100 protein-coding genes, 2 tRNA genes and 2 pseudogenes (1 of these 104 only partly in view) are annotated in these 115,343 nt (G+C 69.0%); 59 read left to right on the top strand and 45 right to left on the bottom strand.

Annotated elements, in window-relative coordinates; genetic code table 11:
* Both OG252_RS26190 and OG252_RS26185 read left to right on the top strand, forming a co-directional pair.
* Positions 1–207, top strand: partial view of an ATP-binding protein gene (locus OG252_RS26190; RefSeq protein ID WP_266436800.1) — the 3' portion only. Its footprint begins 486 nt before the window's first position; the window shows 207 of its 693 coding nt (coding positions 487–693); the start codon falls outside the window, past its left edge; the stop codon is at positions 205–207.
* A gap of 174 nt (positions 208–381) precedes the next feature.
* On the top strand, positions 382–1,347 hold the full coding sequence (locus OG252_RS26185) for a DUF5926 family protein (protein WP_329339101.1): 966 nt from the start codon (positions 382–384) through the stop codon (positions 1,345–1,347).
* 244 nt (positions 1,348–1,591) lie between these two features.
* Here OG252_RS26185 and OG252_RS26180 read toward each other — a convergent pair whose 3' ends face one another.
* Together OG252_RS26180 and OG252_RS26175 are read right to left on the bottom strand one after the other, a co-directional pair.
* Entirely contained in the window at positions 1,592–2,191 is a 600-nt protein-coding gene (locus tag OG252_RS26180; protein ID WP_329339099.1) for a hypothetical protein, read from the bottom strand.
* A gap of 55 nt (positions 2,192–2,246) precedes the next feature.
* Entirely contained in the window at positions 2,247–2,912 is a 666-nt protein-coding gene (locus OG252_RS26175; protein ID WP_266436793.1) for a bifunctional DNA primase/polymerase, read from the bottom strand.
* 492 nt (positions 2,913–3,404) lie between these two features.
* On the opposite strand from OG252_RS26175, the gene OG252_RS26170 reads away from it, so the two are divergent.
* The 3 genes from OG252_RS26170 (at position 3,405) to OG252_RS26160 (ending at position 6,958) form a co-directional block, all read left to right on the top strand.
* Positions 3,405–4,928, top strand: coding sequence for a PP2C family protein-serine/threonine phosphatase (locus OG252_RS26170; RefSeq protein WP_266436790.1), 1,524 nt, complete (start codon positions 3,405–3,407; stop codon positions 4,926–4,928).
* Positions 4,929–5,022: 94 nt separating this feature from the next.
* Complete coding sequence (locus tag OG252_RS26165; protein ID WP_329339096.1) at positions 5,023–6,525, top strand: aminopeptidase P family protein; 1,503 nt, start codon at positions 5,023–5,025, stop codon at positions 6,523–6,525.
* A gap of 190 nt (positions 6,526–6,715) precedes the next feature.
* Positions 6,716–6,958, top strand: coding sequence for a hypothetical protein (locus OG252_RS26160; RefSeq protein WP_411149556.1), 243 nt, complete (start codon positions 6,716–6,718; stop codon positions 6,956–6,958).
* Here the strand turns inward: OG252_RS26160 and OG252_RS26155 are convergent.
* From OG252_RS26155 to OG252_RS26145, 3 genes are all read right to left on the bottom strand, one after another.
* Positions 6,933–7,772, bottom strand: a complete 840-nt coding sequence (locus tag OG252_RS26155) for a triphosphoribosyl-dephospho-CoA synthase (RefSeq protein ID WP_329339095.1) — start codon at positions 7,770–7,772, stop codon at positions 6,933–6,935. The genes OG252_RS26160 and OG252_RS26155 overlap by 26 nt on opposite strands.
* A gap of 3 nt (positions 7,773–7,775) precedes the next feature.
* A complete protein-coding gene (locus OG252_RS26150) occupies positions 7,776–8,717 on the bottom strand; it encodes an intradiol ring-cleavage dioxygenase (RefSeq protein ID WP_329339093.1) in 942 nt (313 codons plus the stop codon).
* Positions 8,718–8,819: 102 nt separating this feature from the next.
* Positions 8,820–9,275 (bottom strand): ATP-binding protein, encoded by a 456-nt coding sequence (locus OG252_RS26145; RefSeq protein WP_266436783.1) that lies wholly within the window; start codon positions 9,273–9,275, stop codon positions 8,820–8,822.
* A gap of 231 nt (positions 9,276–9,506) precedes the next feature.
* Between OG252_RS26145 and OG252_RS26140 the strand changes: the two genes are divergently transcribed.
* The 9 genes from OG252_RS26140 (at position 9,507) to OG252_RS26100 (ending at position 19,416) form a co-directional block, all read left to right on the top strand.
* Entirely contained in the window at positions 9,507–10,340 is an 834-nt protein-coding gene (locus OG252_RS26140; protein WP_329339091.1) for a hypothetical protein, read from the top strand.
* Between the two features lie 210 nt (positions 10,341–10,550).
* Positions 10,551–11,303 carry a YcnI family copper-binding membrane protein gene (locus OG252_RS26135; protein WP_266436777.1) on the top strand — a complete coding sequence of 251 codons (753 nt, stop codon included), beginning with the start codon at positions 10,551–10,553 and terminating at the stop codon, positions 11,301–11,303.
* A gap of 112 nt (positions 11,304–11,415) precedes the next feature.
* Positions 11,416–12,069 (top strand): SCO family protein, encoded by a 654-nt coding sequence (locus OG252_RS26130; RefSeq protein ID WP_266436774.1) that lies wholly within the window; start codon positions 11,416–11,418, stop codon positions 12,067–12,069.
* Entirely contained in the window at positions 12,066–12,521 is a 456-nt protein-coding gene (locus tag OG252_RS26125; protein WP_329339089.1) for a copper chaperone PCu(A)C, read from the top strand. Before OG252_RS26130 ends, OG252_RS26125 begins: the two co-directional genes overlap by 4 nt.
* Positions 12,522–12,534: 13 nt before the next feature.
* Complete coding sequence (locus OG252_RS26120) at positions 12,535–14,463, top strand: copper resistance CopC/CopD family protein (RefSeq protein WP_329339087.1); 1,929 nt, start codon at positions 12,535–12,537, stop codon at positions 14,461–14,463.
* Between the two features lie 8 nt (positions 14,464–14,471).
* Entirely contained in the window at positions 14,472–15,782 is a 1,311-nt protein-coding gene (gene efeB / locus OG252_RS26115; protein WP_329339085.1) for an iron uptake transporter deferrochelatase/peroxidase subunit, read from the top strand.
* A 72-nt stretch (positions 15,783–15,854) separates the two neighbouring features.
* Positions 15,855–16,787: a prephenate dehydratase gene (gene pheA, locus OG252_RS26110; protein ID WP_266436766.1), complete on the top strand. Its 933-nt coding sequence runs from the start codon at positions 15,855–15,857 to the stop codon at positions 16,785–16,787.
* A 539-nt stretch (positions 16,788–17,326) separates the two neighbouring features.
* Positions 17,327–18,604: a serine--tRNA ligase gene (serS, locus tag OG252_RS26105; protein WP_329339083.1), complete on the top strand. Its 1,278-nt coding sequence runs from the start codon at positions 17,327–17,329 to the stop codon at positions 18,602–18,604.
* Positions 18,601–19,416: an HAD family hydrolase gene (locus OG252_RS26100; protein ID WP_266436764.1), complete on the top strand. Its 816-nt coding sequence runs from the start codon at positions 18,601–18,603 to the stop codon at positions 19,414–19,416. Before serS ends, OG252_RS26100 begins: the two co-directional genes overlap by 4 nt.
* Positions 19,417–19,430: 14 nt before the next feature.
* Here OG252_RS26100 and OG252_RS26095 read toward each other — a convergent pair.
* The 6 genes from OG252_RS26095 to OG252_RS26070 form a co-directional block, all read right to left on the bottom strand.
* Positions 19,431–19,517: transfer RNA gene (locus OG252_RS26095), tRNA-Ser, on the bottom strand.
* A gap of 268 nt (positions 19,518–19,785) precedes the next feature.
* Positions 19,786–20,031 (bottom strand): SGM_3592 family protein, encoded by a 246-nt coding sequence (locus OG252_RS26090; RefSeq protein WP_406494019.1) that lies wholly within the window; start codon positions 20,029–20,031, stop codon positions 19,786–19,788.
* Between the two features lie 79 nt (positions 20,032–20,110).
* The gene (locus tag OG252_RS26085; RefSeq protein WP_329339080.1) at positions 20,111–20,830 is read right to left on the bottom strand and encodes an ABC transporter permease; all 720 of its coding nucleotides are present in this window, start codon (positions 20,828–20,830) and stop codon (positions 20,111–20,113) included.
* Between the two features lie 11 nt (positions 20,831–20,841).
* Positions 20,842–21,753, bottom strand: coding sequence for an ABC transporter ATP-binding protein (locus OG252_RS26080; protein ID WP_266436761.1), 912 nt, complete (start codon positions 21,751–21,753; stop codon positions 20,842–20,844).
* The gene (locus tag OG252_RS26075; RefSeq protein WP_266436760.1) at positions 21,750–22,667 is read right to left on the bottom strand and encodes an ABC transporter permease; all 918 of its coding nucleotides are present in this window, start codon (positions 22,665–22,667) and stop codon (positions 21,750–21,752) included. Before OG252_RS26075 ends, OG252_RS26080 begins: the two co-directional genes overlap by 4 nt.
* A complete protein-coding gene (locus OG252_RS26070) occupies positions 22,657–23,622 on the bottom strand; it encodes an ABC transporter ATP-binding protein (RefSeq protein WP_266448308.1) in 966 nt (321 codons plus the stop codon). Before OG252_RS26070 ends, OG252_RS26075 begins: the two co-directional genes overlap by 11 nt.
* Before the next feature lie 255 nt (positions 23,623–23,877).
* On the opposite strand from OG252_RS26070, the gene OG252_RS26065 reads away from it, so the two are divergent.
* From OG252_RS26065 to OG252_RS26035, 7 genes are all read left to right on the top strand, one after another.
* A complete protein-coding gene (locus tag OG252_RS26065) occupies positions 23,878–24,717 on the top strand; it encodes a M24 family metallopeptidase (protein ID WP_266436759.1) in 840 nt (279 codons plus the stop codon).
* Positions 24,714–26,474: an SDR family oxidoreductase gene (locus OG252_RS26060; RefSeq protein WP_329339074.1), complete on the top strand. Its 1,761-nt coding sequence runs from the start codon at positions 24,714–24,716 to the stop codon at positions 26,472–26,474. Before OG252_RS26065 ends, OG252_RS26060 begins: the two co-directional genes overlap by 4 nt.
* Complete coding sequence (locus tag OG252_RS26055) at positions 26,471–27,340, top strand: metal-dependent hydrolase (RefSeq protein ID WP_329339072.1); 870 nt, start codon at positions 26,471–26,473, stop codon at positions 27,338–27,340. The genes OG252_RS26060 and OG252_RS26055 overlap by 4 nt, the downstream gene beginning before the upstream one ends.
* 113 nt (positions 27,341–27,453) lie before the next feature.
* Positions 27,454–28,368, top strand: a complete 915-nt coding sequence (locus OG252_RS26050; protein ID WP_329345195.1) for a MerR family transcriptional regulator — start codon at positions 27,454–27,456, stop codon at positions 28,366–28,368.
* Positions 28,369–28,490: 122 nt separating this feature from the next.
* On the top strand, positions 28,491–29,039 hold the full coding sequence (locus OG252_RS26045; protein ID WP_329339070.1) for an RNA 2'-phosphotransferase: 549 nt from the start codon (positions 28,491–28,493) through the stop codon (positions 29,037–29,039).
* Between the two features lie 150 nt (positions 29,040–29,189).
* Positions 29,190–30,101, top strand: coding sequence for an LLM class flavin-dependent oxidoreductase (locus OG252_RS26040; protein ID WP_329339068.1), 912 nt, complete (start codon positions 29,190–29,192; stop codon positions 30,099–30,101).
* Positions 30,102–30,212: 111 nt separating this feature from the next.
* A complete protein-coding gene (locus tag OG252_RS26035) occupies positions 30,213–31,085 on the top strand; it encodes a Cof-type HAD-IIB family hydrolase (protein WP_329339065.1) in 873 nt (290 codons plus the stop codon).
* A 22-nt stretch (positions 31,086–31,107) separates the two neighbouring features.
* Here OG252_RS26035 and OG252_RS26030 read toward each other — a convergent pair whose 3' ends face one another.
* The 6 genes and pseudogenes from OG252_RS26030 to hisC form a co-directional block, all read right to left on the bottom strand.
* Positions 31,108–32,181 (bottom strand): M23 family metallopeptidase, encoded by a 1,074-nt coding sequence (locus OG252_RS26030; protein ID WP_329339063.1) that lies wholly within the window; start codon positions 32,179–32,181, stop codon positions 31,108–31,110.
* Between the two features lies 1 nt (position 32,182).
* Positions 32,183–32,590, bottom strand: a pseudogene (locus tag OG252_RS26025) (hypothetical protein); the annotation flags it as partial.
* Positions 32,591–32,746: 156 nt separating this feature from the next.
* Positions 32,747–36,247: a thiol reductant ABC exporter subunit CydD gene (gene cydD, locus OG252_RS26020; RefSeq protein WP_329339062.1), complete on the bottom strand. Its 3,501-nt coding sequence runs from the start codon at positions 36,245–36,247 to the stop codon at positions 32,747–32,749.
* Positions 36,248–36,328: 81 nt separating this feature from the next.
* Complete coding sequence (gene cydB, locus OG252_RS26015; RefSeq protein ID WP_266436751.1) at positions 36,329–37,336, bottom strand: cytochrome d ubiquinol oxidase subunit II; 1,008 nt, start codon at positions 37,334–37,336, stop codon at positions 36,329–36,331.
* A gap of 20 nt (positions 37,337–37,356) precedes the next feature.
* Positions 37,357–38,865 (bottom strand): cytochrome ubiquinol oxidase subunit I, encoded by a 1,509-nt coding sequence (locus OG252_RS26010; protein WP_266436750.1) that lies wholly within the window; start codon positions 38,863–38,865, stop codon positions 37,357–37,359.
* A 271-nt stretch (positions 38,866–39,136) separates the two neighbouring features.
* Entirely contained in the window at positions 39,137–40,216 is a 1,080-nt protein-coding gene (gene hisC / locus OG252_RS26005) for a histidinol-phosphate transaminase (protein ID WP_329339058.1), read from the bottom strand.
* Positions 40,217–40,634: 418 nt separating this feature from the next.
* On the opposite strand from hisC, the gene OG252_RS26000 reads away from it, so the two are divergent.
* From OG252_RS26000 to OG252_RS25990, 3 genes are all read left to right on the top strand, one after another.
* On the top strand, positions 40,635–41,747 hold the full coding sequence (locus OG252_RS26000; protein WP_266436748.1) for a LacI family DNA-binding transcriptional regulator: 1,113 nt from the start codon (positions 40,635–40,637) through the stop codon (positions 41,745–41,747).
* A 243-nt stretch (positions 41,748–41,990) separates the two neighbouring features.
* Positions 41,991–43,073 (top strand): metallophosphoesterase, encoded by a 1,083-nt coding sequence (locus OG252_RS25995; RefSeq protein WP_266436747.1) that lies wholly within the window; start codon positions 41,991–41,993, stop codon positions 43,071–43,073.
* Between the two features lie 192 nt (positions 43,074–43,265).
* Positions 43,266–44,126: a hypothetical protein gene (locus tag OG252_RS25990; protein ID WP_329339055.1), complete on the top strand. Its 861-nt coding sequence runs from the start codon at positions 43,266–43,268 to the stop codon at positions 44,124–44,126.
* A gap of 99 nt (positions 44,127–44,225) precedes the next feature.
* On the opposite strand, the pseudogene OG252_RS25985 reads toward OG252_RS25990, so the two are convergent.
* Positions 44,226–44,357, bottom strand: a pseudogene (locus tag OG252_RS25985) (thiamine biosynthesis protein ThiC); the annotation flags it as partial.
* A gap of 285 nt (positions 44,358–44,642) precedes the next feature.
* Here OG252_RS25985 and OG252_RS25980 point away from each other — a divergent pair.
* A complete protein-coding gene (locus OG252_RS25980) occupies positions 44,643–45,209 on the top strand; it encodes a hypothetical protein (protein ID WP_329339053.1) in 567 nt (188 codons plus the stop codon).
* A gap of 55 nt (positions 45,210–45,264) precedes the next feature.
* Here OG252_RS25980 and thiC read toward each other — a convergent pair whose 3' ends face one another.
* Positions 45,265–47,067, bottom strand: a complete 1,803-nt coding sequence (thiC, locus tag OG252_RS25975; RefSeq protein WP_329339051.1) for a phosphomethylpyrimidine synthase ThiC — start codon at positions 47,065–47,067, stop codon at positions 45,265–45,267.
* Between the two features lie 424 nt (positions 47,068–47,491).
* Here thiC and OG252_RS25970 point away from each other — a divergent pair, with 424 nt between their 5' ends.
* Positions 47,492–49,051, top strand: coding sequence for a YibE/F family protein (locus OG252_RS25970; protein ID WP_329339049.1), 1,560 nt, complete (start codon positions 47,492–47,494; stop codon positions 49,049–49,051).
* A 175-nt stretch (positions 49,052–49,226) separates the two neighbouring features.
* On the opposite strand, the gene OG252_RS25965 is transcribed toward OG252_RS25970, so the two are convergent.
* From OG252_RS25965 to OG252_RS25950, 4 genes are all read right to left on the bottom strand, one after another.
* Positions 49,227–49,664 (bottom strand): SsgA family sporulation/cell division regulator, encoded by a 438-nt coding sequence (locus OG252_RS25965; RefSeq protein WP_266436739.1) that lies wholly within the window; start codon positions 49,662–49,664, stop codon positions 49,227–49,229.
* A gap of 99 nt (positions 49,665–49,763) precedes the next feature.
* A complete protein-coding gene (locus OG252_RS25960; RefSeq protein WP_329345194.1) occupies positions 49,764–50,609 on the bottom strand; it encodes an IclR family transcriptional regulator in 846 nt (281 codons plus the stop codon).
* A gap of 339 nt (positions 50,610–50,948) precedes the next feature.
* On the bottom strand, positions 50,949–51,161 hold the full coding sequence (locus tag OG252_RS25955; protein ID WP_266436735.1) for a DUF5326 family protein: 213 nt from the start codon (positions 51,159–51,161) through the stop codon (positions 50,949–50,951).
* A gap of 169 nt (positions 51,162–51,330) precedes the next feature.
* The gene (locus OG252_RS25950) at positions 51,331–51,648 is read right to left on the bottom strand and encodes a cupin domain-containing protein (RefSeq protein WP_266436733.1); all 318 of its coding nucleotides are present in this window, start codon (positions 51,646–51,648) and stop codon (positions 51,331–51,333) included.
* A 57-nt stretch (positions 51,649–51,705) separates the two neighbouring features.
* Between OG252_RS25950 and OG252_RS25945 the strand changes: the two genes are divergently transcribed.
* From OG252_RS25945 to OG252_RS25925, 5 genes are all read left to right on the top strand, one after another.
* Positions 51,706–52,083 carry a phage holin family protein gene (locus tag OG252_RS25945; protein ID WP_266436731.1) on the top strand — a complete coding sequence of 126 codons (378 nt, stop codon included), beginning with the start codon at positions 51,706–51,708 and terminating at the stop codon, positions 52,081–52,083.
* Between the two features lie 7 nt (positions 52,084–52,090).
* On the top strand, positions 52,091–52,582 hold the full coding sequence (locus OG252_RS25940; protein WP_266436729.1) for a low molecular weight protein-tyrosine-phosphatase: 492 nt from the start codon (positions 52,091–52,093) through the stop codon (positions 52,580–52,582).
* Positions 52,579–53,733 carry a cystathionine gamma-lyase gene (locus OG252_RS25935; protein ID WP_307676007.1) on the top strand — a complete coding sequence of 385 codons (1,155 nt, stop codon included), beginning with the start codon at positions 52,579–52,581 and terminating at the stop codon, positions 53,731–53,733. Before OG252_RS25940 ends, OG252_RS25935 begins: the two co-directional genes overlap by 4 nt.
* A gap of 228 nt (positions 53,734–53,961) precedes the next feature.
* Complete coding sequence (locus OG252_RS25930) at positions 53,962–54,975, top strand: LysR family transcriptional regulator (RefSeq protein WP_329339043.1); 1,014 nt, start codon at positions 53,962–53,964, stop codon at positions 54,973–54,975.
* A 133-nt stretch (positions 54,976–55,108) separates the two neighbouring features.
* Entirely contained in the window at positions 55,109–55,591 is a 483-nt protein-coding gene (locus OG252_RS25925) for an NUDIX domain-containing protein (protein ID WP_266436723.1), read from the top strand.
* Positions 55,592–55,605: 14 nt separating this feature from the next.
* Here OG252_RS25925 and OG252_RS25920 read toward each other — a convergent pair whose 3' ends face one another.
* Together OG252_RS25920 and OG252_RS25915 are read right to left on the bottom strand one after the other, a co-directional pair.
* A complete protein-coding gene (locus OG252_RS25920; RefSeq protein WP_411149586.1) occupies positions 55,606–57,276 on the bottom strand; it encodes a globin domain-containing protein in 1,671 nt (556 codons plus the stop codon).
* A gap of 396 nt (positions 57,277–57,672) precedes the next feature.
* Positions 57,673–58,305: an HAD family hydrolase gene (locus tag OG252_RS25915; protein WP_329339037.1), complete on the bottom strand. Its 633-nt coding sequence runs from the start codon at positions 58,303–58,305 to the stop codon at positions 57,673–57,675.
* A gap of 193 nt (positions 58,306–58,498) precedes the next feature.
* Here OG252_RS25915 and OG252_RS25910 point away from each other — a divergent pair, with 193 nt between their 5' ends.
* Positions 58,499–59,365 (top strand): GNAT family N-acetyltransferase, encoded by an 867-nt coding sequence (locus OG252_RS25910; RefSeq protein ID WP_329339035.1) that lies wholly within the window; start codon positions 58,499–58,501, stop codon positions 59,363–59,365.
* 110 nt (positions 59,366–59,475) lie between these two features.
* On the opposite strand, the gene OG252_RS25905 is transcribed toward OG252_RS25910, so the two are convergent.
* Positions 59,476–60,684: an MFS transporter gene (locus OG252_RS25905; RefSeq protein WP_266436715.1), complete on the bottom strand. Its 1,209-nt coding sequence runs from the start codon at positions 60,682–60,684 to the stop codon at positions 59,476–59,478.
* A 243-nt stretch (positions 60,685–60,927) separates the two neighbouring features.
* Here OG252_RS25905 and OG252_RS25900 point away from each other — a divergent pair, with 243 nt between their 5' ends.
* Positions 60,928–61,380 (top strand): GNAT family N-acetyltransferase, encoded by a 453-nt coding sequence (locus OG252_RS25900; RefSeq protein WP_266436713.1) that lies wholly within the window; start codon positions 60,928–60,930, stop codon positions 61,378–61,380.
* A 91-nt stretch (positions 61,381–61,471) separates the two neighbouring features.
* Here OG252_RS25900 and OG252_RS25895 read toward each other — a convergent pair whose 3' ends face one another.
* Positions 61,472–62,857, bottom strand: a complete 1,386-nt coding sequence (locus OG252_RS25895; protein WP_266436711.1) for a serine hydrolase domain-containing protein — start codon at positions 62,855–62,857, stop codon at positions 61,472–61,474.
* Positions 62,858–63,187: 330 nt separating this feature from the next.
* On the opposite strand from OG252_RS25895, the gene OG252_RS25890 reads away from it, so the two are divergent.
* Positions 63,188–63,751: a dihydrofolate reductase family protein gene (locus OG252_RS25890; protein WP_266436709.1), complete on the top strand. Its 564-nt coding sequence runs from the start codon at positions 63,188–63,190 to the stop codon at positions 63,749–63,751.
* Positions 63,752–63,908: 157 nt separating this feature from the next.
* On the opposite strand, the gene dnaB is transcribed toward OG252_RS25890, so the two are convergent.
* Positions 63,909–65,387, bottom strand: a complete 1,479-nt coding sequence (gene dnaB, locus OG252_RS25885; RefSeq protein WP_266436707.1) for a replicative DNA helicase — start codon at positions 65,385–65,387, stop codon at positions 63,909–63,911.
* 459 nt (positions 65,388–65,846) lie between these two features.
* Between dnaB and OG252_RS25880 the strand changes: the two genes are divergently transcribed.
* Positions 65,847–67,184: an MATE family efflux transporter gene (locus tag OG252_RS25880; RefSeq protein ID WP_329339033.1), complete on the top strand. Its 1,338-nt coding sequence runs from the start codon at positions 65,847–65,849 to the stop codon at positions 67,182–67,184.
* Positions 67,185–67,327: 143 nt separating this feature from the next.
* On the opposite strand, the gene rplI is transcribed toward OG252_RS25880, so the two are convergent.
* From rplI to rpsF, 4 genes are all read right to left on the bottom strand, one after another.
* Positions 67,328–67,774, bottom strand: coding sequence for a 50S ribosomal protein L9 (rplI, locus tag OG252_RS25875; protein WP_067018185.1), 447 nt, complete (start codon positions 67,772–67,774; stop codon positions 67,328–67,330).
* A gap of 18 nt (positions 67,775–67,792) precedes the next feature.
* Positions 67,793–68,029, bottom strand: coding sequence for a 30S ribosomal protein S18 (gene rpsR / locus OG252_RS25870; RefSeq protein ID WP_003949403.1), 237 nt, complete (start codon positions 68,027–68,029; stop codon positions 67,793–67,795).
* A gap of 57 nt (positions 68,030–68,086) precedes the next feature.
* Positions 68,087–68,695 (bottom strand): single-stranded DNA-binding protein, encoded by a 609-nt coding sequence (locus OG252_RS25865; RefSeq protein ID WP_307676022.1) that lies wholly within the window; start codon positions 68,693–68,695, stop codon positions 68,087–68,089.
* Positions 68,696–68,772: 77 nt separating this feature from the next.
* Positions 68,773–69,063: a 30S ribosomal protein S6 gene (gene rpsF / locus OG252_RS25860; protein WP_005482942.1), complete on the bottom strand. Its 291-nt coding sequence runs from the start codon at positions 69,061–69,063 to the stop codon at positions 68,773–68,775.
* Positions 69,064–69,328: 265 nt separating this feature from the next.
* Here rpsF and OG252_RS25855 point away from each other — a divergent pair, with 265 nt between their 5' ends.
* The 3 genes from OG252_RS25855 to OG252_RS25845 all read left to right on the top strand — a co-directional run bounded on the left by OG252_RS25855 (position 69,329) and on the right by OG252_RS25845 (position 72,037).
* The gene (locus OG252_RS25855; protein WP_266436695.1) at positions 69,329–69,631 is read left to right on the top strand and encodes a hypothetical protein; all 303 of its coding nucleotides are present in this window, start codon (positions 69,329–69,331) and stop codon (positions 69,629–69,631) included.
* Positions 69,632–69,809: 178 nt separating this feature from the next.
* The gene (gene femX, locus OG252_RS25850; protein WP_266436693.1) at positions 69,810–70,931 is read left to right on the top strand and encodes a peptidoglycan bridge formation glycyltransferase FemX; all 1,122 of its coding nucleotides are present in this window, start codon (positions 69,810–69,812) and stop codon (positions 70,929–70,931) included.
* Positions 70,932–71,005: 74 nt separating this feature from the next.
* A complete protein-coding gene (locus OG252_RS25845) occupies positions 71,006–72,037 on the top strand; it encodes an alanine racemase (protein ID WP_266436691.1) in 1,032 nt (343 codons plus the stop codon).
* Positions 72,038–72,137: 100 nt separating this feature from the next.
* Here OG252_RS25845 and OG252_RS25840 read toward each other — a convergent pair whose 3' ends face one another.
* Together OG252_RS25840 and OG252_RS25835 are read right to left on the bottom strand one after the other, a co-directional pair.
* Entirely contained in the window at positions 72,138–73,658 is a 1,521-nt protein-coding gene (locus tag OG252_RS25840; RefSeq protein ID WP_406494052.1) for a glycosyltransferase family 87 protein, read from the bottom strand.
* A gap of 109 nt (positions 73,659–73,767) precedes the next feature.
* A complete protein-coding gene (locus OG252_RS25835; RefSeq protein WP_266436689.1) occupies positions 73,768–76,479 on the bottom strand; it encodes a transglycosylase domain-containing protein in 2,712 nt (903 codons plus the stop codon).
* A 386-nt stretch (positions 76,480–76,865) separates the two neighbouring features.
* Between OG252_RS25835 and OG252_RS25830 the strand changes: the two genes are divergently transcribed.
* The 3 genes from OG252_RS25830 to OG252_RS25820 all read left to right on the top strand — a co-directional run bounded on the left by OG252_RS25830 (position 76,866) and on the right by OG252_RS25820 (position 80,018).
* The gene (locus OG252_RS25830) at positions 76,866–77,549 is read left to right on the top strand and encodes a PadR family transcriptional regulator (protein WP_329339027.1); all 684 of its coding nucleotides are present in this window, start codon (positions 76,866–76,868) and stop codon (positions 77,547–77,549) included.
* A gap of 44 nt (positions 77,550–77,593) precedes the next feature.
* The gene (locus OG252_RS25825; RefSeq protein ID WP_266436686.1) at positions 77,594–78,676 is read left to right on the top strand and encodes an inositol-3-phosphate synthase; all 1,083 of its coding nucleotides are present in this window, start codon (positions 77,594–77,596) and stop codon (positions 78,674–78,676) included.
* Positions 78,677–78,755: 79 nt separating this feature from the next.
* Complete coding sequence (locus tag OG252_RS25820; RefSeq protein ID WP_329339025.1) at positions 78,756–80,018, top strand: MFS transporter; 1,263 nt, start codon at positions 78,756–78,758, stop codon at positions 80,016–80,018.
* A 108-nt stretch (positions 80,019–80,126) separates the two neighbouring features.
* Here the strand turns inward: OG252_RS25820 and OG252_RS25815 are convergent, their stop codons facing one another.
* Positions 80,127–81,569 carry a CCA tRNA nucleotidyltransferase gene (locus OG252_RS25815; RefSeq protein ID WP_266436682.1) on the bottom strand — a complete coding sequence of 481 codons (1,443 nt, stop codon included), beginning with the start codon at positions 81,567–81,569 and terminating at the stop codon, positions 80,127–80,129.
* Between the two features lie 257 nt (positions 81,570–81,826).
* Between OG252_RS25815 and OG252_RS25810 the strand changes: the two genes are divergently transcribed.
* The 7 genes from OG252_RS25810 to trxA all read left to right on the top strand — a co-directional run bounded on the left by OG252_RS25810 (position 81,827) and on the right by trxA (position 91,573).
* Positions 81,827–84,220: a DUF6049 family protein gene (locus OG252_RS25810; protein ID WP_329339023.1), complete on the top strand. Its 2,394-nt coding sequence runs from the start codon at positions 81,827–81,829 to the stop codon at positions 84,218–84,220.
* A gap of 44 nt (positions 84,221–84,264) precedes the next feature.
* Complete coding sequence (gene murJ, locus OG252_RS25805; protein ID WP_329339021.1) at positions 84,265–86,532, top strand: murein biosynthesis integral membrane protein MurJ; 2,268 nt, start codon at positions 84,265–84,267, stop codon at positions 86,530–86,532.
* Positions 86,533–86,650: 118 nt separating this feature from the next.
* On the top strand, positions 86,651–88,342 hold the full coding sequence (locus tag OG252_RS25800) for a protein kinase family protein (RefSeq protein WP_266436676.1): 1,692 nt from the start codon (positions 86,651–86,653) through the stop codon (positions 88,340–88,342).
* 74 nt (positions 88,343–88,416) lie between these two features.
* On the top strand, positions 88,417–89,142 hold the full coding sequence (gene sigM / locus OG252_RS25795) for an RNA polymerase sigma factor SigM (protein ID WP_329339017.1): 726 nt from the start codon (positions 88,417–88,419) through the stop codon (positions 89,140–89,142).
* A complete protein-coding gene (locus OG252_RS25790) occupies positions 89,139–90,062 on the top strand; it encodes an anti-sigma factor family protein (RefSeq protein ID WP_329339015.1) in 924 nt (307 codons plus the stop codon). Before sigM ends, OG252_RS25790 begins: the two co-directional genes overlap by 4 nt.
* Before the next feature lie 167 nt (positions 90,063–90,229).
* A complete protein-coding gene (gene trxB / locus OG252_RS25785) occupies positions 90,230–91,198 on the top strand; it encodes a thioredoxin-disulfide reductase (protein WP_329339013.1) in 969 nt (322 codons plus the stop codon).
* 42 nt (positions 91,199–91,240) lie between these two features.
* Positions 91,241–91,573 (top strand): thioredoxin, encoded by a 333-nt coding sequence (gene trxA, locus OG252_RS25780; RefSeq protein WP_217234882.1) that lies wholly within the window; start codon positions 91,241–91,243, stop codon positions 91,571–91,573.
* A gap of 52 nt (positions 91,574–91,625) precedes the next feature.
* Here trxA and OG252_RS25775 read toward each other — a convergent pair whose 3' ends face one another.
* From OG252_RS25775 to rpmH, 9 genes are all read right to left on the bottom strand, one after another.
* Positions 91,626–92,243: a GNAT family N-acetyltransferase gene (locus OG252_RS25775; protein ID WP_329339011.1), complete on the bottom strand. Its 618-nt coding sequence runs from the start codon at positions 92,241–92,243 to the stop codon at positions 91,626–91,628.
* 322 nt (positions 92,244–92,565) lie between these two features.
* Complete coding sequence (locus OG252_RS25770) at positions 92,566–93,666, bottom strand: ParB/RepB/Spo0J family partition protein (protein ID WP_266436664.1); 1,101 nt, start codon at positions 93,664–93,666, stop codon at positions 92,566–92,568.
* Positions 93,663–94,736, bottom strand: coding sequence for a ParA family protein (locus OG252_RS25765; protein ID WP_307680130.1), 1,074 nt, complete (start codon positions 94,734–94,736; stop codon positions 93,663–93,665). The genes OG252_RS25770 and OG252_RS25765 overlap by 4 nt, the downstream gene beginning before the upstream one ends.
* A gap of 269 nt (positions 94,737–95,005) precedes the next feature.
* Positions 95,006–95,722 carry a 16S rRNA (guanine(527)-N(7))-methyltransferase RsmG gene (gene rsmG, locus OG252_RS25760; protein ID WP_208780334.1) on the bottom strand — a complete coding sequence of 239 codons (717 nt, stop codon included), beginning with the start codon at positions 95,720–95,722 and terminating at the stop codon, positions 95,006–95,008.
* A gap of 126 nt (positions 95,723–95,848) precedes the next feature.
* Entirely contained in the window at positions 95,849–96,361 is a 513-nt protein-coding gene (locus OG252_RS25755; protein ID WP_266436657.1) for a Jag family protein, read from the bottom strand.
* A gap of 15 nt (positions 96,362–96,376) precedes the next feature.
* On the bottom strand, positions 96,377–97,630 hold the full coding sequence (gene yidC, locus OG252_RS25750; protein WP_266436655.1) for a membrane protein insertase YidC: 1,254 nt from the start codon (positions 97,628–97,630) through the stop codon (positions 96,377–96,379).
* A 3-nt stretch (positions 97,631–97,633) separates the two neighbouring features.
* Complete coding sequence (yidD, locus tag OG252_RS25745) at positions 97,634–97,987, bottom strand: membrane protein insertion efficiency factor YidD (protein WP_266436653.1); 354 nt, start codon at positions 97,985–97,987, stop codon at positions 97,634–97,636.
* Positions 97,984–98,355, bottom strand: a complete 372-nt coding sequence (rnpA, locus tag OG252_RS25740) for a ribonuclease P protein component (protein ID WP_307676041.1) — start codon at positions 98,353–98,355, stop codon at positions 97,984–97,986. Before rnpA ends, yidD begins: the two co-directional genes overlap by 4 nt.
* 21 nt (positions 98,356–98,376) lie before the next feature.
* On the bottom strand, positions 98,377–98,514 hold the full coding sequence (rpmH, locus tag OG252_RS25735; RefSeq protein ID WP_006381191.1) for a 50S ribosomal protein L34: 138 nt from the start codon (positions 98,512–98,514) through the stop codon (positions 98,377–98,379).
* A gap of 371 nt (positions 98,515–98,885) precedes the next feature.
* Here rpmH and dnaA point away from each other — a divergent pair, with 371 nt between their 5' ends.
* From dnaA to OG252_RS25690, 9 genes are all read left to right on the top strand, one after another.
* Entirely contained in the window at positions 98,886–100,802 is a 1,917-nt protein-coding gene (gene dnaA / locus OG252_RS25730; RefSeq protein WP_329339005.1) for a chromosomal replication initiator protein DnaA, read from the top strand.
* Between the two features lie 880 nt (positions 100,803–101,682).
* Positions 101,683–102,813 (top strand): DNA polymerase III subunit beta, encoded by a 1,131-nt coding sequence (dnaN, locus tag OG252_RS25725; RefSeq protein ID WP_266436648.1) that lies wholly within the window; start codon positions 101,683–101,685, stop codon positions 102,811–102,813.
* A 237-nt stretch (positions 102,814–103,050) separates the two neighbouring features.
* Entirely contained in the window at positions 103,051–103,926 is an 876-nt protein-coding gene (gene gnd, locus OG252_RS25720; protein ID WP_266436645.1) for a phosphogluconate dehydrogenase (NAD(+)-dependent, decarboxylating), read from the top strand.
* 65 nt (positions 103,927–103,991) lie between these two features.
* Positions 103,992–105,113 (top strand): DNA replication/repair protein RecF, encoded by a 1,122-nt coding sequence (recF, locus tag OG252_RS25715; RefSeq protein WP_329339001.1) that lies wholly within the window; start codon positions 103,992–103,994, stop codon positions 105,111–105,113.
* A complete protein-coding gene (locus tag OG252_RS25710) occupies positions 105,110–105,646 on the top strand; it encodes a DUF721 domain-containing protein (RefSeq protein ID WP_307676045.1) in 537 nt (178 codons plus the stop codon). Before recF ends, OG252_RS25710 begins: the two co-directional genes overlap by 4 nt.
* Before the next feature lie 409 nt (positions 105,647–106,055).
* Positions 106,056–108,128 (top strand): DNA topoisomerase (ATP-hydrolyzing) subunit B, encoded by a 2,073-nt coding sequence (gyrB, locus tag OG252_RS25705; RefSeq protein WP_323186011.1) that lies wholly within the window; start codon positions 106,056–106,058, stop codon positions 108,126–108,128.
* Positions 108,129–108,170: 42 nt separating this feature from the next.
* A complete protein-coding gene (gyrA, locus tag OG252_RS25700) occupies positions 108,171–110,765 on the top strand; it encodes a DNA gyrase subunit A (RefSeq protein ID WP_266436640.1) in 2,595 nt (864 codons plus the stop codon).
* Between the two features lie 18 nt (positions 110,766–110,783).
* Complete coding sequence (locus OG252_RS25695; protein ID WP_266436639.1) at positions 110,784–111,626, top strand: DUF3566 domain-containing protein; 843 nt, start codon at positions 110,784–110,786, stop codon at positions 111,624–111,626.
* Positions 111,627–111,737: 111 nt separating this feature from the next.
* Positions 111,738–111,814 (top strand) — tRNA-Ile (locus OG252_RS25690).
* 236 nt (positions 111,815–112,050) lie between these two features.
* Here the strand turns inward: OG252_RS25690 and OG252_RS25685 are convergent.
* Positions 112,051–112,428, bottom strand: coding sequence for a DUF6344 domain-containing protein (locus OG252_RS25685; protein ID WP_329338995.1), 378 nt, complete (start codon positions 112,426–112,428; stop codon positions 112,051–112,053).
* Between the two features lie 338 nt (positions 112,429–112,766).
* On the opposite strand from OG252_RS25685, the gene OG252_RS25680 reads away from it, so the two are divergent.
* Together OG252_RS25680 and OG252_RS25675 are read left to right on the top strand one after the other, a co-directional pair.
* Positions 112,767–112,895 carry a DLW-39 family protein gene (locus tag OG252_RS25680; protein ID WP_003999697.1) on the top strand — a complete coding sequence of 43 codons (129 nt, stop codon included), beginning with the start codon at positions 112,767–112,769 and terminating at the stop codon, positions 112,893–112,895.
* Between the two features lie 166 nt (positions 112,896–113,061).
* Complete coding sequence (locus OG252_RS25675) at positions 113,062–114,429, top strand: hypothetical protein (RefSeq protein WP_329338993.1); 1,368 nt, start codon at positions 113,062–113,064, stop codon at positions 114,427–114,429.
* Positions 114,430–115,343: the final 914 nt, after the last annotated feature.

The raw sequence follows: 115,343 nt of genomic DNA, 5'->3' as shown, positions 1-115,343 counted from the left end.
GGCGAGGTCACGGTGTGGGTCGTCGTCCACGACGACGTCCACGATCCCGACGCCGGTCACCGACGCGACGACTTCGCCGCACGCTCCTCCACTCTCGACTTCCCTCGAGCGCGAGGGACCGCGGGACCCCCCATGGCACCGTCGGTCTCGGCGATACCCGAGATGGCCGAGCTGAACTTCGCGGACGCCTTCGACGACCTGGACTGAAAACCGATCCGTTGCGGTTGACGACCTGGACCGAACCGACCGGTTCCCGGAGGATCCGCGCGTTGTCCACAGGTCGGCACGTAGGCCGCGTTGTCCACAGGCTCCGGTCGCCGATGGCGCAAACGGCTAGGCTCGCGCCCGTACGAGACGAGCCGTAACCGGGAGACACCCACGATGGCCAAGAAGCGACCTCAGACGAAGGCCAAGCGGCCGCAGCTCAGCGATGCCGAGATCCCGGTGGTCGGTGCCCGTGAGCCCTGCCCCTGCGGCAGCGGCCGGCGTTACAAGGCCTGTCACGGCCGGGCCGCCCAGCACGCCGTGACCGAGCTGGTCCAGCGCCCCTTCGACGAGCTGCCCGGTGAGTGCGACTGGGTGGCGCTCCGCGAGCTGGTGCCGGCCGCCACGGTGGAGCTGACCCTGAGGGGCGGCCTCCCCGAGGGCGTCCCGTCGGTCACGCTGGCCACGGTGCTGCCGATGGCCTGGCCGGCCCTGCGCCGCGACGACGGCTCGGTCCTGCTGGGCCTGCAGAACGACACGGCGTCCGGCGACATCAGCCGCGACCTCGCCGACACCCTCCAGCGCGCGCTCGCCGCGGACCCGGGCACTCCGGTCCAGTCCCGCCGCGCTCCGGCGGACGGTCCGCGCCTGCAGGAACTGCTCGACGCCGAAGGCGCGTTCGAGCCAGTTGTGCACCCGGGCTTCGAGTTCTGGGTCCCGGACGCGGAGAACGCCACGCCGGAGGTGACCGCCTCCCTGGAGCGGGCCAACGCCGCGGCCATCCCGACCGTGCGGCTGACCGGCGTGGACGCCGCGTACTGGTGCGAGACGCCGGACAAGAACCACCTGCGCTGGGTGATGCCGCACCCGGAGGAGCAGCTTCTGGACGCCCTGGCGCGGCTGCACGCGGCGGGCAGGTCGAACCTCGGCGAGGGCACCCGTCTCGTGGGCTCCTTCCGCGCTCACGGGCTTACGGTGCCGGTCTGGGACCTGCCGAGCGGGGTCTCGGCGGAGGACATCGAGAAGCCGGCCGCCGAGTTCGCCGAGCGCCTCTCCGGCGCGCTGGCCACGGACGCACCGCTGACCCCGGACGAGCGCCGCGCGCGCGGCGGACTGACCAACCGGCAGGTCACGCTGAGTTGACACAGACCGTGCGGCTGACCGGTCGGTCAGCCGCACAGAGTCTTGCGGAGCCGAAGGTTCCGCTCACAACTCCCCTTCGCCGCAAGCCAGTCGGTGTCCGAATAGCCGAGCAAGAGCCGAGATCGAATTTGCGAACGGCCGATCTCTTGTTACCGTTTCAGTAGCCCGGTTGCTGGTGCATCCCCCGTCGCCAGCAACCGGGCCTTTTCATGTCCGCGTGCCCTTTACGCACCGGCGTCCTGCGTCAACTGCCCGTAGTGGCCCCGGAGTTGCTCCCGGCCCGCAGCAGCAGCGGCCCGTCCGCGGCCCGCCCCGCGAACTCCGCCACCGCCGTGTACCCCTCCAGGTTCCCCCTGGTGCGTTCCCGGGGTGTCTCGCAGGTTCCCGGCTCGTCCTCGGCGCCCACCGCGCAGTGCATCTGCACGGTCCGTCCGCCGGGACCCATGAGGCTCAGTACGGAGTCCAGTGCGCCGCCGGTCGCGTTGCGGTAGTAGGTGCGCGCCCAGGTCTCCTCACCCTGCGTCAGCACACACGTCTGCGCCTCGACGCCGTCGGGGGAGGTGAGTTCGGGACCGCAGCGGGCGGCGGTGGCGAGACCGAGGCCGAACAGTGGCGGGGAGCCGGCGGGTTCGGCGGAGGGGGCCTTGGCGTCGGCGGGTGGCGCGGAAGGACGTACCGCGTCACGTGCGGTCGAGGCACGTGCGGGCGGGCGCCCCTCGTCGCCCACCTGTCCCGCGGACGCCATGGCCAGCGGCAGCGCGGCCGCGCAGACCACGACGCCCGCGAGGGCGAGCAGACGGATCTTCCGGGGGTCTGGGGGCCTGCCCCCAGAATGTCGCACCATGCACCGGAACATAACGAGCGGGAGCGGGCGTCCGGTTCCGCCCGCGCCGACACCCCTACAACTCGGGTGCGCTCACACCCGTACGAGTGAGGGCCTCGACCACCGCGTCCACCACGGCCTCCACGTCGGGCACCCATGGAGAGGCCGAGCCGGGCAGCGGGGCGCGCTCCCAGCGGATCTCGCCGTCGCCCGTCTCGGAAGGCGGCAGGGCCAGATAGCCGCCCTCTCCGTGGAAGCGGAGGGAGCCGGGGACGTAGTCCTTGGCGTACAGCAGTTCGCCCAACTGCTCCATGGAGTACGGCTTCACGAGCAGCGCCCAGCGGGTGGGCGTAGCGACGACCGGGCCGAGGCGCATGCCCTTGCGGTCGAGCACGGCCAGGGCCCGGGCGGCCGCGAGGGCCGGCAGGCTGACCGCGCAGGGAGCGTTGCCGCCGGTGGCCAGGACGATCGGCGCGGCGGGGCGGTTGGTCCACCACCAGCGCACCATGCGCTCGTCGGTGGTGGCCGCGAGGAGTCCGGGGTCGAAGGGGTGGGCACCGGGCACCGTGCACTCGGGGTCGGGGCAGCCGCAGCGGGCACGCCCCTGTGGGTCCGCCGCCACGCCCGGGAGTACGGGCCACTGCCATTCCGTCGCGAAGGTCAGGGCCGCGCTGATCAACTCAGGCCTTCCGTCGCTGCGCTGGGACAGGAGCCTGCGTCGCTTTCCGAGGATCTCGCGCATGAGCGCTCGTTCCTTTCCGTTGCACCGCTGGCAACACCGAGGACCACATCACACCATGTGTCGATCACTTCACTGTGCGTACCTGTTGGCGCATCACACCCCTGTCAGAGACAAGGGGAACCCCTATGGGCCGAACGTTGAGCTGCGTCCACGGGCCTGGCCCACACTGCCGTGCATCTCAAGCATGGGCCTGGCGTGGGGGTGGCGAAGTCTGGCGTTTGCCGTCCCGCGTATTTCTCTTCGCCTCCGCCACGGGAGGATGGGGCACGGTCGTCGGTGGCTAAGACGCCCGGGTCCGTCGCCAGGTTCCGGGTGATTGCCAACCACCCCTGGTCTTCTCCGAGTACGTACCCATCACGACCGTTGTGACGCTCTGTGGAGCAAGGCCAGTCGACCGCAATAAGCCGTTACCCGAGTCAGTTTTAGGCCAACTTTGCCTTTTGGCAAGTGCTGCACCTGCGACCCACGGACACCAGGAATCCCGGCAGGACAATGCTGGACATCCCCTCACGAGTGCGTGTACATGTGGAGACACTGCTAGCGGCGCAGAATGACATGGGGGTTTGCGATGCTTTTGAGCAATACGCACCGGTCGGAAAGCCGGACGCCATGAACGCCCCTCACCCTCCGAAAGTGGCTGGAATCGATTCAACGGTTCCCTCGCCCGCACACACTGTCGCGCCCGCGCCTGCCGCCTCGGGTACCTCTGCGGTTCTCTCGCCGAACGCGCCGGGCGCGTTGCTCCAGGACCGTCTCGCCGGCTGGGTCTCGGATCTCACGACCCTCCACGAACTCACCGAACGCCTGGCCCGCACGGACGCGCTCGCCGACGCCCTGCAGGAACTGCTGCACGCCGGAGCCGCCCTGGTGGGCGCCCGCCGCGGACTCGTCGTGCTGGAACCCGGCGACGGACTCGGCCCCGACACCACCCTCGGCCTGGGCCTCGCCCGCGCCGACCTCGGCCACATCGAGACCGTGCCGCGCAGCTCCATGTCGTACGGCCGCATCCTCGACGGACTGCCCGGCGGCGACGCCGAGATCACTGAGCCCGACCTCTTCGCCGAGGACGGGCTCGACCCCCGGCACCGCGAGGTCGCCGCCCGTCTGGGCTACGCCGCGAGCTACGCGCTGCCCCTGACGGCGGAGGCGTCCACCGAGCGCGCCGCCCGTCTCGGCGCCGCCGTGTGGCTCTACGACGAGCCCGCCGAGCCCGCCGAGCGGCAGCGCCACCTGGTCGGCCTGTACGCCCGGTACGCCGGCGAGCACCTGGCCCGGCTCCTCGAAATCGAGCGCACGCGCGCGTGCATGGCGACGATCGCCGAGGAGCTGCTGCCGTCCCGGCTCCCCCGCGTCGCGGGCGTACGGCTCGCCGCCCGGCACCGCACCGGCCCGCGCGGTGGCGGCGACTGGTACGACGCGCTGCCGCTGCCGGACGCCGCGCTCGGCCTCGCCGTGGGCTCGGTGACGGGTTCCGGGCCCAGCGCGATCGCCGCCATGGGACGGCTGAGAGCCTCCCTGCGGGCGTACGCCGTGATGGAGGGCGAGGACCCCGTCGCCGTCCTGTCCGACCTGGAGCTGCTGCTCAGGCTCACCGAGCCCGCCCGCTCCGCCACCGCCCTGTTCGCCTACTGCGAGCCCGCGCTGCGCAAGATCACGCTGGCCGGTGCCGGGCACTGCCCGCCGCTGCTGGTCGGCGAGCGGCGCACCGAGTTCGTGGAGACCTCCCTGTCCGCACCGCTCGGGATGCTCGCCTGCTGGGAGGCGCCCGGCGTGGAGCTCCAGGCCCAGCCGGGAGAGACGGTTCTGCTCTACACCGACGGGCTGCTGCACCGCACCGGCGACGCCACGGACCGCGCCTTCGCCCGGCTGCACGCGGCGGCGGCCGGCGTGCCGAGAGCGCTGCGGCGCGACCCGGAGGCGATCGCCGACCACGTGCTGCGGACCGTGCTGCCGGACGGGCTGGACGAGGCGGACTCCGAGGAGGACGTGGTCCTGCTCGCCGCTCACTTCGAGTAGCCGGGCGTGAGCAGTCCTGTAACAGGTCATTCGGCCCTGGGCCCCCTTCCGTACGACCGTACGATGGAGGGGGTCCAGTGCCGTAACTAGGAGGATGACCGTGGCCGACGAGCTCACCCCGGCAGTGTCCGATTCTGCTGCTGACGCAGCGGGCCCGGAAGCTGAGTCTGAGGAGCCCATCAAGCAGCGGAAGAACGGCCTGTACCCGGGCGTGTCCGACGAGCTTGCCGAGAACATGAAGTCCGGCTGGGCCGACACGGAGCTGCGCGACCTGGAGCCGATCGCGCAGGCCGCCGAGACCGCCGCCCGCCGGGCCGCGCTCTCCGCGCGCTTCCCGGGCGAACGCCTGGTGATCCCCGCGGGCAACCTGAAGACCCGCTCGAACGACACCGAGTACGCCTTCCGGGCGTCGGTCGAGTACGCGTACCTCACCGGCAACCAGACAGAGGACGGCGTGCTCGTCCTGGAGCCCACCGCCGACGGCCACAAGGCGACGATCTACCTCCTGCCGCGCTCCGACCGCGAGAACGGCGAGTTCTGGCTCTCCGGCCAGGGCGAGCTGTGGGTCGGCCGCCGGCACTCCCTCACCGAGGCCGAGAAGCTGTACGGCATCCCCGCCTCCGACGTGCGCGAGCTGGCCGACCGGCTGCGCGAGGCCACCGGCCCGGTGCGGGTCGTGCGCGGATACGACGCCGGCATCGAGGCCGCGCTGACCGACAAGGTCACCGCCGAGCGCGACGCCGAGCTGCGGGTCTTCCTCTCCGAGGCGCGGCTGGTCAAGGACGAGTTCGAGATCGGCGAGCTGCAGAAGGCGGTCGACTCGACGGTCCGCGGCTTCGAGGACGTGGTCAGGGTCCTCGACAAGGCCGAGGCCACCTCCGAGCGGTACATTGAGGGCACGTTCTTCCTCCGCGCGCGCGTGGAGGGCAACGACGTCGGCTACGGCACGATCGCCGCGGCCGGTCCGCACGCCTGCACGCTGCACTGGGTGCGCAACGACGGGCCGGTGCGCTCCGGTGACCTGCTGCTGCTCGACGCGGGCGTCGAGACGCACACGTACTACACCGCCGACGTCACGCGCACGCTGCCGGTCAACGGCCGGTTCAGCGAGATCCAGAAGAAGATCTACGACGCCGTGTACGACGCCCAGGAGGCCGGTATCGAGGCCGTGCAGCCGGGCGGGAAGTACCGGGACTTCCATGACGCCGCGCAGCGGGTACTGACCGAGCGGCTCGTGGCGTGGGGGCTGGTCGAGGGGCCGGTCGAGCGGGTGCTGGAGCTGGGGTTGCAGCGCCGGTGGACGCTGCACGGCACGGGGCACATGCTCGGCATGGACGTCCATGACTGCGCTGCCGCGCGCGTGGAGTCGTATGTGGACGGCACGCTGGAGCCGGGGATGGTGCTCACCGTCGAGCCCGGGTTGTACTTCCAGGCCGACGATCTGACCGTGCCTGAGGAGTACCGGGGGATCGGTGTGCGGATCGAGGACGACATTCTGGTGACGGAGGACGGCAACCGGAATCTGTCGGCGGACCTGCCCCGGCAGTCCGACGAGGTGGAGTCCTGGATGGCGTCCCTCAAGGGGGCCGAGAGCTGATTTTCGGCTGCGGGTAGTTCGTGGCCGGTCGCGCCCGCGCGGCGGAGCCGCACAGGTCACCGCCTCGCGCCCCTGAGGGGGTTGGTGTGGACCTGCATATCGGCAGGGGTCCGGGCCCCAGGTCGCCTCGCTGCCTCCCGTCGCGGCCGAGCAGCCGGAGGCCGCGGCGCGCCATCGCTGCGGCGCAATCTTGTCCTTCGACCTGGCCCCGGCCGACCGCGTCGGCGAGTACCAGGGCTTCTTCGGGACCGGTGTGACCGTGGCCCGCACGCTGGGCCCGCTGGTGCTGACCTCGCTGCTGCTCGGGTGGGGCACGGCGGGGTGGCTGGTGCTGGGAGGAGCGACGCTCGTGGCGTCGTACGCGATGGGCCCGGCGATCCGCCGGGCCCATGGCTCCCAGGCGGACGTCAGGCTGCCCGTAGCGGTGAACTGACCCTCGCCGGAAGCGAGTCCAGGAACAGCGCCCCCGCCAGCAGCCCCGCGCTCCCCCGTGGGCTCCACGCGCGCGCGTGCAGGTCGGCGTCGAGGGCGTGCAGGGCTTCGCGGCCCGCCTCCGTCGCCGTACCGCCCGCTTCCAGGATTCCGCGGGCGCCCGCCTGGACGTGCCGCAGGCCGACCGGGCCCGCGGTGTGCAGGAGTTCGGTGTCCTGGAGGGTGGACATCACGGTGAGCAGGGCGTCGAGGCGGGCCTCGCTCTCGTCGGCGCCGGCCGAGCGGGCGGCGGCGAGGGCGTCCAACGCCCGCCGTACGTGCGGGAATCCGGCCCGGGCCTCGCCACGCGCCCCTGCGGCGCCGTACTTCGCCGAGATCGACGAGCCGCGCGAGGGCCGTCGCGGGGCCCGCCGGTCGGGATGCGCGGCGATCCGCTTGGCGGCCGCGGCCACGTCCTTCGCCCCGGCGCGGGGTTCGAGGGCGGCCGCGGCGACCAGCAGGCCGAGCGCCCACAGGGCGCCGCGGTGGCCGCCGCCGGCCAGGCCTACGGAGTGCTCGGTGCAGCGGCCGATCGCGCCAAGTTCGGTACGGAGCCGGGGCGTGGGTTCGCCCGTGCGGCGGGCCGCGGCGGCCATCGCCGCGAGGCCGGGCGCGAGCGCCTTGGCGGACCAGCGCAGGGCACGGTGGTCCACCCGGGTCGTCCGGGCGCCCAGGTCACGCGGATCGGGTAGACCGGGCTTGGGGGCCAGCGCCAGCTGCCCGGTCAGCGCGTCCACGGCGGCCTGGGCCAGCGCGTCGTCCTCACGGCTGTTCATGCGCTACGAGGACGCCGTGGCCGACGGGGAGGCGCTGTCGCTCGGTGGGGTGCCCGTGGGGGCGTCGCTGGGAGGCGTACCGCCCTCGCCGCCACCGCCGCTGCCCGCACCGGTGTTCTCGGCGTCGGGGTCCACGCCGAGGGTGAGGGAGCCCTTGTAGCCCTTGGAGGGGTCGCTCTTGTGCACGGCTTTGAGGGTGAGCAGGCCGCTGGAGGCGCCGCCGCCGTCGTAGACCATGTCGTCGGCGAGCTCGGTGTAGGTGCCGGAGTGCTTCGCGTACGGCTCCAGCGTGAAGATCTCCTCGGCGATGTCGTCGGCGAAGAACAGCTGGCCGGTGTAGTTGACCTTGCCGCCCTCGTAGGTGCCGTCCTCCTTCTCGCCGCCGGTGTGCACCTTGAGATGGATGTGGCAGGTACGCGGGGTGTACCAGCCCGGGAAGATCGTCTCGAACTTGACGACCCCGTTGGCGTTGGCGATCTGGTAGCCGCGCAGATAGGTGTTGTCGTCGGCGGTCGAACCGTCCTCGCTCTCCGCCGGCGCGGAGCCGCCGGGGTTGGCGGTGGTGTAGCCGGAGTAGTAGCCCCAGGCGTCGCAGTGCCAGATCTCCACGGCCGCGCCGGGCACCGGGGTGCAGCCGTCGGTGGCGTCCACCACGGTGAGGCGCAGGGTCAGCGGGACGCCGCTCTTGCCCTCGGTGATGTCCTTCCGCACCAGGGCGCCGTCGAGGTAGTACGGCCCCTCGGTGACGCTCGACATCAGGGTCATGCACTCGCTGCTGGAGGAACTCTCCGAGGCGGTCGCGGTGGCCTGCGCGGTGGCCGTCGCGTCGTCGGCGAAGGCCGACTGGTACCCGGCCACGGCCAGACCGCCGGCCGCGACCGTGCCACCGGTCACCGCGAGGGCGCGGCGCCGGGTGATCGAGGTGTCTTTGTGGTTTCCCGTCATGTCCATGAACGTAGGAAGGGCGCCCATCAGGGACCTGAGCCGACGCTGTACGCAAGCTATGAGTGCGTATCGCGCATCTTCGGGTGAGTCCGGGCGGTGGCGCTACACCGCCATCAGCGGCGCGTCCTTCTTCCACTTCAGGATCTTGTCGAAGCTCACCACCGCGCCCCGCCGGCCGGGCTTGTTGCCGATGTGGACGTGGTCGGCGAGTTCCTCGATGAGACACAGGCCGCGGCCGTTCTCGTCCTCCAGGGGCGCCGGACGGGCCGGAGGCCTGGGGCGTGCGGCCGAGAAGCCGGGACCCGAGTCGGCCACCTCGATACGGCACTTCTCGCCGTCGAGGTAGGCGGTGACGCGGTACGCCTGCGAGGAACCCTCGTGGCCGCCGTCCCCGCCGTGCTCCACCGCGTTCGCGCAGGCCTCGCTGAGGGCCAGGGAGAGGTCGTAGGAGATGTCGGGATCGACGCCCGCCGTCTCCATGGTGCCGAGCAGCAGCCGCCGGGCGAGCGGAACGCTCGCGGCTTCGCGCCGCAGATGGAGTGACCACCAGATGCTCATGCTCCAGCCTCCTGGCCGCGGCTCGACATACCGTTACGTATTGCCGCGTGTGCCCCGGTGTAAGCACAGAGTTGACGTGATGCCGCCCATATGGGGGATGCGCCGAGGGCGGCCACCGGTGTATGTGGGGCGCCTTGTGGCAGAAGGTGACCTTCCGGTCGTACTACACGTACGTCATCTTGTGGACCTGCCGTATGGCGGCTATAAGCCCAATGCGATGATGAGCCCGCCATGACTGCCCCCCACCCCCGTACGGCGCGCTCCGGAGGCGATCTCCGGGTGCTGCGGACCGCGGTGTTCGCCGCGGTCTGCGTCGTGCTGGCCGCGGCCGGTCACAGCCTCGCCTCCTGCGCCACGGTTCCGCTGTGGACGCTGGGCGCGGGTTTCCTGGGGGCCGTCCTGGTCGTGGCACCGCTCGCCGGGCGCGAGCGGTCACTGCCGGGCATCGCCGCGCTGCTCGCGGTCGGACAGACCGTGCTGCACGTGCTGTTCGGGCTGGGGCAGCACGGTACGACGGCCGCCGCGGCAGCCGGTACGGCCTCGGTCTCCGACGCCTCGCTGATCGAGCAGGCCGCGCGGCTCGTCTGCGGGACCACCGCGGCGGCGATCAGCCCCGCGCAGGCCCAGCGGATCCTCGTGGACGCGCGGATCCATCAGGGCACGGGTGCGGGCACGGGCTCCACGCACCACCCGGCGGACGCCCTGTCCACCGCCGCGGGTTCCTCCATGCCGTTGCTGCCGTCCTTGCCGATGCTGCTCGGTCACGTCCTCGCGGGCCTCGCCGCAGGATGGCTGCTGCGCCGGGGGGACATGGCGCTGCGGCGCCTGATCGAGATGTCCGCGCCGTCCGCGCACTCCGTGGCCGAGGGGGCGCTCGTACGGTCCCTGCGCGGAGCGCTCGCGCTGGTGCGCGCCCTGCGTGCCGGGCTGCCCGGCACGCCCGAGGCCGGTCCTCGCACCCCGCGGACCGTCCTGTTCGCGCCTCCCACGCCCCGTACCACCGCACTCCAGCACACGGTGATCAGGCGCGGCCCGCCCGCCGCCGCACTCTCCCTCGCCGCCTGACGCGACGCGACCAGCGCTCCACTTCCTTCCGAGGGATCCGTGGGGAGGGCCGCCGTCGCGCGGCACGCGCGTGTGCCCGTGCTTCCGAGCGACCTCCCTCTTGACGGGTGATCGCTGACGCACGCGCACGCGTACCCCTCTTCATCACCGGAACCCATCACCGGACCCATCACCGGACCCCGGAAAACCACTTGGAGTGGAGTGCTCCCCATGAAGGCCTCTCGTCTCGCCGCCGCCGGTGCCGTGGCCGCATCGGCCGTCGTCGTCCTGTCCTCGCCCGCGTTCGCGCACGTCAGCGTGCAGCCCGAGGGCGCCGCCGCCAAGGGCGGTTACGCGGTCGTCGACTTCAAGGTCCCCAACGAGCGCGACAACGCCTCGACCACCAAGCTCGAGGTCAACTTCCCGACCGCCCATCCGCTGTCCTCGGTGATGCCGGAGCCGATGGCCGGCTGGGACATCAAGATCACCAAGTCCAAGCTCGACAAGCCCATCGACAACCACGGTGAGCAGCTCACCGAGGCCGTCACCAAGGTCACCTGGACGGCCACGGGCAAGGGCATCGAGCCCGGTTACTTCGAGAAGTTCCCCGTCTCCGTCGGCGCGCTGCCCGAGGACGCCGACGAGCTGGTCTTCAAGGCGATCCAGACGTACTCCAACAAGGAGGTCGTGCGCTGGATCGAGGAGCAGCAGGAGGGCGCGGAGGAGCCCGAGAACCCGGCGCCCGTACTGGCGCTGTCCGCCGCCGCGGAGGACGGGCACGCGCACGGCTCCACGGCCACCGCCGAAGCCACTGACGACGCCTCCGAAGAGGCGAGTGACGCCGAGGCCGCCTCCTCTCAGAGCACCGTCGCCGCCGACAGCAGCGACACCACCGCCCGCGTCCTGGGCGTGGTCGGCATCGTCGTCGGCGTGGTGGGCGTGGCGTACGGCGTGCTCGCCGGCCGTCGGCGTACCGACGCCTGAGTCCAACCGTCCGGAGCGCGCACCGGGGTGCGTACGCCGTCCACCGACCGTGAGTCGACCGGCCGTTCGACCCCGGTGCCGCCCGGCACCATCACATCTGGGACATTTTCCTATGCGCAAGAAGACGTTCGCCGCGGCCGCACTGCTCGCCGCCGCCACCCTGACCCTCTCCGCGTGCGGCAGCAGCGACGACAGCGGTTCGCCGGTCTCCGTGGTCTCCGAGGAGGCCGGCTCGGACAAGGCCGCCACCGTTCTCGACCAGCCGTTCGAGAAGCCGGACCTCGTCCTCACCGACACCCGGGGCAAGTCGTACGACCTCCGCAAGGAGACCGCCGGCAAGCCGACCCTGATCTACTTCGGTTACACCCACTGCCCCGACATCTGCCCGCTGACGATGAACAACATCGCCGTGGCCAAGAAGTCGCTGCCCAAGTCCGAACAGGACGACCTGCGCGTGGTGTTCGTCACCACCGACCCGGGCCGGGACACCCCGTCCGAACTCGGCAAGTGGCTCAAGGGCATCGACACCCAGTTCGTCGGCCTGACCGGCGACTTCGCGACCATCCAGGCCGGTGCGCGCACCCTCGGCATCTCCATCGAGCCGACGCACAAGGACAAGAGCGGCAAGGTCGTCTCCGTGCATGGCACCCAGGTCGTCGCGTTCTCCCCGAAGACCGACGCCGGGTACGTCCTCTACGGCGAGGACGCCACCGTCGACGACTACACCAAGGACCTGCCCAAGCTCGTGAAGGGCGCGAAGCCGTGAGGTCTTTCGCCGTGTCCGCCGCGGTGCTGACCGGTGCCCTCGTACTGGCGGGCTGCGGCTCGGAGGGCGGGGGCGACGGCGAGGGCGGGATCTCCGTCTCCGGCGCCTACATGCCGCAGCCGGTGTCCGACGACATGGCGGCCGGCTTCCTGACGATCGTCAACGACAGCGGTACGAAGGCCGAACTGACCTCGGTCACCAGCGACGTCGGCGAGGTCACGCTGCACGAGACGGCCGGCGGAACGATGGAGGAGGTCCAGGACCTCGCCGTCCCCGCGCATGGTCAACTCGTGTTCAAAAGCGGTGGCACGCACCTGATGTTCGACAAGCTGAAGCACAAGCCCGAAGAGGGCCAGACGGTCGCCGTCGAACTGCACTTCGCCGAGGCGGACCCGGTCGTCGTCAAGATGCCGGTGAAGTCGGCGACCTACATCCCGAAGACCGGACAATGACGGAGGGATCACCTTGACGCCGACCATCGCCCCCCGCGTCCGGACCCTGGTACTGCTGCTCCTGGCCGCGGCCGGCCTGCTCCTTGCCGGGGCCGCCCCGGCCTCCGCGCACGCCGCGCTGACCGGCAGCGACCCCCAGCAGGGGGTGGTGGTCGACAAGGCACCCACCCAGGTCTCGCTGACCTTCTCCGAGCCGGTCTCGACGTCCGCCGACTCACTGCGCGTGCTCGACCCCAAGGGCGCGCCCGTCCAGCGCGGCACACCCTCCAACGTGAACGGGACGACGTACGCCGTCCAGCTGCACAGCGGCCTGCCCGACGGCACCTACACCGTCACCTACCAGGTCGTGTCCGCGGACAGCCATCCCGTCGCCGGCGCCTTCACCTTCTCCGTCGGCGCGCCCTCGTCCACCTCCGTCTCGGTGTCCGACGAGACCGCGGGCGGCGGGGTCGTCGGCTGGCTGTACGGCTTCGGGCGGTACCTGTCGTACGCCGGGTTCGTCGTCCTGATCGGCGGGGCCGCCTTCGTCCTCGCCTGCTGGCCGCGCGGGGCCGGGGTCCGGGTCATGCAGCGCCTCGTCGTCGCCGGCTGGCTCACGCTCACCTCCGCCACCCTCCTGCTGCTGCTCCTGCGCGGCTCCTACACCGGCTCCGGCAAGGTCGGCGACATCTTCGACCTCGACCTGCTCGGCCAGGTCCTCCAGACCAAGACCGGCGCGGCACTGGTCTCCCGGCTGCTGCTGCTCGCCGCGGCCGCGCTGTTCATCGCCGTGCTTTTCGGGGCGTATGACAAGCGTGAGGACGAAGAGAAGCGGGATCTGACCTTCGGGCTCGCCATCGGCGGGACCGTGGTCGCCGCCGGACTCGCCGCGAGCTGGGCGATGTCCGAGCACGCCTCGGTCGGCCTCCAGGCGGGCATCGCCATGCCGGTCGACGTCATCCACCTGCTGGCCGTCGCGGCCTGGCTCGGCGGCCTCACCGCCCTGCTCGTGGCGCTGTACCGGGCGCCCGCGGACACGCCCGTCGACACGACCGCCGTACGCCGCTTCTCGGCCGTCGCCTTCGGCAGCGTCGTCGCGCTGGTGCTGACCGGCACCTACCAGTCGTGGCGCCAGCTCGGCTCCTGGTCGGCGTTCACCGACACCCGGTACGGACAGCTGCTGCTCGTCAAGATCGGTCTCGTGGCGCTGCTCGTCGGCGTCGCGTACATCTCCCGGCGCTGGACGGCCCAGCTGGCGGACAAGGTCGTCCAGCGGAGCGAAAAGGTGCCTCAGAAGGAGCGGGTCACCGCGAGCGCAGGGGACGCCAAGGGAAGTGCCGGGGCGACCCAGGGTGCTGCCGGGGCCTCCACCGGCGCCGGCGGCTCCAAGCGCGCCGCGCAGCTCGCCCGGCAGCGGGCCGCGATGGACACGGCGCGGCAGAAACGGGAGCGGGACGCCGACCCCACCCGGTTCGGGCTGCGCCGCTCGGTGCTCGCCGAGGCCTCGGTCGCCGTCGTACTGCTCGCCGTCACCACCGTGCTGACGCAGACCGAACCGGGGCGGACGGAGGAGGAGGCCAAGGCGGCCACATCCTCCTCGTCCTCCTCGACCTCGTCGTCCGGGGCGGTCACCCTCGACATGTCGTTCGACACCGGCGGCCAGGACGGCAAGGGCCTCGTGCGCGTCGATCTCGACCCCGCGCGCGTGGGCGCCAACGAAATGCACGTCTATGTGGAGCGTCCCAACGGACGCGCCTTCGACATCCCCGAGGTGAAGGTCGCCTTCACTCTGAAGTCCAAGGACATCGGGCCGCTGCCCGTCGTCCCCGACCACATCACCACCGGGCACTGGGCGGCGAGCGGAGTGCAGATCCCCATGGCGGGCGACTGGCAGGTCGCGGTGACCGTGCGGACCTCCGACATCGACCAGACGACCGTCTCCAAGAACGCGCAGATCGGCTGAACCACACCATGACTGACCAGTCCGTCCCGGAGGCCCGTACTCCCGCTCCCGAAGAGGGCGCTGTCGACGCTCTCCAAGAGGGCGCTTCCGAACACGCCTCCTCTTTGGAGGGCCTTTCGCGGCGGAAGCTGCTGAGCACCGTCGGCGCCACCGGGCTCGTCCTCGGTGCCGCCGGCGGGGCCGTGGGATACGCCGCCCGCCCGGCCGAAGCCACCCCGCTCACCTCCGTGGGCGCCGATCAGGTGATGTTTCACGGGAAACATCAGCCCGGCATCACCCAGGGCCTCCAGGCCCGCGGCCATCTCGTCGCCTTCGACCTGGCGGCGGGGGCGGGCCGCAAAGAGGCCGCCGCGCTGCTGCGCCGCTGGTCACAGACGGCACAGCGGCTGATGGCGGGCGAGGCGGCGACGCAGGACGACACGGACGTCGCCCGGGACGCCGGGCCGTCCTCGCTCACGGTCACCTTCGGCTTCGGCCACAGCTTCTTCGCCCGCACCGGGCTGGAGAAGCAGCGCCCGTCCGCCCTGGACCCGCTGCCCGACTTCTCCTCCGACCACCTCGACAAGAAGCGCAGCGACGGCGACCTGTGGGTGCAGATCGGCGCCAATGACGCACTGGTCGCCTTTCACGCCCTGCGCGCGATCCAGAAGGACGCGGGCAGCGCGGCCCGCATCCGCTGGCAGATGAACGGCTTCAACCGCTCGCCGGGCGCCACGGCGCATCCCATGACGGCCCGCAACCTGATGGGCCAGATCGACGGCACCCGCAATCCGAAGCCGAGCGAGCCGGACTTCGACCAGCGGATCTTCGTGCCGTCCACCGGGGAACCCTCCTGGATGGCCAACGGCTCCTACGCCGTCGTACGCCGCATCCGCATGCTCCTCGACGACTGGGAGAAGCTCCCGGTCACGGCCCAGGAGGACGTCATCGGGCGCCGCAAGGCCGACGGCGCGGCGCTGTCCGGAGGCACCGAGACGACCGACATGGACCTGGAGAAGACCGACGCCAAGGGCAATCTGGTCGTCCCGATCAACGCGCATGCCCGCATCACCCGGCCCGACCAGAACGGGGGCGCGGCGATGCTCCGGCGCCCCTTCTCGTACCACGACGGCTTCGACGGCGACGGGGTCCCCGACGCCGGCCTCCTCTTCGTCTGCTGGCAGGCCGACCCCGTGCGCGGCTTCGTCCCCGTCCAGCGCAAGCTCGACCGAGGCGACGCCCTGTCCCGGTTCATCCGCCACGAGGCGAGCGGCCTGTTCGCGGTGCCGGGCGGGGCGGCGGAGGGGGAGTACGTGGGGCAACGGCTGCTGGAGGGGTGACCTCGTCGCTCCGTGGAGTGGCTGCCATGAGATACGTGCACTGTGTTTCGCAAGGCCCATTAGGGTGAGGTCATGCCAGCGAGCTATGCGTATCTCGGCCCTGAGGGCACCTTCACCGAAGTCGCCCTGCGCACGCTTCCCGAGGCGGCCACCCGGGAGCTGATCCCGTACGTGTCCGTGCAGTCCGCGCTCGACGCGGTGCGGGCCGGGGAGGCCGAGGCCGCGTTCGTGCCGATCGAGAACTCCGTCGAGGGCGGGATCACGACGACGCTCGACGAGCTGGTCGCGGGCGCGCCGCTGATGATCTACCGCGAGGTGCTGCTGTCGATCACCTTCGCGCTGCTGGTCCGGCCCGGCACCAAGCTGTCGGACATCAAGACGGTCTCCGCGCATCCGGCCGCCCAGCCGCAGGTGCGCAACTGGCTCAGGAAGAACCTCCCGGACGCCATCTGGGAGTCGGCCGCGTCGAACGCGGACGCCGCCCGGCTGGTCCAGGAGGGCCGCTACGACGCCGCCTTCGCGGGCGAGTTCGCGGCCGCCCGGTACGGCCTGGAGGCCCTGGAGACCGGGATCCACGACGCGGAGAACGCCCAGACCCGGTTCGTGCTGGTCGGCCGGCCCGCCCGGCCCGCCGCACCGACCGGCGCGGACAAGACGTCCGTCGTGCTCTGGCAGCGCGACGATCATCCGGGCGGCCTGCGCGACCTCCTCGGTGAGTTCGCCACCCGGGGCATCAACCTGATGCTGCTGCAGTCCCGGCCCACCGGCGAGGGCATCGGCAACTACTGCTTCTGCATCGACGCCGAGGGCCACATCTCCGACCGCCGGGTCGCCGAGGCACTGACGGGGCTCAAGCGGATCTGCCTCCAGGTGCGCTTCCTGGGTTCCTACCCGCGCGCGGACGTAGAGGTGGCGGACGTTCGCCCTCCGTTCCCGGGCACCTCGGACGGCGAGTTCGTGTCGGCGGCGGAGTGGGTGGCGCGATGCCAGGACGGACGTTTCTAGAACGTTTCCGGCCGCTCCTACCTGCATATTTTCGTTATCCACAGGAGTTATCCACAGGTGGGCTTCTCGACCTGGGGACAAGTCGACAACGAAGCGTCACCCAGTCGACAAATCGCCCTACAGCCCTCAAGTTCGTCCACAGTCCCGTAGGTCACTCTTCGTCCACCCGTTTCCCTCGCGCCATCCTTTGGAGCGACTCATTTCCACCCGAAAGTGGATGTGACGCTGGTTTGGGACGAGAATTCCTCGCCTCGCACCCTCGCTGCGGATTGATCACTTCCGGCGTCCACAGATCTTTCGCACAGCCTGTGGATAACTCTTCGACGCTGTGGATTTCTGTGGACGAAGGGCATCCCAAGTCCCGCTCCGCACAAGGGAATCGAGTCAACCCGGCGCCCGTTGTATGCCCCGTCCCAGGGAGTGAGACGCGTTTTATTGACACGATCGACAATTGCCGCACAACGGAACGTAAGTCGCGATTCGGTGCAGCCCGGAATAGTGAGTCGTGAGCCGTGACCCGCACCGGTAGCCTTGGTCACGTGATTGACCTTCGCCTGCTCCGTGAGGACCCCGACCGTGTGCGTGCGTCGCAGCGCGCCCGTGGAGAGGACGTCGCGCTCGTCGACGCTCTCCTGTCTGCCGACGAGCGGCGCAGGTCGTCCGGCGTCCGCTTCGACGAGCTGCGTGCCGAACAGAAGGCGCTCGGCAAGCTCATCCCCAAGGCCTCCGGAGACGAGAAGGCCGAGCTGCTGAAGAAGGCGGGCCAGCTCGCCGCCGACGTCAAGGCCGCCGACGCCGAGCGCGACGCGGCCGACACCGAGACCCAGGAGCTCGCCCTCCAGCTCAGCAACCTCGTGCACCCCGAGGTGCCCGTGGGCGGCGAGGAGGACTTCGTCACGCTGGAGACGCACGGCACCATCCGCGACTTCGGCGCCGAGGGCTTCGACCCCAAGGACCACCTGGAGCTCGGCACGATCCTCGGCGCGATCGACGTGGAGCGCGGCGCCAAGGTCTCCGGCTCGCGCTTCTACTTCCTCACCGGGATCGGCGCGCTGCTTGAGCTCGCCCTGGTGAACGCGGCGATCGCGCAGGCCACGGCGGCCGGCTTCACGCCGATGCTGACGCCCGCGCTGGTCCGCCCCCAGTCGATGGCCGGCACCGGCTTCCTCGGCCAGGCGGCCCAGGACGTCTACCACCTCGACAAGGACGACCTCTACCTCGTCGGCACGTCCGAGGTCGCGCTCGCCGCGTACCACATGGACGAGATCATCGACGCCGACCGCCTCCCGCTGCGCTACGCGGGCTTCTCGCCCTGCTTCCGCCGCGAGGCCGGCTCGCACGGCAAGGACACCCGCGGCATCTTCCGCGTCCACCAGTTCGACAAGGTCGAGATGTTCTCGTACGTCGACCCGGCGGACTCGCAGGCCGAGCACCAGCGCCTGCTGGAGTGGGAGAAGCAGTGGCTGACGTCGTTGGAACTGCCGTTCCGGGTGATCGACGTGGCCTCCGCCGACCTCGGCTCCTCGGCCGCCCGCAAGTTCGACTGCGAGGCGTGGATTCCGACCCAGGGCAAGTACCGCGAGCTGACCTCGACCTCGGACTGCACCGAGTACCAGTCCCGCCGCCTGTCGATCCGCGTCCGTGACGGCAAGCAGGTCAAGCCGCTGGCGACGCTGAACGGCACGCTGTGCGCCGTACCACGCACGATCGTGGCGATCCTGGAGAACCACCAGCAGGCCGACGGCTCCGTCCGGGTCCCCGAGGTGCTCCGCCCCTACCTGGGCGGCCGGGAGATCCTGGAGCCGGTCGCCAAGTGAGTACGTCGGCTGCCCCGGCCTTTCCCTACCGCCTGATCGCGACCGACCTCGACGGAACGCTCCTGCGCTCCGACGAGTCGGTCTCGCAGCGCACCCGTGACGCGCTCGCCGCGGCCACCGCGGCGGGCGCCGCGCACATCGTCGTGACGGGCCGCGCGGCCCCGTGGACCCGCCACATCCTCGACGACCTCGGCTACAACGGCCTCGCGGTCTGCGCCCAGGGCGCACAGGTGTACGACGCCGGCGAGCACCGCCTGCTGACGTCGGTGACGCTGGACCGGCAGCTGGCCGGGGTGGCGCTGGCCAAGATCGAGGCGGAGGTCGGCCCGCTGTACCTCGCGGCGAGCCGGGACGGGCTGGAGGGCGAGGTGCTGGTCGGCCCCGGTTACGCGGTCACCGGCAAGCTCCCCGCGACACCCTTCACGGACGCGGCCGACCTCTGGACGGCCCCGCTGAACAAGATCTACATACAGCACCCCACGCTGACGGACGACGAGTTGGCCGAGGCCTCCCGCCAGGCCGCCGGTGGCTTCGTCACCGTCGCGATGGCCGGCGCGGGCATCGTCGAGCTGCTTCCGCTGGGGTTGTCGAAGGCCACGGGCCTGTCCCTGGCGGCCCGCCGGCTCGGCATGAAGGCCGCCGACACGATCGCCTTCGGCGACATGCCCAACGACCTCCCGATGTTCGCCTGGTCCTCCTACGGCGTGGCCATGGCCAACGCCCACGAGGAGCTGAAGGCCGTGGCGGACGAGGTGACGTCCTCGAACGAGGAGGACGGGATCGCGGTGGTGTTGGAGCGGTTGCTGGGCTGAACTTCCGTACTCGGCGGAGGATGCACGGATCGAACGTGCGCGGGCTTTTACGCCCGACCTTGGCTTAGCAAGCCAGTGCCTTACCACTCGGCCAATCCTCCGGGTGGGCGGCCTCACGCGAGCGCAGTGCGCCACGTGCTCGAAGCGGCCGCCCCGGGCAGCTCCCCGTATGGGCGGACTCGACGGAGGAGTAACTACTCCGGAGTCTGCCGCGGGCTGCCCTGTGGGGAGCTCGACGGACTGTCGTGCATGGACATCGTCGAACTCCTCCCCAGTGCGTGGCGCCGGTTCGCTCCGGCGTCCTTGACACAACCAATGTGCCGGTACGCCGCGTTCGGCGCCACTGAATAAAAGCGGCCGCGTGTGCTCCTAGCGCCGCCGCCACCTGCGCCGACGCTTGCTGAAGAACCACCCCGCGGGCGGCTCGTCGGAACGCCAGGGCTGCGGTTCGGGCTGCTCCTTGCGCCAGCGCTCGGCGAGCATGCGGGCCCGAGCGGACGGCTCGGCGGTCTCGGCGGACCGTATGAAGTCCTCGTCCAGGACGAGGTCGTCCCACGCCTCGTCTCCCGACCGTCCGCGACCCTCGTTCTGTGACGCCTCGTCCGCCACCGCCATCCCCGCCCTCCCAGCCGTGCGCCCGCTTTTGTCCAGTGTGCCCGGACAGAGGTGAAGCCCCTGTCAATAAGCGGGGCGTCTACTCCTCGCCCGCCAGCGTCAGCGAGCGCAGCTTCTGCCCCGCGTACCAGGTCGCCAGGACGGTGACCACGACGAGCAGGACCGTCGCCGTCGTCAGCCCGACGTCGGAGGTCACCAGATCCCCGCCGGCGACCTTCTGGGCCACCGCCAGAGACCACTGCTGGACGCTGAGCGTGCGTGCCCCAGCCACCAGGGAGCCGAACAGGGCCTCCCAGACCAGCGCGTAGACGAGCCCGAAGACCACCGCGTGCCGCGACACCGTGCCGAGCAGCAGGAAGAGCGCCGCGTAGGCGATGGAGGCGACCAGTGCGGCCACCGTGTAGGCGACGGCGATCTGCTGGCCGTTGCCGTTGAGGATGAAGCCGGCGATCAGCGTGGGCACCGCGGAGAACACCATCGTCACGGCGATCGCGACGATCAGCTTGGTGAAGATGATCGTCGGCCGTTTGATCGGCTTGGACAGCAGGTAGACCACGGAGCCGTCGTCGATCTCCGGGCCGATCGCGCCCGTGCCCGCGATGACGCCGATGATCGGCACCATGGTGGCGAGCGCGAGCCCGCCCAGCAGGTCGGACGCGGTCTGGTCGTCGGCGCCGGCGAGGCCGCGCACCACCACGGAGATCGCGATCAGCAGCAGGGGCAGCGCGCCCAGGATGAGGGCCCGGCGCCGGCCCAGCAGGGCGCGGTAGGTGAGTCGGGCGACTGTGGGGTCGTACATCTTTCGGCCTCCTACGCCGCGACGAGATACGAGAAGACGGACTCGAGCGACTCGTCGGACGGCGAGACCGTGAGCAGGCGGATGCCGTGGTCCCTGGCCACCCTCGGCAGCAGGGCCGTGAAGCGGCCGAAGTCGACGGCCTGGATGCGCAGCGCGCCCTCCGCCAGGTCGACTTCGATGCCGGACGTCGACGGGTCGGCGATCAGCGCGGCCGCGAGGGCGCGGTCGTCGCTGGAGCGCACCAGGTAGCGGTGCGGGCGGTCGGTCATCAGGCGGCGGATCTTGCGGAAGTCACCGCTGGCCGCGTGCCGTCCGGCGACGACCACCTCGATGTGCCGGGCGAGTTGTTCGACCTCTTCGAGGATGTGGGACGAGAACAGCACGGTGCGGCCCTCGTCGCCCATGCGCCTGAGCAGGTCCATGAGCTGCATGCGCTGGCGTGGGTCCATGCCGTTGAAGGGCTCGTCCAGCAGGAGCAGCGAGGGCTCGTGAACGAGGGCGCTCGCCATCTTCACGCGCTGCCGCATGCCCTTGGAGTACGTCGAGATCTTGCGGTCCTGGGCGTACTCCATCTCGACCGTGGCGAGCGCCTTCTGGGCCGCTCTGGCGCCAAGGCCGTGCAACTCGGCGTTGGCCACGACGAATTCGCGCCCGGTGAGGAAGTCGTACATCGCCTCGCGCTCGGGGACGATGCCGATGTGCTTGTAGATGTTCTCGTTGCGCCACACCTGCACGCCGTCGAGCGTGACGGTGCCGGTGGAGGGGGCCAGGAAGCCGCCCATCATGTTGATGAGGGTGGACTTTCCGGCGCCGTTGGGGCCGAGCAGGCCGGTGACGCCGGGGCCGATCGTCATGGTGATGTCGTTGACGGCGACCACGTTGCCGAACCAGCGCGAGACGTGGTCGATGTTGAGCGTGGTCACAGTCCGACCTTTCGGTAGCGGCGCATCATGAGGCCGTAGCAGGCGGCGATCAGGCCGAGGGTGACGAGGACGTAGACGACGCCCTCCCCGTTCGTCGGGCCGACCCCTCCCGGGAACGCCGAGCTCGCACCCAGGAACGCGGACTGCAGTCCGTCGATGAGCGTGATGGGCGAGAACAGGCCGATCCAGGCGATGGATCCGGTGCTGGTCTGCGCGTCGGCGATGGCCTGGAGCGTGGAGACGGCGCCGTAGGAGATGGTCAGGACGGCGATCACGGCGGCGATGCCGAACCCGCGGCGCGGGGTGACCGACGCGATGACCAGGCCGAGGCCGGCGAAGAGCAGCGAGAGCAGTGCCACGGAGACCAGCCCCTGTGCGAATCCCTTGGTCTGGTCGGTGAAGTCGAGCTTGGCCAGCAGGGCGCCCACGTAGAGCACCAGCAGCGGGGCGGCGGTGAGGATGAACAGCGCCGAGGCCAGGGCGGCGAACTTCGCGCGTACGTAGTCGGCGGTCTCGATGGGCCGCGAGAAGTACAGCGGTACGGTCTTGAAGCGCAGGTCGCGCGAGACGGACTGGGGCGCCTGCGAGGCGACGTACAGGCTGATGACGGCCTGCATGACGATCGCGTAGCGCGTGTAGTCGACGGGCAGGTCCTTCGCCTTGGTGGCGACCGCGACGGCGACCATGATGGCCGCGGGCACGCACATCACCACGAACAGCAGCATCGGCAGCACCTTGGACTTGACCGAGCGGCCGAGGCCGTAGGAGCCGCGCAGGGACTGCGAGTACAGGGAACGCGTGGCGTACGAGCGGCCCAGGCGCGGGCCGTCGTAGCTGCGGTAGCCGATGTTGTGGATGCGGGTCTGGTCACCCGACGGTGCCGCCGGTGTCCGCATGGGCTGTTCAACCGCCATGACCGACGGCCTCCTTCCGCTGCTCGTCCTCGTTGGTGAAGACCTCGGAGATGTGGTGCCGGCGCTGTTCCATGCGCACCAGGCCGAGGCCGAGGTCGGCGACCACGTCCCGCACCAGGTCGTACGTCTCCTCGCCCTGCGCGGTGAGCAGCAGCACGTGGCCGGCACCCGGCAGGCCCGCGCCGCTGTCGAGGATGTCCATCCCGCGCGCGTGGAGCGCGTCGCGCACCGCGCGGGTGCCGTCCGGGTGCTCGTCGGTGTCCGTGACCTCGATCGCGAGGGTGGTCGTGATCTGGGTGAAGTCCGTCGTGGAGCTGGAGCGCAGGAGCTTGCCGCCGTCGACGACGACCACGTGGTCGCAGGTGCGCTCCAGCTCGCCCAGCAGGTGGGAGGTGACCAGGACGGAGATGCCGAAGTCGGTGTAGATGCGGCGGATGAGGCCGAGCATCTCGTCGCGGCCGACCGGGTCGAGGCCGTTGGTCGGCTCGTCCAGGAGGACCAGCTGCGGGTCGTGGACAAGGGCCTGCGCGAGTTTCACGCGCTGCTTCATGCCGGTGGAGTAGCCGCCGATGGGGCGGTAGCGCTCCTCGTACAGCCCGACGTGCCGCAGGGTGTCCGCGGTGCGCTCGCGTGCGGCGGTGGGCGGCAGGCCGGACATGCGCGCCATGTGGACGACGAACTCGGTGGCCGAGACGTCGGGCGGCAGGCAGTCGTGTTCCGGCATGTAGCCGACCCGCTCGCGGATGGCGGCGCCCTTGGTGGCGACATCGAGGCCGAGCACTTCGGCGCGGCCCTCGGTGGCGGGGGACAGACCCAGAAGGATCTTGATCAGTGTGGACTTGCCGGCTCCATTGGCTCCGACGAGTCCGGTCACACCGGGCCCGACGTCCACGGAGAGCCGGTCAAGAGCGGTCACCCGGGGGAACCGCTTGCTCAGGCTTTCGGTCGCGATCACAGTCACGTCTACGAAGGTAGTGACCTGTACCACGCCGGTCGTCACTCCGCAGGGTCGTCTTGGTATCAGACTCCAGGCGTACGGGTCCCTAAGGGTCCCCCTCAGGTCGAACAACGCGTCCCCGGTTGTCCACATCCACGCGGTTGTCCACAGGCCGTCGCGGGCCTATTGACGCAGCCTCTAACGACTGTCACATTCGCCAGTGTCACGTTACGAGCACGTACCGCGATCGACGGGGACGGGTGGGCGTTGGGCATGACGACGGCAGCAGGTGAACTCGCCGCGGAACTGCGGGGGTTCAGGAAGGTGCAGCGCCTCGCCTACGAGTGTGCGGAAGCGGTCGCGGCGCAGCTGAAACCCGGCGTCACCGAGCGCGAGGCGGCCCGGATGCAGCGCACCTGGCTGCGCGAGCGGGGCGTGCGCGACTGGTTCCACCTGCCCTTCGCCTGGTTCGGCGACCGCACGGCGTTCGTGAACTTCCGGGTGCCGTTGCAGTTCTTCCCGACCGACCGCCCGCTGGAGCCGGGGATGCCGTTCATCCTGGACATGGCCCCGGTGTACGAGGGCTGCACCGCGGACATCGGGTACTCGGGCTCCCTGGGCGTCAACCCCGTGCAGAACCGGCTGATGGACGACCTGGAGGCGCACCGCGAGCTGATTCTGCGCGAAGTGCGCGAGCGGCGCCCGCTGCGGGAGATCTACGAGGACGTGGACCGCCTCATGGCCCGCCAGGGTTACGCCAACCGCCACCGCGCGTACCCCTTCGGCGTGATCGCGCACAAGGTGGACCGCGTGACGGAGCGCCGCTGGTCACCGCACGTCTTCGGGTTCGGCACCCGAGCCCTGAAGGGCCTGGCGGCCGACGCGCTGCACGGCCACCGGGAGGGCTGGTCTCCGCTGTGGTCGCCGTACCGCTTCTCCGACCACCCGCCGCAGCCGGGCCTGTGGGCGGTCGAACCGCACCTCGGCTTCCGGGGCACGGGCGCGAAGTTCGAGGAGATCCTGGTCGTCACCGACTCCGCGGACCCCGAGCAGAGCGCCTTCTGGCTGGACGACGATCTGCCGCACGTGCGGCGCTGGGCGGAGGACAAGTGACGTTGCCGACGGGTGTGCGGGAGCGCTGGGTGCGGACCGGCGGGGTCGAGCTGTGCGTCGCCGAACTGGGCGACCCCTCGGGGCCGACGGTCGTCCTGGTGCACGGCTATCCGGACAGCAAGGAGGTGTGGTCGGGGGTCGCGTCCCGGCTGGCCGAGCGCTTCCATGTGGTGTTGTACGACGTGCGCGGCCATGGTCGCTCCAGCGCACCGCGGCCGCTGCGCGGCGGGTTCACGCTGGAGAAGCTGACCGACGACTTCCTGGCCGTCGCGGACGCGGTCAGCCCGGACCGGCCGGTGCACCTGGTGGGGCACGACTGGGGCTCGGTACAGGCCTGGGAGTTCACCACCGTCCGGCGCACCGAGGGCCGGATCGCCTCCTTCACGTCCATGTCAGGGCCGTCCCTCGACCACTTCGGCCACTGGATCAACAAGCGCGTCAGGCGCCCCACCCCGCGCCGGGTCGGCCAGCTGCTGGGCCAGGGCGCCAAGTCCTGGTACGCGTACCTGCTGCAGACGCCCGTGCTGCCCGAGCTGGCCTGGCGCGGCCCTCTCGGCACGTACTGGCCGAGGATCCTGGAGCGCCTCGAGAAGGTCCCCGGCGGCGGATACCCGACGTCCTCGCTGCCGACGGACGCGGCGCATGGAGCGTGGCTGTACCGGGACAACGTTCGGACCCGGCTGCGCCGTCCTCGTACGGACGCGTACGCGCACGCGCCCGTGCAGCTCATCACGCCCCTGGGAGACGCGTTCCTCTCGGAGAACCTCTTCGACGACCTGGAGCGCTGGGTTCCGCAGCTGACCCGGCGCACGATCCCGGCCAGGCACTGGGTCCCCCGCTCCCGGCCCGACCAGTTGGCGGCCTGGATCTCGCAGTTCGTGACGTCCGTCGAGGGCGGCAGGCCTGATGCGGTGAAGGCGACCGGGAAGTACGCCGACCGGTTCGGCGGGCAGCTTGTGCTGGTCACCGGTGCGGGCAGCGGCATCGGTCGGGCCACGGCGTTCGCCTTCGCCGAGGCGGGCGCACGCGTGGTGGCCGTCGACCGGGACGCCGAGGCCGCCGTGCGCACCGCCGAGCTGTCCCGGCTGCTCGGTGCGCCCGAGTCCTGGGCGGAGACGGTCGACGTCTCCGACGAGCAGGCCATGGAGAAGCTCGCCGAGAAGGTCGCCGCCGAGTACGGCGTGGTGGACGTGCTGGTGAACAACGCCGGCATCGGCCTGTCCGGGTCCTTCTTCGACACCACTCCGGAGGACTGGAAGAAGGTCCTCGACATCAACCTGTGGGGTGTGATCCACGGCTGCCGGCTCTTCGGTAAACAGATGGCCGACCGCGCGCAGGGCGGCCACATCGTCAACACCGCGTCGGCGGCGGCGTACCAGCCCTCCAAGGCGCTGCCCGCCTACAGCGCCTCCAAGGCGGCCGTGCTGATGCTCAGCGAGTGCCTGCGCGCGGAGCTGGCAGGCCAGGGCATCGGCGTCACAGCCGTGTGCCCCGGCTTCGTCAACACCAACATCACCTCGACCGCGCGCTTCGCCGGGGTCGACGCCGCCGAGGAGAAGCGGCTCCAGAAGCGGACCGCCCGCCTGTACGGGCTGCGCAACTACCCGCCGGAGAAGGTCGCCGACGCGATCCTGCGGGCGGTGGCGCGGAACGAGGCGGTGGTCCCGGTGACGCCCGAGGCGCGCGGCGCCCACCTCATGTCCCGTTTCACGCCCAGGGTGCTGCGGGCGATCGCACGTCTGGAGCCTCCGCTGTGAGCGCGCGGATCACCCCGCGCAGGGTCTCCTTCGACTGGTCGCGCACGCCCCTGCACTGGATACCCGGCGAGCCGACCGCGACCCATGTGATCAATGTGCTGCACCTGTTGCTGCCGGCGGGGGAGCGGTGGTTCGTACGGGTCTTCAAGGAAGGTCTGCCGCTGGTCAGGGACCCCGAACTGCTGGCCGAGGTCAAGGGGTTCATGGGCCAGGAGGCCACGCACAGCGTCCAGCACGCGCACGTGCTGGACCATCTCAAGGCGCAGCGGCTCGACACCGCGGAGTTCACCCGGTACGTCGACTTCCTCTTCGAACGGCTGCTGGGCGAGCGCCCTCCGCTCGGCGCGCCGATACCCGAGCGGGAATGGCTGCGCTTCCGGCTGGCGGTCGTCGCGGCGATCGAGCAGTTCACGGCCGTCCTCGGCGACTGGGTGCTGGCCGCCGACGGCCTCGACCGGGCCCGCGCCGACGAGGTCATGCTGGATCTGCTGCGCTGGCACGGCGCCGAGGAGGTCGAACACCGCGCGGTCGCCTTCGACATGTACCAGCACTGCGGCGGCACCGGCACACCCCGGTACGCCCGCCGCATCGCGGGCATGGCGGTCACCGCACCGGCGATGCTGTACCTGTGGGTATGGGGCACGGCACATCTGATGCGCCACGACCCACAGCTCGCGGGCCGCCTGCGCTACTCCCTCACCAAGCACGAAAAGGCCGTACGCAAGGGCCTGCTGCCCGCTTGGCGGGAGCTGGGCGCGGCGATACCCCGCTACTTCCGGCGGTCCTACCACCCGTCGCAGGAGGGGTCGTTGAGCCGGGCGGTGGAGTACCTGAGGAGGTCGCCGGCGGCGAGGGCGGCCTCGTGACGGGTGGCGCCGGAGGTTCCGGTCCCCGAGCCGAGGACTCCGGGCAGCGGACCGAAGACTCCGGGCAGCGGACCGAGGATTCCGGGCGGCGGGCCGAGGCTCCCGCCTACCGGATCGAGGACCTGGCGCACCTCAGCGGCGCCACGGTCCGCACCATCCGTGCCTACCAGGACCGCGGGCTGCTCCCCCGCCCCGAGCGCCGCGGCCGCGCCAACGTCTACGCCGACGCCCACCTCGTGCGCCTGGGCCAGATCGCCGACCTCCTGGACCGCGGCTACACCCTGGCCTCCATCAAGGAGCTCCTGGAGGCGTGGGACGCGGGCCGGGGCTTGGGCGGGGTGCTCGGCCTGGTCGCCGAAGTGGATGGTCCATGGACCGACGAGGAGTCGGTACGGATCTCGCGCGCCGCGCTGGACGAGCGGTTCGGCGGCGTCCCCGACGACGCGGCGGTCGCCGAGGCCGTGCAGCTGGGCGTGCTGGAGCCGGTGGCCGGGGACGACAACTCCTTCCTCGTGCCGAGTCCCCAAGAGCTCGCGGTGGCCGCAGAGTTGCACGCGGCCGGGGTGCCGCTGTCCGCGATCTCCGCTCATCTGCGGGAGTTGAGAGGACGGGTCGAGAACATCGCTGTGCGTTTCCTGGAGTTCACGACCGAGCACGTCTTCGCCCGCTACCTGGACGGACCACACCACCCCACGGACGCGGACGCGGCAGAAGCGGCCTCCCTCGTACGACGGCTCCGGCCACTCGCACAACAGACCGTGGACGCGGAACTCGCCCGGGCGATGCGCTCGTTGGCGGTCCGGCATCTGAAGGACCACCTCACTACGGGCGACGTCCCGGCACCGGCCGAGCGGACGCATGACGTGGCGATCCCCGTGGAGACAATGCGGGCCGTCGAGAGGCTGGTTGGGACCGAGCAGGCGGCCGAGTTCATCGCTCTCGCCGCCGAACGGGAGGTACGGGCCCGGTCCTTGGACCGGCTCGCCGCAAGTCACGTGGCATCAGATGATCTTGGTGAAACGCCCTGAATCCAAGGGTGGTTGTCCACAGAATCGCCAATTCCCCTGTGGATAACTGTACTTGGCTGTGGATCAAACATCCGGAGCAAAATCATTCGCGTGATTCAGGTCTCGCCCGGCACCCTGGCCGGGTGGAAGAAGGACGCACCGTGAAGGTGTCCAAATATCTGTCCAAGCACCTGCGTCACCAGCCGGAGCGGATCGGGCTGATCCTCGACGACGCCGGCTGGGTGGAGATCGACACGCTGATCGCCGCAGCCGCCGCGCACGGCTTCCGGTTCACCCGCGAGGAACTCGGCCACGTGGTCGCCGCCAACGACAAGCAGCGCTTCGCGATCGACGGCACCCGGATCCGCGCCAGTCAGGGCCACAGCATCGACGTCGAACTCGGACTGCCCCCGGCGACCCCGCCGGCGCACCTCTACCACGGCACCGCGGCCCGTTCACTGGACGCGATCCGTGCCGAGGGCCTACGGCCCATGAACCGCCACGACGTGCACCTTTCCCCGGACCGGGAGACCGCGACCCGTGTCGGCGCCCGCCGCGGTCGTCCTGTCGTGCTGTCGGTGGACGCGGGCGCCATGCACCGCGACGGCCACGTTTTTCACGTCAGCGCGAACGGGGTGTGGCTGACGAAGGCGGTCCCGGCGCGGTATCTGCGGTTCCCGGAAGCTCATTGACGAGCGCGTGATCGGTGGCGTGGACCACTTGCCCATCACTGACGCCGCGGGCGTCGGCGTCACCACCTCATCCGTCGCTGAGCGGCCGGGGGTGATGACTGGCAGTGACTGTTTCACGTGAAACACGATCGGCCGCATACGCTCGGACGCATGAGTCTGCGCCTGAGCACCGTGATCCTCCCGTACCTCCGCTGGCACGAAGGCGGCCGTTCGGCATGGACACGTGCCGAACAGCTCGGCTTCCACACCGGCTATACGTACGACCACCTGTCCTGGCGGAGTTTCCGGGACGGGCCCTGGTTCGGTGCCGTGCCGACGCTGACCGCCGCCGCGGCCGCCACCGGCGATCTCCGCCTGGGCACACTGGTGACCTCGCCGAACTTCCGGCACCCGGTGACCCTCGCCAAGGAGCTGATCTCCCTCGACGACATCTCCGGCGGGCGGATGACGCTCGGCATCGGTGCGGGCGGCACCGGCTTCGACGCCACGGTGCTCGCGCAGGAGCCGTGGACGCCGCGTGAGCGCGCCGACCGCTTCGCCGAGTTCGTGCAGCTGCTGGACCGGCTGCTGGTCGAGGACGGCCCCAGCGGGGTCTCGTACGAGGGCGACTTCTACTCGGCGCACGAGGCCCGCAACATCCCGGGCTGTGTACAGCGCCCCCGGCTGCCCTTCGCGGTGGCCGCGACCGGGCCGCGCGGGCTCCGGCTCGCCGCGCGCTACGGGCAGGCGTGGGTGACCACCGGCGACCCCAAGCTGTACGAGAACGGCACTCCTGAACAGTCGGTTCAAGCCCTTCGCGGGCAGGCCGAGAAGCTCGCGGACGCGTGTGCCGAGATCGGCCGTGACGTGAGCTCGCTCGACAAGATCCTGCTCACCGGTTTCACCCCGGACCGCGGCCGTCCACTCCGGTCCCTGGACGCGTTCGTGGACTTCGCGGGGCGCCACCAGGAGCTGGGCTTCACCGAGATCGTGATCCACTGGCCCATCCCCGACTCCGACTTCGCGGCGGACGAGAAGATCTTCGAGCAGATCGCCATGGAGGCGCCCGCCCAGCTGCGCTGACCTGGGCAACCTGCCGTCTGCATCTCGTCTGTGCCACGTCCGTGCTTCATCTGTGCTTCATCTGTGCGGGCTCCCGCACTGGCGTGCGGGCATCTGCGGGAGAATGGCCGGGTGACCTCAGCGACTCGACAGCCCGAGACCCCGGCCGCCGCCCTCCCGCCCCGGCTGATCGCCACCGACCTCGACGGCACCCTGCTGCGCGACGACAAGTCGGTGTCCCCGCGCACGGTCGCGGCGCTCGCCGCCGCGGAGGAGGCGGGCATCGAGGTCTTCTTCGTCACCGGCCGCCCGGCCCGCTGGATGGACGTGGTCAGCGAGCACGTCCATGGTCACGGCCTGGCGATCTGCGGCAACGGCGCCGCGGTGGTGGACCTGCACGGCGGCCCCGGCGCCCACCGGTTCGTGAAGGTGCGCGAGCTGGCACGGGAGAACGCGCTGGACGCCGTGCGGCTGCTGCGTGACGCGGCGCCGGGCACCGTGTACGCGGTCGAGCAGACGTACGGCTTCTACCAGGAGCCGGACTATCCGAAGCTGCACATGGAGACCCCCGACTCGCTCGCGCCGGCCGAAGATCTGCTCGCGCCGGACGCCCCCGGTGCCGACGAGCCGGTGCTCAAGATCCTCGCCTATCACCCCTCCATCGACCCGGACGCCTTCCTCACTCTGGCCCGGCTCGCGATCGGCGACCGGGCCAATGTCACCCGCTCCAGCCCCAGCGCCCTGCTGGAGATCAGCGGCCCCGGCGTCTCCAAGGCCAGCACGCTCGCGCTGTGCTGTGCCGAGCGCGGCATCTCGAACGAGCAGGTCGTCGCCTTCGGGGACATGCCGAACGACGTCGAGATGCTCACGTGGGCGGGACGGTCGTACGCGATGGGCAACGCACACCCGGACGTGCTCGCGGCGGCTTCGGGACGGACGGTCGCCAACAACGAGGACGGGGTGGCGGTCGTGATCGAGCAATTGGTGGTGGAGCGGACCGGCTGAGACACCGGTCACGGTTCAACGGCTAGCCGAGGCTCACTCCGCGTGCCGACAGCCACGACGCCGGGTCCACCGCCGAGCCCATCTCCGGAGTGACCCGCACCTCGAAGTGCAGGTGCGGGCCGGTGGAGTTGCCGGTCGTGCCGGACTGCCCGACCCACTGCCCGGGGCTCACCCGCTCGCCCTGGTCGACGGTGACGGCGGCAAGATGGGCGTACTGCGTGTAGTAGCCGCCCGCGTGCTGGAGCACGACCTCGATGCCGAAGGGCCCTCCGCAGGACACCTTCACCACGTGCCCCTCGCCCACCGCCCGCACCGGCGTCCCGATCGGCACCGCGAAGTCCTGCCCGGTGTGCCGGTTCGCCCACCGCTCGCCGCCGCTGCCGAACCCCGCGGACAGCGCGTACGACTCCACGGGGGCGACCCAGGTTTTCATGGCTCCCGTCTTCGGCTGGTCCAGCCGGACGGCACCGCGACACGAACCGGCCGTGACGGAGGCATCGGCCTGGCCCTGCAACTGCCACCGTGCCTGGTCGAGCTTCGCCTCGATGTCCTTCTTCAGAGCGGCGAGTTCGCCGGTGTGCCGGTCCAGCTCCTGCCAGGCCGCCTCGGCCTTCGCCTCGTCAGCGGCGAGCCGTTGCTCGGCCCGGCGGCTCTTGTCGATCGCGTTGTTGACGGCGAGATCCGCCTGCCAGACGGCACGTTGACCACGCATCAGTTCGTCGGGGCTGTCCGCGAGGATCATCTGCGCGGTGATCGGAAGCCCACCGCCACTGCGGTACTGAGCGCGTGCGATCCGGCCCAGGTCCTCGTTCAGAACGGCGATCCCCCGCCGCTCCCGGTCCAGCAGCGCCTCGAAACGCACGGCCTGCGCCCGCTGCACCTCGGCCTCCCGTCTGCCGGCCTCGTACTGCTGGGTCGCCACTGCCGCGTCCTCGTACAGCCGGAGTACCTGTGCGTTGATCCCGGCATCGGCGGCGCTGTGCGTGTCCTCACCGTCGTCGACGGCCTCGGAGGTTCCCGTGGGCCGGGCCGCGAGCACGGCGAGCGCGCACAGCAGCGCCGGAACGAGCAGCGGATGACGGCGAGGTGAGCGCATGTCAGTGATCCTGGCCCGCGCGGCGGCCCAGGGCCCTGTTCAAGTCGTACAGCTGGGGGACAGGTTGACGCAGATGGGCTAGAACGGCGTGACTGCGAAGGGACTCGGTTGAGCTGTCGCCGCCGAGAGCCTCCGCGCGCCGTTCGAGGTTTCTCAGGCCACTGCGCCGGCCGTTCTGGGGGATGCCGACGCCGTCGTCCGACGGTCAGCCGGACTCCGGGCCGCCCCTCCGGCGGGGTCATGGTCGCGTCGAGGCTGACGTCGATCCGGTCCTCGCGCTGTGCGCTCTCCAGCCTCATCCGGTGACGAACAGCCGCTGGATAACCAGGTGTTGCAGGTCGCGGGCGATGCGGTCGCGGTCGCGGTCCACGTACACCGCGAGCCGTTCCCGGTCACGCGGGGCCTCGGCAGGGCCGCAGCGGTCTCACCGTTCCGGTCCAGCGCGGAATGCAGCTCCAGGCCGCTGCCCACGGACCGCATCGCCTCGAGCAGCTGCGGCAGCAGCGCGGGCAGCTCGGCCGACAGGCCATGGGTGGACGACGGAAGGGCCGGGGGCTCCGCGTTCCTACAGCACCCCCACCAGCAGATCCGTCTGCTCCTCCCGCTCCACCATCCCCCGCAACGGCCCCTCCGCCGCGGCCAGCTCCGCATACGAACCCCGCTGCACCACACGACCCGCGTCCAGGACGACCACCTCGTCCACCGCTTCCAGGCCGGCCAGCCGGTGGGTGATGAGCAACGTCGTACGACCCTCGGTGGCGGCCAGCAGATCGGCGGTGAGCGCGTCCGCCGTCGCCAGGTCGAGATGCTCGGCGGGCTCGTCGAGCACGAGGACGGGAAAGTCGGCCAGCAGTGCCCGGGCCAGCGCGAGCCGCTGCCGCTGCCCGCCGGACAGCCGCGCCCCGTGCTCGCCGACCAGCGTGTCGAGCCCGTCGGGCAGGCCGTCGGCCCAGTCAAGCAGCCGGGCCCGCTTCAGCGCGTCACGCAGGTCGTCCTCGGTGGCGTCCTTCCTGGCGAGCAACAGGTTCTCGCGCACCGAGCTGTCGAAGAGGTGCGCGTCCTGCGCGCACAGCCCGACGAGCCGCCGCACGTCGTCACCCTCCAGCGCGTACGCGTCCACGCCGCCCAGCGTGTATGAGCCCGCGTCCGCGTCCAGGAAGCGCAGCAGCACCTGCGCGAGCGTCGACTTGCCGGACCCGGACGGCCCGACCACGGCGATCCGGCGGCCCTCCTCCAGGGTCAGATCGAATCCGGCGAGCGCGTTCCGGTCCTGCCCGGCGTGACGGGCGGCGAGGCCCTTGACCGCGACCGGGAACGGCGACGCGGGCGCCTGCCGGGGCCGCTCCGGTTCCCGTACGGGCTCGGGTGCGTCCAGCACTTCGTACACGCGCTCCGCACTCCTGCGCACCCGCTGGCGGTACTGCACGGCAAGAGGCATGCCGAGTACGGCCTCGAAGGCGGCCAGCGGGGTGAGGACGACGACGGCCATCGCCACGCCGCCCAGCCTGCCGTCGACGACCGCTTGGGCGCCCACGAGGGCGGTGGCAGCGACGGTCAGACCGGAGAAGAGCGCGGTGAGTCCGTCGCCGAGCGCGGTGGCGGTGGCGGCGCGCGAGGCGATCCGGGTGAGCGTCCCGTCGGCCCGCCGCGCCTCGGCGGTACGTCCGGGCAGCGCTCCGGCGACGGTCAGCTCGGCGGTCCCGGTGAGCAGATCGGTCACCCGCGTGGCCAGCACGCCTCGGGCCGGGGCCAGCCTGCGCTCGGCCCGCCGGGCCACGGCACCGGTGATCAGCGGGACTCCCGCTCCGGCCGCCAGCAGTCCTACGGCGAGCACCGCGCCGGCCTCGGGCAGCAGCCAGGCCGTGAAGCCGACCGACGCGGCGGACACGACGACGGCGGCACCGGCGGGCAACAGCCAGCGCAGCCAGTAGTCCTGTAGCGCGTCCACATCGGCGACGAGCCGCGACAGCAGGTCACCCCGGCGGGTCTGCCGGAGCCCGGCGGGCGCCAGTCGCTCCAGTCGCCGGTACACGGCGACCCGGGTGTCGGCCAGCATCCGCAGCACGGCGTCGTGCGAGACGAGCCGCTCCGCGTACCGGAAGACGGCCCGCCCGATTCCGAAGGCCCGCGTCGCCGTCACGGCCACCATCAGATAGAGCACGGGCGGCTGCTGCGAAGCACGCGAGATGAGCCACCCGGAGGTGGCCATGAGCCCGACGGCGCTGCCGAGCGCGAGGCTCCCGAGCAGCAGGGCGAGCGCGAGACGCCCGCGTCGGGCCCCGGACATGGCACGGACGCGGGCCAGCACACCGCGGGTGTCCGCCGTCGGCGCCATCGTCTCGAGTGCGCCGGGAGCGGGAGCCGGTTCGACCTCGACCGTGCGGGCCTCGGCCGCCCTGGGCCCCGCCTCCGTGCAGGCCGGGCTCACAGGTTCAGCCAGCCGGACCACCCGGTCCGCCACCGACAGCAGCGCCGGCCGGTGCACCACCAGCAGGACCGTGCGGCCCACCGCCAGCCGCCGTACCGCCTCCACGACCTCGGCCTCGGTGGCCCCGTCCAGCGCTGCCGTCGGTTCGTCGAGCAGCAACACGGGGCGGTCGGCGAGGAACGCCCGAGCCAGCGCGAGCCGCTGCCGCTGCCCGGCGGACAGCCCGGCCCCGTCCTCACCGAGCTCGGTGTCGGCACCCTGGGGCAGCGCGTCCACGAACTCCAGCGCACCCGCATCCCCCAACGCCCGCCGTACGGCGGTGTCTTCGGCGTCGGGCCGGGAGAGGCGTACGTTCTCGGCGATCGTCCCGGCGAACAGGTGCGGCCGCTGCGGCACCCACGCGATCCGCGCCCGCCACTGCTCCAGGTCAACCTCGGCGAGATCGACTCCCCCGGCCAGAACCCGCCCCTCGTCGGGCCGCACGAAGCCCAGCAAGACGTTCAGCAGTGTCGACTTGCCTGCACCGCTCGGCCCGACGAGCGCGACCGTCTCCCCGGGCTGGACGGCGAAGGACACGTCCGCCACGGCGTCCCCGGACCTCCCGGGATAGCGGACCGTGACTCCCTCGAAGGACAGGCCCCCTGCCGGCACGGCAGCGGAGCCGGACTTCGGTACCGGTGTCTCCAGCACCGAGAAGATCTCCTCGGCGGCAGCGAGCCCCTCCGCCGCTGCGTGGTACTGCGCTCCCACCTGGCGCAGCGGCAGGTACGCCTCCGGTGCCAGCACGAGGATGACCAGACCGATGTACAGGTCCATGTCGCCGTGCACGAGCCGCATACCGATCGTCACGGCGACGAGTGCCACCGACAGCGTGGCGAGCAGTTCCAGCGCGAAGGAGGAGATGAAGGCGATCCGCAGCGTCCGCATGGTCGCCTGCCGGTACTCGCCGGTGATGCGCCGGATCGAATCGGCCTGCGCCTTGGCCCGCCCGAACACCTTCAGGGTCGGCAATCCGGCGACCACATCGAGAAAATGCCCGGAGAGCCGGGACAGAAGCTGCCACTGACGGTCCATCCGGGACTGTGTGGCCCAGCCGATCAACACCATGAAGAGGGGGATGAGCGGCAGGGTGCCGACGATGATGGCCGCGGAGACCCAGTCTTCGGTGACGATCCGCGCCAGCACGGCCACCGGCACGACGACGGCCAGCCCCAACTGCGGGAGATAGCGCGAGAAGTAGTCGTCGAGGGCGTCGACTCCCCTCGTGGCGAGGGCGACCAGCGATCCCGTCCGCTGCCCGCTCAGCCACCCGGGACCCAGCGCGACGGCACGCTCCAGCAGCCTCCCACGCAGCTCCGACTTCACCGCAGCGCTCGCTCGGTGCGCGGCCAGTTCGGCGAGCCAGGACACGAGCGCGCGGCCCAGAGCGACGGCTGTCAACAGCAGCAGGGGAGTCCTGAGCTCACCGACCGCCATGCCGTGCTGGAAGGCGCCCACCACCACTTCGGCGATGAGCATCGCCTGCGCGATGACGAGTCCCGCACCGACGATACCCAGACCGACGATCGCCACCAGGAAGAGCCGGGTGGCGCGGGCGTAACGGAGAAGACGCGGATCGATCGGTTTCACGTGAAACATGCCCTTCGGTCCAGGAGGTGTGGATCACCGTGTTTCACGTGAAACATCGCGAAACCACGGCGAACCACACCCCTGTCGGACTCAGTGAGCGGCTTCGGCGGCGATGTGCTGCGTACCGATCCGCTTGCGGAACACCCAGTAGGTCCAGCCCTGGTAGAGCATGACGATCGGTGCGGCGATCGCCGCACACCAGGTCATGATCTTCAGGGTGTAGGGACTCGACGAGGCGTTGGTGACCGTGAGGCTCCATTCCTCATTGAGCGAGGACGGCATGACGTTCGGGAAGAGCGTCAGGAAGAGCATCGCCACGGCGGCCACGATGGTGACGCCGGACAGTGCGAACGACCAACCCTCGCGCCCGACCTGGTTCGCCACGAGCGCGGCGACGAGCGCGGCCACCGCCACGACGAGCGCGACCAGGCTCTTGCCGTCACCGCCCTCGACCTGCGTCCACAGGAGGAAGACCAGTGCCAGCACAGCCGTGAGAAGACCGACTCCGGTCGCCAGCTTCCGCGCCCGCACCCGGATGTCGCCGACGGTTTTGAGTGCCGTGAACACCGCGCCGTGGAAGGTGAACAGCGTCAGCGTGACCAGGCCACCCAGGAGCGCGTACGGGTTGAGCAGGTCCCAGAAGGTCCCGACGTAGTCGAAGTTCTGATCGAGCTTCACACCCCGCACGATGTTGCCGAAGACCACTCCCCACAGGAACGCCGCGATCAGCGAGGTCCAGAAGATCGCGTGCTCCCAGTTGCGCTGCCAGTTCTCCTCGGGCCGCTTCACCCGGTATTCGAAGGCGACACCCCGGACGATCAGAGATACCAGGATGATCAACAGCGGCAGGTAGAAGCCGGAGAAGAGCGTGGCGTACCACTCGGGAAAGGCCGCGAACGTCGAGCCGGCGGCCGTGAGCAGCCACACCTCGTTGCCGTCCCAGACCGGGCCGATGGTGTTGATCAGCACCCGCCGCTCGGGCCGGTTGCGGGCGAGCACCTTGGTGAGGATGCCGACCCCGAAGTCGAAGCCTTCCAGGAAGAAGTACCCGGTCCATAGGAAGGCGATGAGGACGAACCAGACGTCGTGAAGTTCCATGACTGTGCAGCTCCCTCGGCCTAGTACGAGAAGGCCATCGGCTTGTCGGCGTCACGGGAGTCGCCGCCGATCTTCGTGGGCGGGTTGAGGTCGGCCTCGGTGAGCTCCGGCGGGCCGGCCTTGACGTACTTCGCGAGCAGCTTGACCTCGACGACCGCGAGGATGGCGTACAGGCTGGTGAAGACGATCATGGAGGTGATGACCTCGCCCTGGGAGACCGTGGGGGAGACCGCGTCCCGGGTCTTCAGGACGCCGTAGACCACCCACGGCTGACGGCCCATCTCGGTGAAGATCCAGCCCCAGGAGCTGGCGATCAGCGGAAAGGCCAGGGTCCAGATCGCGATGCGCCAGTACCACCGGGTGAGCGTCGGGCCGAGCGCCTTGTTCTTGAAGAGGACCACATGCGGCACCTCGTCCTCGCCGACCCGCAGGTGCTGGGGCAGCAGGAACTTCTTGCGGGTCAGCCAGAGTCCGGCCAGTCCGATGGCGAACGACGTCATGCCGAAGCCGATCATCCAGCGGAAGCCCCAGTAGGCGACCGGGATGTTGGGCCGGTAGTCGCCCGGACCGAACTTCTCCTGCTCGGCCTTGTTGACGTCGTTGATGCCCGGGACGTGCGAGGTGAAGTTGTCATTGGCCAGGAAGGACAGCAGTCCCGGAATCTCAATGGCGACCTTGTTGTGGCCGGCGTCGACATCCCCGTAGGCGAAGACGGAGAACGGCGCGGGCGCCTCGCCGTCCCACAGTGCTTCGGCTGCGGCCATCTTCATCGGCTGCTGCTCGAACATGATCTTGCCGAGAGTGTCACCGCTGACCGCGGTGAGCAGGCCACCGACGACAACGGTGACCAGACCGAGCCGCAGTGAGGTCTTCATCTCACGGATGTGCTTCTTGCGGACCAGGTGGAAGGCGGAGATGCCGACCATGAAGGCGCCGCCGGTGAGGAAGGCCGCGGTGAGCGTGTGGAAGGCCTGGGCCAACGCGGTGTTCTGGGTCAGAACCAGCCAGAAGTCGGTGAGCTCGGCCCGTCCCTTCGACTCGTTGATCTTGTAGCCGACCGGGTGCTGCATCCACGAGTTGGCCGCGAGGATGAAGTACGCCGACAGGATCGTGCCGATCGAGACCATCCACATGCAGGCCAGATGGATCTTCTTGGGCAGCTTGTCCCAGCCGAAGATCCACAGACCGATGAAGGTCGACTCGAAGAAGAAGGCGATCAGCGCCTCGAAGGCGAGTGGGGCGCCGAAGATGTCACCGACGAAGCGCGAGTAGTCGGACCAGTTCATGCCGAACTGGAACTCCTGAACGATGCCGGTGACGACACCCATCGCGATGTTGATCAGGAAGAGCTTGCCCCAGAACTTGGTGGCCTTGAGGTACTTCTCCTTCTCCGTGCGCACCCACGCGGTCTGCAGTCCGGCGGTGAGGGCCGCCAGCGAGATCGTCAGGGGAACGAACAGGAAGTGGTAGACGGTGGTGATGCCGAACTGCCAGCGCGCCAATGTCTCCGGCGCCAGAGCCAAGTCCACGTCGTCAGTCTCCTTACATCGCCGTGGTGCAGCGGCGGTCTGCCCCTTTTGTCACACACATCGTTGGAGCAACCGGGACACGCTTGTGAACGCGTTCACATTCACAAGCAATTATGCAGCATGCCCGTTCGAGACCGGAAAGGCGGGGGTCCCTAAGCCGGACCGAGGGTCCCCACCAGGGACGGACCGGTAGGCCCTGGCACGCGAAGGGCGTCTCGGTTCCACGTGAAACCGAGACGCCCAGCACCCGCCGCCCTGGGACAGGGCGGCTCTACAGCTCCTTGCGGAACCCTTCCGCCACCTTCAGGAAGATGTCGTTCGCCTCGTTCTCCCCGACCGTGACCCGGACACCCTCGCCCGGGAACGGCCGGATCACCACGCCCGCCTGCTCGCACGCCGCCGCGAACGCGACCGTGCTCTCCCCCAGCCGCAGCCACACGAAGTTGGCCTGGGTCTCGGGCACCGTCCAGCCCTGGGCGCGCAGCGCGTCGACCACCCGCGAGCGCTCGCACACCAGCGAGCCGACCCGGCCGAGCAGTGCGTCCTCGGCCTGCAGTGACGCGATCGCCGCGTCCTGTGCGATCTGGCTCACGCCGAAGGGCACGGCCGTCTTGCGCAGCGCCGCCGCCACGGGCTCGTGGGCGATCGCGAAGCCGACGCGAAGACCGGCCAGGCCGTACGCCTTGGAGAATGTGCGCAGCACGCAGACGTTCGGCCGCTTGCGGTACAGCTCCACGCCGTCCGGCACCTCGGCGTCGCGGATGAACTCGCGGTAGGCCTCGTCGAGCACGACCAGGACATCACCCGGCACCCGGTCGAGGAAACGCTCCAGCTCGGCCCGCCGTACCACCGTGCCCGTCGGGTTGTTGGGGTTGCAGACGAAGATCAGCCGGGTCCGGTCGGTGATCGCGTCAGCCATGGCGTCCAGGTCGTGCACATCACCCGGCGTCAACGGCACCTGTACCGAGGTGGCACCGCTGACCTGCGTGATGATCGGGTACGCCTCGAAGGACCGCCAGGCGTAGATCACCTCGTCGCCGGGGCCGGAGGTCGCCTGGACCAGCTGCTGGGCCACGCCGACCGAGCCGGTCCCGGTGGCCAGGTGGGACAGGGGGACGGCGAAGCGCTCGGACAGCTCGTTCATCAGGCCCGTGCACGCCATGTCCGGGTAGCGGTTGAACGACGAGGCCGCGGCCGTCACGGTCTCCATCACGCCGGGCAGCGGCGGATAGGGGTTCTCGTTGGAGGACAGCTTGTAGGCGACCGGGCCTCCGGCCGCGGCGGGCCTGCCCGGCTTGTAGGTGGGGATTCCCTCCAGCTCGGCGCGCAGCTTGGGGCTCGTCTCGCTCACCGCAGTCCTCCTCGCGACCACCGGCGGCTCATCACCACCGCCGGCTTCCAATACTCCTCACCCTATGAGGATTCGGCGCGGCTGCGTACAGGTCGGATCCGACCTCGTCCGCCACACCTGCATCAGGAGCATCACCGCCCGAAGGTGCACGAAATCCGGGGGCGCTGTCACATATATCTATGCGCCGGTGGCTCACGCCGTGGCGCGCATCCCTCATAGAGGTGAGTTGAGACCTCTTCGAAACATGGGCCACTTGGCAGGCTTCCATGGGTCGACAAGTCACGTCCTGACATTGGAGGTGTCAACTACCTTGCTTTCCAAGGCAGTTGACACCCGATGACCTTGCAGAAACGTGCCTGTCAAGGCGTGCATATGCGTCCGCCCTACCCCACCGCATGAGCCCTACTATCGGCTCGCCATGACAGCAGCAGGGAAGCACCAGGTGAGCCGCGCGGAAACCTCACGTCGGGGAAGCCGGCCGGGCCGGGCAGGCATCAGAGACGTCGCCGCCGCCGCCGGAGTATCCATCACAACCGTCTCCGACGCCCTCAACGGGAAGGGCAGGCTCCCGGACGCCACCCGACGGCATGTCCGCGAGGTCGCCGACCGGTTGGGCTACCGCCCGTCGGCCGCCGCCCGCACACTCCGTACCGGCAAGTCGGGACTGATCGGTCTGACCGTGACGACGTACGGGGATGAACCTTTCACCTTCACCGAGTTCGCGTACTTCGCCGAAATGGCACGCGCCGCCACCTCGGCCGCGCTGGCCCGCGGCTACGCCCTCGTCATCCTCCCCGCGACCTCCCGCCACGACGTGTGGTCGAATGTCGCCCTGGACGGCACGGTCGTCATCGACCCGTCCGACCAGGACCCGGTCGTCAGCGAACTGGTCCGGCAGGGTTTACCGGTCGTCTCCGACGGCCGCCCGGCCGGCACGCTTCCGGTCACCGCCTGGGTCGACAACGACCACGAGGCCGCCGTACTCGGCATCCTCGACCATCTGGCCGACGCCGGCGCCCGCCGCATCGGCCTACTGACGGGCACGACGACGGACACGTACACCCACCTGTCGACCACCGCGTACCTGCGCTGGTGCGAGCGCGTCGGCCAGGATCCGGTGTACGAGGCCTACCCGGCGCACGATCCGTGCGCGGGCGCCGTCGCCGCCGACCGGCTGCTCGCCCGCCCCGACCGGCCCGACGCCGTCTACGGACTGTTCGACCCGAACGGCACCGACCTGCTCGCCGCCGCCCGCCGCTACGGGCTGCGCGTACCGGACGACCTGCTTCTGGTCTGCTGCAGCGAGTCCACCGTGTACGCCAGTACCGAGCCGCCCATCACCACGCTCTCTCTGAAGCCGCGCCGCATCGGCACCGCGGTGGTCCAGCTCCTCATCGATGCCATCGAGGGGGTCAACTCGGACCAACCGGTCGAGCAGGTGATACCGACCGAACTGATCGTGCGTACCTCGTCCCAGCGACGTCCTCAGCGGACGACCGTCAGTCCGCCGCGGTCGCCCGAGGAGAAGTAGCGCGAGGCGGGTCGGAGCGGGAAAGCGCGTTCCCCGGGGCGGGGCAAGGGCGACGGCCGGGAGGTCGAAGCCCTGCCCAATCGGGGCGAAAGCCGCGATGAACTGGAGTCTTGCTCCGATTCACCACCCCTGGGTCATCACATGGCGCGATCCGCATTCCTATGATGGGCCCACGACACCGCGGGCCGCTGCGACCAGGCAGTCCGAATCGGTGCAGATGCGGCGTGATGGTGGAGGGGTCTGATGACTCAGGGGGCCGGTCAGGGACCCGAAGTGGAGCGGGCGGCGACGTTGCGCGACTTCCGGGTGCCCGCATACGTCCACGGGACCGGGCCCTACCCCCCTGACGCGCCCGCCGACGAGGCCGTCCGCACGGTGGAGGAGCCGGTCGACCACCCCGACGGGTACACGCCGACCGAGCGCGACCTGCCGGTCATCAACCGGGGCGACACGCTCCAGGTGCACATCGACCCCGCGGCCGCGCCGGATCCTCAGCCGACGACCGGCCCCGGGCCGCTGTACGTCGTCGGAGACGTGCACGGGTATCTCGAGGAGCTGGTGGCAGCCCTCCAGGAGAAGGGCCTGGTCGACTCCGTGGGGAACTGGTGCGCGGGCACCGCCCGGCTCTGGTTCCTCGGCGACTTCACCGACCGCGGGCCCGACGGCATCGGCGTCATCGACCTCGTGATGCGGCTGTCCGCCGAGGCCGCCGCGGCCGGCGGCTACTGCAAGGCCCTCATGGGCAACCACGAGCTGCTGCTGCTCGGCGCCAAGCGGTTCGGCGACACTCCCGTCAACTCCGGCGCGGGCACCGCCACCTTCCAGGCCGCCTGGCTGCTCAACGGCGGCCAGAAGAGCGACATGGACCGCCTCCAGGACCACCACCTGCAGTGGATGGCACGCCTCGACGCCATCGAGGCGGTCGACGGCCATCTGCTCGTCCACTCCGACACCACCGCGTATCTCGACTACGGCCGCTCCATCGAAGAGGTCAACGACACCGTCCGCGAGACGATCACGCGCAACGACGCGGACGAGGTGTGGGATCTGTTCCGCAAGTTCACCAAGCGCTTCTCCTTCCGCGACGAGGGCGGCGCCGACGCCGTACGCTCCCTGCTCGATACGTACGGTGGCACCCGCATCGTTCACGGTCACAGCCCCATTCCGTACCTCCTCGGCGAGGTCGGCTCCGAAGAGGGCGAGGACCCGGCCACGCCGCTGGTCGAGGGACCGCACGTCTACGCCGACGGACTCGCCATCGCGATGGACGGCGGAGTGACCATGGCCGGAAAGCTGCTGGTCCAGCAACTTCCCCTGGATATCTGAAGGTTCACAGGGCAGGCGTCTCCCATGCCGGACTGATCGACGACGGTGCTGGCCAGAGGGCATTTTCGGTAAACCCCCTGTCACGGCGTGCCTTCATCGCTCTACCATCGGCTTATCCGTAGCAGGCTCCCCTCCGTTTCTGCCCGACGGCTCGTCAGCGTGCGAGCCCCAAGCCCTACGGAGCATCGGGGGATGCACATGAACAGCGTTCCGCAGCACCTGCTGAGCGAGGACCGCCAGGAATACGAGCGGATCCTCGACGAGGCGCTGCGCTCCGCCCCACACCGTCCTGAACTGGCCGCTGTTGGTCAGCGGCTCAACCCGGAACAGCTGCGCACCATGGCGCTCAACGCCACCGCAATCATCACGGCGGCCGCGACGACCGAGTACCAGCACTATGTGAAGGTCCGCGAGGAACTGCGCCAACCGGCGCCGTCCACCCCGTCGTCCAGGCGCGAATCCGGCTCCGCGGAGCCGGGCACGAGCACGATGGGGCTCGCCACCACCATGGGTGAGGTCGCCGAGGCCGGCGCGGGCGCCGTCGCCGTCGTCGCGGTCCTGGCACCCGTCCTCGCCGGAACGGCCGCGGCGATCTTTCTGCTCGTGGGCTACATCCTGAAGATGCTCGACCCCGAGCCGGCGTTCGCCCAGACCATGCTCACCACCGGCTGGGTGTTCGGCGCGATGACCGCGGCCGGGATCCTCGTCGCCGCCGTCGGACTGCTGCTCACCGCGCTGCGCAATCGGCCCTCGCTCGAAGCCGGGTCGTACGGCGTGATGAGCGAGGAGGTGGCGCGGGCCAAGGAAGCCTGGCGCGAGGCCCTTTTGGAGCGCGGCATCCTGCCGTTCCTCCGGGAGGCTCTCGCCGACCCCGGCAGCGCCGCACTGCACCGTGCGACACCACCGGCACGAACCAGCCGAATGCCACACCTCGGCTACGACCGCCCGGGCTTCAGCAGCCCGGACGACGGCGCCCCGGGCTCGCGACCCAGCTTCACGAGCCCGGACTACACCAGCCCGGACTTCGGGGGGCCGGAACACCAGCCGGAGTAGCCGGAGCAGCCCCTCGGCTTGCGCCCCCGCCCAGGGGAGCGCAAGCCGAAGACTCTGCTGCGGTCCGGTCGTTGCCGAACTGCGGTGGGTACGGTGCTGTCAGTCCGCGAGGGGCAGGTACACGCGGTTGCCCGCCGCGGCGAACTCCTTGGACTTCTGCGCCATGCCTTCCTCGATCTCGTCCTGACTCCCGCCGTGCCGGCGGCGGATGTCCTGGGAGATCTTCATCGATGGAAGGATCAGCCCGGAGTCGGCCGACACCGAACCTCGCTCCCCGATGCGTGATCGGATACCCCCTGGCTACCGCATGTCGGAATCACTAGCGTCGGCTTTCTCATCCACACCTGTCCGGGGGGACTCATGCAAGCGCGCACGACACGGCTGACGACAAGAGCCGTAGCAACTGTCATCGGGGGGTTCCTCGCGTCAGGGTGTGCCCCGACGCAGGAGCCGAAGGCCGCTGCTGACGCCTCGTCCACGACGCCTTCGGCCAAGGCCGCGGTGACACCCCTGACGATGGCTCAACTCAAGGACCTCGCCTTCAAGGACGGAGAGGTCCCGCAAGCCCACGAGCCCATCGAGGTGAAGGAACCCCTGCCGCAAGGAAGTGGACGCTCCTTCCCGCCCATATCCGTACCTGCTTGCCAGCCACTCATCGACATCCGCAACGGCGAGGGGTCATTAGCTCACGTCTTCCAGAGATTCAACTGGAAGGAGAACATCATGGGCGGCAACTCGACACTCGCCTCCTATGAAGAGGACGAGGCCGAACAGCGCTTCGCGGAACTCAAGGAGGCCCTCGCCACCTGCCGGTCCTACGAGGGTGAGGGCTACGTCGGACCGTTCAAGGCGACGGTGGCCTCGGAGACACCGCCGCAGGTCGGCGAAGAGGCAGTGGCCTTCCGGGAGATCGTTCCCATGGGGCCGGAGCAACCCGGAGACCGCAACGAGCAGTTCATCGTGGTCCGTACGGGGAACACCATCGCCACGTTCTCCGAACTCAGCATGGGCGCAAGCCGCTCGTTCCCCACCGAGCTGATCAGTCGGCAGGTGGAACGGCTACGGAACGCGCAGCGACCCTGAGCACCGGCGAAAAGGCTGGCCGACGTCGTAGCCGCCGGCCAGCCTTCTGCCCAGGTCAGTCCACGAACGGCAGGTACACCCTGTTCCCGCTCGCCGCGAACTCCTTCGACTTCTGCAGCATCCCCTCAGCGACCTCCTCAGCCGTCGCATCCGCAGCCGCTGTACCGCCGAACTGCTTTGTGATGCTTTGGCTAATCTTCATCGAGCAGAACTTCGGCCCGCACATCGAGCAGAAGTGTGCCGTCTTGGCAGGCTCGGCCGGCAGTGTCTCGTCGTGGAACTCACGTGCCGTGTCCGGGTCGAGGGCGAGGTTGAACTGGTCCTCCCACCGGAACTCGAAGCGGGCGTCCGACAGCGCGTCGTCCCACTCCTGCGCACCTGGGTGCCCCTTGGCGAGGTCGGCTGCGTGGGCGGCGATCTTGTAGGTGATGACGCCGGTCTTGACGTCGTCACGATTGGGCAGGCCCAAGTGCTCCTTGGGCGTGACATAGCAGAGCATGGCCGTGCCCCACCAGGCGATCATCGCGGCACCGATGCCGGAGGTGATGTGGTCGTACGCCGGCGCGACGTCCGTCGTCAGCGGGCCGAGCGTATAGAACGGAGCTTCATCACAGATCTCCTGCTGAAGGTCGATGTTCTCCTTGATCTTGTGCATCGGGACATGTCCCGGGCCCTCGATCATGGTCTGAACATTGAAACGCTTCGCGATCCGGTTGAGTTCCCCGAGCGTGCGCAACTCCGCGAACTGCGCCTCGTCGTTGGCGTCCGCGATCGAGCCCGGCCTGAGGCCGTCGCCGAGCGAGTACGTGACGTCGTAGGACGCGAGGATCTCGCAGAGCTCCTCGAAGTTCTCGTACAGGAAGCTCTCCTTGTGGTGCGCGAGGCACCACGCGGCCATGATCGAACCGCCGCGGGAGACGATGCCGGTCTTGCGGTTCGCGGTCAGCGGTACGTACGGCAGGCGCACGCCCGCGTGGACCGTCATGTAGTCCACGCCCTGCTCGGCCTGTTCGACGACCGTGTCCTTGTAGATCTCCCAGGTCAACTCCTCGGCCCTGCCGTCGACCTTTTCCAGGGCCTGGTAGAGCGGGACCGTGCCGATGGGGACGGGGGAGTTGCGCAGCACCCACTCGCGGGTGGTGTGGATGTTGCGGCCGGTGGACAGGTCCATGACCGTGTCGGCGCCCCAGCGGGTCGCCCAGGTCATCTTCTCGACCTCCTCCTCGATGGAGGACGTCACCGCGGAGTTGCCGATGTTGGCGTTGACCTTCACCAGGAACCGCTTGCCGATGATCATCGGCTCGATCTCCGGGTGGTTGACATTGGCCGGCAGCACGGCCCGGCCCGCCGCGATCTCCTCCCGTACGACTTCGGGCGAAACGTTCTCCCGGACGGCCACGAACTCCATCTCGGGAGTGATGTCCCCCTGGCGGGCGTACGCGAGTTGTGTGACCGCGCCCCCGTCGCGGCTGCGGCGCGGCAGGCGCGGCCGTCCAGGGAAGACCGCGTCGAGGTTGCGCAGGCCGCCTCGCGGTGAGGTGTGCTTGATCCCGTCGTCCTCGGGACGGGCGGGACGGCCCGCGTACTCCGCGGTGTCACCGCGGGCGATGATCCAGTTCTCCCGCAGCGGCGCCAGGCCCCTGCGGACGTCGGTCTCGGTGAGTGGATCGGTGTACGGGCCCGACGTGTCGTACAGCGTGACCGACTGCCCGTTGGTGAGGTGCACCTGACGGACCGGCACCCGCAGGTCGGGGCGTGAGCCCTCGACGTACGCCTTGTGCCAGCCGATGGACTTCCCGCTCTCCTCGCTGAGCTCGTTCTGCGTGGAGGCAGGCGTGCGTGCGTCCCTGTTGGTCATGAGACCTACTCCCTACGCCGGCATTACCCGGTAACAGGTTCGGCGGTCGACGCAGCGGCTTCCGTCTGCCGATGCTTCGTGTGAAACATCACTCGCTTGTGGCGATGTTTCATGTGAAACATGACTGGGACGGAGGTCAGCGCCCTCTCAGCCCGGTGCTCCGAGCTCCCGCGTGTACAAAGGTGCCTCCACGCTAGCGTCAATTCGGGCGCGCTGAACAGAGGGCCCCTGTCGTTCTTGCGATGATCGGTCGGTGACCACGACACAGCAGTTCCCGTTTCCGCCCTCCGAGCCGCCCCGCAGGCCGGGTGGCGGGAACGGCAACGGAGACGACGGCGGACGTGGAGACGCCCGTGGCGAGAGCCCTGGTGGCGGCGGAGCCGGCCACGGAGGCGGCCATGATTTCTTCGGCGCCAGGGGCGACATGCGTGGCCATCGCGCCGAAGCCGCTGACGGGCAAGGTGGCGGTCATGGGCCTGGCTACGGCGAAGGGCCCGGTCAGGGCTCCGGTGGTGGTCATGGGTCGGGTGGCGGTCACGGGTCCGGTGGTGGTCACGGTCACGGCGACAACGGTTCCGGTGGCGGGCAGGGGCATGACGGTCCCGGTTCCGACGGCGGGCACGGGCACTCGCACAGCCACAGTCATGGGCCGGCAGCGCCCGTCTCCAAGCATCTGCGCAAGGTCATCGCGGCCATCCTGATCCCGTTCGCCGCGGCCGTCCTGGTCGGGCTCGCGGTGCTGTGGCCCGGTGGTGCCCCGGGGCACGAGCGCACGGGCGTCGGCTTCGACCGGCAGACCCAGCAGGCCACGGTCACCGAGGTCGAGAGCGTGAGCTGCTCCTCGGTGAACGCCTCGGGGGAGACCCCGACCGGCGACACCTCCACCGCCGAGGGCTCGTCCGCGCAGCAGCAGGCGAACGGCACCTGCAAGAGGGCGACGATCCGGGTCGACACCGGCAAGGACAAGGGGCGTACCTTCACGGAGATCGTCCAGCCGGACCAGTCACGGCAGTTGCACGAGGGCGAGAAGGTCGTGGTCGCCTACGAGCCCTCTGCGCCGAGGGACCTGCAGTACTCGGTCACCGACATCAACCGTCGGCTCCCGATGGCGCTGCTTGCCGGCATCTTCGCGCTCGCCGTCGTGGCCGTGGGCCGACTGCGGGGCGTCATGGCCCTGATCGCGCTGGCCATCAGTTTCATGGTGCTGAACTTCTTTGTCCTGCCCGCGATCCTGCAGGGTTCGAATCCGCTGGTCGTGGCCGTGGTCGGGTCGAGCGCCATCATGCTGATCGCCCTGTATCTGTGCCATGGCCTGTCGGCCCGTACGTCCGTCGCGGTGCTCGGCACACTGATCTCGCTGCTGCTGATCGGCGTACTCGGCTCGCTGTTCATCGGCTGGGCCGCACTCACCGGCAACACGGACGACAACACCGGTCTGATCCACGGTCTGTACCCGTCGATCGACATGAGCGGTCTGCTGCTCGCCGGAGTCATCATCGGTTCGCTCGGTGTCCTAGACGACGTGACGGTCACCCAGACGTCGGCGGTCTGGGAACTGCACGAGGCCAATCCGACGATGGGCTGGCGCGGGCTGTACCGCGCCGGCATACGGATCGGGCGTGACCACATCGCATCGGTCGTCAACACGCTCGTCCTCGCCTACGCGGGCGCCGCGCTGCCGCTGCTCCTGCTGTTCTCGATCGCGCAGAGCAGTGTGGGCACGGTGGCCAACAGCGAACTGGTCGCGGAGGAGATCGTGCGCACGCTGGTGGGCTCGATCGGCCTGGTCGCCTCGGTACCCGTCACCACGGCTCTCGCGGCCCTGGTGGTCTCGGCCGACCGGACGGGGATGGGGGGCGCGGTGACGACGAGGGCTCCCGGGTCGTCCGGGGCCCCTACAGCCCCCGGGGCAACGGAAGCGGCAACGACCGGTGCCCGACCGGCTCCGGCACGCGGCGGGAAGGGACGGCGGCGCAGGCGCTGAGACGGGAGAGCCGTCCAGCCTGGCCGACATCGCCGACATCGCCGACCCGGCCACACCTGCCGACCCTGCCATCAACCCGTGCCGCCAATGACACATCACGCCCGCATGCAGAAGCGTTCCTGCACACCCCCACCCCCGAGAGTGAAGCGATCCGCCGCTTCCCCGCCGAAACGCTTCAGCCCGCGCTCTGCTCCTCCGCCAGGATGCGGTCCAGCGCCTCGTCGAGGTGGGCGTCGAAGTCGGCGTGCGCGCCTTCCTGGCCCAGCGGCACCAGCTTGTCGGTGCGGTCGAGGAAGGCGATGAGGGGCGCCGTGGATGAGCGGAACAGCGCCTGGTCGCTGCCGACCTGAAGCCGGATCAGTACGTCACCCAGTGAGTCGGGCTCGGCGGGTGAGACGCGCACGTCCCCGTCCCCGCACGGCCGTCCCACCCCGTCGATCAGCAGCTCGCGACCGAAGGCCCAGGTCACCGGGGCATCGCCCGGCAGATGGAAGGTCAGCCGGATGGCATAGGGATCGCAGGTCTCGTAGCGCAGCTCCACCGGAATTCGGAAGGAGAGCTCCTCGGAGACGAGAAAGCTCATCATGACCTCTGCCTGCACGAACTCGCGCATCGCCTACCCCGTCACTTGACGTCGACTGGCTGGGAACCATCCCTCTGACACTGAGGGAATCTTGCTGAACGTGCACGACAGATCACAAGGAGTGAGTTTTCAGATACTGATAGAGGTCGCGAGTGACCCCATGAGCCGAGCCAACGCGCCTTGCAATTGCTGCGTTGCCGCCGGGAGCCGGTCGGCCTGATGGGAGGGCAGAGAAATGGCCATCGTCGCCGCGACGTTACCCACTGTGATCGGGATCGCCGCGCACACCGTGCCCAGTGCGTACTCCTGTCGTTCCGTCACCGGTTCCGCCCGCCTCATCCGTTCGAGCCGTCGCAGCATGGAATGGTTGTCACGCACGGTGTAGGGCGTGATGGACTGCACCGGGTAGCGGTCGAGATGGTCGCGGCGGGCGTCGTCGTCCAACTGGGCCAGCAGACACTGGCCGATGGCGTGCGCGTGCCCGGTCTCGCGGAAGTCCGCCCACTCCTCGACCGCCGGGTTGCCCGGGGTGTCGGAGACGCACACGACCTCGATCTCGCCGTCGCGGTACATCGCGTAGTACACCGGTACGCCGATCGCGTCGCGCCAGTGTGCGAGCGTCTCCGCGACCGTGCTGCGACGTTTCTGCTGGGCTCCGCTGCTGCCCAGCCGCTCAGCCGCTTCACCGAGGAAGAACAGCCCTTTGTCGCGGCGCAGATAGCCCTCGTGCACGAGGGTGCGCAGCAGGTGGTAGGCCGTGGGGAGCGCCAGGCCCGTCTCGCGGGCCAGTTGCTTGGCGGGGGCTCCGTGTTCGTGTTCGGCGACGCACTCCAGCAGGCGCATGGCGCGCTGCACGGATCCGATGAGGGTCGAGGAGTGCGGCGGCGTGGGTGACGCGGTCGCCTGCCGCTGCGTCGGAGGGGTTGTGGGGCGTGGGCGCGCCGACGGTGCGGCGGGCTGCTCCGGGGGCCGCATACGGGCTCCCGGGGGCAGGAGGTCGGCCCTGCCGGCCACGGCGGGTGCGTGGAGCTGAGCGGGTGCGGTGGGTACGGGAGATGGAACGGGTGCGGTGGGTCCGTGGGACTGGGCGAGTGCGGTGTCAACCGTGGCCAAGGGTCACTCCCGGAGCGCGAGGGGGCAGCCCGTGCGGGGAACACGGGAGGGGGTGTACGCCGCTCGCGGGGTCGTCCCCGCGTCGAGTTCCGGACTCTAACCGTCCGCCACCGCCGGCAGACGGTCTGCACGGGAAACTTCCCTCGCCCGAGGGAACCGGTGATTCCTGTTACCGATCGCCGGTTGCCTCGAGTTGACCGCTCACCAGTCGCTGCGTGACGAGGAACTCGTCGTGAACTTCCGTACGACGTAGATCAGTCCGCCGACCAGTGCCACGAAGACCAGCACCTTGAAGAGCAGGCCGATGACGAAGCCGACGACGCTGGCTATCAGCCCGCCGAACACGACCAGGGCGATGACAGGCACCGCGACCCACTTCATCCACCACGGCAGTCCCGTGAAGATCTCTCGCATCGCCCTCGCCTCTCTGGTGCCCGGCACTTCTGGTGCCGGAGCCTCTGAATGTCCTGCACTAGCTTCTGAATGTCCTGCACTCGATGCTAGGGCGGGAGGGGCCCAGGCGGGGGCCTCGCATCCCTTGTCCGCCCCTGACTGATCCCCTAGGGAACCCCGAGGTCGCAGGTCAGCTCTCGGGCGGAGAGAACACCACCATCACCCTGAGGTCCTCGCTGATGTGATGGAACTTGTGCGCGACACCGGCCGGTACGTAGACGACGCTGCCGCGCGCCACCTGGGTGGTCTCCATGCCGACGGTGATCGCGGCGCGGCCGCTGACGACGAAGTAGACCTCGTCCTGGTTGTGCGGCTGCTGCGGGTCGCGCTCGCCGGCGTCGAGGGCGTACAGGCCGACCGACATGTTCCGCTCCCGCAGGAACTGCAGGTAGGCGCCATCATTGGCGGCGCGCTCCGCCTCCAGTTCGTCCAACCGGAATGCCTTCATCGACTTCGTCCGCCCTCGCCCGTGTCGTAACAGATCTCTTCTGCGACGATCAGACACATGAAGAATTTCGTAGTCAAGACGATCGCCAACGCGGGCGCCCTGGCGGTCGCCGTATGGCTGCTCGACAAGATCACCCTGACCGGCGACAGCACCGGCAAGAAGGTGTGGACGCTGCTCCTCGTCGCCCTGGTCTTCGGTCTGGTGAACTTCCTGGTCAAGCCCATCGTGCAGGTCCTGACCTTCCCTCTGTTCATCCTGACCCTCGGCCTGATCACCCTGGTGGTCAACGCCCTGATGCTGCTGCTGACCTCATGGCTGGCCGACAAGCTCGACCTGAGCTTCCATGTCGAGGGCTTCTGGACCGCCGTCCTGGGCGGCCTGATCATCTCGATCGTGTCCTGGGCGCTCCACGTCGTCCTGCCCGACGAGGACTGAGCGCGCCATGACCTACCGCGTCTGCTTCGTCTGCACCGGCAACATCTGCCGCTCCCCGATGGCCGAGTCGGTCTTCCGCGCCCGCATACGGGAAGCCGGGCTCGACGGCCTGGTGGAGGTCGACAGCGCCGGCACGGGCGGCTGGCACGAAGGCGACGGCGCCGACCCGCGCACCGTCACGGTCCTGGAGAACGGCGGCTACGACGGCACCCACACGGCCCGCCAGTTCCAGCCGTCGTGGTTCGCCCGCCTCGACCTTGTCATCGCTCTCGACGTCGGCCACCTCAAGGCCCTGCGCCGTCTCGCACCCACCTCGCAGGACGCGGAGAAGGTCCAGCTGCTGCGTTCCTACGACCCCGCCGCGGGCGCCGACCTCGACGTGCCGGATCCGTACTACGGGGGCATGGACGGCTTCGAGGAGTGCCTTGAGATGGTGGAGGCGGCGAGCGAGGGTCTGCTCGCCGCGGTACGCGAGGACGTGGAGGGACGGGCGGCATGAGCGCTACGAGCGGGCAGGGACTCCCTGGGGGCAGCGGTGACGGCACACGCGCTGTGCGGGCCGGGCTGCCCGAGCCGGTCAGGCACGAGCCGACCCTGCCCGGTCCGGTGTTCGCCGCCCACTTCCATCTGCCGGGCGAGGTGACGGGTCCGTACAGCTACGGCCGCGACGACAACCCGACCTGGACCCTGCTGGAGCGCGCCATCGGCGAGCTGGAGGCGCCCGGGCGGGAGGGCGTGGAGACGCTCGTGTTCGCCTCGGGCATGGCTGCCATCTCCTCGGTGCTGTTCTCGCAGCTGCGGGCCGGAGACGCGGTCGTCCTGCCCGATGACGGCTACCAGGCGCTGCCCCTCGTACGCACGCAGTTGGAGGCCTACGGCATCGAGGTGCGTACGGCGCCCACCGCCGGCGATGCCCAGCTGGACGTCCTCGACGGCGCGAAGCTGCTGTGGATGGAGACGCCGTCGAACCCCGGGCTCGACGTGTGCGACATCCGACGGCTCACCGAGGCCGCACACGCGCGTGGCGCCCTGGTCGCCGTCGACAACACGCTCGCGACACCGCTCGGGCAGCGCCCGCTGGAGCTCGGCGCGGACTTCTCCGTGGCCAGCGGCACCAAGCAGCTCACCGGGCACGGGGACGTCCTGCTGGGATACGTCACCGGTCGCGACGCCGAGGCCATGGCCGCCGTCCGGCGCTGGCGGAAGATCGTCGGAGCGATCGCGGGGCCGATGGAGGCCTGGCTCGCCCACCGTTCGATCGCCACGCTCCAGTTGCGGGTCGACCGGCAGAACGCGACCGCCCTGGTGCTCGCGGAGGCGCTGCGGGGGCGCCCCGAGGTGACCGGGCTGCGCTATCCGGGGCTGGCCGACGACCCCTCGCACAAGGTCGCCTCGCAGCAGATGCGGCGCTACGGGTGCGTGGTTTCCTTCACGCTGCCCACGCGCGCGCGTGCTGACCGTTTTCTCGACGCGCTGCGGCTCGTCGACGACGCGACCAGCTTCGGTGGGGTGCGCTCGACGGCCGAACGCCGCGGGCGCTGGGGCGGAGACGCCGTGCCGGACGGTTTCATCCGTTTCTCGGTGGGTGCCGAGGATCCCGAGGACCTGGTGGCGGATGTGCTGCGCGCCCTGGACGAATCGTCCCGGTAGCCCCTGCGCACCCGCCGAGGCGGTGTACGGCTACGTGCAACGGGCGGTCCGAGCCTCCCCCCTCGTGGCTCGGACCGCCCCGGTTCCGCGCGCGAAGAACCGCGCGACCAAGGCTAGTTGACTCTGTGTCAGTGTCCAATCACAGTAGCGACAGAGACCTATCGACATATTTATAGTTGGGCCCTGCCTCGGGGCCGGGAGAAGGGCAGGGAAGAGGAGGGCGTCGCCATGGATCTGGCCTTGCTGCGCACCTTTGTGACGGTGCACCGGGCCGGGTCCTTCACCCGCGCGGCCGCGCTGCTCGGCCTGTCGCAGCCGGCCGTCACCTCACAGATCCGCACCCTGGAGCGGCAGTTGGGGCGTCCCCTGTTCCTGCGGCAGGCCCGGGGAGTGACGCCTACCACCATCGGCGACGAGCTCGCCCACAAGGCGGCGCCGCATCTCGACGCCCTGGTGGAGATCACCGAGACTGGGCTCGACGACGAGTCCTCCTTACGGACACTGCACCTCGCCGGCCCTCCCGAGTTCACCGCCGAGCGGGCACTGCCCGCGCTCACCGAGCTGACCGGCGAGGACGGCCAGGGCTTCGCGCTGCGCGCCTCCTTCGGGAACGCCGAGGAAGTTCTGGAAGGACTCGCCGCCGGGCATCACGATCTGGCCATCTGTACGGCCCGTCCGCGCGGCGCACTGCTCACGGCGACTGCGCTCTGCGACGAGGAGCACGTCCTGGTCGCGGCCCCACACTGGGCCGAGCGGCTCGGCTCCGGAAAACCGCGCCGCAAGGGGGCACGGGTCCTGGAGAACGTCACCTCGGTCAAGGGGAGGCGGGTGTCGGAGGGCGGCTCCGCGGCCAAAGGGAGACGGGCGCCGGAGAACTTCGCCATGACCAAGTCCGCACCCGCGTTGGAGCACGTCCCGGTGGTCGAGGTGCACGAGTCGCTGCCCTTCGTCTCCCGCTACTGGGCTTCGGTCTTCGACTCTCTCCCGGCCGCCCCGGGCACCGTGATCGTCCCGGACCTGCGTGCGGTCCTCGCCTGCGCGGTGGCAGGCGCCGGACTCGCCGTACTGCCCCGCTATCTGTGCGCATCCGCCCTGGAACGCGGTGAGGTCGTCGCGCTGCATGATCCTGCGGTGCCGCCCCTGCGGACGTACTTTCTGGTGGTCCGCACCGGCACTCTGGCGATGCCGCACATCGCACGGGCCCACGAGTGGTTGCTGCAGGCGGCCGGCGACTGGTGCTGAGCCGCGTATTTCAGCTGGTCACCGCCTCGCGGTGTCGCCGACCGCCAGCTCGGTCCGAGCCGTTCACACGGTGCGCTCATTCGGTGACGTTTCGCGATGTTTCACGTGGAACCAGCGGGGCCACATTTCTCCCATGACCGTCCGACCCGTGGTCAAGCGCACCGCCCGCGCCGTTCTGCTGGACGGTGACGACCTGATTCTGATCAAGCGCACCAAGCCCGGCTTGGATCCGTACTGGCTCACGCCCGGCGGCGGAGTCGAGCCGGACGACCCAACCGTCGTCGACGCCCTGCACCGGGAGGTGTACGAGGAGCTCGGCGCCAAGATCACCGACGTGGTGCCCTGCTTCGTCGACACCGTCGAGCACATCGGCGCGGACGGCGGTGCGACCGGCGTGAAGGTGCAGCACTTCTTCGTCTGCCACCTGGAGTCCATGGATCCCTCCCTGCGGCACGGCCCCGAGGTGGACGAGCCCATCGGCGAGTACGAGATCGTGCGGGTGCCGTTCACTCGTGTCGGGATCGCTTCCGTCCACCTCGTACCGCTGTCGCTGCGGCACTACCTGGACGGCAACATCGAGGGCGTACGCGCCATGCACGCCCCGGACCTCGGCTGACCTCCGACACCGGGTCACTGAGCGGCGGCCACGAGCTCCTCCACCGAGTCGTGGCGTATGCGTTCCGACGGGATGCCACTGTCCCTGAGTGCGTCCACACCGCTGCGGATCATTCCGGGCGGGCCGGAGAGATAGGCGTCGTATTCGTTCCACGGTCCGTACGCGCGTATGGCGTCCGGGAGCTGGAGGTGCGCCTGCTGGTCGATGACCGCACGGACCGAGAGCCACGGGTGGGACTGCTGGAGCCTGAGCATGGTGTCGATGTCGTAGAGGTCGTGGTCGGTGCGGGCACCGTAGAACACCTCGACCGGGCGCCGTTCGCCATGCTCGGCGACGTCCTCGACGAGTGCCTTGATGGGCGCTATGCCGGTGCCGCCGCCCAGGCAGAGCAGCCCGCTGTCGGTGGTGTGGTCGACGGTCATCGAACCGGCGGGCGGGCCGAGCCGGATGATGTCGCCGGGCCGTGCACGGTGCACCAGGGCGTTGGAGACCCAGCCCGCGGGGACGGCCTTCACGTGGAACGACAGCAGACCGTCGGAGCGGGGCGCGGAAGCGAAGGAGTAGTGCCGCCAGATCCGCGGCCACCAGGGTGTCTCCACGCTCGTGTACTGGCCTGCAAGGAAGGGATAGGGCTGGTCGGGGCGGACGGTGACGACCGCGACGTCCGGTGTTCTGAGGTCGTGCGCCACGACTTCCGCGTACCACCAGGCGGGGGCGCGGAGTTCGTCCGTCGCCGCCGCGTCGATCATGACTTGCGAGATCGTGGTGTACGTCCGGACCCATGCCGCCTCGAGCTCCGGATTCCAGATGGCGGAGGCGTACTTGCTCAGGGCACCGATGAGGCACTCGCCGACAGCCGGGTAGTGCTCGGCCCGGGTGCCGTACTTGCGGTGTCCGCGGCCGAGGTTCTGCAGATACTCGACGAGGACCTCGGTGTTGTCGATGTGCTCGGCCGCGGTGAGCAGCGCCTTGAGCAGCCGGTCCCGCTGGGTGTCCATCGCGGCCGGGAACAGCGACCGGAGGTCGGGGTGGCGTACGAAGAGCAGCGCATAGAAGTACGAGGTGACCTTGTCGGCCACGGGTCCGACCTCGGCCATGGTCCGGCGGACAAGGACGGCATCCGGGGAGGCGTCCTGCTTCGGGGCGGAGCGCTGGGCGGGTACGCGGTGTTCGGCGGGCGGTGCTTCGGAAGGCACGGCTCGGGTGAGGAGGGGAGTCTGGACGAGCGAGGTCTGGGCGAGCGGGGATTGGACGGGCGGAGCCGGGACGGGCGGGCCGGAGGCGGAAGCCGGTATGAGGGGCGATATCTCGGGCGTCTGTATCGCGGTCGTCTCGCGGGTCCCGGTGGCGTCCGGTATGTCGTCCGGGGTGGCGGGCGGTGCGCCGACTGACGACGACGTGGGCGGTGTGTCCTCGCCGGCTTCGGCGGGCGGCTGTGCGCCGTCGCTTGTCGTGGCGGGCGGTGCGGTGTTCGGCGTCGGCGGGTCCTTGTCGGCGCCGCTCGCGGTCCTGCTGCCCACCGGGCGCATCGCCGCCAGGCGACGGCCGTCGGTGGCCTCCTGTTCGCTGCCCGGAGTCGTCGCCGGCTGCTTGCGCGGCGTGAACCAGCCGCTCCCGCCGCCGGACGTGCCGTTGTCGGCCGGCGTGGTGATCGGAGCGTCCATGGTGTGCCTCGCCTCGAACATCTTTCGGTCGGTCTGCGCACTTCCCTGGTCGGAAGATGCCTGCTTTCCCCCGCAGACGGCTTGCTCTCTTGTCCGGCGCCGCAGCCAATGCGGCCACAGTCAACCCGTGTTCCGGCTCCGTACGGACAAGTAGGCGAGAGTGTGACATTGGCCGCAGCACTCTCACCGCAGCGTCCCACCCGATATGGACGCCCGGCCTCGTTACCGGAAATGCGGGTCTTCGATCTCTCCGTCCCGTTAGGCTGCATTGCCCTGCTCTCGGCCCGCTCGGGACGTGCAGGACGAGCTCCTCACCCGGACGCGAACCGGAGTCGACCATACCGGCCACCGCCCCGCACACAAGTCCCCCCTCCTCCTCCACGAATATGACGAGGGGCGAACCGTCAATTACTTCAATTACCGGGCGTGCCGCACCAATTCATAGGCTTCCCACAGATCCAGCCCCATATAGGCGTGGGTCGAGATGCCCGCCAGATGGCTGTCCGCATTGATCGCGACGGAGATCGGCACCGCCCCGAACAGGTCCTTGTCCGACAGGGAGTCCCCGTAAGCGATGCAGTCGGTCCGTGTCACGCCGAACTGCTCGCACAGCCGGTCGGCGATCCGGACTTTGGCCGCGGCGCTCAACACCCCTGCGGGATCGACGGGCTCGGTGAACGGCAATGCGGGAAAGCGGGACCCGTACGCCGCATGTGCGCCCCAGCCGATGAGCTTCTCCACGAAGAAGGAGGGCGAGAGCGACACGACGGCGCAGTAGTCGCCGTCGCTCCTGATCTCCGCCCAGACCTCGCGGATACGAGCCAGCCAAGGGGCACTTTCGAAAGCCGCCGTCACATGAGCCTCGGTGAGTTCCGCCCAGAGCGTGTACACCTCCGCCGCGTATTCGGGCGGCCCGATCAACCCTGCCCCGATTGCCTGATCGAGCGCCACCGCCTCGGCTTCCAGCCCGAGCTGCCGGGATATCTCCACGGGCGCGGTGCTTCCGTGCAACAACGTGCCGTCGAGGTCGAAGAGATGAAGTCTGGCCATGCCGCCGAGGCTAACGGGGTGCTTGTCCGGCTTCAGGGGCTGCCACCGGACGGTCGCCGTTCGCCGATGTTTCACGTGAAACACCCAGCGCCTGTTCGCAGGCTGTGCCGTTGGCCACGACGTGGCCAAAAGCTCGTCCGTCCTACGGGAAACAGGTGGACGACGAGGGCGCCCGTCAGACAGCCTGACCTGCGTGCCGACTCCTTCCCTCACCGCTCTGCCCATCCGCCGTCTGACGCGTCGCGATCTCACCGCCTGCGCCGACTTGTCCGAGGACCGGGGGTGGCCACGCGAGGAGCACAAGTGGGGCTTCCTCCTCACGGCCGGAAAGGGCTACGGCATCGACGACCCCGACGGCGGGCTCGTCAGCGCCTGCGTGGTCACTGAGTACGGGCCGCAGGACCAGCCCGATCTAGGCGCCATCGGCATGGTGTTGGTGGCCGGACGGCATGCCCGCCAGGGCATCGGACGCCGGCTGATGCGCCACGTCGTCTCGGCGATGGGCACCACACCTCTGACGCTGCACGCGACGCCGTACGGTCGTCCGCTCTATGAAAGGCTCGGCTTCAAGGTCACCGGCCGGGCCGAGATGCTGTGCGGCCACTTCACCCCGGGCGGTCCGCCGCCCGAGGTCGCCACGCGTGCGGTCACCGCCGAGGACCTCACCGGCATTCTCCGGCTCGACGGGGAGGTCTTCGGTGCCGATCGCACGCACGTCATCACCCGGCTGCCCGCCTTCGCCGACCAGTTGCGGGTCGCCGAGGAGAACGGCCGGATCATCGGCTACGCGGCCGCTTGGCCCAACATGGACACCCATGTCGTCGGCCCCCTGATCGCCCGCGACACGGCAACGGCGAAGGCGCTGATCGGCTCCCTCGCCGCCCACACCGACCGCCCTCTGCGCACCGACATCGACGTACGGCACGAGGAGTTGCTGACGTGGGCGAAGGAACACGGTCTGGCATCCACCGCCTTCAACGCCGTCATGACGTATGGCATCGCGGAACTCCCCGGGGACTGGAGCCGACGCTTCGCGCCGCTGACGGTGGCGGCCGGCTGAGGTCCGACAAGCCGAGTTCTAGTACGGCGACCGCCGGTTCCCCAGGGATTCGGGAACCGGCGGTCGCTGTGTACGACTCGTGATGAAGGTTGCGGAGTGCAGTGTGCGGCTCAGTGGTGAAGGGCAGCTCGCTGATCCGTCGGTACGGCTTCAGCGACTACCGTGCTCGGCGCGCTGTCTCGGCGTTCCAGAGCGGCCGAGAGGAAGGCGAGAAGCAGGGCGGCCGCGGCGAGGGCGGCACCGACCCAGTTGGGGGCGGTGTACCCGAGGCCGGCCGAGATGACGAGACCGCCGAGCCAGGCGGAGAGCGCGTTGCCGAGGTTGAAGGCGCCGATGTTCACGGCCGACGCCAGGGTCGGAGCGCCGTGTGCCTGATCGAGGACGCGCTTCTGCAGTGGCGGGACGGTTGCGAACCCCAGGGCACCGATGAGCGCGATCGTGACGGCCGCCAGGGCCTTGTGGTGGGCGGTGAGCGTGAAGAGGGCGAGGACAACGGCCAGTGCGCCCAGAGAGACGTAGAGCATGGGCATCAGCGCGCGGTCGGCGTATTTGCCGCCGACGAGGTTGCCGCCGACCATGCCGAGACCGAAGAGGACCAGCAGCCAGGTGACCGAGCCGTCGGCGAAGCCTGCGACCTGGGTCATCATCGGGGCGATGTAGGTGATGGCCGCGAAGACGCCGCCGAAGCCCAGGACGGTCATCGCCATCGCGAGCAGGACCTGCGCGTTCTTGAAGGCGGCCAGTTCGTGGCGCAGGCTCACGCCTTCCGCCTTGGGCATGTCGGGGACGAGCTTGGCGATGCCGAGGAGACCGATCACGCCCAGGACGGCGACGATCCAGAAGGTGACGCGCCAGCCGACGGACTGCCCGACGAGTGTGCCCAGCGGGACACCGACCACGTTGGCGACGGTCAGTCCGGTGAACATCATCGCGATGGCTCCGGCCTTCTTGTCGGGGGCGACCAGATCGGCCGCGACGACCGATCCGATGCCGAAGAAGGCGCCGTGGGCGAGTGAGGCGATCACGCGGCCGATCAGCATGACGGCAAAGGTGGGCGCGAGGGCGGACAGCAGATTGCCGGCGATGAACAGACCCATCAGCAGCATCAGCATCCGCTTGCGGGAGATCTTGGTACCGAGCACGGTCATCAGCGGGGCGCCGAACATGACACCAAGCGCGTAGCCGGTCACCAGGAAGCCGGCGGTGGGGATGGAGACCCCGAAGTCGCCCGCGACCTCGGGCAGCAGGCCCATGATCACGAACTCGGTCGTTCCGATTCCGAAGGCCCCGATCGCGAGGGCGAGAAGCGCGAGCGGCATGAGGTGACACCTTCCCAGACGATTGCAGGAGCGTGTAGCGGACTGCCACATTAATTGCAGACGCTAGATACATGCAAGCGCGGACTATTTCGATGTCGTTATATCTTGGTGACAGCCGCTCCTGGACCTGGTGCGCGCTGTCGCTGCTGCACGGCAGGATCGAGGCCCCCATCGAGCGGACCTGCAGGCGGTCAAGAACCCTCCGCACGCCGTCATAGGGACGCCTCTGCATAGAGTGCGGGCATGGGAGATCTTGAGATACGGCCCGCCACGGCGGACGACATTCCCGCGATCGTCGCCATGCTCGCCGACGACCCCCTGGGTGCCCAGCGCGAGTCACCGGACGACCTGACGCCCTACTTGGCAGCGCTCGAACGCCTCACCGCCGACCCCAACCAGCAGCTGGTGGTCGCCGTTCGTGAGGGCCGCGTCGTCGGTACGCTCCAGCTCACGATCATTCCCGGGCTGTCCCGTCGCGGTTCCACCAGGTCGATCGTCGAAGGCGTGCGCATCCACGCAGACGAACGCGGCAGCGGTCTCGGGACGCGACTCATCGAATGGGCGATCGAGGAATCCCGCCGCCAGGATTGCCAGTTGGTCCAGCTGACCTCGGACAACACCCGCACGGATGCCCACCGCTTCTACGAGCGGCTCGGCTTCACGGCCTCTCACGTGGGCTTCAAGCTCCAGTTGTGACATGCCGCTTCGAGGCGGCATGACGCTCTCGGTTGTGACGCGGTGAAGCGGCCTGTTTCACGTGAAACAGGCCGCTTCACCGCGAGCGCGTCTAGCCGATGCCGCGCCAGCCCTCGGGATCCACCCCACCGGGCAGGGAGGCCCCCTCGTCGTACGGCTGACGCGTGAAGACAAACGACCCGAGGTCCAGATGGCTCACGGACCCGTCCGGGCGCCATACAGCCTTCAGGAGCTCTCCGGCGTAGTAGCCCTCCAGGCCCGTCCAGGTCCCGTCGCCGTTCACCCGGAACCGCGAACGGCGGCCGTTGCCGGAAAGGGGCTCCAGCGAGACGAGCCCGTCGGCCGTCAGCCGCAGGGCAAAGGCATGGGTCCCCCAGTACCACTGGCCCGCCAACTCCAGGGCAGTAGCGTCACCTTCGGGCAGGGGCCGCCACGGATCGGGGAAGCGCGGCTCGGCCTCGGCGACGATCCGTACGAGGTCGGCGCCCACGGCCGACAGCAACGGCCCGGAGGTGCAGTTGGCCAGCACCACGGCCGCGACGTCGTCCACCACGCTGATGGTGAGGTTGGCCAGGAAGCCCGGCAGTGACCCCGAATGTCCCACGAGCAGCCGTCCGTCCCGGTGCTGGATCTGCAGCCCGAGACCGTACGTGGCACCGTCCACGACATCCGCGGCCTCCGCCGGTGCGGCGGGCGTCCGCATCTCCCGCACGGTGTCTGCGCTCAGCACTCTGTCGTCCCCCTTCGCCAGGAAGGCGGCGAAGCGCGCCAAGTCTCCTGTGGTCGACCAGAGTTGACCGGCCGGAGCCATCAGTCCGAGATTCTCGGTGGGCTCGGGCAGCATCACGTCGGCCCATGGGTGCACTGCCCACCCGCCGGCGTGTGGAGCCTGCGGCCGTGTGCCCGTACGGTCCAGGGCCAGAGGTTCGAGCACTTCGCGCCGTAGTACGTCCTCCCATGGAGCCCCGCGCAGCTTCTCGACGAGCGCACCCAGGAGGGTGTAACCGGGGTTGGAGTAGTGGAAGCGGCGGCCGGCCGGATGCCGGAAGGGCTGCTCCCCCAGCACGTCGGCGAGTTCGGGCCGCAGGGACCCCGGAGTGCGCTCCCACCACGGCGCGGGTGACTCGGCCGCCAGACCACTGGTGTGGGCCAGCAGGTCTGCGATCGTGGCCTCCCCCGCACCGGTGCCCGGCACGTGCTTCTCCAGGGAGTCACCAAGGTCGAGTGCACCCTCGTCACGCAGTCGCAGCACGAGAACGGCGGTGAACGTCTTTGTGATCGACCCGATCCGGTACTGCACGTTCCCATCCGGACCGTGCCCTTCCACCGAGGTCCGCGAGCCGTGCCACACGGCCTGCCCGCCCCGTACGACCGCCGCGACCAGCGACGGCGCACGCCCTTCCGCCTGGGCCACGGCGATCCGGTGCAACAGCGCCCGGCGCGTGCCGGGCAGCAGCTCTTCCTGAGGTGTCGTCATGGCCTCAGTCCATCCTGCGGGGCACTCGGGCGTCGAGCTCATTTGGCCCTCGGGGGGTGTGGGGTCTCGCCGCACGTGGCATGTCGATCTTGCGTGACCTGGGCGTTCTTGGCTGCCTCACGGCCTTGTCACCCATGATCAGTCTCAAATCCGTGGCATTTTCCTCGCGAGGGCGAGGGCGAGATCGGGCGGCTTGCCCGTGTCGGCCGAATACACCACGCTGAGCCCGGAGCACGAGGACTACCGGCGAGTCCAGATCGCGCACCGATGAGTTTCCCGCACCGCGCCGGTCTGTACGCGTGAGACCGACTCACGGAAGGCTGGCGCGCCATGCGGAAACTGATCTACGGCATGAACCTGACGCTGGACGGCTACATCGCCGCGCCCGGCGACGACATCGGCTGGAGCGTGCCGAGCGACGAGCTGTTCCAGTTTTGGTCCGACCAGTTGCAGGCGACCGACCTGACGCTGTACGGACGCAAGCTGTGGCAGACGATGAGCTCCTACTGGCCGACCGGCGACCAGCAGCCCAACGCCACCCCGGCGGAGGTCGAGTTCGCGCGCCGCTGGCGGGACATGTCGAAGGTGGTGTTCTCCTCGACGATCGACAAGGTCGACTGGAACACCCGCCTGGTCCCCGGCGACGCGGTCGCCGAGATCACCCGGCTCAAGGCCGAGGACGGCGGCCCGATGGACATCGGCGGCGCGACGCTCGCCGGGGCGGCCATGCGGGCCGGGCTGATTGACGAATACATGCTGGCCACCGCGCCGGTCCTGGTGGGCGGCGGCACGCCGTTCTTCACCGCGCTGGACAACTGGGTGAACCTCAACCTGGTGGAGACGCGGACGCTTCCCGGCGGCGTGGTCCTGACCAGGTACGAGACGAGGCGCTGAGCAGCAGAGCCTCGGCTTCGTCAGCGGCGCGTAGGGCGATCTGGTGGCTGGCCTCCGCCGCGTGGCCGAGGGGGATGTCAAGGACGGCATATGTGCCGCCTCTGTGCCATCGGAGATGAGACTGTGCCGCGAGATTTGAGACCCTGCAGGGGGCTGATCAGGTCTGCGCCATGTCCACGAACCGCGAGTAGTGGCCCTGGAAGGCGACAGTGATCGTCGCCGTCGGGCCGTTACGGTGCTTGGCCACGATCAGGTCGGCCTCGCCCGCACGCGGGGACTCCTTCTCGTAGGCGTCCTCGCGGTGCAGCAGGATGACCATGTCGGCGTCCTGCTCGATGGAACCGGACTCACGCAGGTCGGAGACCATGGGCTTTTTGTCCGTGCGCTGCTCGGGACCACGGTTCAGCTGGGAGAGCGCGATGACCGGAACCTCCAGCTCCTTGGCCAGCAGCTTGAGGTTTCGGGACATGTCCGAGACCTCCTGCTGACGGTTTTCGGCGCGCTTCGAGCCACCGGACTGCATCAGCTGGAGATAGTCGATGACGACCAGCCTGATGTCGTTGCGCTGCTTGAGCCGGCGGCACTTGGCACGGATCTCCATCATCGACAGGTTCGGGGAGTCGTCGATGAAGAGCGGCGCAGCCGAGACATCCGGCATCCGCCGGGCAAGGCGCGTCCAGTCCTCGTCGGTCATCGTGCCGGATCTCATGTGATGCAGGGCGACGCGGGCCTCCGCGGACAGCAGACGCATCGCGATCTCGTTGCGGCCCATCTCGAGGGAGAAGATGACACTGGGCAGGTTGTTCTTGATCGACGCGGCCCGCGCGAAGTCCAGTGCGAGCGTGGACTTACCCATGGCGGGACGGGCGGCGATGACGATCATCTGGCCCGGGTGCAGGCCGTTGGTGAGCGAGTCGAAGTCGGTGAAGCCGGTGGGCACGCCGGTCATCTCGCCGCTGCGCGAGCCAATCGCCTCGATCTCGTCGAGTGCGCCCTCCATGATGTCGCCGAGCGGCAGATAGTCCTCGCTGGTGCGCTGCTCGGTGACCGCGTAGATCTCCGCCTGGGCCCGGTTGACGATCTCGTCGACGTCGTCGTCGGCCGCGTACCCCATCTGTGTGATGCGGGTACCGGCCTCGACCAGGCGGCGCAGGACGGCACGCTCGTGAACGATCTCCGCGTAGTACTCGGCGTTCGCCGCCGTCGGCACGGTCTGGACGAGCGTGTGCAGATACGACGCCCCGCCGACCTTGTTGATCTCGCCGCGCTTGGTGAGCTCGGCGGCGATCGTGATCGGGTCGGCCGGCTCGCCCTTGGCGTAGACGTCGAGGATCGCCTGGTAGATCGTCTCGTGCGCGGGCTTGTAGAAGTCGTGGCCCTTGAGGACCTCGACGACATCGGCGATGGCGTCCTTCGACAGGAGCATGCCGCCGAGCACGGACTGCTCGGCATCGAGGTCCTGTGGCGGAACGCGCTCGAAGGACGATCCGCCGCCCTCCCAAGCGCCGTTCTCCCTGCCTCTGTCGTGCTGCTCGTCGCGGCCCCGGGCTCCGTCGCCGCGCCGGCGGGAGGTGGGCAGACGATCACTGGGACCGCTGTCGGCCCAGGGGTCGTCCAAGGGCTCGGAAATACTCACCGAGCCACCTCCTCCCGTCCGCAGAGCGGACCTAGCCGTGCCCCTCTTTTCTACGGCACGGCACTGACAAATGAGACGCCCAACTCCGGTTCTGGAGCGTCGGTTTTGTCGTGATTTCCAAGCCGACGAACGGAGCGGGCGCCGGTCCACCGTAGGCCCGCGGGCACCGTCAGCCAATCTGGTTATCCACAGGCCATGTGGACGACGGCCCGGATGCTGTGGAGAACTCCACAAAACCTGTGCACGACCCGGTGGACAGCCCTGTGAACAAGCCTCGTGTTATCTCGCGCCAACTACTCTGACCTGCCCTTTTCCCATCCACCGGCTGTGCAGAAGAAAAACTTTCCCGGTCGGGCCAAGATCACATCGACCGGTGCTCACAAGTGCGCACCACGAGAGAGGGAGTAAGGGTCAGACAGGCATTGCATCTCTTACCTGTGGACGATTAGATTGGTGCTCATGACACAGGCTCCCGCGCCCCTCAAGGCCGCCCGACGTCGGCACGACCGAGAGATCGTCGCGCTGGCCTTCCCGGCCTTCGGCGCCCTCGTCGCCGAGCCCCTCTTTGTCATGGCCGACAGCGCGATCGTGGGCCATCTCGGCACGGCCCAACTCGCCGGACTCGGCGTCGCCTCGGCCCTCCTCATGACTGCCGTCAGCATCTTCGTCTTCCTCGCCTACGCCACCACGGCCGCCGTCGCTCGGCGCGTCGGTGCGGATGATCTACAGGCCGCCATACGCCAAGGCATGGACGGCATCTGGCTGGCGCTGCTGCTCGGTGCCGTCGTCATAGCCGTCGTACTGCCCACGGCGCCGGCCGTTGTGGAGCTCTTCGGCGCCTCCGACACCGCCGCCCCGTATGCGACCACGTATCTACGGATCTCGGCCCTGGGTATCCCGGCCATGCTCGTCGTGCTCGCCGCCACCGGAGTCCTGCGCGGGCTACAGGACACGAAGACCCCCCTGTACGTCGCCATCGCAGGCTTCGTCGCCAACGCCGTCCTCAATGTGGGCCTCGTCTACGGGGCCGACCTCGGCATCGCGGGCTCCGCCTGGGGCACGGTCATCGCTCAATGCGGCATGGCCGCCGCCTATCTCGTGGTGGTGGTCCGTGGCGCCCGTCGGCACGGCGCCTCTCTGCGCCCCGACGCCGCCGGGATCCGGGCCTCCGCGCAGGCCGGCGTACCTCTGCTGGTCCGCACACTCTCCCTGCGGGCGATCCTGATGATCGCCACCGCTGTGGCGGCCCGCCTCGGTGACGCCGACATCGCGGCACACCAGATCATCCTGTCGCTGTGGAGCCTGCTCGCCTTCGCGCTCGATGCCATCGCCATCGCCGGACAGGCCATCATCGGCCGCTATCTCGGCGCCGGCGACCCGGAGGGGGCCCGTAACGTCTGTCGTCGCATGGTGCAGTGGGGCTTCGCCGTCGGCATTGCGCTCGGCGTCCTGGTCGTGATCAGCCGCCCGGTGTTCCTGCCGCTGTTCACCAGCGACTCCGTGGTGAAGGATGCCGCTCTGCCCGCTCTGGTGATCGTCGCCCTCTCGCAACCGATCTGCGGCGTCGTCTTCGTCCTGGACGGAGTCCTGATGGGCGCGGGCGACGGCCCGTACCTGGCGTGGGCGATGCTGGTCACCCTGGCGGTGTTCATCCCGGCCGCCTTCCTTGTCCCCGCACTCGGTGGCGGGCTCACGGCGCTTTGGGCGGCCATGACGCTGATGATGATCGTGCGGATGCTGACGTTGTGGCTGCGAGCCCGCTCCGGCCGCTGGCTGGTGATCGGTGCGACGCGCTGACCGCTTGAACGCGCCGACCGTTTCACGTGAAACCAGCGTTTCACGTGAAACATGGACTCCGCTGCCGGTCTCAGACACAGAGAAGGGGCCGCACCCGACGGGGTGCGGCCCCTTCCCTCAGCAATCCGTGCCGAGCGCAGCGATCAGGCCGCGACGACCTCGATGTTGACCTTGGCGGCAACCTCGGGGTGCAGACGCACAGACGTCTCGTGAGCGCCCAGCGTCTTGATCGGCGCGCCCAGCTCGATGCGGCGCTTGTCGACCTCGGGGCCACCGGAAGCCTTGATCGCGGAAGCGATGTCGGCCGGGGTGACGGAACCGAAGAGACGACCGGCATCGCCGGAGCGGACGGCCAGACGGACCTTGACACCCTCGAGCCGGGCCTTCACAGCGTTGGCCTGCTCGATGGTCTGGATCTCGTGGATCTTGCGAGCGCGACGAATCTGCTCGACGTCCTTCTCGCCACCCTTGGTCCAGCGGATCGCAAAGTTCCGCGGGATCAGGTAGTTGCGAGCGTAACCGTCCTTGACGTCAACGACGTCGCCCGCGGCACCGAGGCCGGAGACCTCGTGGGTGAGGATGATCTTCATGTTTCGGTCACCCTTCCCTTATCGCGCGGTGGAGGTGTAGGGCAGCAGCGCCATCTCACGGCTGTTCTTCACAGCCGTGGCGACGTCACGCTGGTGCTGGGTGCAGTTGCCGGTCACGCGGCGAGCACGGATCTTGCCACGGTCGGAAATGAACTTCCGCAGCATGTTCGTGTCCTTGTAGTCCACGTACGTGACCTTGTCCTTGCAGAAAGCGCAGACCTTCTTCTTCGGCTTGCGCACAGGCGGCTTCGCCATGGTGTATCTCCTGTGTGATCAAGAAGTGTGGGTACGACCCACCCTCGGCCCGAAGGCCTAGAAGGGGGGCTCGTCCGAGTAGCCGCCGCCAGCGCCACCGCTGGCGCCGCCGGAGTTTCCACCCCAGCCGCCGCCACCGCCGCCGCCCTGGTTGCCACCGGCGGGAGCGCCGGTCGCCCACGGGTCGTCGGCCGGAGCAGCGCCGCCGCCCTGCTGACCGCCGCCGGGGCTTCCGCCCCAGCCGCCGCCACCCTGGGCGCCACCGCCACCGCCGCCGCCGTAACCACCCTGGCCACCACGGCCGGCGGTCTTGGTGACCTTGGCCGTGGCACTGCGCAGACTGGCGCCGACTTCCTCGACGTCCAGCTCGTAGACCGTGCGCTTGACGCCCTCACGGTCCTCGTAGGACCGCTGCTTCAACCGGCCCTGCACGATGACGCGCATGCCTCGCTGGAGCGACTCGGCGACGTTCTCAGCCGCCTGACGCCAGACCGAGCAGGTCAGGAACAGGCTCTCGCCGTCCTTCCACTCGTTCGTCTGGCGGTCGAAGGTGCGGGGAGTGGACGCGACACGGAACTTCGCGACCGCCGCACCGGAAGGGGTGAAGCGCAGCTCGGGGTCGTCGACAAGATTGCCGACGACCGTGATGACGGTCTCGCCTGCCATGGGGGAACCTCTCGGCGGGTTTGCTGCTGGCTGCTAGTGCTGCTACTCGAATCCCGAGATCAGCTGAGCGAAAGAGCTCAGTGGGTCTCGGGACGGAGGACCTTGGTCCGGAGGACCGACTCGTTCAGGTTCATCTGGCGGTCGAGCTCCTTGACGACCGCAGGCTCGGCCTGCAGGTCGATGACCGAGTAGATGCCCTCAGGCTTCTTCTTGATCTCGTACGAGAGACGACGACGGCCCCAGGTGTCGACCTTCTCGACCTTTCCGTTGCCCTCGCGGACGACGGAGAGGAAGTTCTCGATCAGGGGGGCGACAGCGCGCTCCTCCAGATCGGGGTCGAGGATGACCATCACCTCGTAGTGACGCATGTAGAACCCACCTCCTTTGGACTCAACGGCCACGGCAGTTCCGTGGCAGGAGGGTTGTGATGCGTACGCAACGGTATCGGCCGCCACTGACAATCGGGGGTCCCGAGAGGGAATCCCTTGCCATGACGTGGGCAGACACCGGTGCAGACGCTACAGACTACCCGCACAGCGGCTTCCGGTTGAAATCCGGCCGCAGGGACCGTCAATCTGTACGCATCGGGTGTGTATGGCGCTACGATGCGCCGTCTTCCGCAGGAGGTGCCCTATGGCACAAGCAATGCGACCCAACACCGTCGGAGGCCTTTTCGCCACGGACGGCAGGCCCCACCCACTCCAGGACACGCTGCTCGCGGTGACCCTGGTACTGGGCCTCACGTCGTTCGTCACGGCGATGTTCCACAGCCTGCATCTGCTCAGCTCCTGGACCGGACTGGTGGGGATCCTCACCGGCGCGTACGGGCAGTGGATCTCGGAGACGACGCGTGAGCGCTTCGGGCTGATCCTCGGCCTGGGCGCGGCGGGGGTCGGTTTCTTCCTCGGCATGGCGCACGGCGGTCTCTTCGGCTGAGGCCGCGGACATCGCCCGCTGAACCACCCATAAAGTACGGCGGAACGCCTCGGCGGCCACAGGCAGGGGCGAAGGTGCCGTATGCCCAGTCGGGGCGCTCGCTAGGCGCAGTAGGCTTCGGCGCGAGAGCCGGAGCCCCTGTACCCATGGGGACACACCAGCCCGAGGAGCGCCCCGAATGAGCCTGACCCTGAGGACGATCAGCCGTGAGCAGCATCTGGCATACATCCAGAGCCTGCCCTCGGCGAGCCACATGCAGGTTCCGGCCTGGGCCGACGTCAAGGCGGAGTGGCGCTCCGAGAGCCTCGGCTGGTTCGACGACCGCACGGGCGAGATGGTCGGTGCCGGCCTCGTTCTCTATCGCCAGCTCCCCAAGATCAAGCGTTACCTTGCCTACCTGCCCGAGGGCCCGGTCATCAACTGGTTCGCGCCGAACCTCACCGAGTGGCTGGAACCGATGCTCGCCCATCTCAAGCAGCAGGGCGCCTTCTCCGTGAAGATGGGCCCGCCGGTGATCATTCGGCGCTGGGAGGCCACCTCCATCAAGGCGGGTATCCAGAATCCGGACGTGAAGCGGCTGCGGGACATCGAGGCCGACTTCATCGAACCGCGCGCCTTCGAGGTCGCCGACAAGCTGCGCCGCATGGGCTGGCAGCAGGGCGAGGACGGGGGCGCCGGCTTCGGCGACGTACAGCCCCGTTATGTCTTCCAGGTGCCGCTGGCGAACCGCTCCCTGGAAGAGGTCCACAAGAACTTCAACCAGCTGTGGCGCCGCAACATCAAGAAGGCCGAGAAGGCCGGCGTCGAGGTCGTCCAGGGCGGCTACCACGACCTCGAGGAATGGCAGCGCCTGTACGAGATCACGGCTGTGCGCGACCACTTCCGGCCCCGGCCGCTGTCGTACTTCCAGCGCATGTGGACGGCCCTCAACACCGAGGACCCCAACCGCATGCGGCTGTACTTCGCCCGGCACAACGGTGTGAACCTGTCGGCGGCGACGATGCTCATCGTCGGCGGGCACGTCTGGTACTCCTACGGCGCCTCCGACAACATCGGCCGTGAGGTCCGGCCCTCGAACGCGATGCAGTGGCGGATGCTGCGCGACGCCTACGCGCTCGGCGGCACGGTCTACGACCTGCGGGGCATCTCCGACTCGCTGGACGAGACCGACCACCTCTTCGGCCTGATCCAGTTCAAGGTGGGCACGGGCGGCCAGGCCGCCGAGTACCTCGGCGAGTGGGACTTCCCGCTGAACAAGCTGCTCCACAAGGCGCTCGACATCTACATGTCGCGTCGCTGAGGTCGCGTTCTTCGCTTCAATAGCTCCCATACCTCTGATACACCGCAGCCACGAGAAAGGTTCCAGGTCCGGCCATGGCGCTCACCCTCTACGTCGACACCGCGCGCTGGCGGGCGCATCACAAGCACGTGCAGGAGCAGTTCCCGGGACTCGTCCCGGTCTGCAAGGGCAACGGCTACGGCTTCGGACACGAGCGGCTGGCGGAGGAGGCCACGCGGCTCGGCTCGGACGTCCTCGCCGTCGGCACGACGTACGAGGCCGCCCGGATCAAGGACTGGTTCGGCGGTGACCTGCTGGTGCTGACGCCGTACCGGCGCGGCGAGGAGCCCGTCCCGCTGCCCGACCGGGTCATCCGCTCGGTGTCGTCGATCGACGGCGTGTACGGCCTCGTTGGGGCCCGGGTGGTCATCGAGGTGATGTCCTCGATGAAGCGGCACGGCATCAGTGAGCAGGATCTGTCACAGCTGCACGCGGCCATAGAGAACGTCCGCCTGGAGGGCTTCGCCATCCATCTCCCGCTGGACCGTACCGACGGCTCGGACGCCGTCGAGGAGGTCATCGGCTGGATGGACCGGCTGCGCGCGGCCCGCCTGCCCCTGCACACGATGTTCGTCAGCCACCTCAAGGCCGAGGACCTGGCCCGACTGCAGCAGCAGTTCCCGCAGACCCGCTTCCGCGCCCGTATCGGCACGCGGCTGTGGCTGGGGGACCACGAGGCCACCGAGTACCGCGGGGCCGTTCTGGACGTCTCGCGCGTGGCCAAGGGCGACCGCTTCGGCTACCGGCAGCAGAAGGCCGCCTCGGACGGCTTCCTGGTGGTCGTGGCGGGCGGTACGTCCCACGGGGTGGGCCTGGAGGCCCCCAAGGCGCTGCACGGCGTCATGCCGCGCGCCAAGGGCGTCGCCCGCGCCGGCCTGGCCACGGTCAACCGGAACCTTTCTCCGTTCGTCTGGGGCGGCAAGCAGCGCTGGTTCGCCGAACCCCCGCACATGCAGGTCTCCATCCTGTTCGTCCCGTCCGACGCCCCGGAGCCGAAGGTCGGCGAGGAGCTGGTGGCCCATCTGCGGCACACGACCACGCAGTTCGACCGGCTCGTCGACCGCTGAACAGCGGCTCCCCACCCGCTGAGCAAGCCAGGAACAGCCGAAAGGCCGTACACGGAACCCGTGTACGGCCTTTTGCGTGGTTCCCCTACGCCGCGTTCGCTCAGAGCGAACCGCCGACAGAGGGCTCGGAGGGGGACTCCCCGCCTCGGTTTCCCCACTCCACCTGAGGGACGTCGAAGTGGGCGGCGTGCCGCGGGGGATGGGCGGCGGGACCGAGGACGAAGACGTCCTCCGCACCGTCGAGCACGCCGCCCGAGGGATCGTCGTCGCCGGCCCGGCGCACCACGTCCCGCTCCGGCATGAAGATGTCGCGCACGACCACGACACACAGGTACAGCGTGCCCAGCAGGTGCAGGGCGATGGCCCAGTGGTAGCCGTCGGTCGGCAGGCCCTTGTGGGCGTCGCCGCTGGTCGTGTACGCGAGGTACATCCAGATGCCCAGGAAGTACGCCACCTCGCACGCCTGCCAGATCAGGAAGTCCCGCCACTTGGGCCGGGCCAGCACGGCCAGCGGCACCAACCAGAGGACGTACTGCGGCGAGTAGACCTTGTTGGTGAGGATGAAGGCCGCGACGATCAGGAAGGCGAGCTGGGCGAAGCGCGGACGGCGCGGAGCGGTCAGCGTGAGCACCGCGATACCTCCGCAGCACAGCAGCATCAACAGTGTGGCCATCGTGTTGACGGTCTCGGTGCTGGGCGGGTTGCTCGAGTTCTGGGACCAGATCAGCCAGAAGGAGCCGAAGTCGACGCCCCGCTCCTGACTGAACGTGTAGAACTTCGACCAGCCGTCGAAGGCGAAGAACATCACCGGCAGGTTCACGATCAGCCAGGCGACGATCGCACCCACCAGGGCCGTCCCGTACTCCCGCCATCTGCCAGCGCGCCAGCACAGCACGAGCAACGGGCCGAGCAGGAGGAAGGGATAGAGCTTGGCGGCCGTCGCGAGCCCCAGCAGAACGCCGAAAGCGAGGGAGCGGCCTCGCGACCACATCAGCATCGCGGCGGCCGTCAGAGCGACCGCGAGAAGGTCCCAGTTGATGGTGGCGGTGAGCGCGGCCGCGGGCGCCAGGGCGACCAACAGACCGTCCCAGGGACGCCGGGCGTGCGTACGGGTCACGCAGACGGCGATGACGGCGGCGCACGCCATCAGCATCCCGGCGTTGACCATCCAGTACCACTGTTCCTGGTCCTGGATGCTGCCGCTGCTGGGTGTGAGCCAGCTGGCGACCTCCATGAACACTCCGGTCAGCACCGGGTATTCGAGGTACTGCATGTCGCCGGGGAGCTTGTCGAAGTAGGGCACGAGTCCGTCGGCGAAGCCGCGTCCCTGGTAGAGGTGCGGGATGTCCGAGTAGCACGCGTGCGTGTACTGCGAGCTGGCGCCGAAGAACCAGGCACCGTTGTAACAGGGCGCCTTCTGGACCAGGCCGAGGGCGAACATGCCGATCGCCACGAGAGCGATGATCCGGACGGGAGTCCACCAGGACGTCCCGAGCAGGGCACGCCGCCCGACGGGGCCACCGATCAGCTCGCTGCCGTTCTTGGCGATCTCGTCGTTCTTGGTCGGCCGTACCAGGTCCGGCTCGTGCACGCTCGCTGGCGTCGATTCTGCACTGGGCATGTCGCACATCCTGCCGTACGCGCCTGGGAACATGCCGAGGGCCGCCGCACCTGGTGGGTGCGGCGGCCCCATGTTTCACGTGAAACACCCTTGGCGGGCGATATGGCGGCTAACCGGCTGGGCCTCCGAAGATGCCGCCGTTGTTGTTTCCGTTGTTCCCGTTATCGTCTGTCGGCGTGACTGTGGGTGTTTGCGTCACGCCCCCGTCGGTGGTGCCTCCGGTGTCCGTCCCCCCGGTGTTGTCACCGGTGCACTGCCAGTCGAACTGGCAGCTCTCGGTCGGGGTGGGCGACGGCGACGGCGACGTCTGGCTGGGCGTCGGACTCGGCGTCGGAGTGGCGGACGGCGTCTCGATGACCGTGGGAGTGGGCGTCGGACTCGGAGCGTCGTTGACGATCTCACCGATGGGCTCCGGAGTCGGGAAGGGCTCCGCCTTCACGCCCTTCAGCGCCTGTTCCATGTAGTCGTGCCAGATCTCGGACGGGAACGAGGCACCGTGGATCTTCTCCTGGCCACCCGTTCCGAACATCTCCAGGAACTCGCGGTTCTTCTTGGTCTCGTCGTCGTCCATCCGGAACATGGTGATCGACGTGGACAGCTGCGGGGTGTAGCCCACGAACCAGGCGGACTTGTTGCCGTCGGTGGTGCCGGTCTTGCCCGCCACCTCACGGTCGTCCAGCTTGGCGTTGGTGCCGGTGCCCTTGTCGACCACGGTCTTGAGGACGTCCGTGACGTTGTCGGCGACCTTCGGGTCGAAGGCGTCCTTGGGCGCGTCCTTGTGCGTGTAGATCTGGCCGTCCTTGCTCGTGACCTTCTGGACCGAGAACGGCTCGCGCTGCGTGCCGCTGGCCGCGAACGTGGCGTAGGCACCCGCCATGCGGATCGCGCTGGGGTCGGAGATGCCGATGGAGAAGGACGGGAAGCTCGTGCCGGCGAGGCTGTTCTCCTTGAGGCCGGCGTCCATGGCCGCTTCCTTCACCTTGTCCAGCCCGACGTCCATGCCGAGCTGTACGAAGGCGGAGTTCACGGACTCTCGCATGGCCTCACGCAGGTCGATCTGGTACTTCGGAGGACTGCCGTACGACTCCTGGCCGTCGTTCTCCTGGAGCCACTCCTTGTCCTTCTCGTTCTTCCAGATCGTCCCGTCGTAGTTCTTGATCTTCAGATCGTTCTTGCCGCTGAACAGGCTCTTCGGGGACACGACCGTGCGCTCGTCCTGCGCCTGGCTCTCGCCCAGGTCCGGATCGCGTACGCCCCACTTCATCGCCGCCGCGAGCACGAACGGCTTGAAGGTCGAACCCACCTGGGCGCCGGTCGCGTCGGCGTTGTTGGTGAAGTGCTTCGTCGCGTCCTCACCGCCGTAGATGGCCTTGATGGCGCCGGTCGTCGGATCCACGGAGGCTCCGCCGAACTGGACGTGAGTGTCCGTATCCGGGCGCTCCTTGGGCTTGATGTTCGCCTTCTGGACCTTCTGGACCGACTTCTCGAGCTCCTCGACCTTCTTCTTGTCGAAGGTCGTGTAGATCGAGTAGCCGCCCTGCTGCATCTTGTCGGCGCTGATGACGTCGTTGTTGATCAGATACGCCTTGGCGAGGTCGACTAGGTAGCCCACCTGGCCGCTCAGCTCGTTGTTCGAGCGCGGGTTCTTCACGTCGGGAAGGCTGGTGTACTTGGCCCGCACCTCGGGGCTCAGATGGCCGTACTCGACCATCTTGTCGAGCGTGTCCTGCATCTGCCTCAGGGCCCGCTTGCTGTTGGCCTCAGGAGTGGCGTTGGCCGGGTCGATGGACTGCGCGCCCGCCGGGTCGTAGTACGTGGCGCCCTTGAGGGTTGCCGCGAGGAAGGCACACTCTCCCTCGTTCAGGTCGACGGCGTCCTTGTTGAAGTACGCGCGGGCGGCCGCCTGGATGCCGTACGCCGAACGTCCGTAGTACGCGGAGTTCAGGTAGCCCTCCATGATCTTGTCCTTCGAGACCGTGGCGCCGACCTTGATGGAGACGAAGATCTCCTTGAACTTTCGCGAGACCGTCTGGGACTGGTCGTTCAGCATCGCGTTCTTCACGTACTGCTGGGTGATGGTCGAGCCACCCTGCGTCTCACCGCCGCGGGCCATATTGAACACGGCACGGGCGATGCCCTTGGGGTCGATGCCGCTGTCCGTCTCGAAGGTCTTGTTCTCCTGCGAGATGACGGCGTACTGCATCGCCTTGGGGATCTGCGAGAGGTTGACGTTCTGGCGGTTCGTCTCACCGCCCGTGGCGACCATCTCGTCACCGTTGGCCCAGTAGTAGACGTTGTTCTGCGCCGTCGCGGTCTGATCGATGTTCGGGACGCTCACCAGTGCGTACCCGACGCCCGCGACCGCGACCAGGCCTCCGAAGAAGCCGATGAACAGACCGGTCACCAGCTTCCAGGACGGCACCCAGCGCGCCACGCCGTACTTGCCGGCACGCGGGTAGTCGATGATCCGTTTCTTGTCCGAAGCGGCTGCACGCCCCCGGCCCCGCCCGGGGCCGGCCGCGCCGCCGGGGCCACTGCGCCGACCGGCGCGGCCGGCCGGTTCGGCCGCTCTGCGTCGGCCACCACTGCTGCTTCTCTGTGCCGCTCGCCGGGCCTCGGCGCGGCTGCCGAACTGACGTTCCTCGCCACCCGGACCGTATGAATCCGACTCATGGGAGCTCGCCCCATAGGAGTCGGAAGGAGACCCGGTGGCGCCTCGCGGAGCCGCGCGGCGGCCGGAGGACGAACCGGACTGGCCGCGTCGGGCCGCGGCACGTCCGCCTCCCTGCGGCTGCGGCGGTTTGCGACGGTGCTCGCTCATCGAACGACTACTCCTCGGGCAGGCGCACCTTTGCGCGCCTGGAAACGGCGGCTGGTTTCCGGTCCCCCCGAAGTACGGATGCGGTCGCTTCCGCATTCACCCGTACTGCACCGAGGACAATGACGCCCCCCAGGCGTCACTCGGTTCCCGGTGGTGTGCATGGCGCACAGACTACGCACCGTCAAAACCTGCCTAGCCCCGAAGTTCACCCCAAACCAGGCAACTCGCTTCCCATGAATCAGTGATGTGATCCCGTTCACCGTCCTCCCTCTTGCCGCAACCGGAAGGCCGTTCTATCGTCTGGATGTATCGAGTCGATACATCAGCTCGGCATAAAGACCGTCACGGCACCCGTCTCGACGGGGCGCGGCAGAGAGGAGGCGACGATGAGCCGGCGTTCCGGGATCCTCGAGTTCGCTGTACTCGGCCTGCTCCGCGAATCCCCGATGCACGGCTACGAGCTGCGCAAGCGACTCAACACGTCACTGGGTGTGTTCCGTGCGTTCAGCTACGGGACTCTGTACCCCTGCCTCAAGACGCTGGTCGCGAACGGCTGGTTGATCGAAGAGCCGGGGAACACCTCCGAGGACGCTCTCGCCGCACCACTCGCAGGGCGTCGCGCCAAGATCGTCTATCGGTTGACGGCGGAAGGTAAGGAGCACTTCGAGGAGCTCCTCTCCCAGACGGGGCCCGACGCGTACGAGGACGAGACCTTCGCCGCGCGTTTCGCCTTCTTCGGGCAGACCTCTCGCGATGTGCGCATGCGCGTTCTTGAGGGCCGCCGCAGCCGTCTGGAAGAGCGCCTGGAGAAGATGCGCGCCTCGCTGGCGCGCACCCGGGAGCGCCTCGACGACTACACGCTTGAGCTCCAGCGCCACGGAATGGAGTCCGTGGAGCGCGAAGTGCGCTGGCTGAACGAGCTCATCGAGAGCGAGCGGGCCGGACGGGACCTCAAGGGGTCCGGCTCCGGGGGGCCCGCTCAGCAGGACACCACATCTGGAGCGACGGGCGATCTGCCCCGGCCGGGGCACACCTCCCGGCCGGATTCGCCCGACGACACCGCCACGTGAGAGCCCACTCAGGGCCTCACTCGTACACACAGGGAGCAACCGGAATGGGTTCGGTTCGCGTAGCCATCGTCGGCGTGGGCAACTGCGCCGCCTCGCTGGTGCAGGGCGTCGAGTACTACAAGGACGCCGACCCGGCGTCCAAGGTCCCGGGCCTGATGCACGTCCAGTTCGGCGACTACCACGTCGGTGACGTCGAGTTCGTCGCCGCCTTCGACGTCGACGCGAAGAAGGTCGGCCTCGACCTCTCGGACGCCATCGGTGCCAGCGAGAACAACACCATCAAGATCTGCGACGTCCCGAACAAGGGCATCACGGTTCAGCGTGGGCACACGCTCGACGGTCTCGGCAAGTACTACCGCGAGACCATCGAGGAGTCCGACGAGACCCCGGTCGACGTGGTCCAGATCCTCAAGGACAGGCAGGTCGACGTCCTCGTCTGCTACCTGCCCGTCGGTTCCGAGGACGCGGCGAAGTTCTACGCCCAGGCCGCCATCGACGCCAAGGTCGCGTTCGTCAACGCCCTCCCGGTCTTCATCGCCGGCACCAAGGAGTGGGCGGACAAGTTCACCGAGGCGGGCGTCCCGATCGTCGGCGACGACATCAAGTCGCAGGTCGGCGCCACCATCACGCACCGTGTGATGGCGAAGCTGTTCGAGGACCGCGGTGTCCGTCTCGAGCGCACCATGCAGCTCAACGTCGGCGGCAACATGGACTTCAAGAACATGCTGGAGCGCGACCGCCTCGAGTCCAAGAAGATCTCGAAGACGCAGGCCGTCACCTCGCAGATCCCCGACCGTGACATGGGCGCGAAGAACGTCCACATCGGCCCCTCGGACTACGTGGCCTGGCTGGACGACCGCAAGTGGGCGTACGTCCGTCTCGAGGGCCGTGCCTTCGGCGATGTCCCGCTGAACCTGGAGTACAAGCTCGAGGTCTGGGACTCCCCGAACTCCGCGGGTGTCATCATCGACGCCCTGCGTGCCGCGAAGATCGCCAAGGACCGCGGCATCGGCGGCCCGATCCTGTCGGCGTCCTCGTACTTCATGAAGTCCCCGCCGGTCCAGTACTTCGACGACGAGGCCTACGACAACGTCGAGAAGTTCATCAAGGGCGAGGTCGAGCGCTAAGACGTCAGTCTTTTCGGCTTGTTGAGGGTCCCCGAGGCATTACGCCCGGGGACCCTCCCCGTATGTGAGGCTGTGCCCCATGGCCGTCGTCCGTGACCTGCGCGTCCTGCTCCGCTTCCGGAACTTCCGACGCCTCCTCGCCGTACGTCTGCTCTCGCAGGGCGCCGACGGCGTCTACCAGGTCGCGCTCGCCTCCTACGTCGTCTTCTCGCCAGAGAAGCAGACATCGGCCACCGCCATCGCCTCCGCAATGGCCATCCTGCTGCTGCCTTACTCCTTGGTGGGCCCCTTCGCCGGCGTCCTGCTGGACCGCTGGCGCCGCCGCCAGGTCTTCCTTTACGGCAACCTGGTGCGCGCCCTGATGGCATCGGTGACGGCTGTCCTGATCGTCAGCCAGGTCCCCGACTGGCTCTTCTACGTCTCCGCGCTGTGCGTCACGGCCGTCAACCGTTTCATCCTGTCCGGCCTGTCCGCCGCGCTGCCCCGCGTGGTGGACGCTGACCGCCTGATGATCGCCAACTCCCTTTCCCCGACCGCTGGAACGCTCGCCGCGACCGCGGGCGGTGGTCTCGCCTTCGCCGTACGGCTGGTGGTCGCGGACTCGGATGCTGCCGTGGTCCTGCTGGGAGCCGCCCTGTACCTGTGCGGAGCGCTCGCATCGCTGCGTATGTCACCGGAACTCCTGGGGCCCGACCGCCAGTTGGTGGAGCCCCGGATCGGGGCAGCACTCGCCGGCACTGCCCGCGACCTGGTGGCGGGCGTACGCCACCTCGCCGCGCCTTCCCGCCGGTCGGCCGCTCGAGCGCTCGGCGCGATGGCGTTGATGCGGTTCTGCTACGGCGCCCTGCTGGTCATGCTGCTGATGCTCTGCCGGTACGAGTTCTCCTCGAACACCGACGACGGACTCGCCCTGCTGGGGCTGGCGTTGGGGATCTCGGGCGCCGGCTTCTTCGCGGCGGCCGTCGTGACGCCCTGGGCTGCCGGCCGACTCGGGGCCGTCACGTGGATCGTCGTGTGCGCTGCGGCCGCCTCGATCCTGGAGCCCTCCCTCGGCCTGCCGTTCGCCACCGCACCCATGCTCGCCGCGGCCTTCGTGCTGGGCCTGACGACCCAGGGCGCGAAGATCGCCACAGACACGATCGTCCAGTCCTCGGCCGAGGACGGCTTCCGCGGCCGAATCTTCTCCGTCTACGACGTGCTCTTCAACGTCGCCTTCGTCGGGGCCGCTGCCGTGGCCGCCCTGATGCTGCCGCCGGATGGCCGCTCGATGCCGTTGGTGGTCACGATCGGCGTCATCTATGGAGTGGTTGCCGTTGCTCTGGCTCGGTCTGAACGCCAGTGAGTGTCGCAGGCGATGTTTCACGTGAAACATCGCCTGCCGCATCCGCCGTCGGCTCTCTTCTGCATCCGGGGGCATGTTTCACGTGAAACATGCCCCCGTTCCACGGCCTCAGTTCTGCTCGGACCACCACTCCTTGAGTGCGGCCACCGCCTCGTCGTGCCCCATCGGCCCGTTCTCCAGACGAAGCTCCAGCATGTGCTTGTAGGCACGGCCGACAGCGGGACCGGGCCCGACGTCGAGGATCTCCATGATCTGGTTGCCGTCCAGGTCGGGCCGGATCGCATCGAGCTCCTCCTGCTCCTGAAGCTCGGCGATCCGCTCTTCCAGGCCGTCGTACGCTCGCGACAGTGCGGCCGCCTTGCGCTTGTTCCGGGTCGTGCAGTCCGATCGGGTCAGCTTGTGGAGACGGTCCAGGAGCGGTCCCGCGTCCCGGACATAGCGGCGGACCGCAGAGTCGGTCCACTCCCCGGTGCCGTACCCGTGGAAGCGCAGGTGGAGTTCGACCAGGTGCGAGACGTCCTTCACCAGATCATTGGAGTACTTCAACGCGGTCATGCGCTTCTTGGTCATCTTCGCCCCGACCACCTCGTGGTGGTGGAACGAGACCCTGCCGTCCTTCTCGAAGCGGCGCGTGCGCGGCTTGCCGATGTCGTGCAGCAGTGCGGCGAGGCGGAGGACGAGGTCGGGACCGTTTCCCTCCAGCGCGATCGCCTGCTCCAGAACGATCAGCGTGTGCTCGTAGACGTCCTTGTGCCGGTGGTGCTCGTCGCTCTCCAGCCGCAGGGCCGGAAGCTCGGGCAGGACATGGTCAGCGATCCCCGTGTCGACCAGCAGCGTCAGACCCTCGCGCGGGTGCGCGGAGAGGATCAGCTTGTTCAGCTCGTCCCGTACCCGCTCGGCAGAGACGATCTCGATGCGCTCGGACATCTCCTTCATCGCTGTCACGACCTCGGGGGCCACCTCGAAGTCGAGCTGCGCCGCGAAGCGTGCGGCCCGCATCATCCGCAGCGGGTCGTCCGAGAAGGACTCCTCGGGCGTGCCCGGGGTGCGCAGTACGCGCGCCGCCAGGTCGTCCAGACCGCCGTGCGGATCGATGAACTCCTTCTCCGGCAGCGCGACAGCCATCGCGTTCACGGTGAAGTCGCGCCGGACCAGGTCCTCCTCGATGGAGTCGCCGTACGACACCTCGGGCTTGCGTGAGGTCCGGTCGTACGCCTCCGACCGGTAGGTGGTCACCTCGATCTGGTAGCCGTCCTTCTGCGCACCGACCGTGCCGAAGGCGATACCGACCTCCCACACGGAGTCCGCCCACGGCCGCACGATCTTCAGTACGTCCTGGGGTCGGGCGTCGGTCGTGAAGTCCAGGTCATTGCCGAGCCGGCCGAGCAACGCGTCCCGGACCGAGCCGCCGACCAGGGCGAGTGAGAACCCGGCCTTCTGGAAGCGGCGGGCGAGGTCGTCGGCGACAGGGGCGACTCGCAGCAGCTCAATCACCGCGCGGTGCTGCACCTGACTCAGGGCACTGGAGTTGTCTTCGTTGGCGTTCGGCACAACAAAAGAGGGTACGTGGCCCGGGCGACCGCGAGCTCCTCCATTAAACGGGCACAGACCCTCCACCCCGACCTGCACAAGGCCTGCCCATGAGGCTCACGGAGGCGATCCTCTTTATACGTGCACATTCGGGACAGCACGACCGTGTCCCCCGATCTTGTGGAGCAGTCCGCGGCACTTCCCCTCAGCGCGCATCGTTACCATGCGTGGACGCACATTCCGACGACCACTGACGACGACGAGGGACGGGCGAGCGCGTGGCCGAGGCGGCAGACTTCCAGGGGACGAGTCCCTCACCTGCCCGCCGCTGGCTGCGGCGCACCGGAGCGCTGCTCGCCGGGGCGCCTCTCCTGGCCGGACTGTGCCAGTTGCCCGCCGCCACGTCCGCACACGCCGCCGGTCAGTCCTCGGCACAGGCCGCCGCGGATTCGGGCACGGTGTCCGTGGCCCTCGACACGCTCAGCCCCAGCGCCCCCACGGACGGCGACACGCTGACCGTGTCCGGCACGGTGACCAACAACGGCAAGCAGACCGTCACCGACGCGCACGTGGGCCTGCGGGTGGGAAGCGAGCTGACCACCCGCTCGGCCGTCGACAGCGCCGCCAGGAACAGCGGCAGCACCCAGTCCGTCACGAGCCCGGAGATCGGCGGCAAGTACGTCGAGGAGTTCTCCAAGCTGACGCCGGGCGTCGCCGAGAGCTTCTCCATCTCGGTTCCGGTCGACGAGCTCGACCTCGGCGGCAGCGGGGTCTACCCGTTCGCCGTCTCGCTCTCCGGCGAGACGGCCGCACAGCCCTGGGAGCAGGTGCTCGGCGCGCGGAGCACGTTCCTGCCGTGGCAGTCCGGCGAGGCCGACACGAAGACGAAGACGACGTACCTCTGGCCGCTCATCTCCACCGTCCACATGACGGCGGAGACGGGATCGAACGAACAGCAGACGCCGGTCTTCCTCAACGATGACCTGGCCAAGGAGATCGCCCCTGGAGGCCGGCTGGACCAGCTGGTGTCACTGGGCAAGGATCTCGACGTCACCTGGGTCGTCGACCCCGACCTGCTGGCCTCGGTCGACGCGATGACGAACACCTACCGCGTGAAGTCGGGCAACACCACCCGGCCGGGATCCCAGCAGAATCAGAGGCTCGCGGGCCAGTGGCTCGCCAAGCTGCAGGATGCCGTGGCGGACAAGGAGGTCGTCGCCCTTCCCTTCGCCGACCCGGACCTCGCCTCCCTCGCACACAACGGCACGGGCGTCACCGGCTCGCTGAGCCGTCTCAACGAGGCCACGGACGTCGTCACGAACACCGTGGAGACGATCCTCCACGTGAAACCGACCACCGACTTCGCCTGGCCGGTGGAAGGGGCCGTCGACCCGTCGATCGTCAAGGTCGCCACCTCGGCCGGCGCGGACAAGGTCATCGCGCGCAGTGACAGCCTCCAAGAAACCGGCGGCCTGCCGTACACGCCCTCCGCGGCCCGGCCCATCGGTGGCGGCACCACGGCGGTCGTCGCGGACTCCCGGCTGTCGACGGCCTTCCAGGGCGATCTGCTGAAGGCCTCCGCCGCCACGCTCTCCGTGCAGCAGTTCCTGGCTCAGAGCCTCACCCTCAACCTTCAGACGGACAAGCAGCGCAGCATCGTCGTCGCCCCGCAGCGGATGCCGTCGGCACGCCAGGCCCAGGCCATGGCCGAAGCGGTGACAGCCCTGCAGGGCGGAACCTGGTCCCAGTTCCAGGAACTCACGGCGGCAGCCACGGCGAAGCCGGACCCGGGCGCCACCACGAAGGTGCCGTCGACGTCCAAGTACCCCTCCTCGCTGCGCAAGCAGGAGCTGCCCAGGTCGGCCTTCGAGCAGATCGCCGGCACGCAGGAGAAGCTCGACAGCTTCAAGGTGATCCTCGCCAACCAGTCCCGGGTGGTCACGCCCTTCGGACGGGCGATGAACCGTGAGATGTCCACGTCCTGGCGCGGCCGCGCCACGGAGGCGACCATCTTCCGCAACGACGTGCAGGAGTACCTCACCGGGCTCACCGGCCAGGTCGACCTGATCGACAAGTCGGAGACCAAGCTCTCGGGCCGCAGCGCCACCATCCCGGTGACCGTGCAGAACAACCTGGTGCAGGGCGTGGACCGCCTGGTGCTCCGGCTCACCTCGCTGAGCCCGAAGCGCCTCGAGATCGGCGGCGATTCCTATTACGAGCAACCGATCGAGGTCTCCGGCGGTCACAGCCAGACGGTGAAGTTCCCCACGACGGCCAAGGCCAACGGAAAGGCCACGGTGATCGCCCAGCTGTACACGCAGGACGGCCAGGAGTACGGCAACCCCGTAACCTTCGACGTGAAGGTCACCGAGTTCACGGCGACCGTAATGCTGGTCATCGGCGGCGGCTTCCTCCTGCTCGTCCTTGCCGGCTTCCGGATGTACACGCAGCGCAAGCGCGCGGCCGCCCGTGAGGCCGAGGAGGACGGCCCCGAAGGGGTCGACGAAGCTGAGGGCGGACCAGAGAACCCCGAGGGCCTCGAAGACCGTCTCAAGGAGGAGTCCGGCACCCGGGCCCGGGCAGACGACCCTGAGCACCAGAGTGACCCGACACCGGACACCCCAGCGGAAAGCGCAGACCCGTCCGGCACGGGTGAGAGAGTGGACCGTTGAGGATGTCGTGGCCGGTGGGCCCGGGACGATGAGGTGGGGTAACCATGAACGCGCCGTACGACGGTGACCGCGGCCAGGCCGCGGGCAGCTCGGGCCACCCCGAGGGCCCGCCGCCTGAGCACGGCCAGGTACCGCCGCAGCCCCCCGCCGACATGTACCTCCAGGACGCCTACGACCAGGACCCCTACCAGGCACAGGACCTCTACGCCCAGGACCCCGTCGCCGAGGCGCTCTACGACCGCGCGGCCCACCCACCGCCGTCGCCGGGCACGTACCAGCCGCAGCAGCCTCTGTATGCCCAGCCCCCCCAGTCGCCGTACGCCCCCGACCCACGCGTGTGGGCGCAGACTCCGGCCCCGGAGCCGGAGGGTCCGACCCAGTACCTGCCGTACGGCGACGATCCCCGCACCACCCAGTTCGTGGGCGTCGACGACCTGGTGTCCCAGGCCGGCGGGGAACGCCACGAGCCGGATGCCTTCGCCCACCTCTTCCGGGACCAGCAGCAGGGCGGCGGCCTCCCGCAGTACGACCCGCCGTCGGTGCCGGGTCCGGCGGCGGGCCCGGGTGAGCAGGCATCGGCGCCGCAGTACCGGGCTCCGGCGGCCCCCTCGCCCGCGGCCGACCAGACCATGAACCTCACCGCCACGCCCCCCGCGGCTCCGGCGCCCTCCGCCAAGAAGGGCGGGCGGGCCGGTGGCCTGCTGAAGTCGAGCGCCGTGATGGCGGCGGGCACGATGGTCTCCCGCCTCACCGGTTTCGTCCGCTCCGCGCTGATCGTCTCGGCGTTGGGCACCGCCTTCCTGGGTGACTCCTTCCAGGTGGCGTACCAGCTGCCGACCATGATCTACATCCTCACCGTCGGCGGCGGCCTGAACTCCGTCTTCGTCCCGCAGCTCGTGCGCGCCATGAAGGACGACGAAGACGGCGGTGAGGCCTACGCGAACCGGCTGCTGACACTCGTCATGGTGGCGCTCGCGGCGCTCACCGCGATCGCGATGTTCGCGGCGCCCCTCCTGGTGCGCGCTCTGTCGAACCCCGTCGCGAGCGACCCCGCGGCCAACGAGGTCGCCGTCACGTTCACCCGCTACTTCCTGCCTTCCATCTTCTTCATGGGCGTCCACGTGGTGATGGGGCAGATCCTCAACGCGCGTGGCAGATTCGGCGCGATGATGTGGACCCCGGTCCTGAACAACATCGTCATCATCGTGACGCTCGCGACGTTCCTGTGGGTGTACGGCACGGCCGAGCACTCCGGCATGAGCGTCACGAACATCCCGCCGGAAGGTCAGCGACTGCTCGGCATCGGCATCCTGCTCGGGCTGGTGGTGCAGGCCCTGGCGATGATCCCGTACCTGCGCGAGACCGGGTTCCGGCTGCGGCTGCGCTTCGACTGGCGGGGCCACGGCCTGGGCAAGGCCGCGATGCTCGCGAAGTGGACCATCCTGTTCGTCCTCGCCAACCAGGCGGGCGCGCTCGTCGTCACCCAGCTGGCCACCGCGTCGGTCGCCGACACGAAGATCCCCGGCACCGGCTTCAGCGCCTACGCCAACGCCCAACTGATCTGGGGCCTGCCACAGGCCATCATCACCGTCTCCCTGATGGCCGCCCTGCTGCCACGCATCTCGCGCTCGGCCGCGGAGGACGACGGCGGCGCCGTACGCGACGACATCTCCCAGGGCCTGCGCACGACCGCGGTCGCGATCGTGCCCCTCGCCTTCGGCTTCGTCTCGCTCGGCATCCCGATGTGCACGCTCATCTTCGGCTCCTCCGGCACAAGCGCCGCGACGAACATGGGATACATGCTGATGGCCTTCGGCCTCGGCCTGATCCCGTACTCAGTGCAGTACGTCGTCCTGCGCGCCTTCTACGCGTACGAGGACACCCGCACCCCCTTCTACAACACGGTCATCGTGGCGGCCGTCAACGCCGCCGCCTCCGCCGTCTGCTTCATCGTGCTGCCGGCCCGCTGGGCCGTGGTCGGCATGGCCGCCGCGTACGGCCTGGCGTACGCGATCGGTGTCGGCGTCGCCTGGCGCCGGCTGCGCAAGCGGCTGGGCGGGGACCTGGACGGCGGGCGCGTCCTGCGGACGTACGCCCGTCTCTGCATCGCCTCGGTACCGGCGGCCCTGCTCAGCGGCGCCGCCTGCTACGGCATCGGCCACACTCTCGGTCAGGGCGTCCTCGGTTCCTTCGCGGCACTGATCGCCGGCGGCGCGGTACTGCTCGCAACCTTCTTCGTCGCCGCCCGCAAGATGCGCATCGAGGAGCTGAACTCACTGGTCGGCATGGTCCGGGGGCGCCTGGGGCGCTGAGGCGGGGGTACGCGCACAACCATCGTCCGCCACTGTGTGTCGTGCATAGCGGCGGACTGTGGGCACAATTGGTTTCGGCGTCGCATGGCGCGCAATGGATGGGGAGGCAGGAACGACGGTGGCGGAACGGAGCACGGCTGCCGTCGACGTGGCAGACAACAGCGGTGACGAGCCGCTGACCGCCGAGGCGGACCAGTCCACGGCCGACGGGGTGGCCAAGAACCGGGAGCGGGACACGGAAGACGTCGAGGCACAGGGGAGTGGCGGGACCGGGAGTCCCGAAAAGGCCTCACCACCGGAGCTGCACAGCGGACACAAGCTCGCCAGACGCTACCGGCTCGAGGAGTGCGTCACCCGTCTGGACGGATTCAGCAGTTGGCGTGCCGTGGACGAGAAGCTGCGTCGCGCCGTCGGCGTCCACCTGCTGCCCGCGGACCACTCGCGGGCCCGTTCGGTGCTGGCCGCGGCCCGCTCTTCCGCACTGCTGGGCGATCCGCGCTTCGTCCAAGTCCTCGACGCCGTCGAGGAGAACGACCTCGTCTACGTCGTTCACGAGTGGCTGCCCGACGCCACCGAACTGACCACGCTTCTCGCCTCCGGCCCTCTGGAGGTGTACGACGCCTACCAGTTGGTCAGCCAGATCTCCTCCGCCATGGCCGCCGCCCACCGCGAGGGCCTGGCCCATCTGCGTCTGAACCCCAACGCCGTGCTGCGCACGTCGACCGGCCAGTGGCGCATCCGTGGTCTCGCCGTCAACGCCGCACTGCGCGGCATCAGTTCCGAAACCCCGCAGCGCACCGACACGGAAGCGATCGGAGCGCTGCTGTACGCGGCGCTCACCCAGCGCTGGCCATACGAGAACGACGCCTACGGACTGTCGGGCCTGCCGAAGGACATCGGCCTCATCGCCCCCGACCAGGTGCGTGCCGGCGTCCACCGCGGCCTGTCCGAGCTGACCATGCGGGCGCTCGCCAACGACGGCGCGACCGCTTCCCGCCACGAGTCCCCGTGCACCACGCCCGAGGAACTGGTGAAGGCGATCGGCGAGATGCCCCGTATCCGCCCGCCGGAGCCGGCGTTCACCGCCCCGCCGGACTACCAGCGCACGACGTACCAGCAGGGCACGTACGGCCGTCAGGCGCCGCGTCCGGGCGTCACCCAGCCTGTTCAGGCCCCGCCGCCTCCCCTGCAGAGCCGTACCGGCAGGGCGCTGAAGTGGGCCGTCTCGGCCCTGCTCATCGCCGCCCTCGGCCTGGGCAGCTGGCAGTTGGCGGACGCGCTCATGGACCAGGGCAACAAGTCGGACGACACGAACCAGACGCAGACGACCGACGGGAACGACAAGAGTCCGACCCAGGCGCCCAGCAAGCCGATCGCCATCAGCGGGGCCAGCGACTTCGACCCGTACGGCGACGGCTCCGAGAAGCCGTCCGACATACACAAGACCTACGACAGCAGTTCCAGCACGTACTGGCAGACGGACTTCTACACGAGCGCCGACTTCGGGCGGCTGAAGCCGGGCCTCGGTGTCATCCTCGATCTCGGCAAGGTGCAGCAGGTCGGGAAGGTGACGGTCTCCTTCGTGGGGAACACGTCGGTCGAGCTTCTCGCCGCCTCCAGTGACGCAGGTTCGCAGCCGACGTCCTTCGACTCCTACACGAAGGTCGCCGGGGGCTCCGGTGCGAGTGTGACGCTCAAGCCCGACAAGTCCTTCGAGAGCCGGTACCTGCTGGTCTGGCTGACCAAGTTGCCGCAGACGGAAGAAGGCACCTTCCGCGGCCGGGTCGCTGACATCAAGGTGACCAGCTAGGGGCTTGCTGTCCGTCAGCCGACGATGGAGGGCGATCCTGCGAGAACGCAGGATCGCCGCGAGGGAGGGGTCCCATGGCGGAAGGCGCCGGATACGGCGACGTGAGCGATCAGGATCTGCTCGCCCGCCATGTCGAGGGCGATACCGAGGCCTTCGGTGAACTCGTACGTCGGCACCGCGACCGGCTCTGGGCGGTGGCCCTGCGGACGCTGGGGGACCGGGAGGAGGCCGCTGACGCCGTCCAGGACGCCCTCGTCTCCGCCTACCGGGCCGCCCACACCTTCCGGGGCCAGTCGGCGGTCACGACGTGGCTGCACCGGATCACGGTGAACGCCTGCCTGGACCGCGCCCGTAAGGCGGCCTCCCGCAAGACGTCTCCGGTCGACGACACCGAGCGCCTGGAGCAGCTGCTGGAGCCGCACGAGTCGGCCTCGGCGCCCGCCGAGCGAAACGACCTCCACCGTCAGCTCCTGGAGGCACTCGGCACCCTTCCTCCCGACCAACGGGCCGCGCTCGTTCTGGTCGACATGCAGGGCTACCCAGTCGCCGAGGCGGCCCGCGTCCTCGACGTGCCGACCGGGACGGTGAAGAGCCGCTGTGCCCGTGGCCGAGCCAGACTCCTCCCCCTGCTCAAGCATCTGCGGCCGGAAAACACCGGCGCCGAAAGAGAAGCGGGCGAGGGGCGGAACCGGACGCAGGGGACATCCGTCCCACCCGCAGCGGGGCCGCGTCAAGCGGGCCCGTCTGATACCGGACCAAGCGATTCAGCTGCAGTGAAGGGCGGAGGTGGGCGAGCGTGACATCCACGACAGACACAGCCGGGCACCCGGACGTCACGGAGATCTCCGACCTCGCCGAAGGTCTGCTCCCGCCGTCCCGTAACGCGGACGTACGACAGCATCTGGCCGAGTGCGAACTCTGCGCGGATGTCCACGCCTCCCTGGAGGAGATCCGGGGACTGCTCGGAACTCTGCCGGGTCCTCCGCGCATGCCTGCCGATGTCGCCGGCCGGATCGACGCCGCGCTCGCCGCGGAAGCTCTGCTGCACGCTACGGCCCCCGACGCCGTCGACGCGTCGGCGCCCATCAGCGCCCAGTCCCTGTCCGATGCGTCGCCCGCCTCCGGCTCGGACGACAGCGCGCATGTTTCACGTGAAACATCGACCGACCGCCCCGCAGGCCACGCGCGAGCCTCGACCACCGGCCCGGGCCGCAAGGAGACCCGGCGGGGCGGTCGACGCCGGGCAGTCGTCCTCGGCGCTGTGTTCACCGCCGCCGCCCTGGGATTCGGTTCCGTGCTGTTCTCCTCGCTCAACGACGGCAATCCGTCCGCCCCCGAGGCCCAGTCCACCACCGCGGACACCTTCTCCAAGGAGAAGCTGGAGCAGCAGGTTTCCGATCTCCTCGCCAAGAACCAGAGCGGCGACAGTGGTTCCCGTGCTCCGGACAGCCTCGGGATGGAATCCGTCCCCGGTAACTCACCCAGGGTCTTCAAGGACCCGGTGGTCCCCAGCTGCATTCAGAAGGGCATCGGCCGCGACGACGTAGCGCTCGCGACCGAGAAGGGGATCTACAAGGGGACGGAAGCGCTCCTCGTCGTGCTCCCCGACGCTCCTGACGGCACCCGGGTCACCGCCTACCTCATGGACGCGACCTGCATGGGTCAGCCGTCGTCCGCCACGGCCAAGGTCTTGCTGAAGCAGTCCTACAACGGTTCCTGAGCGCGCACGCTTCGTCTCCGTCCTGCGTGGTATCTCGTACGGTGGCGCATCCTCGTGTGCCCGGACACAGCGGGAATGCGCGCCCCTTAGGATCCGTTGGGTGGGGTGAGAGTCCTGAAAGGCGCTCCCCCGGTCCACGACGCAGTCCAGAGACGAGGAATCAAGCCGTGAGTGACGTCCGAAACGTGATCATCATCGGCTCCGGGCCCGCCGGCTACACGGCGGCGCTCTACACCGCGCGCGCGTCGCTGAAGCCGCTGGTGTTCGAGGGCGCCGTTACGGCGGGTGGCGCGCTGATGAACACCACCGAGGTGGAGAACTTCCCCGGCTTCCAGGACGGCATCATGGGCCCCGAGCTCATGGACAACATGCGCGCCCAGGCCGAGCGCTTCGGCGCCGAGCTCATCCCGGACGATGTCGTCTCCGTCGACCTGAGTGGTGAGATCAAGACCGTCACCGACACCGCGGGTACCGTCCACCAGGCGAAGGCCGTCATCGTCACCACCGGCTCTCAGCACCGCAAGCTCGGCCTGCCGAACGAGGACGCTCTCTCCGGTCGCGGTGTCTCCTGGTGCGCCACCTGCGACGGCTTCTTCTTCAAGGACCAGGACATCGCCGTGATCGGCGGCGGTGACACCGCGATGGAGGAGGCCACCTTCCTCTCCCGCTTCGCCAGGTCCGTGACGATCGTCCACCGCCGCGACACCCTGCGCGCCTCCAAGGCGATGCAGGAGCGTGCCTTCGCCGACCCGAAGATCAAGTTCGTCTGGGACAGCGAGGTCGCCGAGGTCCAGGGGGACCAGAAGCTCTCGGGCCTGAAGCTGCGCAACCTCAAGACCGGCGAACTCTCGTCTCTCCCGGTCACCGGCCTGTTCATCGCGATCGGCCACGACCCGCGCACCGAGCTCTTCAAGGGCCAGCTCGAACTGGACGAAGAGGGCTACCTGAAGGTGGAGGCGCCCTCCACGCGGACCAACCTGACCGGTGTCTTCGGTGCCGGTGACGTGGTCGACCACACCTACCGCCAGGCGATCACCGCGGCCGGCACCGGCTGCTCCGCCGCCCTCGACGCCGAGCGCTTCCTCGCCGCCCTCGCGGACGAGGAGAAGGCTGAGCCCGAGAAGACCTCCGTCTGACCCCCATCCGCCCCACCGCACCAACCAGTTAAGGAGCCCGCCGTGGCCGGCACCCTCAAGCATGTGACCGACGATTCCTTCGAGCAGGACGTTCTCAAGAGCGACAAGCCCGTCCTGGTGGACTTCTGGGCTGCCTGGTGCGGCCCGTGCCGCCAGATCGCGCCGTCCCTCGAGGCGATCGCCGCCGAGTACGGCGACAAGATCGAGGTCGTCAAGCTGAACATCGACGAGAACCCGGGTACGGCCGCCAAGTACGGCGTCATGTCCATCCCGACCCTGAACGTGTACCAGGGTGGCGAGGTCGCCAAGACCATCGTCGGTGCGAAGCCGAAGGCCGCGATCGTCCGCGACCTCGAGGACTTCATCTCCGAGTGACGTTTCACGTGAAACATGAATGGGCCGACCCTGAGGGGTCGGCCCATTCGCTTTAGAGCGGCCGGAGAACCGGTTCCTTCTGTACGGCACCCAGGAGCCGGTCCAGCGCCATCTCCACGTCCTCCTTCCAGGAGAGCGTGGTCCGCAGCTCCAGCCTCAACCGCGGGTACGTGGGATGAGGCCGAACCGTCTTGAAGCCCACCGCGAGGAGATGGTCCGCGGGCAGCAGACAGCCGGGCTCCTTCCAGCGCGCGTCTCCGAAGGCCTCGATCGCTTTGAAGCCCCGCCGCAGCAGATCCTTGGCGACCGTCTGGACCATCACCCGGCCCAGTCCCTGCCCTTGGTAGCCCGGCATGATGAACGCGGTCATCAACTGCACGGCATCGGGCGAGACAGGGCTCGTGGGGAATGCCGTCGAGCGGGGTACGTAGGCCGGAGGGGCGTAGAGCACAAAGCCCACCGGTACGTCGTCGACGTACACGACCCTGCCGCAGGATCCCCAGTCCAGGAGGACGGCGGAGATCCAGGCCTCCTTCTCGAGGGCGGGTGTTCCGGCTTTTACCGCGGCCTCGCCGCTGACTGGGTCCAACTCCCAGAAGACACACGTGCGACAGCGCTTGGGAAGGTCCTGAAGGTTGTCCAGCGTGAGCGGTACGAGCCGACGCCCCATGAAGGCTGTTCCTCGCTTCCTTCGCCCGCCGCGTCGCGGGCGGCCGTCAGAGCGCTTCGTTCCCTGAGCAGGCTGCCGACGAAGCCGCCGACGGCGCCCAGCCCCAGGCCTGCGCTCACCAGTCCTGTGCGGTTCACCGTTCGCATGGCCCCTGCCTCTCCCCTCAGAGGTGCTGCCGGGTGGATTCGCCATACCCGAACGCATCGTATCCACGATGCGATTCCACCGATACCGCCTGAAAGCAAAGAGCGGGCCGTGTCCGGTACACACCGGACACGGCCCGCCCTGGCGCCTGAGCGAGATCGCCCCGCCCGTCGGCAGATCAGTCGTCCGTCTCCTCGGAGTCACCGTCCAGGAGGCTCCTCTGCAGCACCGGCCCCTCGCCGGGGGCGAGGCTGCCGAGAATCCGCTCAAGGTCCTCCATCGAGGCGAACTCGACGGTGATCTTGCCCTTCTTCTGACCGAGGTCGACCTTCACCCGCGTCTCGAAGCGGTCCGAGAGGCGGGTCGCGAGGTCGGTCAAAGCCGGCGAGACCCGAGTACCGGCCCGCGGGCCCTTGGAGCGCTGAGCCGCCTGGGGCCGAGAGCCCATCAAGGTCACGATCTCCTCGACGGCCCGCACCGAGAGTCCCTCAGCCACGATCCGATGGGCCAGCCGGTCCTGCTCCTCCGAGTCGTCGACGGAGAGCAGGGCCCTCGCGTGTCCGGCCGAGAGGACTCCGGCTGCCACCCGCCGCTGGACCGCCGGCGAGAGCTTCAGCAGACGCAGCGTGTTGGAGACCTGCGGACGGGAGCGACCGATGCGGTCCGCCAGCTGGTCATGCGTGCAGTTGAAGTCCTTCAGCAGCTGGTCGTAGGCGGCCGCTTCTTCCAGTGGATTCAGCTGGGCGCGGTGCAGGTTCTCCAGGAGAGCGTCCAGGAGGAGCTTGTCGTCGTCCGTGGCCCGGACGATCGCCGGAATCGCCTCCAGCCCCGCCTCACGGCAGGCCCTCCAGCGCCGCTCGCCCATGATGAGCTCGTAGCGCGCGGGGCCGAGCTGCCGTACGACGACGGGCTGGAGGAGACCGACCTCCTTGATGGAGGTGACGAGCTCCTGAAGAGCGTCCTCGTCGAAGACCTCACGCGGCTGCCGGGGGTTCGGCTTGATGGAGTCGAGGGGGAGCTCCGCGAAATGGGCACCCAGGGGAGGCGCGGGCGTCTCCCCGGCACCGTTCGTCGACGGCTCGTCCGTTTCATGTGAAACAGGCGGCAGTGAGGCCACCTTCGCCGCAGCCACCCCACGGTCGGTGGTCAGCACCGGCACCGCCGCCGGGGACGTCGAAACGGCGCTACCCAGCGCGGCCGAAGCCACCGTCTTCTCCGTCGGGGCAGCAGGGATCAGTGCGCCGAGACCACGACCCAAACCCCTCCGTCGCTCGCTCACTGGATCCCCTCCACCATGCTCCGGTCGCTCTGTGCGCCGATGTGTGCGTGTGTCGCGTCGTAGGAGACGCCGACACCCTTCAGCGCGATTTCTCGCGCCGCCTCAAGATAGGACAGGGCACCGCTCGATCCTGGATCGTAGGTCAGCACCGTCTGTCCGTAGCTCGGCGCCTCGGAGATACGGACCGAGCGGGGAATGCTCGTCCGCAGCACCTCGTCGCCGAAGTGACTGCGCACCTCGTCCGCGACCTGGGACGCGAGACGCGTCCGGCCGTCGTACATGGTGAGCAGGATCGTCGATACATGCAGGGTGGGGTTGAGGTGCCCCCGAACCAGATCGACGTTGCGCAGCAGCTGACCGAGGCCCTCCAGTGCGTAGTACTCGCACTGGATCGGGATGAGGACCTCCTGGCCGGCGACCAGCGCGTTGACCGTCAGCAGGCCGAGCGAGGGCGGGCAGTCGATGAGGATGTAGTCCAGCGGCTGCTCGTAGGCCTGGATCGCCCGCTGCAGTCGGCTCTCTCGCGCCACCAGGGACACCAGCTCGATCTCCGCACCGGCGAGATCGATCGTGGCAGGGGCGCAGAAGAGGCCCTCGACATCAGGGACCGGCTGGACGACCTCGGCGAGAGGCCTGCTGTCGACCAGCACGTCGTAGATGGAAGGGACCTCGGCGTGATGGTCTATCCCCAACGCCGTGGAGGCGTTGCCCTGCGGGTCAAGGTCGATCACCAGGACACGGCTGCCATGCAGAGCGAGCGACGCGGCAAGGTTGACGGTCGTCGTCGTCTTGCCCACACCGCCCTTCTGGTTGGCGACCACCATGACGCGGGTCTGCTCGGGACGCGGCAGACCTTCGCCGGCGCGGCCCAGAGCCTCTACCGCCAGTTGGGCAGCACGACCGATCGGAGTGTCGTCCATCGGGGGTGGTGTTTCACGTGAAACATCCTCCCCCATCGACTCGGTACGGGGACCGGGGACCGGATCGGTCATCGGTCCCGCGATGTTGGCGTCGGACCGCAAGGATTCACTCTCCTCGACTTCAGGCTCGCAATGAACAGAGCCTCCCATGCCTTCGGGGTCGTGAACCAGTGAGGCCTGTTGTTCTGTGGAGAAATCCACGTCTGTGGACAACTCAGGTCCCTCATCGAGTGAACCGAGAGGCTTTCGGTCGCGGGGTTCGGCCGCGGCTCGGCCCCGGCTGATGATGCCGTGTAGCAGTGAGCGACGTTTCACGTGAAACACGATGCACAGCAACGAGGCCCGAACTGTCGCGACACTCCGGCATGGGTACGTTTGGCAGCTTGTGTGGAGTACGTCTCGTCGTCAGGCAGGACGGATCAGCGGCGCCGACGTGCACGTCCCGTCCTGGCCGCCTTCGCTCGCTTCGCCGCGAAGCGCACACCACCCGGACTCTCGCCGACTTCGACCCGTACGACGGTGGACAACGGATCCACCACGCCCTCACCCACATGCAGGATGGATGTCTCCACGGCACCGAGCTTGCTCAGTGCAGTAGCCGCACTCTTGAGCTCCTCCTCCGCGGTGTCGCCCTTGAGCGCGAGCATCTCCCCGTAGGGACGCAGCAGGGGGATGCCCCAGGTCGCCAGCCGGTCCAGTGGAGCCACGGCTCGTGCCGTCACCACATGGACGGGTGTGAGTTTGCCCATGACCTCTTCGGCTCGCCCACGAACGACCGTCACATGGTCCAGGCCCAAGAGCTCCACGACCTCGGTCAGGAAGGTGGTGCGCCGCAGCAAGGGCTCCAGCAGCGTGATCTTCAGGTCTTCCCGGACGAGCGCCAGGGGAATGCCGGGCAGACCCGCACCCGAGCCGACATCGCACACCGTCACACCCTCGGGAACGACCTCCGAGAGCACCGCGCAGTTCAGCAGGTGCCGCTCCCAGAGGCGCGGCACCTCGCGTGGACCGATCAGGCCGCGCTGCACGCCCGCCTCGGCGAGCAGCTCCGCGTATCGCACCGCGTCCGCGAAGCGATCACCGAACACCTCACGGGCATGTTCGGGCGCGGGGGGAAGCTCCGCTGCCTCCGTCACGGGGGACCGTCCTTCCGTACCGCGTAGACGCGCCGGGCGCCGACGCCAGAACCACCAGAACTATCAGGCTGACAAAGTCCGGCCCCGCCTGCCGGGCAGACGGGGCCGGAGGAACGTACGGGCCGATCAGGCGGGAAGAACCACGACGAAGCGCTGCGGTTCCTCGCCCTCGGACTCGCTGCGCAGGCCGGCAGCCTTGACCGCGTCGTGCACGACCTTGCGCTCGAACGGTGTCATCGGCTTCAGCTTCACGGACTCACCGGTGTTCCTGACCTCGGCCGCGGCCTTGGCCCCGAGCTCGGACAGCTCGGCGCGCTTCTTGGCGCGGTAGCCCGCGATGTCCAGCATCAGCCGGCTGCGGTCCCCGGTCTCCCGGTGCACGGCCAGGCGCGTGAGCTCCTGCAGGGCTTCCAGCACCTCGCCGTCGCGACCGACCAGCTTCTGCAGGTCGCGGCCGCTCGCGTCGCTGATGATCGACACAGCGGCGCGATCGGCCTCGACGTCCATGTCGATGTCGCCGTCGAGGTCGGCGATGTCGAGCAGACCCTCGAGGTAGTCCGCCGCGATCTCGCCCTCCTGCTCCAGGCGGGTCAGGGTGTCTACGCCCTCGGCAGCGGCGGAGGTGGTGCCTTCCGTCACGGGATGGACTCCTTCTTACTTCTTGGACGGGGACTTGGGCCGCTGCGGACCCTTGCGCTGTCCGGACTGGGCCTTGCTGCGGGTACCGCCGGTTTTCTTGGCAGCGGCGGAGGGCTTGGCGTCCTCGGGCTCGTCGGACTTGATCAGCGACGGGCCTTCACCGGCCGCCTTGGGAGCACCGGACTGGCGCTGGGACTTGCTCTGCCGCTTGGGCTGCTGACGCTTGGGAGCGGCGGCGCTCGTGGGCGTACCGTCCTCGGTCTGCGATACGGCCTGGGCCTCGCCCTTCACCACGTTGCCGTCGGCCTGGGCCGTGAGGCCCGCCTTGTTCAGGCCGTTGATGAACTTGCGCTCGAACTCGTTGCGGTCGCGGCCCTTGGCCACGATGGCCTTGACGATGGCCCTCTCGCCGCGGCCGCGCGTCTTGCCGTGGTGCGTGACGTGCTTGTACAGACGCTCCAAGTAAGCGGCCTGCGCCTTGGAACCCGGAGTCGGGTTGTTGCGGATGACGTACATCTGCTGGCCCATGGTCCACACGTTGGTGGTCAGCCAGTAGACGAGGACACCGACCGGGAAGTTGATGCCGAAGACGGCGAACATGATGGGGAAGACGTACATCAGCATCTTCTGCTGCTGCATGAACGGCGTCTTCACCGTGGTGTCGACGTTCTTCGTCATCAGCTGACGCTGCGTGTAGAACTGCGACGCCGACATCATGACGATCATGACCGCGGTCACGATGCGCACCGTGGTCAGCGAAGCGTCGAGGGCGGCGACGTCCGAGCCGCTGTCGGTGAACTTCGCGGCCAACGGAGCGCCGAAGATGTGCGCCTTCTGCGCGCTGTCCAGCAGGCTCTGGTTGATGGAGCCAATGGTGTCGTTGTTCGCGATGCTGTTGAGCACGTGGTACAGGGCGAAGAAGAACGGCGACTGCGCCAGGATGGGAAGGCACGAGGAGAGCGGGTTGGTGCCCGTCTCCTTGTACAGCTTCATCATCTCTTCGGACTGACGCTGCTTGTCGTTCTTGTAGCGCTCCTGGATCTTCTTCATCTCGGGCTGCAGCGTCTGCATGGCCCGGGTCGCCTTGATCTGCTTCACGAAGAGCGGGATCAGGCAGATACGGATCAGGATCACCAGAGACACGATGGACAGGCCCCAGGCCCACCCGGTGTCATCGCCGAAGATGGCGCCGTACACCGTGTGGAACTGGACGATGACCCAGGAGACAGGTGTCGTGATGAAGCTGAAGAAGCTGGCAATCGTGTCCACTAATCATGCTCCTTGGGCATGGGACGGGGTCTCTGCGGCCGGGCTCGTAGGAGCCTGCCCCTCGGTGGCCGGTTCGGCGGAGGAGGGCCCGCCCCTGCGTGTACGCCAGGCGCCACGCAGCATTTCGTGCCACCGCGGACGCTTGCGCGGCGGGACATGGTCCACACCGCCCAGCGACCACGGATTGCACCGCAGGATGCGCCAGGCCGTGAGTCCCGTGCCCTTGATCGCACCATGCCGGTCGATGGCCTGGTACCCGTAGTGGGAGCACGACGGGTAGTACTTGCACACCGGCCCGAGCAACGGGCTGATGGTCCACTGGTACAGCTTGATCAGCGCCAGCAGCGGGTACTTCATCGCGCGCCCCCTCCCAGCAACCGCTCCAGGGCGGCATCCAGGTCTTGGGCCAGTTGTGCATGATCGGCGTCGCCCGCAGCGGGCAACGCTCGTACGACTACCAGGCTACCGGGGGGCAACGAGGCGACTCGATCGCGCATCAGGTGGCGAAGTCTGCGCTTCACCTTGTTACGCACCACCGCACCGCCCACGGCCTTGCTCACGACGAAACCCGCACGCGTCGGGGGAGCGCTCTCCCCAGGCGCGTGCGGGTTCGTTGCACCGCTACGAAGGTGGACGACGAGAGACGGGCGTCCGGCCCGACGACCTCGTCGTACCGCGGTCGCGAAGTCCTCGCGCCGCCTCAGCCGGTTCTCGGTGGGCAGCACGATGTCATGACCTGACCGGAATCAGGCCGACAGGCTGGCGCGACCCTTGCCACGGCGGTTCGCGAGAATCGCGCGGCCGGCGCGGGTGCGCATCCGCAGGCGGAAGCCGTGGGTCTTGGCGCGACGACGGTTGTTCGGCTGGAAGGTGCGCTTGCTCACTCGGGGGCTCCAGAATAAATCGGGGTTTTCGCGGTGCCGTCCTGGCTGTCACCGTGCGCCCACGAGTAGCTCGCGTCACGCCCGAGTGCACCGCTGACCGATCACCCAAATGATCTGTGCCCATCGGAGGCAGGCGGCAGCAGCCATCGACAACTCGACCTGGTTACGGTACGCGCGGCTACGCCATCCGGTCAAACCAGCAGTCACCAGGAGACACTATCCACAGGCTGGGGACAACAACTTGAACCGCACCCGTCGCCCTGACTACCGTGGCTGGACTCCGATTCGTTCCCTTGTACCTGCCCCACCCCATTTGAATCCCGACCGTTCCCGAACCACACGTTCGTGGGACCCGTGAGAGAGCGTGCCCTGTGGCTGACGTACCTGCCGATCTTGCCGCAGTGTGGCCACGAGTACTCGAGCAGCTTCTCGGTGAAGGGCGTGGGCAGGGTGTCGAGGTCAAGGACGAGCACTGGATCCGACGCTGCCAGCCGCTCGCGCTCGTGGCGGACACCGCACTGCTCGCCGTACCGAACGAATTCGCGAAGGGCGTGCTCGAAGGCCGCCTCGCCCCCGTCGTCAGCGAAACCCTGAGCCGCGAGTGCGGACGTCCGATCCGCATCGCGATCACCGTCGACGACTCCGCCGGCGAACCCCCGGGCCCCCCGAGCCCGCCGCCCAGGCCCCAGCAGCGCTACGAGGAGCCCGAGCTCCCCTCCGGCCAGTACGAGAGTTACGGCCGCCACCGCGCCGACGACCAGAGGCCGGGCCGCTCCGAGCAGCACCCGGGCCCCCAGGGCGACCACACGCCCCGCCCGGACGGGCTCCCGAACGCGCGCCCCGCATACCCCTCGGAGTACCAGCGCCCCGAGCCCGGCGCCTGGCCCCGCCCGCAGCAGGACGACTACGGCTGGCAGCAGCAGCGCCTCGGCTTCCCCGAGCGCGACCCGTACGCCTCGCCGTCACAGGACTCCTACGGCGGCCGCTCCCAGGACGCGTACTCACAGGATTACCGTCCGCAGTCGATGGAGCGCCCGCCGTACGACAACCAGCGCCCCGAGTACGAGCAGCGACCGGACTACGGCCGCCACCGCGCCGACGAGGAGCAGCGCGACGCCCGCCGCGAGCGGCCCGAGCCACCGTCCGGCTCCGGGCACATGAGCCGCGGCGGTCCGGTCGGTTCCCATCTGCCCACCACCGGCGCCCCCGGCCCGCTGGCCGCGCAGCCCGCGCCGGCGACCGGTCCGGGCGAGCCGACCGCGCGCCTGAACCCGAAGTACCTCTTCGACACCTTCGTCATCGGCGCCTCGAACCGCTTCGCGCACGCGGCCGCGGTGGCCGTCGCCGAGGCGCCCGCGAAGGCGTACAACCCCCTGTTCATCTACGGGGAGTCGGGACTTGGCAAAACGCATCTGCTGCACGCGATCGGCCACTACGCGCGCAGCCTCTACCCGGGCACCCGCGTCCGCTATGTGAGCTCGGAGGAGTTCACCAACGAGTTCATCAACTCCATCCGCGACGGCAAGGGCGACAGCTTCCGCAAGCGCTACCGCGAGATGGACATCCTGCTCGTCGACGACATCCAGTTCCTCGCGGACAAGGAGTCGACGCAGGAGGAGTTCTTCCACACCTTCAACACGCTCCACAACGCCAACAAGCAGATCGTGCTGTCCAGCGACCGGCCGCCCAAGCAGCTGGTGACGCTGGAGGACCGGCTGCGGAACCGTTTCGAGTGGGGCCTGATCACCGACGTCCAGCCGCCCGAGCTGGAGACGCGCATCGCGATCCTGCGCAAGAAGGCGGTCCAGGAGCAGCTCAACGCCCCGCCGGAGGTGCTGGAGTTCATCGCGTCCCGGATCTCGCGCAACATCCGCGAGTTGGAGGGCGCGCTGATCCGGGTGACGGCGTTCGCGTCGCTCAACCGGCAGCCGGTGGACCTCGGCCTGACGGAGATCGTCCTCAAGGACCTCATCCCCGGCGGCGAGGACTCGGCCCCGGAGATCACCTCCACGGCCATCATGGGCGCGACCGCCGACTACTTCGGGCTCACGGTCGAGGACCTGTGCGGCACCTCTCGCGGCCGCGCGCTGGTGACGGCCCGCCAGATCGCCATGTACCTGTGCCGCGAGCTGACGGACCTCTCCCTGCCGAAGATCGGCGCGCTGTTCGGCGGCCGCGACCACACGACGGTCATGCACGCGGACCGCAAGATCCGCAATCTGATGGCCGAGCGGCGCTCCATCTACAACCAGGTCACCGAGCTGACGAACCGCATCAAGAACGGCTGACAGAGCCGCTCGTACGCCTCTGAGGGCGCCCCCGGGACGGATTCCCGTGGGCGCCCTCAGTCGTTCCGGAGACCGACCCCGAGTCCGTCGCGGCATCCGCTGTTCGAATAGCTGCCGGGTTACGGCCTCTCTCCACAGATCCGGCGACTTTCTTCCGTCCACATCCTGGGGACTGGGAAGTTGTCCAGATCGTGTCCACAGGGACCCTCGTCGAGAGATCATCAGACCAGGTCAGGTGGCTGTGGATCCGTGGACGAACGATCTCCACAGACTGTGGACAGCGAGATGATCCACAGCCTGTGCATCGAGTTGTCCACCGGCCGCCCACAGGCTGAGGGCGGTTGTCCCCAGCGATCCCCAGCTTCTCCACACCGCTGTCCACTGTTCGGCAACGCGACGCGCCTCCTCACCGTGTCGAGTGAAAGGCGTCACATGAAGGTGCCGGGTTGGGCTGTGGGAAACGTGGGTAAAGCTGGGGACGGTGCTGGGGAGAAGTAGCCCGAGGCTGTGCATGGAGTGTGCAGAACTTTCCGTTCTCCACAGATACGCCCGGTTGTCCACCGTCGTCACCCACAGGGTCGGTGGACAAAATTTCCCCTCTGAGCTGGGAAAACGGGGTTATCCACGGTATCCACAGGCCCTACTACTACTCCCAACTAGAGAGAGCTGGGAATCCGTTTCGAAGCGGGCCCTGTGCACAACTCGCTGTCCGGCCCCCGACTGCCCCTCGTCACGACTTGACCCCGAGAGGCACCGACTGTCAGTGCTGTGCGTCAGACTGGTCCCCGGTGTCCTTCCCCTCACAGGGATCGACGACACCGCGACAGACGACGAAGCCAGGCAGGGCGAGAAGCGCCGGCAACAGCAGGAGGCGGCAACGGTGAAGATCCGGGTGGAACGCGACGTACTCGCGGAGGCAGTGGCCTGGGCGGCACGCAGCCTCCCGGCCCGTCCGCCGGCGCCTGTCCTCGCCGGCCTTCTCCTGAAGGCCGAGGACGGCCAGCTGAGTCTGTCCAGCTTCGACTACGAGGTCTCGGCACGGGTGTCCGTGGAGGCGGAGGTCGACGAGGAGGGCACGGTGTTGGTCTCCGGCCGCCTCCTTGCCGACATCTCGCGCGCCCTCCCCAACCGTCCGGTGGAGATTTCCACAGACGGTGTACGGGCGACGGTGGTCTGCGGCTCCTCGCGCTTCACACTCCACACACTGCCTGTGGAGGAGTACCCGGCCCTGCCGCAGATGCCGAACGCGACGGGCACCGTCCCCGGCGAGGTCTTCGCCGCGGCCGCCGCCCAGGTCGCCATCGCCGCCGGCCGTGACGACACGCTGCCCGTCCTCACCGGTGTACGCATCGAGATCGAGGGCGACACGGTCACGCTGGCGTCCACCGACCGCTACCGCTTCGCGGTCCGCGAGTTCCTGTGGAAGCCGGAGAACCCCGAGGCGTCCGCGGTGGCCCTGGTGCCCGCCAAGACGCTCCTGGACACCGCCAAGGCCCTCACGAGCGGCGACAGCGTCATCCTGGCGCTGTCCGGCGGTGGGTCGGGCGAGGGCCTGATCGGTTTTGAGGGCGCCGGCCGTCGTACGACGACCCGTCTGCTGGAGGGCGACCTCCCGAAGTACCGCTCGCTGTTCCCGACGGAGTTCAACTCCGTGGCCGTCATCGAGACCGCCCCCTTCGTGGAGGCCGTCAAGCGTGTGGCCCTGGTCGCCGAGCGCAACACCCCGGTGCGGCTCAGCTTCGAGCAGGGCGTGCTGATCCTGGAGGCGGGGTCCAGCGACGACGCACAGGCTGTGGAGCGGGTCGACGCCCAGCTGGAGGGCGACGACGTCTCGATCGCCTTCAACCCGACGTTCCTGCTGGACGGCCTGAGCGCCATCGACTCCCCGGTGGCCCAGCTGTCCTTCACGACGTCCACGAAGCCGGCCCTGCTCAGCGGCAAGCCGGCCCTGGACGCCGAGGCGGACGAGGCCTACAAGTACCTGATCATGCCGGTGCGGCTCAGCGGCTGAGCGATGTGAACCCGGCCACTTCGCCGGACGTCCCTGCTGGGGGTGTGGGGGGTCGTCCCCCACAAGATCGCAGTATGCCGGTGCGGCTCAGCGGCTGACCGGGTCCGTCGGAGAACCCGCAGGTCGGGGCCTACGTCTGAGCGCGTATGCCCACAGATGTGCGCGAGCGTCCGGGTTTAGGCTCGGACGCAGGTACGGAAGTGCCGTAACGCCACGTCGCACACCTAAGGAACACTGATGGAGCTCGGTCTCGTCGGCCTCGGCAAGATGGGCGGCAACATGCGCGAGCGGATCCGCCGCGCAGGCCACACCGTCATCGGATACGACCGCAACCCGGACCTCGCCGACGTCCACAGCCTCGCTGAGCTTGTGGGCAAGCTCAAGGGCCCGCGCGTGGTCTGGGTGATGGTTCCGGCCGGTGCCCCGACCCAGGCGACCGTCGACGAGCTCGCCGACCTGCTGGCACCCGGGGACGTCGTCGTGGACGGCGGGAACTCCCGCTGGACCGACGACGAGAAGCACGCTGAGGAGCTGGCGGCCAAGGGCATCGGCTTCGTCGACTGCGGAGTCTCCGGCGGCGTCTGGGGCCTGGAGAACGGCTACGCGCTGATGTACGGCGGCGACGCGGAGAACGTCGCCAAGGTGCGGCCGATCTTCGACGCCCTCAAGCCGGAAGGTGACGCAGGCTCGGTGCACGCCGGCAAGGTCGGCGCGGGCCACTTCGCGAAGATGGTCCACAACGGCATCGAGTACGCGATGATGCAGGCTTATGCCGAGGGCTGGGAGCTCCTGGAGAAGGTCGACTCCGTGACCGACGTCCGGGAGGTCTTCCGCTCCTGGCAGGAGGGCACGGTCATTCGCTCCTGGCTGCTCGACCTCGCGGTGAACGCCCTCGACGAGGACGAGCACCTGGACAGGCTGAAGGGTTTTGCACAGGACTCCGGCGAGGGACGCTGGACTGTGGAAGCCGCCATCGACAACGCCGTGCCGCTGCCCGCGATCACGGCCTCCCTCTTCGCGCGGTTCGCGTCGCGCCAGGAGGACTCGCCGCAGATGAAGATGGTCGCCGCGCTGCGGAACCAGTTCGGCGGCCACGCGGTCGAGAAGAAGTAATCCACAGGGCTGCACAGCGGTCCACGAACTGCAGTCCACGAGCTGGGGGAGGTCGGCGCCCGACCATGCACGTCACGCATCTGTCGCTGGCCGACTTCCGCTCGTACGCCCGGGTCGAAGTTCCGCTCGACCCGGGCGTCACCGCCTTCGTCGGCCCGAACGGGCAGGGCAAGACGAATCTGGTCGAGGCGATCGGCTACCTCGCCACCCTCGGCAGCCACCGTGTCTCCTCGGATGCCCCGCTGGTCCGCATGGGTGCCGACCGCGCGGTCATCCGGGCCCAGGTCAGACAGGGCGAGCGGCAGCAGCTGGTCGAGCTGGAGCTGAACCCCGGCCGGGCCAACCGGGCCCGCATCAACAGGTCCTCGCAGGTCAGACCGCGTGACGTGCTGGGGATCGTACGGACTGTGCTGTTCGCGCCCGAGGATCTCGCGCTGGTCAAGGGTGATCCCGGCGAGCGGCGCCGCTTCCTCGACGAGCTGATCACCGCACGCTCTCCGCGGATGGCCGGCGTTCGTTCCGACTACGAACGCGTCCTCAGGCAGCGCAACACGCTGCTGAAGTCGGCCGCGCTCGCCCGCCGGCACGGCGGCCGTTCCATGGACCTGTCCACCCTCGACGTCTGGGACCAGCATCTCGCGCGCGTGGGCGCCGAGCTGCTCGCCCAGCGGCTCGACCTGATCGCGGCGATCCAGCCGCTGGCCGACAAGGCGTACGAGCAGCTGGCGCCCGGCGGCGGCCCTGTCGCCCTGGAGTACAAGCCGTCCGCGCCGGGCGAGGCCCACACGCGCGAGGACCTCTACGAGCAGGTCATGGCCGCGCTGGCCGAGGCCCGCAAGCAGGAGATCGAGCGGGGCGTCACGCTCGTCGGACCGCACCGGGACGAACTGCTGCTCAAGCTCGGCCAGATGCCCGCCAAGGGCTATGCCTCGCACGGCGAGTCGTGGTCGTACGCGCTGGCCTTGCGTCTGGCGTCGTACGACCTCCTCAGGGCGGAGGGCAACGAACCGGTGCTCGTTCTGGACGACGTCTTCGCCGAGTTGGACACCCGTCGCCGCGAGCGGCTGGCCGAGTTGGTCGCGCCGGGCGAGCAGGTACTGGTGACGGCCGCGGTCGACGACGACGTACCGCACGTGCTGACGGGTACACGGTTCACCGTGGCGGACGGGACGGTGGGGCGCGTATGAGCACCGAAGACGGACCGGCCCCCGAAAAGAAGCCCGAACCCTCCGGCGTCGACCTCGCGCGCGTGGCGCTCAGGGCCGCCAAGGAGCAGGCACGCGCGCGTGGGGACGCGGTGCAGCAGAAGAAGCAGGCGCGTCGGGGCGGCCTGCGCTCCGGCGCGCGCGCCGACGGACGTGACCCCATGGCGCTGGGCGCCGCGATCAACCGGCTGATCACCGAGCGCGGTTGGGAGGCGCCGGCCGCGGTGGGCGGGGTGATGGGCCGCTGGCCGCAGATCGTCGGCGAGGACCTGGCCAAGCACTGTGAGCCGGAGAAGTACGACGAGGACGAGCGGGTCCTGGTCGTGCGCTGCGACTCCACGGCCTGGGCGACGAACCTGCGTCTGCTCGCTCCGCAGCTGATCGCACGCCTGAACGAGGACCTGGGCCACGGCACGGTGACGCTGATCAAGGTGCAGGGCCCCGGCGGCCCTCCCCGCCGCTACGGCCCGCTGCGCGCCCCCGGCAGCACGGGACCCGGCGACACCTACGGGTGACGGGCGCGCCCGTGGTGACCGGCTGCGCCCACGTGCGAACGGCCGCATCAAAGGGTGACTGACGTCACAACCACAGGTCCCGGACGATCCCGTCGGGTCACCGCACGCGGTTGCGAATGCCGACCTGACTCCCAAGTAGCCAAGGGTTGACAGCCCGAAGCGCTGAGTGCCTCCGTGAGCCTCCTTGAGCCCCGTTCCGTATATGGGGACCCGGAAGACGCCGGTTGAGGGCGGCACATGCGGACTCAGGTACCGGCAAACCCCCATCACTGTCGGCGCTACCGGTAGACTGGAAGCTAATCCCGCCCCAATCGTGGGGACCGCCCGGGAAAAGCTGAGCAACGCTGATCAAGGCTTACCAACGCAACATGCCGCAGCCGCTCCGGCAACCCGCCGACGAGCCCGGCTCGTGCTGTGCCAGAAAGGGCGCTTCGTGGCCGATTCCGGCAACCCCAACGAGAACATCCCGTCCACCGAGGCCACGGCCGGAATCGCCGAGGCCTCAGTCACGGCGTCGTACGACGCCAGTGCCATCACCGTCCTCGAGGGCCTGGACGCGGTCCGCAAGCGACCCGGTATGTACATCGGCTCGACCGGCGAGCGCGGACTGCACCACCTCGTGTACGAGGTCGTCGACAACTCGGTCGACGAGGCGCTGGCCGGCCACGCGGACACCATCGACGTGACGATCCTGGCCGACGGCGGCGTCCGCGTCGTCGACAACGGCCGTGGCATCCCGGTGGGCATCGTGGCCTCCGAGGGCAAGCCGGCCCTCGAGGTCGTTCTGACCGTGCTGCACGCGGGCGGCAAGTTCGGCGGCGGCGGTTACGCGGTCTCCGGCGGTCTGCACGGCGTGGGCGTCTCCGTCGTGAACGCCCTGTCGTCGAAGGTCGCCGTCGAGGTCAAGACCGACGGGTACCGCCACACGCAGGACTACAAGATGGGCGTCCCCACGGCGCCGTTGGTCAAGCACGAGGCCACGGACGAGACCGGCACGTCGGTCACCTTCTGGGCCGACGCCGACATCTTCGAGACCACGGAGTACTCCTTCGAGACGCTCTCGCGGCGTTTCCAGGAGATGGCGTTCCTCAACAAGGGTCTGACGATCAAGCTCACCGACGAGCGCGAGTCGGCGAAGGCCACCTCCGGGGCGGACGAGGCGGGCGCGGACGAGACCGCCGAGGTCAAGACCGTCACGTACCACTACGAGGGCGGCATCGTCGACTTCGTGAAGTACCTCAACTCCCGCAAGGGAGAGGCGGTGCACCCGACGGTGATCGACCTCGAGGCCGAGGACAAGGACAAGAGCCTTTCCCTCGAAGTCGCGATGCAGTGGAACAGCGGTTACAGCGAGGGCGTGTACTCCTTCGCGAACATCATCCACACGCACGAGGGCGGTACCCACGAAGAGGGCTTCCGCTCGGCGCTCACCAACCTGATCAACAAGTACGCGCGCGACAAGAAGCTGCTGCGCGAGAAGGACGACAACCTCACGGGTGACGACATCCGCGAGGGTCTGACGGCGATCATCTCGGTGAAGCTCAGCGAGCCGCAGTTCGAGGGCCAGACCAAGACCAAGCTGGGCAACACGGAGGCCAAGACCTTCGTCCAGAAGGCGGTCTACGAGCACCTGAACGACTGGCTGGACCGCAACCCGGTCGAGGCGGCGGACATCGTCCGCAAGGGCATCCAGGCGGCCACCGCGCGCGTGGCGGCGCGCAAGGCGCGCGACCTGACCCGCCGCAAGGGCCTCCTGGAGACCGCGTCCCTGCCGGGCAAGCTCTCCGACTGCCAGTCGAACGACCCCATCAAGTGCGAGATCTTCATCGTCGAGGGTGACTCCGCCGGCGGCTCGGCCAAGTCCGGCCGCAACCCGGAGTACCAGGCGATCCTCCCGATCCGCGGCAAGATCCTGAACGTGGAGAAGGCCAGGATCGACAAGATCCTTCAGAACCAGGAGATCCAGGCGTTGATCTCGGCCTTCGGCACCGGAGTCCACGAGGACTTCGACATCGAGAAGCTGCGCTATCACAAGATCATCCTGATGGCGGACGCCGACGTCGACGGTCAGCACATCAGCACCCTGCTGCTGACCTTCCTGTTCCGCTTCATGCGGCCACTGGTGGAGGCCGGGCACGTGTACCTCTCCCGTCCCCCGCTGTACAAGATCAAGTGGGGCCGGGACGACATCGAGTACGCCTACTCGGACCGCGAGCGCGACGCGCTGATCGAGATGGGCCGCCAGCGCGGCAAGCGCATCCGCGAGGACTCGATCCAGCGCTTCAAGGGTCTCGGCGAGATGAACGCCGAGGAACTGCGCATCACGACCATGGACCAGGAGCACCGCGTGCTCGGCCAGGTCACCCTCGACGACGCCGCCCAGGCCGACGACCTGTTCTCGGTCCTCATGGGCGAGGACGTCGAGGCGCGCCGCCAGTTCATCCAGCGCAACGCCAAGGACGTCCGCTTCCTCGACATCTGAGTCGGTCTCAGCTGACCGCAGCAGAAAGGATCTTCACCAGCAATGGCCGACGACATCACCCCCCTCACGCCCGAAGCGGGCGGCGAGATCGCCCAGCGTGTCGAGCCCGTCGGGCTCGAGACGGAGATGCAGCGCTCGTACCTCGACTACGCGATGTCCGTCATCGTCTCGCGTGCGCTGCCCGACGTCCGGGACGGTCTCAAGCCCGTCCACCGACGCGTCCTGTACGCCATGTACGACGGCGGTTACCGCCCCGAGCGCGGCTTCTACAAGTGCGCGCGTGTGGTCGGCGACGTCATGGGCAACTACCACCCGCACGGCGACTCCTCGATCTACGACGCGCTGGTGCGCCTCGCGCAGTCGTGGTCGATGCGGATGCCGCTGGTGGACTCCAACGGCAACTTCGGCTCTCCGGGCAACGACCCGGCGGCGGCCATGCGCTACACCGAGTGCAAGATGGCGCCGCTGTCCATGGAGATGGTCCGTGACATCGACGAGGAGACCGTCGACTTCACGGACAACTACGACGGCCGCTCCCAGGAGCCGACCGTCCTGCCGGCCCGCTTCCCGAACCTGCTGATCAACGGTTCGGCCGGTATCGCGGTCGGTATGGCGACCAACATCCCGCCGCACAACCTGCGCGAGGTCGCGGCCGGCGCCCAGTGGTACCTGGAGAACTCGGAGGCCTCGCACGAGGAGCTCCTGGACGCGCTCATGGAGCGCATCAAGGGTCCCGACTTCCCGACCGGCGCCCTCGTGGTGGGCCGCAAGGGCATCGAGGAGGCGTACCGCACGGGCCGCGGCTCGATCACCATGCGGGCGGTCGTCGAGGTCGAGGAGATCCAGAACCGTCAGTGCCTGGTGGTCACCGAGCTGCCGTACCAGGTGAACCCGGACAACCTCGCGCAGAAGATCGCCGACCTGGTGAAGGACGGCAAGATCGGCGGCATCGCGGACGTCCGGGACGAGACGTCCTCGCGTACCGGCCAGCGTCTGGTCGTCGTCCTGAAGAGGGACGCGGTCGCCAAGGTCGTACTGAACAACCTCTACAAGCACACCGACCTGCAGACGAACTTCGGCGCCAACATGCTGGCACTGGTGGACGGCGTCCCGCGCACGCTCTCGCTCGACGCGTTCATCCGCCACTGGGTGACGCACCAGATCGAGGTCATCGTCCGGCGTACGAAGTTCCGCCTGCGCAAGGCCGAGGAGCGGGCGCACATCCTGCGCGGCCTGCTGAAGGCCCTGGACGCCATCGACGAGGTCATCGCGCTGATCCGGCGCAGCGACACCGTCGACATCGCGCGCACGGGCCTGATGCAGCTCCTGGAGATCGACGAGATCCAGGCGAACGCGATCCTGGAGATGCAGCTGCGGCGACTGGCCGCCCTGGAGCGCCAGAAGATCGTCCAGGAGCACGACGAACTCCAGGCGAAGATCAGGCTCTACAACGAGATCCTCGCCTCCCCGGTCCGCCAGCGCGGCATCGTCAGCGAGGAACTCGCCGCGATCGTCGAGAAGTACGGCGACGACCGCAAGACCATGCTGGTGCCCTACGACGGCGACATGTCCATGGAGGACCTGATCGCCGAGGAGGACATCGTCGTCACGGTCACCCGCGGCGGCTACGTCAAGCGCACCAAGACCGACGACTACCGCGCCCAGAAGCGCGGCGGCAAGGGCGTGCGCGGGGCGAAGCTCAAGGAAGACGACATCGTCGACCACTTCTTCGTCTCCACGACGCACCACTGGCTGCTGTTCTTCACGAACAAGGGGCGTGTCTACCGGGCGAAGGCGTATGAGCTTCCCGATGCCGGGCGTGACGCGCGTGGACAGCACGTCGCCAACCTGCTGGCCTTCCAGCCGGACGAGGCGATCGCCGAGATCCTCGCGATCCGCACCTACGAGGTGGCGCCGTACCTGGTGCTCGCCACGAAGGGCGGTCTGGTCAAGAAGACGCCTCTGAAGGATTACGATTCGCCGCGCGCCGGTGGCGTCATCGCGATCAACCTTCGGGAGACGGACGACGGTTCGGACGACGAACTGATCGGAGCAGAACTCGTTTCGGCCGAGGATGATCTGCTTCTGATCAGCAGGAAGGCCCAATCGATCAGGTTCACTGCCACGGACGACGCTCTGCGTCCCATGGGCCGTGCCACCTCGGGCGTCAAGGGCATGAGCTTCCGCGAGGGCGACCAGCTGCTCTCGATGAATGTTGTTCGACCCGGTACGTTCGTGTTCACTGCTACGGACGGTGGGTACGCGAAGCGGACCGCCGTCGACGAGTACCGCGTCCAGGGTCGCGGCGGCCTCGGCATCAAGGCCGCCAAGATCGTCGAGGACCGTGGATCGCTCGTCGGTGCGCTGGTGGTCGAGGAGACCGACGAGATCCTCGCCATCACACTGTCGGGCGGTGTGATTCGTACGCGGGTCAGCGGAGTCAGGGAGACGGGCCGTGACACCATGGGCGTCCAACTGATCAACCTGGGCAAGCGCGATGCCGTGGTCGGCATCGCACGTAACGCCGAGGCGGGACGCGAGGCGGAGGAAGTCGACGGCGACGTGGCCGTCGACGAGACCGTCGAAGGTGCCGCGACCACCGGCACGGACGAGGGCGAGGCGCCCTCGCCCGAGTAGCACGAGGAGTGAGTCATCGTGAGCGGAGCCACGGGCGCCGGTTCGGTCGGTACCTCCAGCGGTACCTCTTCCGGTAAGGAAACGGACGGCGGCGGCCGTGGCTCCGCCGCGAACTCGACAAACTCGCACACCACGGACGGGCGCGTGAACGACCCGCATACGACCAACCTGCAGGCGATCAAGTCCCCAGCGACCGAGTCGCCCTCGCCCGACACGCATGGATCCCAGGGGGGAACTGTGACGGACACCCGAGGTCCGCAGGCCCAGCGGCCCGCCACCGGCGCGGGCCAGGCCACGGCCGCTCCGGGCGCCCAGCCTCAGCCGCAGCAGCCGGCCCCGCCGGCGCCGCCCGAGGCGACCTCCCCGCTGCCCGGGGAGCGACAGCCGCAGCAGCCCGCCGGGCCCTACCACCCGCCGCAGGCCTACCCCGGTCAGGCCGCCCCGGCGGGTGCCGTACGCCGCCCCCGCACCGGCGCGCGCACCGTGCCCCGCACCCGCAAGGCACGTCTGCGGGTGGCCAAGGCCGACCCGTGGTCCGTGATGAAGGTCAGCTTCCTGCTCTCCATCGCGCTGGGCATCTGCACGATCGTCGCGGCCGCCGTGCTGTGGATGGTCATGGACGCGATGGGCGTCTTCTCGACGGTCGGCGGCACGATCTCGGAGGCCACCGGCTCGAACGAGTCGAACGGCTTCGACCTCCAGTCGTTCCTGTCCCTCCCGAACGTCCTGATGTTCACGACGATCATCGCGGTCATCGACGTCGTCCTCGCGACCGCCCTCGCGACCCTCGGCGCGTTCATCTACAACCTCTCCGCGGGCTTCGTCGGCGGCGTCGAGCTGACGCTGGCGGAGGACGAGTGAGCGTGCCGTTTCCCGCCTGCTGACGGTCTCCGGTTATCGATTTTGGGACTGCCCACGTCGTGCGCTAATCTTCAGGAGTCAGCGCGCGGGACACACACCGCAGAGCGCGGCGGGGCTATAGCTCAGTTGGTTAGAGCGCATCCCTGATAAGGATGAGGCCACAGGTTCAAATCCTGTTAGCCCCACCATCGAGAAGACCCCCAACCGGTCATGGTTGGGGGTCTTTCGTTCGTTGGGCCAACGGCTGGTTCGACTGTTGGATCGACTGCCTGTGGTGTCGGTCCTCGTGGTCTCAGCAAGAGTGCCGGCGCCCTCTCGTGTCACGCAGTCGAGCCCCGACCGGGTGCGGTCGGGGCTCGATGTGCTGGCCGGGCGTACGCAAGTTCGCCGTTACGTCAGTGTGCGGTGCGGTCGGTGCGTGCGGTCAGCGCAGGAGAGGTGTCGAGAGGTCGCGCGCTGGGTCAGGGTCCGTGTCCGCGCTCGACTCGGTGCTCGACTCCGCACCCGCACCCGCACCCGCTTCCGTGTCAGCGTCCGTCGACGGGCGGTGGCGGCAGCTGGGGGTCTTGCCGTGGGCCTCGGCGCGGATGCGCTGTTTCATCGTGGGGGGCAGGTCCCTGGTCGAGGACCGGCACCAGAGGGGCGTCGCCGGTGTCGTCGTGTGTGCGGTGCTGTTGCGGGGCGTCCCGGTCTGCGGTACGGCCGCGGCGGCGGTCGTCGTGATCAGGCCGAGCGTCGTGCACAGCGCCAGGAAGGCGGTGACGATGGCGGTCCACAGCTTCATGACCTTGTTCTGGGCCATGGCCCCTCACTTTCGGGTTGGGCGATTTGCGTACTTTCCTCATCATGTGTATGAGGGTCGCGAAGTGGTGGACCGACGCCCGTGGCGCGTCGATCTTCCGATGAACACCACACGGATGGGTGCAAGGGCGGCGAAAAGGAGGGTATGCGGGAGAAGAATGGTCAAAATCGCCGTTCGTGAGGGTGTGATCACCCTCTGATCGGAGCGTCTCCGTCCGCTTCTTTTGCTGTGTTCCGGACGGGAGTTGAGGGCCCGACGTAGGTCACCGATCGGTCTCGGTCGGTGTGTATAGTCGGGCGCCAGAAGTCCCCTACGTCAAGGAAAGACGAGGTCGCGCGGTGAAGAAGCTTCTCCTGGTCGCACTGGCCGCCATCGGCGGGCTCCTCGTGTACCGCCAGATCCAGGCGGATCGCGCCGAGCAGGATCTGTGGACGGAGGCGACTGACTCCGTGCCCACGGGTTCCTGAGTACCGACAACGGATTCTGAACAGACCCCGACCGCCTCGCGGTCGGGGTTTTGTGTTGCGAGTCGGGTGTTTCGGACGCTCGTACGGATTGCGCGGATGTCATGCGGCGCTGCGGGGCAGGATGGGCCACGGTCCCGGTCCGGTGTACGACGAGGGGTGACGCGTGATGGGGCGGCGTACGGCGTGGTGGCGGGCGGCGGCACGGCGTGGTCGTGGGCCCGTGGTGCGGGTGGCCGCCGTGGGCGTGGTGCTGGGGATGGCGGCGGCGGTACCGGGCGGGTCGCCCGCGGTGGCGGCCGGAGCTCCGGGCTCGTACGCCTTCGACGAGGACGCCCGGTCGGTACGGGGCGCCACGAGCACCGGCGAAGCCGAACGCCTGGCACCCGGCACGACGTACCGCAGTTCACTCCCTGCCACCGGCGAGCGCTACTACCGCCTCGAACTCGACGCCACGTCGAACGCGTACGTCTCCGTCACGGCCGTCCCTCCCCCCGGCGCCACGGTTTCCGCCGGCGACGGCGTCAAGGTGTCGCTCCAGGACGCCGACAGCCACACCTGCTCCGTCGACACGGTCAGCATCGGGGCCGGCCGGAGTGCCCATCCCATCACGGCGATGGGGGAGCGCGAGGCCACGCGCAGTGGGTCCATATGCAAGGGGGCCGGCACGTTCTACGTGGTCGTCGAGCGTGTCCAGAGGACGGCTGAGGTCTCCCCTTCATTGCTCGGCGAGTGGGATCTCGAGCTCGACCCCGTGTCGGAGCCCGGACTCACGCAGGCCGGTGCGACGAGCGCGCCCGAGGTCTGGGACTCGGCCTCACCCGCGCCCCCCAGCGGCGAAGCGAAGCGCCGCGAGGGCGGTGCGGGCTTCGGAGCGGCGACGTCCCTGGGCGAGGGAGTCTGGCAGGACGACGTCCGGCCCGGGCAGACACTCTTCTACGAGGTACCCGTGGACTGGGGGCAGCAGCTCTACGCCACCGCCGAACTGGGCAGCGCGAGCAGCGACACGGGTTTCGTGCCCAGTGCGCTGACCCTGTCCCTCTACAACCCCGTGCGTGCCCCCGTCGACTACGACGGGGTCGGCTACGACGGCAGCCAGCGGTCGGCGGCGCTTCGACCGCTGCCGCCGGTCGCCTACGCTAACCGGTTTGACGTGTCTGACCACGTCAGCGGCATGCGGTTCGCCGGTTCGTACTACCTCGTCGTCCATCTCGCCGCCCAGACCGCCGACGACTTCGGTGACGGTCCCTTCGACCTGGCCCTGCGCGTGCGGGTCGCGCACGGCGCGGAGGCCGCTCCCGCGTACGCGGGGCAGTCCGAGCCGCGGGACATCTTCCAGGTCACGGCACAGGGGCAGCGGGAGACGGCGGCGTCGGAGGGCGGGGCGGCGTCTGCGTCGCGCGGGAATGCCTTGATGAAGGTCATCGCCGCGGGGGGTCTCGGCGGGGGAACCGTGGTGCTGGTGGTACTTGGGGTATGGACGGGGCTGGGGCGACGGCGGGAGCCGGTGAGAACGCGCGGTGCCCCCGGCCGGTGACGCTTGACGGCTCGGTGTAGGGCCGAGGTTGCTCAGACCTGGGTCAGCGCCCAGAAACCCACGGCATAGCAGGCGAGCGCGAGCAGCAGAAGCGAGATCGCCACCTTGGCGGGCGGGCCGCCGCGGCGTGCGGAGCGGGCTGCTCGATGGCGCGGCTGTGAAATCGCCTGCGCGGGAGGTGGAACCTGCGGGCTCTGAGCGGTGTACGAAGCAGTAGAGGGTTCAGCGCGATGGTGCGAGGCGTGCGAGGCGGCGGCCGTTGCGGGGGTGTGAGGGGAGTAGTGGGGGGCGGCGGCGTGAGGTGGGGAGGAGGAGAGGACGTGGGTGGGGTCGTGGGGGGAGACGTGGAAGGGCGGGGCCGGGGGAGCCGGGTGGGGTTGAGTGTGTGGCTGTGCCTGTGCCTGTGGCTGTGGCTGTGGTTGCCAGTGGTGCGGCTGTGGGGTGGGTGTCTGGGGGGAGGACGGGGCAGCGGTGGTCTGCGGGGGCGGCAGGAGGAAGCTGCCGGTGTCCGACATCGAGGGCTGTTGCGTGCGGGCGGACGGTCGCGGGTGGGCGGTAGGCGGCGCAGGGGCGTGAGTGGGCGGCGACGGCGTTGCGCCGACCGGGGTGGATACCGATCCGATTCCTTGTCGACCTTCGGGGGATACGGACTCCACGCCCTGGCCGACTGGATTGGCCGCGCTCGGCTCGGGCGGCGGCGCGGTGCCTGTAGCGGGGGTATTGGGTACGTGGCCCGAGTCGGCTTGGGCGGCGGCCATGGGGCCCGTGCCCGGTGTGGGCGTGAAGGAGCCCGTGCCTGGGCTGGGCGTGAGGGGATCCGTGCCGGAGGCGGGCAAGGAGGAGTCCGTACCGGTGTGGGCGGCCCCGGGGCCGTGGCCATGTCGTGCGACCGAGGCCGCGCCGGCCGATCCGGA

This window comes from Streptomyces sp. NBC_01352, from assembly GCF_036237295.1.
GTDB classification, from domain to species: domain Bacteria; phylum Actinomycetota; class Actinomycetes; order Streptomycetales; family Streptomycetaceae; genus Streptomyces; species Streptomyces plumbiresistens.
This window is presented reverse-complemented; position numbering and strand designations above follow the sequence as displayed.

Excerpts from the sequence above, each read along its gene's own strand:
- OG252_RS26185 (WP_329339101.1), top strand. The coding sequence starts at position 382 with ATGGCCAAGAAGCGACCTCAGACGAAGGCCAAGCGGCCGCAGCTCAGC.
- OG252_RS26180 (WP_329339099.1), bottom strand. The coding sequence starts at position 2,191 with ATGGTGCGACATTCTGGGGGCAGGCCCCCAGACCCCCGGAAGATCCGT.
- OG252_RS26175 (WP_266436793.1), bottom strand. The coding sequence starts at position 2,912 with ATGCGCGAGATCCTCGGAAAGCGACGCAGGCTCCTGTCCCAGCGCAGC.
- OG252_RS26170 (WP_266436790.1), top strand. The coding sequence starts at position 3,405 with ATGCTGGACATCCCCTCACGAGTGCGTGTACATGTGGAGACACTGCTA.
- OG252_RS26165 (WP_329339096.1), top strand. The coding sequence starts at position 5,023 with ATGACCGTGGCCGACGAGCTCACCCCGGCAGTGTCCGATTCTGCTGCT.
- OG252_RS26155 (WP_329339095.1), bottom strand. The coding sequence starts at position 7,772 with ATGAACAGCCGTGAGGACGACGCGCTGGCCCAGGCCGCCGTGGACGCG.
- OG252_RS26150 (WP_329339093.1), bottom strand. The coding sequence starts at position 8,717 with ATGACGGGAAACCACAAAGACACCTCGATCACCCGGCGCCGCGCCCTC.
- OG252_RS26145 (WP_266436783.1), bottom strand. The coding sequence starts at position 9,275 with ATGAGCATCTGGTGGTCACTCCATCTGCGGCGCGAAGCCGCGAGCGTT.
- OG252_RS26140 (WP_329339091.1), top strand. The coding sequence starts at position 9,507 with ATGACTGCCCCCCACCCCCGTACGGCGCGCTCCGGAGGCGATCTCCGG.
- OG252_RS26135 (WP_266436777.1), top strand. The coding sequence starts at position 10,551 with ATGAAGGCCTCTCGTCTCGCCGCCGCCGGTGCCGTGGCCGCATCGGCC.
- OG252_RS26130 (WP_266436774.1), top strand. The coding sequence starts at position 11,416 with ATGCGCAAGAAGACGTTCGCCGCGGCCGCACTGCTCGCCGCCGCCACC.
- efeB (WP_329339085.1), top strand. The coding sequence starts at position 14,472 with ATGACTGACCAGTCCGTCCCGGAGGCCCGTACTCCCGCTCCCGAAGAG.
- pheA (WP_266436766.1), top strand. The coding sequence starts at position 15,855 with ATGCCAGCGAGCTATGCGTATCTCGGCCCTGAGGGCACCTTCACCGAA.
- OG252_RS26090 (WP_406494019.1), bottom strand. The coding sequence starts at position 20,031 with ATGGCGGTGGCGGACGAGGCGTCACAGAACGAGGGTCGCGGACGGTCG.
- OG252_RS26085 (WP_329339080.1), bottom strand. The coding sequence starts at position 20,830 with ATGTACGACCCCACAGTCGCCCGACTCACCTACCGCGCCCTGCTGGGC.
- OG252_RS26075 (WP_266436760.1), bottom strand. The coding sequence starts at position 22,667 with ATGGCGGTTGAACAGCCCATGCGGACACCGGCGGCACCGTCGGGTGAC.
- OG252_RS26065 (WP_266436759.1), top strand. The coding sequence starts at position 23,878 with ATGACGACGGCAGCAGGTGAACTCGCCGCGGAACTGCGGGGGTTCAGG.
- OG252_RS26040 (WP_329339068.1), top strand. The coding sequence starts at position 29,190 with ATGAGTCTGCGCCTGAGCACCGTGATCCTCCCGTACCTCCGCTGGCAC.
- OG252_RS26030 (WP_329339063.1), bottom strand. The coding sequence starts at position 32,181 with ATGCGCTCACCTCGCCGTCATCCGCTGCTCGTTCCGGCGCTGCTGTGC.
- cydD (WP_329339062.1), bottom strand. The coding sequence starts at position 36,247 with ATGTTTCACGTGAAACCGATCGATCCGCGTCTTCTCCGTTACGCCCGC.
- cydB (WP_266436751.1), bottom strand. The coding sequence starts at position 37,336 with ATGGAACTTCACGACGTCTGGTTCGTCCTCATCGCCTTCCTATGGACC.
- OG252_RS26000 (WP_266436748.1), top strand. The coding sequence starts at position 40,635 with ATGACAGCAGCAGGGAAGCACCAGGTGAGCCGCGCGGAAACCTCACGT.
- OG252_RS25995 (WP_266436747.1), top strand. The coding sequence starts at position 41,991 with ATGACTCAGGGGGCCGGTCAGGGACCCGAAGTGGAGCGGGCGGCGACG.
- OG252_RS25990 (WP_329339055.1), top strand. The coding sequence starts at position 43,266 with ATGCACATGAACAGCGTTCCGCAGCACCTGCTGAGCGAGGACCGCCAG.
- OG252_RS25980 (WP_329339053.1), top strand. The coding sequence starts at position 44,643 with ATGGCTCAACTCAAGGACCTCGCCTTCAAGGACGGAGAGGTCCCGCAA.
- thiC (WP_329339051.1), bottom strand. The coding sequence starts at position 47,067 with ATGACCAACAGGGACGCACGCACGCCTGCCTCCACGCAGAACGAGCTC.
- OG252_RS25970 (WP_329339049.1), top strand. The coding sequence starts at position 47,492 with ATGCGTGGCCATCGCGCCGAAGCCGCTGACGGGCAAGGTGGCGGTCAT.
- OG252_RS25965 (WP_266436739.1), bottom strand. The coding sequence starts at position 49,664 with ATGCGCGAGTTCGTGCAGGCAGAGGTCATGATGAGCTTTCTCGTCTCC.
- OG252_RS25960 (WP_329345194.1), bottom strand. The coding sequence starts at position 50,609 with ATGCGGCCCCCGGAGCAGCCCGCCGCACCGTCGGCGCGCCCACGCCCC.
- OG252_RS25955 (WP_266436735.1), bottom strand. The coding sequence starts at position 51,161 with ATGCGAGAGATCTTCACGGGACTGCCGTGGTGGATGAAGTGGGTCGCG.
- OG252_RS25950 (WP_266436733.1), bottom strand. The coding sequence starts at position 51,648 with ATGAAGGCATTCCGGTTGGACGAACTGGAGGCGGAGCGCGCCGCCAAT.
- OG252_RS25945 (WP_266436731.1), top strand. The coding sequence starts at position 51,706 with ATGAAGAATTTCGTAGTCAAGACGATCGCCAACGCGGGCGCCCTGGCG.
- OG252_RS25940 (WP_266436729.1), top strand. The coding sequence starts at position 52,091 with ATGACCTACCGCGTCTGCTTCGTCTGCACCGGCAACATCTGCCGCTCC.
- OG252_RS25935 (WP_307676007.1), top strand. The coding sequence starts at position 52,579 with ATGAGCGCTACGAGCGGGCAGGGACTCCCTGGGGGCAGCGGTGACGGC.
- OG252_RS25930 (WP_329339043.1), top strand. The coding sequence starts at position 53,962 with ATGGATCTGGCCTTGCTGCGCACCTTTGTGACGGTGCACCGGGCCGGG.
- OG252_RS25925 (WP_266436723.1), top strand. The coding sequence starts at position 55,109 with ATGACCGTCCGACCCGTGGTCAAGCGCACCGCCCGCGCCGTTCTGCTG.
- OG252_RS25920 (WP_411149586.1), bottom strand. The coding sequence starts at position 57,276 with ATGTTCGAGGCGAGGCACACCATGGACGCTCCGATCACCACGCCGGCC.
- OG252_RS25915 (WP_329339037.1), bottom strand. The coding sequence starts at position 58,305 with ATGGCCAGACTTCATCTCTTCGACCTCGACGGCACGTTGTTGCACGGA.
- OG252_RS25905 (WP_266436715.1), bottom strand. The coding sequence starts at position 60,684 with ATGCCGCTCGCGCTTCTCGCCCTCGCGATCGGGGCCTTCGGAATCGGA.
- OG252_RS25900 (WP_266436713.1), top strand. The coding sequence starts at position 60,928 with ATGGGAGATCTTGAGATACGGCCCGCCACGGCGGACGACATTCCCGCG.
- OG252_RS25895 (WP_266436711.1), bottom strand. The coding sequence starts at position 62,857 with ATGACGACACCTCAGGAAGAGCTGCTGCCCGGCACGCGCCGGGCGCTG.
- OG252_RS25890 (WP_266436709.1), top strand. The coding sequence starts at position 63,188 with ATGCGGAAACTGATCTACGGCATGAACCTGACGCTGGACGGCTACATC.
- OG252_RS25880 (WP_329339033.1), top strand. The coding sequence starts at position 65,847 with ATGACACAGGCTCCCGCGCCCCTCAAGGCCGCCCGACGTCGGCACGAC.
- rplI (WP_067018185.1), bottom strand. The coding sequence starts at position 67,774 with ATGAAGATCATCCTCACCCACGAGGTCTCCGGCCTCGGTGCCGCGGGC.
- rpsR (WP_003949403.1), bottom strand. The coding sequence starts at position 68,029 with ATGGCGAAGCCGCCTGTGCGCAAGCCGAAGAAGAAGGTCTGCGCTTTC.
- OG252_RS25865 (WP_307676022.1), bottom strand. The coding sequence starts at position 68,695 with ATGGCAGGCGAGACCGTCATCACGGTCGTCGGCAATCTTGTCGACGAC.
- rpsF (WP_005482942.1), bottom strand. The coding sequence starts at position 69,063 with ATGCGTCACTACGAGGTGATGGTCATCCTCGACCCCGATCTGGAGGAG.
- OG252_RS25855 (WP_266436695.1), top strand. The coding sequence starts at position 69,329 with ATGGCACAAGCAATGCGACCCAACACCGTCGGAGGCCTTTTCGCCACG.
- femX (WP_266436693.1), top strand. The coding sequence starts at position 69,810 with ATGAGCCTGACCCTGAGGACGATCAGCCGTGAGCAGCATCTGGCATAC.
- OG252_RS25845 (WP_266436691.1), top strand. The coding sequence starts at position 71,006 with ATGGCGCTCACCCTCTACGTCGACACCGCGCGCTGGCGGGCGCATCAC.
- OG252_RS25840 (WP_406494052.1), bottom strand. The coding sequence starts at position 73,658 with ATGCCCAGTGCAGAATCGACGCCAGCGAGCGTGCACGAGCCGGACCTG.
- OG252_RS25835 (WP_266436689.1), bottom strand. The coding sequence starts at position 76,479 with ATGAGCGAGCACCGTCGCAAACCGCCGCAGCCGCAGGGAGGCGGACGT.
- OG252_RS25830 (WP_329339027.1), top strand. The coding sequence starts at position 76,866 with ATGAGCCGGCGTTCCGGGATCCTCGAGTTCGCTGTACTCGGCCTGCTC.
- OG252_RS25825 (WP_266436686.1), top strand. The coding sequence starts at position 77,594 with ATGGGTTCGGTTCGCGTAGCCATCGTCGGCGTGGGCAACTGCGCCGCC.
- OG252_RS25820 (WP_329339025.1), top strand. The coding sequence starts at position 78,756 with ATGGCCGTCGTCCGTGACCTGCGCGTCCTGCTCCGCTTCCGGAACTTC.
- murJ (WP_329339021.1), top strand. The coding sequence starts at position 84,265 with ATGAACGCGCCGTACGACGGTGACCGCGGCCAGGCCGCGGGCAGCTCG.
- sigM (WP_329339017.1), top strand. The coding sequence starts at position 88,417 with ATGGCGGAAGGCGCCGGATACGGCGACGTGAGCGATCAGGATCTGCTC.
- OG252_RS25775 (WP_329339011.1), bottom strand. The coding sequence starts at position 92,243 with ATGGGGCGTCGGCTCGTACCGCTCACGCTGGACAACCTTCAGGACCTT.
- OG252_RS25765 (WP_307680130.1), bottom strand. The coding sequence starts at position 94,736 with ATGGGAGGCTCTGTTCATTGCGAGCCTGAAGTCGAGGAGAGTGAATCC.
- yidD (WP_266436653.1), bottom strand. The coding sequence starts at position 97,987 with ATGAAGTACCCGCTGCTGGCGCTGATCAAGCTGTACCAGTGGACCATC.
- gnd (WP_266436645.1), top strand. The coding sequence starts at position 103,051 with ATGGAGCTCGGTCTCGTCGGCCTCGGCAAGATGGGCGGCAACATGCGC.
- recF (WP_329339001.1), top strand. The coding sequence starts at position 103,992 with ATGCACGTCACGCATCTGTCGCTGGCCGACTTCCGCTCGTACGCCCGG.
- OG252_RS25710 (WP_307676045.1), top strand. The coding sequence starts at position 105,110 with ATGAGCACCGAAGACGGACCGGCCCCCGAAAAGAAGCCCGAACCCTCC.
- gyrA (WP_266436640.1), top strand. The coding sequence starts at position 108,171 with ATGGCCGACGACATCACCCCCCTCACGCCCGAAGCGGGCGGCGAGATC.
- OG252_RS25685 (WP_329338995.1), bottom strand. The coding sequence starts at position 112,428 with ATGGCCCAGAACAAGGTCATGAAGCTGTGGACCGCCATCGTCACCGCC.
- OG252_RS25675 (WP_329338993.1), top strand. The coding sequence starts at position 113,062 with ATGGGGCGGCGTACGGCGTGGTGGCGGGCGGCGGCACGGCGTGGTCGT.